Origin of the sequence: Streptomyces sp. NPDC090499, assembly GCF_044769305.1 — a bacterium.
Lineage (GTDB): Bacteria > Actinomycetota > Actinomycetes > Streptomycetales > Streptomycetaceae > Streptomyces.
The window spans coordinates 1,633,889-1,737,039 of sequence record NZ_JBIVXP010000001.1; the positions used below are offsets into that span (position 1 = coordinate 1,633,889).

The window sequence follows — 103,151 nt, forward strand, 5'->3', positions numbered from 1 at the left end:
GTGCACGTTCTCGAAGGCGATGTCGCCGTGGAGCGAGGTCACGTCGAGGGGCTTCGCCGCCGACTCCGTCGAGGTCGGCTCGCGCAGGAGTTCCTGGATGCGGCCGAGGGAGACGGTCGCCTGCTGGTAGCCGTCGAAGACCTGGGAGAGCTGCTGGACGGGTGCGAAGAACAGGTCGATGTAGAGCAGGTAGGCGACCAGCGCGCCGGTGGTGAGGGTGGCCGCCTCCACCCGGTGGGCGCCCGCCATCAGCACGCTCGCCGCGGCCACCGACGACAGCAGCTGGACGAACGGGAAGTAGACCGATATCAGCAACTGACCGCGGATACGGGCCTTGCAGTAGCTCTCGCTGCGTTCGGCGAAGCGGCGGCCGCTGTCCCCCTCGCGCCGGAAGGCCTGCACGATCCGCAGCCCGGACACCGACTCCTGGAGGTCGGCGTTGACCACCGACACCCGCTCCCGGGCGAGTTCGTACGCCTTCACGCTCGCCCGGCGGAAGAAGAAGGTCGCCACGATCAGCGGGGGCAGGGTGACGAAGACGACCAGCGCGAGCTGCACGTCGATCACCAGCAGGGCGACCATGATGCCGAAGAAGGTGACGACCGAGACGAACGCGGTGACCAGGCCCGTCTGGAGGAAGGTGGAGAGGGCGTCGACGTCGGTCGTCATCCGCGTCATGATCCGGCCGGTCAGCTCGCGCTCGTAGTAGTCGAGTCCGAGCCGCTGGAGCTGCGCGAAGATCTTCAGGCGGAGCGAGTAGAGGACCCGCTCGCCGGTACGGCCGGTCATCCGGGTCTCGCCGATCTGGGCCGCCCACTGGGCGAACACCGCGAACAGGCCGAGCAGTGCGGCCGCCCAGACCGCGCCGAGCGCCAGCTTGCTGACGCCCTGGTCGATGCCGTGCCGGATCAGCACCGGGAGCAGCAGGCCCACGCCGGCGTCCACGGCGACCAGCGCGAGGCTGACGAGCAGGGGCGCGCCGAAGCCGCGGAGCAGGCGGCGCAGGCCGTAGGAGTCCTCGGGGCGGACGGCGCCCGCCTCGTCGATGTCGGGGACGTCGGTCGCCGGGGGCAGCGCCTCGACCTGGGCGAGGAGTTCAGGGGTGGCGGGGGTGCCGGCGAGGGCGAGGTCGCGGGGCGTGCGGTCGCCGGTCCACAGCCGCGGGGTCACGCCGCGTTCGGCGTCGAACTCGGCGTCCAGCTCGTCCCGCACGGAGGTGTCCTCGCGCGGTTCCAGGGGCAGCGCGTGCCCCGGGGAGACCCCACCCAGCTCGTCGGGGTCGGTCAGGAGCCGGCGGTAGAGGGCGGACCGCTGCTGGAGCTCCTCGTCGGTGCCGATGTCGGCGAGCCGGCCGCCGTCGAGGACGGCGATGCGGTCGGCGAGGTTGAGGGTGGAGCGGCGGTGCGCGATGAGGAGGGTGGTGCGGCCCTGCATCACGTGGGCGAGTGCCTCGTGGATCTCGTGCTCCACGCGGGCGTCGACGGCCGAGGTGGCGTCGTCGAGGACGAGCAGGCGGGGGTCGGTGAGCAGGGCACGGGCGAGGGCGATGCGCTGGCGCTGGCCGCCGGAGAGGGTGAGGCCCTGCTCGCCGACCTTGGTGTCGTAGCCGTCGGGCAGCTCGGCGATGAACCGGTCGGCCTGGGCGGCGCGGGAGGCGGCGAGGATCTCGTCCTCGGTCGCGTCGGGACGGCCGTACGCGATGTTGCTGCGGACCGTGTCGGAGAAGAGGAACGAGTCCTCGGGGACCAGGCCGATCGCGGCCCTGAGCGAGTCGTGGGTCAGCTCGCGCACGTCGTGGCCGCCGACCAGGACGGCGCCGTGGGTGACGTCGTAGAAGCGCGGCAGGAGCAGGGAGACCGTGGACTTGCCGGAGCCGGAGGAGCCGACGACGGCGAGGGTCTCGCCCGGCCGTATCTCGAAGCTGAGCCCCTGGAGGACGGGGCGCTCGTGGTCGTACCCGAATGCGACGTCGTCGAACTCGACGGTCGCGGGTGCGTCGGCCGGGAGGGTCTTGGTGCCCTCCTTCAGTGTCGGCTCGGTGTCGATCAGTTCGAGCACCCGCTCGGTGCCGGCGCGGGCCTGCTGGCCGACGGTGAGGACCACGGCGAGCATCCGGACCGGGCCGACGAGCTGGGCGAGGTAGGAGGAGAAGGCGACGAAGGTGCCGAGGGTGATGTGACCGCGGACGGCGAGCCAGCCGCCGAGCGCCAGCATGGCGACCTGGCCGAGCGCCGGGACGGCCTGGAGGGCCGGGGTGAACCTGCTGTTCAGCCGTATCGTGCGCAGCCGCCCGGCGAAGAGCCTGCGCCCGACCTCCTTCAGCTTCCCGGTCTCCTGCTCCTCCTGCCCGAACCCCTTCACCACGCGCACGCCGCTCACCGCGCCGTCGACCACCCCGGCCACGGCGGCGGCCTGGGCCTGGGCGTACCAGGTGGCGGGGTGCAGCTTGCTGCGGCTGCGCTTGGCTATCCAGTACAGGGCCGGGGCGACGGCGAGCGCGACCAGGGTCAGCGGCGGCGACAGCCAGGCCATGATCGCGAGGGAGATCAGGAAGAGGAGGACGTTGCCGATCGTCATCGGCAGCATGAAAAGGAGCCCCTGGATGAGCTGGAGGTCGCTGGTGGCACGCCCCACCACCTGGCCCGTGGACAGCTCGTCCTGCCGCCTTCCGTCGAGCCGGGTGAGCGTGTCGTACATCTCCGTCCGCAGGTCGTGCTGGACGTCGAGGGCGAGCCGGCCGCCGTAGTAGCGGCGCACGAAGGTGGCCGCGTAGACGAGGACGGCGGCGCCGATCAGCGCACCGGCCCACGGCCCCATGGACCGGCTGTGATCACCGATCACGTCGTCGATGATCACCTTGGTGATCAGGGGTACGACGGCCAGCACCGCCATTCCGGCCAGCGATGACCCGAGCGCGAGCACGACGTCGCGGGGATGCCGCCAGGCGTACCCCGCCAGCCTGCGCGCCCAGCCGCCCTGCCGCCGTTCCCCCTGTTGCGCTGCCACGCGGGTGCCCTCCGTTCGCCCTGTTCTTCCGCAACGCCACAACACGGAACGAAGCGGATTTCATCCCTCCGCAACAAAACCGGGGGGGGCGGGGCGGAGGAGGGCTCGGCGCGGGCGCCTACGCGTGGGCGCTGATCACACCGCCGGCGCTGAGCACGATGTAGACGCCGTTGGCGTCGAGCCCGGCGTCCTGCTGGTCCGCGTCCAGCGTGCCGTCCACCGAGCCGTCGTTGCCGATGATCTGCGCGCGGTAGCGGAGCTCGCCCGCCTTCGTGACCTTGGCCGTCCAGCCGCCCGCCAGCTTGAAGGTGCCGGGTCCGGTGTGCCCGCCGCCCATCCAGGAGTGGACCTCGCCACCCAGCGTAAGCACGATGAACATGTCGTTGGCGTCGAGTCCGGCGTCCGTCCCGCCGGTCTCCATGGTGGCCAGGACCGCGCCACGGCTGACGATCTTCGCCCGGTAGTGCTCGGCACCCAGCCGGTAGATCTCGGCCTTGCTGCCGTCCGCCAGGGTCCGGGTGCGGACCGGGGCCGCCGCCTTGGCCGTGGCGGCCGGTGCGGTGGTGCGGGACGGGGCCAGCGTCCGGGTCCGCACGTCGGCCGGGCTCTTGCCGGTGCCGGTGCTGGTGCTGGTGCCGGTGCCGGTCGCTCCGGAGCGGCCTGCGGCGGTGGCGTGGGGGGCGGAGGCGGAGGCCTTCTGCTCCGGGCCCGCGGCGCCGTCCTTGCTCCCCCCGCTCTGGCAGGCGGTCAGCGAGAACGCCGCGGCGGCGGCGACGGCCACCAGGGCGGCGGAGCGGACGGTACGGCGGGCACGGCGCGTGGTCTTCATCGAAATCCCCCAGGAGTCATCAGGACGCTCTGTCCTACGCCCGGTGAGATGGCGGCCGGGCGGGGGGTTGTTCATCGGGTTCCGTCCGCATTCGGTAACAGGGAACGGCTCTCCCCGTTCGCGGAATCCCGGCGAAGGCACCAGGATGCGTGCTCAGGGGATCGTGGTGGTGCCGGCCACCGCAGGAGGTCCGCATGGCGAGGTTGCTGTCCGTCAACGTGGGAATGCCCAGGGACGTCGCCTGGCAGGGCAGGACCGTCCGCACCGGAGCCTGGAAGTCGCCGGTGCCCGGCCGCCGCATGGTGCACCGGCTGAACGTCGAGGGGGACGGCCAGGGCGACCTGGCCGGGCACGGCGGTGAGATCCGGGCCGTCCTCGTCTACCAGCTGGAGTCGTACCGGTACTGGCGCAGGCAGCTCGGCCGCGACGACCTCGCGTTCGGGATGTTCGGGGAGAACTTCACCGTCGACGGCCTGCCCGACGACGAGGTGTGCATCGGCGACCGGTACCGCATCGGCGAGGCCGAGTTCGAGGTGACCCAACCCCGCGTCACCTGCTACCGCGTCGGCATGCGCCTGGGCGAACCCGCCATGGCCTCGCTCCTGGTCGCCCACCGCCGTCCGGGCTTCTACCTGCGGGTGATCACCGAGGGCCGGGTCCGGGCCGGTGACGGGATCACCCGTACCCGCCGGGGCCCGGAGGAACTCAGCGTGGCCGACACCGACGCGCTGCTCTACCTGCCCGGCCGCGACCCCGCGAAGCTGCGCGCCGCCCTGCGCATCCCCGCCCTCAGTCCGGGATGGCAGCAGTCCTTCCGTGAACTCGCCGCCGCCGGGCAGGCCGGTCGGCCGGACGCTCCCGAGCCGGGGCCGCCGGGCTTCAGACCCATGCGGGTGGCCCGCATCGTCCCCGAGACCCCCGACGTCTCCTCGGTCCACCTCGCCACCGCCGACGGCACCCCGCCGCCCGCGGCCCGTCCCGGCCAGTACCTCTCCCTGCGCCTCGCCGTCGACGGCACCGCCCGCACCGTACGCAGCTACTCCCTGTCCTGCGCGCCCACCGCCGACGCCTACCGCATCAGCGTCAAGCACGAGCCGCACGGGAAGGTCAGCGGCTACATCCACGCCCGGCTGCGCACCGGGGACCTCGTGGACGTCGCCGGTCCGCGCGGCACGTTCGTGCTCGACGAGGGCACCGGTCCGGTCGTCCTCCTCTCGGCGGGCATCGGTGTCACACCCGTGCTCGCCATGCTGCACCGGCTGGCAGCCGTACGGGACCCACGCCCCGTCTGGTGGATCCACACCGCCCGCGACCGCGCCCACCACGCCTTCGCGGACGAGGCCCACGCCCTGCTGGCGCGTCTCCCGCACGCCCGCGAGCACATCCACTACACCTCGGGGACACCGCCGGCCGGCGACGACCGCGTCACCCGGGGCCGCCCGACCGCCGCCTCGCTCACCGCGCTGGGCGTCCCCGCCGACGCCGACGCCTACCTCTGCGGACCGACCGCGTTCATGGACGACCTCTCCGGTCACCTGCGCGAGCTCGGCCTGCGCCCCGAGCGGATCCGCACGGAACGGTTCGGCGCGCTCGGCGCCGTCAACCCCGGTGTCACCCCCACCGTCCCGGCACGCCCGCACCGGCCACCCGGCCCGCCGGGCACCGGCCCCCTGGTCACCTTCACCCGCAGCGGCATCACCACCCCCTGGTCACCCGCCCACGCCTCGCTCCTCGAACTCGCCGAGGCCTGCGACGTCCCCACCCGCTGGTCCTGCCGCACCGGCGTCTGCCACACCTGCGTGACCCCCGTGGTGACCGGCGACGTCACCTACACCACCCCGCCCCTCGAACTCCCCGAGCCCGGCACGGCGTTGATCTGCTGCTCGACACCGGCCACGGAGGTCGTCCTCGATCTCTGAGTCCAGCACCGGCAATCCGGCCGACCGGCCACGTCCGGGTGCCCGACGGTGACCGCCCGGAGGGCGGCCCAGGTGACGGTTGCCTAAAGCCCTGACCGTTCGTACAACCATTCGTGCGAATCCGTGTGTCAACGGGGGTATGACTCACAGACGAAGGAGAGGGCTGGTCGCCACCGCGCTCGGCACCGGGTTTCTGATAGCCGGTGTGGCCGCCGCCGCGCCCGCCTCGGCCGCCGCGCCCGCCGTCAGCTGCACGTCGACCAAGGCGGCGCTCGCCACGAAGCTGAAGAAGGACATCACCACGGCCATCGCGAACCGCAAGGGGACGATCGCCATCGGCCTGTACGACCGTTCGACGAAGACGACCTGCACCCTGCGCTCCACCACGCACTACGACTCGGCCAGCACGGTCAAGGTGACCGTCCTCGCCACGCTGCTGTGGGACGCGAAGAAGCACAACCGGTATCTGACCACCACCGAGCAGACGCTCGCCAAGGCCATGATCACCAAGTCGGACAACGACGCGACCACCAAGCTGTGGAAGCAGCTCGGCCTGACGAAGATCAAGGGCTTCCTGAGCGCCGCCGGGATGACGCAGACCACCCCGGGTGCCAACGGCTACTGGGGCCTGACCCAGATCGACGTCCACGACGAGCAGCGGCTGCTCGCGCTCGTCACCGCCAAGAACACCGTGCTCAGCGACAATTCGCGGGCCTACATCCTGAAGCTGATGGGGCAGGTCATCTCGTCCCAGCGGTGGGGCACTCCGTACGGCGCCCCGTCCGGTGTCGCCGTGCACGTCAAGAACGGCTGGCTGCAGCGCGCCACGCACGGCTGGCGGGTGCACAGCCTCGGCACGTTCACCGGCGGCGGCCACGACTACCAGATGACCGTGCTGACCCAGGACAACAGCACCATGAGCTACGGCATCAACACCATCCAGGCCGTCGCGAAGGTCGTCCACAAGGACCTCGCGGCCTCCTGAGGCGCGGCGGCGGTTCGCGTACCGAAGTGCGGTCCCGGCGGCCGGAAACCGACCCTTTCCTTCACGGGGCGGTCTCCACCCCGTCACCGGTTCCCCCTACGGTGACCGCCATGCGCCTGCGAACCGTACTCGCCACCGTCACCGCCGGCCTGGCGGCGGCCACCTGTCTGTCCGCCGCCGGGTCCGCCAACGCCGTCGCGCCCGCCACCGGCGCGGCCAACACCGCCTCCGCCCACGCGTGTTCGTCCTCGGTCTCCCTCGACGGCTTCTCCGACGCCCTCGACAAGACGACCTTCGGCGGGTACTTCGTCGGCAACCTCTCCGCGCTCGCCGTGGACAAGGACGGCTCCCTGGCCGCCCTCGCCGACCGGTCCTACCTCTTCGACCTGGACGCGAAGACCCTCGCGCCGAAGAAGGTCGTCGGGCTCGCCGACGAGAACGGCGCGGCGCTCGACTCCGAGGGCCTGGTCGTGGACCGGGACGGCACCCGCCTGATCACCTCCGAGACCGAGCCGTCCATCCGCCGCTACTCGGCGGACGGCAAGATCCTGGACCGCCTGCCCGTACCGTCCTCGCTGCTCGTCTCGCCGGCCGGGCGGGCCACCTCCAACCAGACCTTCGAGGGCCTGACCCTCCTCAACGGCGGCCGCACCCTGCTGGCGTCGATGGAGTACGCGATCTCCGGCGACACCGCCGGGATCGTCCGCTTCCAGACCTGGACGCGCACCAAGGGCGACCACTTCAGGCTGTCCGCCCAGTACGCCTACCACACCGACGACCCGATCCTCGGCGTCCCCGAGGTGCAGGCGCTCCCCGACGGCCGGCTCCTGGTCCTGGAGCGCGGCTTCACCGCTGGCGTCGGCAACACCGTCCGCCTCTTCCTCGCCGACCCGCGGCACGCCACGGACACCAGCGGCATCGAGAACCTCACCGGGCAGGCCGGCGTCCGCCTGGTCAGGAAGACCCTGCTGACGGACATCGCGAGCTGCCCGGCCCTCGGCGCCACGGCCAAGCAGCCGCAGCCCAACCCGCTCCTCGACAACATCGAGGGCATGGTCGTCACCGGCCGCGCCAAGGGCGCGTACAAGGTCCTCCTGGTCAGCGACGACAACCAGAACGCGGCCCAGACGACACGGTTCTACCGGCTGTCGGTCCGGGTGCACTGACCCCTGGTGGAGGGCGGCCGCACCGGCCGCCCTCTTACCGACATCTCATCCACCCACAGCCTGCGCCCAGGATCGGCACAGCCCGCGCCCATCGGCCGTCTGCATGGTGGGATGGTGACATCTGCCACCGATCCCGTCCCCCACACGCCCGTGTCCCCCGACTGGGGCCCGCCCACGGCGTCCCCCACGCCCGCCCCCGCGGCTCCCCAGCCGGACAAGGCGCCACGCTGGTCGCTCCCCGCGTTGATCGCGATCCTGGTCCTGGCGGCGGTGCTCTACTCCTGGAACCTCTCCGGTTCCGACATGAACACCTTCTACAGCGGTGCCATCTGGGCCGGTACGAAGAGCTGGAAGGCCTGGTTCTTCGGTTCGCTGGACCCCGGCAACTTCCTGACCGTCGACAAACCGCCGTTCGCGCTCATGGTCATGGGCCTGTCCTGCCGGATCTTCGGCTTCGGCACCTGGCAGATGATGGCGCCCGAGGTCGTGGTCGCGCTCGCCACGATCTGGATCCTGCACTCCACCGTGAAGCGGGTGTGGGGGCACGGGGCGGCGACCGTCGCCGCGCTGGTGCTGGCGCTGACCCCGATCACCGTCGCCATCAACCGCGACAACAACCCGGACACCATCCTCGTCTTCCTCATGGTGTCGGGCGCGGCGCTCGCGTTCCGCGCCACCCGTGACGAGAGGCTCCTCCCGCTGCTCGGCTCGGCGGCGTGCTTCGGCCTCGCCTTCAACACCAAGCTGCTCGCGGGCTGGATCGCGCTCCCGGCCGTCTTCGCGCTCTACCTCTACGCGTCGAAGGCCACCTGGGCGAAGCGCGCCGTCAACCTGGCCCTTGCAGCGGTCGTGCTGGCCGTCTCCAGCTTCTGGTGGGCGGTCGCCGTCTCCCTGGTCCCGGCCTCCGACCGGCCGTACATCGGCGGCTCCACGGACGGTTCCGCCTGGGACCTGATCATGGGGTACGACGGTCTCGGCCGCGTCTTCGGCGGCGAGGGCAACGGCGGGGGCGGAGGCGGCGGAGGCGGCGGCTTCTCCGGCTCCGCGGGCCTCGGCCGGATGTTCAACGACATCCTCGGCGGCCAGATCTCCTGGCTGCTCCCCTTCGCGGGCATCGCACTCGTCGGCGGCCTGGTGCTGTGCGGCCGCGCCCCGCGCACCGACCTGAGGCGGATGGCGCTGGTCCTGTGGGGCGGCTGGACCCTGCTGCACTACGTGATCTTCGCGACCGCGCAGGGCACCATGCACCCGTACTACACGACCGCGCTCGCCCCCGGCATCGCGGTGCTGTGCGGCGGCGGTGGCGTGATGCTGCTGCAGGCGTTCCGCACCGACAAGCGGTGGGTCTGGGTCCTCCCGGCCGCCTTCGGCGTCACCGGCATCTGGGCGATCGTGCTGCTGCGCCGCGCCTCCGGCTGGAACACCTGGCTGTGGCCGGCGATCGGCGTGCTGACCGTGGCCGGCATCGTGGGCATGATCCTCTTCCGGTCCGGGAACAAGGCCCGGCTGCTGGCGGCCTCCCTGGCGGCGGCCGTGATCGCGGCACTCGCGGGTCCGACGGCGTACGCGGCGACCCTGCCGTTCGGCAGCGGCAGCGGCGGCGGCATGCGCGGCGGCACGAACCCGACCGCGGGCCCCTCGACGGGCAGCGGCTTCGGCGGCGGGCCGGGCGGTGGCGGCGGCAACCGGGGCGGCTTCCCGGGCGGCGGCGAGATGCCGGGCGGCACCCAGCAGGGCGGCCAGGGCGGGCAGAACGCCGAGGCCGGCGGCGGCTTCCCGGGCGGCGCGAACGGCGAGGCGCCGGGCGGCGGTTCGGGCGGCGGCTTCCCCGGTGGCGGCAACGGTCAGACGACGCCCGGCGGCGGCACCGGCGAACTGCCGAGCGGCGGCTTCGGCGGCGGCGAGGCGCCCGGCGGCACGGGTACCGGTACCGGCGACGGTGAGCGCGGCGGGCTCGGCACCGGCCGTGCGGGCGGCGGCGGCTTCGGCGGGGGCGGCATGGGCGGCAGCGTGAGCAGCGACCTGATCGCCTACCTCAAGAAGCACATGGACGGCGCCACCTGGCTGCTGGCCGTCTCCAACTCGCAGTCCGCGTCGCAGATCGAGCTGAGCTCGAACGAGCCCGTCATCTCGATGTGGGGCTTCACCGGATCCGACAACGCGATGACCGTCGCCAAGCTGAAGGAACTGGTGAAGGCGGGCAAGCTGCACTACATCCAGGTCGGCAGCGGCGGCATGGGCATGGGCGGCAACAACACCCTCAGCTCGCAGGTGACCGCCTGGGTGGAGAAGAACGGCACGGCGGTGAAGGAGAGCGAGTACAGCAAGAGCACGACGAGCAGCTCCGGTTCGAGCTCCGGCTCCTCGTCCTCCTCGTCCTCTTCCTCGTCCTCCACCTCGCAGAGCACCACCTCCACGCTCTACCGGCTGGACCCGTCGGACGTCAGCTGACGCACCGGCAGTACCGAGGCCCCCGACCGCATGGTCGGGGGCCTCTTTTTACGTCCCGTTCACCTACACGTCCTCATGTTCATGTCACCCTCCTCTTGCCGCCTCGTCAACCCGCGTAGATGGGAAACTCTTTATGCTGGCGACACACATCCGGCGCTGGAAGTCGGTGGCCCTGACGACCGCCGCCGTCCTGGTGGGCCTCACCGCCCCCGCGCTCACGGCGACCCCGGCCGCCGCCACGACCACCGCGTACGACTCGACGTACTACAAGAACGCGATCGGCAAGACGGGGACGAGCCTCAAGTCGTCCCTGCACACGATCATCAGCGCGAACGTCACCAAGCTGTCGTACTCGGCCCTGTGGGACGCCCTGAAGAAGACCGACCAGGACCCGAACAACAGCAGCAACGTGATCCTGCTGTACTCGGGCATCTCGCGCAGCAAGTCCCTCAACGGCGGGGACAGCGGCGACTGGAACCGCGAGCACGTGTGGGCGATCTCGCACGGCGACCTCACCACGTCCACCGGCCCCGGCACGGATCTGCACCACATCCGCCCCGAGGACGTGGCGGTCAACGGCAAGCGCGGCAACCTCGACTTCGACGAGGGCGGCTCGACCTTCACCAACAGCGGCGGCAGCAAGGTCGACTCGGACTCCTTCGAGCCGCGCGACGCGGTCAAGGGCGACGTGGCCCGCATGATCCTCTACATGGCCGTCCGCTACGAGGGCGACGACGGGTTCGCGAACCTGGAGCCCGACGACAAGGTCGGCAACGGCTCGAACCCGTACATCGGCAAGCTGTCCGTCCTCAAGCAGTGGAACGACGAGGACCCGCCGGACTCCTTCGAGGAGAACCGCAACGACGTCATCTACAGCACCTACCAGCACAACCGGAACCCGTTCATCGACCACCCGGAGTGGGTCGACGCGATCTGGTAGGCGCCGTCGGGGCCAGTCCTACTACTTCCCCCACAGAGGTGAAGTCGATCTTGAACTCGGGCGTGTCCCGGTGATCGCGCCCGAGCATGGGGAGGCCCCCGGCAGTCACGCCGGGGGCCTCCCAACTCCCTTTTCCGGAGAGTCCCGTGAAGCTGCGCACCTGGTCCCTCGCCGCCGCCCTCGCCCTGACCGCACTCGTCGTCCCCGCCCAGAGCGCCTCCGCGCACGCGGCCGCCGCCCCGTCCTGTCCCGACGGCTCGGTCTGCTTCTGGAGCGGCGAGGGCTTCGGCGGCGACTACTGGGAGTGGACGGCCCGCAGCGGCTACCGCGACATGCCGCCGGGCCTCCACGACAACGTCGGCTCCTTCGTCGCCTCCACCCGCGCCTGCTTCGTCAACTGGTCCCCGACCGAGAAGCGCGACGTCTTCAACGGCGACTGGCGCTCCCAGTACCGCGGCGACTTCGGGGGGCGGATCGACGGGGTGGGGGCGGGGGCCTGCTAGTCCTCTAGTCCGGCAGGTGCGTCGGCGCGAACATCCGCAGCAGGGCCGGGAGTACGACCACCGACGGGCCGGGAGCGGCGAGGGCCTTCGCCAGGTCCGTCTCCAGGGTCTCCGGGGTCGTGCGGATTCCCGGGACGCCGAAGGACTCGGCGAGGGCCACGTAGTCGGGGCGGGTCAGTTCCGTGGCCGTGGGCTCGCCGAAGGCGCCGGTCATGTACTCGCGGAGGATGCCGTAGCCGCCGTCGTCGACGATGAGCCAGGTGACCGGGAGGCCGTGCTGCCTCGCGGTCGCCAGTTCGGCGATGGAGTAGAGGGCACCGCCGTCGCCGGAGACCGCCAGGACCGGACGGCTCGGGTCGGCGGCGGCCGCGCCGAGGGCCGCCGGGAAGCCGTAGCCGAGGCCGCCGGCGCCCTGGGCGGAGTGCATGAGGTTCGGGGCCTGCGCGTCGAAGGCCGACCAGGCCCAGTACGCCAGGATCGTCATGTCCCAGAAGGACGGGGAGCCGGCGGGGAGGGCCCGGCGGACCGATGCCAGCACGTCCTGTTCCAGGGTGAGTTCCTGGGCGGCGATGCGGTCGGAGACCCGGGACAGCAGTGCGCGTACCCGGTCGGCCGCCGTGTCGTCCGCGCGCGGAACCACCGTCTCCAGCAGGGCCTGGAGCGCGAGCCGGGCGTCGGCGTGGATGCCGAGGGCCGGGTGGTTGGACTCCAGTTTGCCGAGGTCCGCCTCGATCTGGACCACCCGGCCGCGCGGCTTGAACGTGTGGTAGTTGGAGGAGAGTTCGCCGAGGCCCGAGCCGACGACCAGCAGGACGTCGGCGTCCTCCAGGAAGTCCGTGGTGTGGCGGTCCTCCAGCCAGGACTGGAGGGACAGGGGGTGGTGCCAGGGGAAGGCGCCCTTGCCGCCGAAGGTGGTCACCACGGGCGCGTTCAGCGCCTCGGCCAGCTGCCGCAGCTTGCCGGACGCGTCCGCCCGTACCACCCCGCCGCCCGCGATGATCGCCGGGCGGGCCGCGCGCGAGAGCAGGTCGGCCGCCACCGCGGTCAGTTCGGGGCGCGGGGGGAGTTCGTCGGGGGTCGCGTCCACCGCCGTCACCACGGGCAGCGCGGTCTCCGCGAGGAGCACGTCCTGCGGGATCTCCACCCACACCGGGCCGTGCGGGGCGGTCAGCGCCGACTGCCAGGCGGCCGCGAGCGCGGACGGGATCTGCGACTGGGTGCGGACGGTGTGGACCGACTTCACCACGCCCCGGAAGGAGGCCGCCTGGTCCGGGAGTTCGTGCAGGTAGCCGTGGCGGCCGCCGCCCAGGCCCGCGGTGGGGATCTGGCTGCTGATCGCGAGGACGGGCGCCGAGGCGGAGGCCGCCTCGTGCAGTGCGGCCAGCGAGGTGAGCGCGCCGGGGCCGGTGGAGAGGAGCAGCGGGGCCGCCTCGCCGGTGATCCTGCCGTACGCGTCGGCCGCGAAGCCCGCGTTGTTCTCCACCCGCAGGCCGACGTAGCGCAGCGCGGAGCGGCGCAGGGCGTCGAACATGCCGAGGGCGTGCTGGCCGGGCAGCCCGAAGACGGTGGTCGCGCCGAGCCCGGCCAGGGTCTCCACGACCAGGTCTCCGCCGTTGCGGCCGGCGGGCGGGTTCAGGGCTGCGGCCGTCTGCGCCTCGGTCGGGCGGAGCACCAGGTCGTGGTCGTGCGTCACTTCGAACGCGCCTCGGCAATCTGTCGGGTCATGATCGTGGTCAGTTCGTACGCCGTGTGCGAGGCCGCCACCGAGGTGATCTCGGCGTGGTCGTACGCGGGGGCCACCTCGACGACGTCCGCCGAGACGAGGTGGCAGGAGGAGAGTCCGCGCAGGATCTCCAGCAGCTCCCTGGACGTCATACCACCCGCCTCGGGCGTGCCGGTGCCCGGGGCGTGTGCGGGGTCCAGACAGTCGATGTCGATCGAGATGTAGAGCGGCCGGTCGCCGATGCGCTGCCGGAGCTGGTCGGCCACCTCGTCGGCGCCCCGGCGGTAGACGTCCGCCGAGGTCACGATGCCGAAGCCCATCTTCTCGTCGTCGGTGAGGTCCTGCTTGCCGTAGAGCGGGCCGCGGGTGCCGACGTGCGAGAGGGCCGAGGTGTCCAGGATGCCCTCCTCGACCGCCCGCCGGAACGGGGTGCCGTGGGTGTACTCGGCGCCGAAGTAGGTGTCCCAGGTGTCGAGGTGGGCGTCGAAGTGGAGGAGCGCGACCGGACCGTGCCTCCTGGCGACGCTGCGCAGCAGCGGGAGCGCGATGGTGTGGTCGCCGCCCAGGGTCATCAGGCGGGCGCCGGTCCCGAGGAGGTCGTCGGCGGCGGCCTCGATCGTCTCGACGGCCTCGTTGATGTCGAAGGGGTTGACGGCTATGTCACCGCCGTCCGCGACCTGGGCGAGGGCGAAGGGGGAGGCGTCCTGCGCGGGGTTGTAGGGGCGCAGCAGCCGGGACGCCTCGCGGATGGCGTTGCCGCCGAAGCGGGCGCCGGGCCGGTACGAGACGCCCGAGTCGAACGGCACGCCCACCACGGCGACGTCGGTGCGGCCGACCTCGTCGAGGCGGGGCAGCCGGGCGAAGGTCGCGGGACCGGCGTACCGCGGGATGCGGGAGGAGTCGACGGGGCCGCGGGGCGTCTCGTTGCTGCTCATGGGCTGCTGCCTTCTTTCCTGCGCTTCGTCGCGTACGTACCGCTATGCACTGCTTCCGGCTACGACTCTACTGGTGGGCCGGGACCGGTTCGGACACGAGTTCGGGAGTCCCCCGGCCCGCGAGCCGCTCCCGCCAGTTCGCCAGCACGGCCGCGTCGGTCGGCCTGGTCGCCAGGGAGACGGCGACGTACGCGACGAGGGAGGAGAGCAGCCCGTAGTAGACGGGTTCGTTGGCGAGGATGCCGTAGCCCGCCATCAGGCCGATCACCGCGAGGCCGCCGACGGTCACGGCGGCGAGGGCGCCCTGGACCGTGCCGCGCTTCCAGAGCAGTCCGCCGAGGATCGGGACGAGCAGGCCGCCGACGAGCAGGTTGTAGGCGACGGTCAGCGCCTCCACCACGTCGTTGAGGGCGATGGCCGTGCCGATCACCCCGACCCCCATGACCAGGATGAAGACCCGGTTGCCCCGCACCTCGTCATGGCCGGCGTTCCGCCCCCGCCCCCGCAGCCGGGACCAGATGTCGTTGTTGGCGACGGTGGCGCAGGCGATCAGCGCGCCGGAGGAGGTCGACATCACGGCGGCGAGCGCGGCGGCCAGCACCAGCCCCCGGACGCCGACGGGGAGTTCGTCCTTGACGATGGTCGCGAAGGCGTCGTCCGGGCTGCCCAGCTTCGGGTACAGCACCTTGGCCGCCGTCCCGATCACGGCCCCGGCGAGGGCATAGACCAGGCAGTACGTGCCGGCCACCGTGCCGCCCCACTTCGCCGTCCGGTCGCCGCGCGCCGTGAAGACCCGCTGCCAGATGTCCTGCCCGATGAGCATGCCGAAGGTATAGATCAGCACGTAGGTGAAGATCGTCTCGCCGCCGATGCCCAGCGGGTCGAAGTACGCCGTGGGCAGCTTCGCCTTCATCTCGCCGAAGCCGCCCGCCTTCACGACCGCGATGGGCAGCAGGAGCAGCAGCACGCCGATCGTCTTCACCACGAACTGGACCATGTCCGTCAGGGTGATCGACCACATGCCGCCGAGCGTCGAGTAGGCGACCACGATCGAGCCGCCGATGACGATCGCGACGGTCCGGTTCATGTCGAAGAGGACGTCGAAGATCGTGGCGTACGCGATGGTCGAGGTGACGGCGAGCATGAGCGTGTACGCCCACATGACGACGCCGGAGATGACCCCGGCCCGGCCGCCGTAGCGCAGGTCGAGCATCTCGGAGACCGTGTACACCTTGAGGCGGGCGATCCGCGCCGAGAAGAAGACAGACAGGGCGAGCAGGCCCAGGCCGATGGTGAAGACCATCCAGGCACCGGAGAGCCCGTACTGGTACCCCAGTCCCACGCCGCCGATGGTGGACGCGCCGCCGAGGACGATCGCGGCCATGGTGCCGGAGTACATGACGGGCCCGAGCCGGCGCCCGGCGACGAGGAAGTCGCTCTTCGACCTGGCCCGGCGCATGCCCCACCAGCCCATGGCCAGCATGCCGGCGAGGTAGAGGACGATCACGGTGTAGTCGACGGCCACAGGGCCCTCCTTCGCTGGGGTTCTCGCCGGGGGGTGACGTGCCTCGACACTAGGTGGCCGGAAAGCGGCTGCGAAGTGTACGTTTCATCCATTCGAGCCGTACGGGACGGAGGAAACGCACACCATGCCGGACCCCGCGCTTCCGCCCACGCCACCCGTGCCCCTCGCCGCCCTCCTGGCCCGCGAGGACCTCGCCCTGCGCCGGATCGCCGGGCCGTCCGACCCCTCCCTCGTCATCCACGCGGCGCACACCTCGGAGATGGCCGACCCGTACCCGTACCTGCTGGGCGGCGAGCTGCTGCTGACGGCCGGGGTGCACATCCCGGACGCGGCGGGCTCGGGCACCTACTTCGACGACTACGTCTCCCGGATCGTCGCGGCGGGCGGCGCCGCCCTCGGCTTCGGGCTGGCCCCCGTGCACGACACGGTCCCGCGCGCCCTGATCGAGGCCTGCGACACCTACGGCCTCCCGCTCCTGGAGGTCCCGCCGCAGACCCCCTTCACCGCCGTCGCCCGCGCGGTCTGGCAGCTGCTGGCGCAGGCCCGGCTGGCCGAACTGCGCCGCGTCACGGAGGCCCAGCAGAGCCTGGCCGCCGCCGCGGCCCGCCCCGACCCGGTCCCGTCGGTCCTGCGGCAGCTGGCCCAGCGGCTCGGCGGCTGGACGGCCCTGTACGGCCCGGAGGGCCCCGAGCTCGCGTCCGCGGGCCGGCGGCCGGAGGCGCCGGTGACCGCCTCCCTGGCCGAGCTCGCGGAGGTCGTACGACCGTCCGGCCCCGGCACCCCCACCTCCGCCACCCACGCCACCGCCGGCACCCACCTCGCCGCCTACACCCTCGGCGCCGGCTTCGTCCTCGGCGTCGCCACCCCGTCCCGCGAACCGGGCGACCACACCATCGCCTCGGTCGCCACGGTCCTGCTCACCCTCCTCACCGGCGAACAGCAGAGCGGCTCGGGCGCGGCCCGCACCTCGGCACTCGTACGGCTCCTGCTGGGCGGCACGGCACAGGAGGTGGCCCCGCTCCTGGGCAGAGGGGACCACTGGTACGTCGTACACGCCTCGCCGAACGACCGACGCGACCCCGTCCCCTCAGGGGCGCGGGACCCCGTCGATCTGCGGCTCCGCCGCGGGGCGCGACCAGCCCCCACCCACCCGCACCCGCCCGACCTCCTCGCCGCCACCGCACTGGGCGCCGCACTGGGCTCGACCCTCATCGACCCCGGAGGGGACATCGTCCGAATCCTGACCCCCGCCGACCGGGCTCCCGCTCCCCAGCCCGGCTGGACCCTCGGCGTCAGCGCCCCCGTACCCGCACAGCAGCTCCCGGCCGCCGCCGCGCAAGCGGCCCGCGCCCTCGCCCGCGCCCGCGCGACCCGCGCCCCCCTGTCGAGGCACGGCACCCACCCCGGCCTGGCCGAACTGGTCCCGAAGGAAGAGGCACAGGCTCACGCCCGCGCCCTCCTCGCCCCGCTCGCCGAACACCCCGCCCTCACCGAGACGCTGCGCACCTGGCTCTCCCTGCACGGCAGTTGGGACCGCACCGCGGTCGCCCTCGCCGTCCACCGCAACACCGTGCGGCAGCGCGTCGCCCGGTGCGCGGCACTGCTCGGTGCCGAACTCGACGAGCCGGACGTACGGATGGAGCTCTGGTTCGCCCTCCGCCAGGAGTGAGTGACGCGCGTCCCAGCGGGCGATACGCAGGGCGGACGCGCGACGCCCTGCCTCACAATGGAGCCATGCCGATACCCGGGACGCCCAGCCGCGCCGAGCTCGTAGAGCACCTTGTGAAGACCCGTATCGCGGGCGATGTCGCCACCCCCCGTGAGAACAACCTGCTCCACTACCGCAAGCTGGCCAACGGCGAGCGCAACTGGTGGCTGGGACTGGAACTCGGCGACCGCTGGACCGACGAGCAGGACGTGCTGGCCGTGATGGCCGAGCGGGTCGGGGTGAACGACGACCCCGAGTACCGGTACGGCCAGGACACCATCGACCCCGAGCTGACCGTGGACGGCCTGAACCGGCTGGCGGCGCGGCTGCGCAAGGCGGCCGAGGGGCGGCAGCGGGTGCTGTTCGCGACCGGCCACCCGGGCGGTCTGCTGGACGTGCACCGGGCGACCGCGGCCGCGCTGCGCGGAGCCGGCTGCGAGATCGTGGTCATCCCGGACGGGCTGCAGACGGACGAGGGGTACGTCATGCAGTTCGCCGACGTGGCCGTCCTCGAACACGGGGCGACGCTGTGGCACACCCACTCCGGGGAGCCGATGAAGGCGATCCTGGGCGGTCTGGAGCGCGAGGGGCGGCCGCAGCCCGACCTGGTCGTCGCCGACCACGGCTGGGCCGGCTACGCGGCGCAGGTCGGCCTGGACTCGGTCGGGTACGCGGACTGCAACGACCCGGCGCTCTTCCTCGCCGAGTCGGAGGGCACCCTCCAGGTGGCCGTACCGCTCGACGACCATGTGCTCAGCCCGCGGTACTACGACCCGATGACCGCGTATCTGCTGGCCGAGGCGGGGCTGGCCTGACCGACCGATGTGCGGCCCCCGGCAGTGGGAGCCGCACATCGTGGCCTGGCCCTAGACCCTGAATGGGACCCTGAATCCCTGGTCTGCTGTGGCTGGTCGGTCAGAACCCGAGTCCGCCGAACCCGAGCCCGCCGAACCCGCTGACGCCACCGAAGCCGCCGTAGCCGACGCCGACGACGGGGACGACCGCGACGGGGACGACCGCGACAGTGGTGGGGTAGTACCCGTACCCGTAGCCGCCGTATCCGTAGCGGCAGTTGTTGAAGCCGCCGCCCCGGAAGCTGTTGCAGCCGTAGCTGCCACCGGCGACGACGTTCTGGTGAGTGGAGGCGGGGGCCGCCGAGGCGGTACCCGCGGCGCCGATCGCGGCACCACCGGCCAGCAACAGGCCGGCGGCGGACATCGCAGCGAGACGCCTCGCGCGCTGTACTCGCATGGGAAATACCTTTCTGCCGGACTTACGTCCGCTACGCGGCACGTCCGCTATGCGGCACATGCATTGTGCGGCATTTCACTCATAGAGCTTAATTCGGGATAAAGACGACGGCACCTCGGGCGGTCACAGGCCGTCATCGGCCCAGCTCACCGACCCGGAACCGGACCCGGGGCCGAGCTCGGGGCCGGCTCCACGGCCGGCCCCGGAGTGGGGTCCAGATACACCCGGCCGATCGCGGGGAACGCGGCCCGCAGCCGCTGCTCGGCCCGCTCGCAGGCCCACTCGATCTCGGCCGCCGTCGACACGTCCCGGAAGTCCACCTTGGCGGCGACCAGCGCCTCGTCCGGGCCCTGCACCAGCGTGGTCAGCTCCAGTACGGCGACGATGTGCTCGGACTCCAGCAGCTCCGCCCGGATCCGCTCCCGCACGGGCTTCGGCAGCGGCCGCCCGATGAGGAGCTCGGCGTTGGAGCGGCCCAGCACCCAGGCGACGTACAGCAGGAGCAGGCCGATGAGGAGGGAGGCGAGGCCGTCCCAGACGCCGGAGCCGGTGAGCTGGCCGCCGAGCAGGCCGCCGGCCGCGAGCACCAGCCCGACGAGCGCGGCCGAGTCCTCCATCACCACGGCCTTCACCGCGGTGTCGGGGGTGTGCCGGAGGTACAGCTTGAACGGCGCCTTGAAACGGGCCGCCTCCCCGCGCGCCTGCCGCAGCCCGGTCCGCAGCGAGAGGCCCTCCAGCACGAAGGCGATGGCGAGCACGATGTACGACACCAGCGGGTCGCCCGGCTTCTCGCCCACGGCCAGGGTGTGGATGCCGTCGTAGAGGGAGAAGACCGCGCCGCCGACGAAGGTGGCGACGGCCGCGAGCATGGCCCAGATGTACCGCTCGGGGCCGTAGCCCAGCGGGTGCTCCTCGTCGGCCGGCTTCCCGCTGCGCTTGAGGGCGGTGAGCAGCAGCAGCTCGGTGACGGTGTCGGCGACCGAGTGCGCCGCCTCGGAGAGCATCGCGCTGGAGCCGCTGATGACACCGGCGACCGCCTTGGCGAGCGCGATCCCGAGATTGGCGACGGCGGCGACGACCACCGTGAAGGTGCTCTCGCCGCCGCCGTTCTTCGCCTCCGCTTCCGTCACGCCCGTCAGTCTGCCCTGGGAACGCGGACCACACCCTCCTGGATGACGGAAATGGCGAGTGAACCGTCCTGGGTGTAGATGCGGGCCTGGCCGAGTCCGCGGCCGCCGTGCGCGGACGGCGACTCCTGGTCGTAGAGCAGCCACTCGTCGGCGCGGAACGGCCGGTGGAACCACATGGCGTGGTCGAGCGAGGCGCCCACCACGTCCCCGACCGCCCAGCCGCCGCGGCCGTGTGCGAGCAGGACGGAGTCGAGCAGGGTCATGTCGGAGACGTACGTCGCGAGGACGACGTGCAGCAGGGGGTCGTCGGCGAGCTTGCCGTTGGTGCGGAACCACACCTGGCTGTGCGGCTCGCGCGGCTCGCCGTACTTGCCGAACGGCGGCTCCTCGACGTAGCGCAGGTCGATCGCCTCGCGGGCCTCGATGAACTTCTCCACGACCGCCGGGTCGAGGTGGTCGTAGTCGCGGAAGCGGTCCGCCGAGGTGGGCAGGGTCGCCGGGTCGGGCGCGGCGGGCATCGGGGCCTGGTGCTCCAGGCCGTCCTCGTCCAGCTGGAAGGAGGCCGACAGGGCGAAGATCGGCCGGCCGTGCTGGACGGCGACCGCGCGCCGGGTGGTGAACGAGCGGCCGTCGCGGATGCGCTCGACGGTGTAGACGATGGGCGCGCCCGGGTCGCCGGGGCGCAGGAAGTACGCGTGCAGGGAGTGGGCGTGCCGGTCCGCCGGGACGGTACGCCCGGCGGCGACCAGCGCCTGGGCCGCGACCTGTCCGCCGAAGACGCGCGGGACGACGGCGGACCGGGACTGGCCGCGGAAGATGTTCTCCTCGATCTGCTCCAGGTCGAGCAGGTCGAGGAGATCACTTAGTGCCTGGTTCATGGCACCTTTTCTACTGGCCGGTAATTGCGGGGACCTTACAGGCCCATGTCCTTCGCGATGATCGTCTTCATGATCTCGCTGGTGCCGCCGTAGATGCGGTTGACGCGGTTGTCCGCGTACAGGCGGGCGATCGGGTACTCGTTCATGAAGCCGTAGCCGCCGTGCAGCTGGAGGCAGCGGTCGATCACGCGGTGCGCGACCTCGGTGGTGAACAGCTTGGCGCTGGCGGCCTCGGCCGGGGTCAGCTCACCGGCGTCGAGAGCCTCCGTGGCGCGGTCGACGACGGCCTCGGCCGCGTCCACCTCGGCCTGGCAGGCGGCCAGCTCGAACTTGGTGTTCTGGAAGGCGGCGACGGGCTGGCCGAAGACGACGCGCTCCTGCACGTACTGCTTGGCGAACCGGACGGCGGCCTTGGCCTGCGCGTAGGCGCCGAAGGCGATGCCCCAGCGCTCGGAGGCGAGGTTGTGGCCGAGGTAGTAGAAGCCCTTGTTCTCCTCGCCGAGGAGGTCCTCGACGGGGACCTTGACGTCGACGAACGCCAGCTCGGCGGTGTCCGAGGTCTTGAGCCCCAGCTTGTCGAGCTTGCGCCCGACCGAGTAGCCCTCCGCCTTCGTGTCCACCACGAAGAGCGAGATCCCGTGCCGGCGGTCTTCCTTCGTCGGCGCGGAGGTCCGGGCGCACACGATCATCCGGTCGGCGTGCACGCCGCCCGTGATGAAGGTCTTGGCGCCGTTGAGGACGTAGTGCGTGCCGTCCTCGCTGAGCTTGGCGGTGGTCTTCATGCCCGCGAGGTCGGAGCCGGTGCCCGGCTCGGTCATCGCGATCGCCCACATCTCCTCGCCGGAGACGAACTTCGGCAGGTACCGCTTCTTCTGCTCGTCCGTCGCCAGCAGCTTTATGTACGGCAGGCCGAGCAGCACGTGCACGCCGGAGCCGCCGAAGGCGACGCCCGCACGGGCGGTCTCCTCGTACAGGACGGCCTCGAACTTGTAGGAGTCGATGCCGGCGCCGCCGTACTCCTCGTCGACACGGATGCCGAAGACGCCGAGCTCGGCCAGCTTGTAGTAGAAGTCACGGGGGGCCTGGCCAGCGGCGAACCACTCGTCGTACACCGGTACGACCTCGGCCTCGATGAAGGCGCGGATGGTCTCCCGGAACGCCTCGTGATCCTCGTCGAACAACGTACGGCGCACGGCCGCCACCTCCACGGACTTCGGCATGTCTAAGCGCTTGCTCAGACCCCAAGGTACCGGCGGGTAGGCCGACGGGTCCAGGGCGAAGGGGGGAGCGACGGGGGTAACGCTCGTCACGCCCCCACCCCCGAAGCGATCCGGCGCACCGCACCCCTTACCCCGCCCCACCCCTCAACCGGCCACACTTCCCGACCCACCGCCCCCGCGACCCACCGCATGCCTCGCCCTGTCATACCTCTCACCGGCCACCCCCCGTGACCCGCCACACCCCACGACCCGCCACACCCCTCAACCGGCCGCACCTCTCGACCCACCGCCCCCGCGACCCACCGCATGCCTCGCCCTGTCATACCTCTCACCGGCCACCCCCCGTGACCCGCCACACCCCGCGACCCGCCACACCTCTCAACCGGCCGCACCTCTCGACCCCGCCACCGCCGCGACCCACCACACCCCTCAACCAGCCGCACCTCTCGACCCCGCCACCCCCGCGACCCACCACACCCCTCAACCAGCCGCACCTCTCGACCCCGCCACCCCCGCGACCCACCGCATGCCTCACCCCGCCACACCTCTCGACCCACCGCATGCCTCACCCCGCCGCCCGCCAAATAACCCGCCGCACCCCTCAACCCTCCGCCCACCAAAAAACCCGCTGTCGCGACCTCCGGGGATCGCCCGCCAGGAATCCCGCCGCGACGGCGATCGGCCACGACGGCGTAGCCCGGCGGCGCCGAACCGGACCTAAGCAGGTTCGGCGCCGCCGAGGGGCGTCGTCGTGGCCGATCGCCGTCGTGGCGGATTCAGGGGGTGCCTTTGGCGCGGCGGCGGCGGAGTGCGTGCGGAAAGGCGCCCTCAGTCCCCCGCCGCCGCGCCGAAGGCGCCCCTCGCCATCCGGTGCAGCAGGACCGCCGTCGCCCCGCGGCCCGGCAGGGAACCCGGTCGGCCCAGATGCGGGGTGGAGTTCAGGAGGCCGAAGACGGAGTGGACCGCGGAGCGGGCGGCCGGCTCCGGGAGTGCCGGGTAGACGCCGCGGACCACCTCCACCCACAGTTCGACGTACTGCCGCTGCAGCTGCCGCACCAGCTTGCGGTCGCTGTCGCGCAAGCGGTCCAGCTCCCGGTCGTGCAGGGTGATCAGTGGACGGTCGTCGAGGGCGAAGTCGATGTGGCCCTCGATGAGGGAGTCCAGGACCGCCGCGGGCCCGGTGTCCCCGTCGGCCTCCGCCAGGCGCCGCTTGGCCCCCGTCAGCAACTGCCCGCTGATCCCCACCAGCAGCTCCGCGAGCATCGCGTCCTTGCCCGCGAAGTGCCGGTAGAGACCGGGCCCGCTGATGCCGACCGCGGCCCCTATCTCGTCCACGCCGACACCGTGGAAGCCGCGCTCGGCGAAGAGCCGGGCGGCCTCCTTGAGGATCTGCTCGCGGCGCGTCGGGGCGTCGGTTCTCGTGACCATGAGGGCAATTCTAGACAGGGAGGTTAGCGGTCGTTAACCTGAAGGCAATGCGTTAACGCTCATTAACAAGGTGAGGGGATCGCGGCATGGACCAGGCACCGGAGCTGACGAGCGCGGCAGACCCCGCGTCGGAGGCCTTTCGGGCCAACGAGGAGGCGCATCGCGTCCTCGTCGAGGAGCTGCGCGGCAAGCTCGCCGCGGCGGCGCTGGGCGGCGGTGAGAAGGCACGGGCCCGGCACACCGCGCGCGGCAAGCTGCTGCCCAGGGACCGGGTGGACACCCTGCTCGATCCGGGGTCCCCGTTCCTGGAGCTGGCCCCCCTGGCCGCCGACGGGATGTACGACGGGGCGGCCCCGGCGGCCGGCGTGATCGCCGGGATCGGCCGGGTCAGCGGCCGCGAGTGCGTGATCGTCGCCAACGACGCCACGGTCAAGGGCGGCACGTACTACCCGATGACCGTGAAGAAGCACCTGCGGGCGCAGGAGGTGGCCCTCGACAACCGGCTGCCCTGCGTGTACCTCGTCGACTCCGGCGGTGCCTTCCTCCCCATGCAGGACGAGGTCTTCCCGGACCGCGACCACTTCGGCCGGATCTTCTACAACCAGGCCCGGATGTCGGGCGCGGGCATCCCCCAGATCGCGGCCGTGCTCGGTTCGTGCACGGCGGGCGGCGCCTACGTCCCGGCCATGAGCGACGAGGCGGTCATCGTCCGCAACCAGGGGACGATCTTCCTCGGCGGCCCCCCGCTGGTGAAGGCGGCCACGGGCGAGGTCGTCACGGCCGAGGAGCTGGGCGGCGGCGAGGTGCACTCCCGCGTCTCCGGCGTCACCGACCACCTCGCCGAGGACGACGCGCACGCGCTCAGGATCGTCCGGAACATCGCCGCCACCCTCCCGGCCCGGCGCGCGCTGCCCTGGGAGGTCACCCCGGCCGTCGAGCCGAAGGTCGACCCCTACGGCCTCTACGGCGCCGTCCCCGTCGACTCCCGCACCCCCTACGACGTCCGCGAGATCATCGCCCGGGTCGTCGACGGCTCCCGGTTCGCCGAGTTCAAGGCCGAGTTCGGGCAGACCCTCGTCACCGGCTTCGCCCGCATCCACGGCCACCCGGTCGGCATCGTCGCCAACAACGGCATCCTCTTCTCCGAGTCCGCCCAGAAGGGCGCCCACTTCATCGAGCTGTGCGACCAGCGCGGCATCCCGCTCGTCTTCCTGCAGAACATCTCCGGCTTCATGGTCGGCAAGGACTACGAGGCCGGCGGCATCGCCAAGCACGGCGCGAAGATGGTCACGGCGGTGGCGTGCACGCGCGTACCGAAGCTGACGGTGGTGGTCGGCGGTTCGTACGGCGCCGGGAACTACTCGATGTGCGGCCGGGCCTACTCCCCCCGCTTCCTGTGGATGTGGCCCAACGCCAAGATCTCCGTCATGGGCGGCGAGCAGGCCGCGTCCGTGCTGGCGACCGTCAAGCGGGACCAGCTGGAGGCCCGGGGAGAGTCCTGGGCCGCCGAGGACGAGGAGGCCTTCAAGGCGCCCGTCCGCGCCCAGTACGAGCGCCAGGGCAACGCCTACTACGCGACCGCGCGCCTCTGGGACGACGGGGTCATCGACCCCCTCGACACCCGGCAGGTGCTGGGACTGGCCCTGACGGCCTGTGGCAACGCGCCGCTGGGTGAACCCCGGTTCGGCGTCTTCCGGATGTGAGGAGGGGACTCGTGTTCGACACCGTACTCGTGGCCAACCGGGGCGAGATCGCCGTCCGGGTCATCCGTACGCTCCGCTCGCTGGGCGTCCGCTCGGTGGCCGTGTACTCCGACGCCGACGCGGACGCCCGGCACGTCCGAGAGGCCGACACCGCGGTCCGGATCGGTCCGGCGCCGGCGGGCGAGAGCTATCTGTCCGTGCCGCGGCTGCTGGCGGCAGCCGCGGTCAGCGGTGCCCGGGCGGTCCACCCGGGCTACGGCTTCCTCGCCGAGAACGCGGCCTTCGCGCGGGCCTGCGAGGAGGCCGGGCTGGTCTTCATCGGCCCGCCCGCGGACGCGATCGCGCTGATGGGCGACAAGATCCGCGCCAAGGAGACGGTGGCCGCGGCCGGGGTGCCGGTGGTACCCGGCGGCCGCGACCCCGAACTGGCCGATGCGGCCCGCGACCTGGGCGCCCCGGTGCTCCTCAAGCCCTCCGCCGGCGGTGGCGGCAAGGGCATGCGGCTGGTGCGGGACCTGACCCTCCTGGACGACGAGATCGCCGCCGCCCGCCGCGAGGCCCGCGCCTCCTTCGGCGACGACACCCTCCTCGTCGAGCGGTGGATCGACCGCCCCCGGCACATCGAGATCCAGGTCCTGGCCGACGGCCACGGCAACGTCGTCCACCTCGGCGAGCGCGAGTGCTCGCTCCAGCGCCGCCACCAGAAGGTGATCGAGGAGGCGCCCAGCGTGCTCCTCGACGAGGCGACGCGGGCGGCGATGGGCGAGGCCGCGGTGCAGGCGGCGCGCTCGTGCGGGTACCGGGGCGCGGGCACGGTGGAGTTCATCGTGCCGGGCGGCGACCCTTCGTCGTACTACTTCATGGAGATGAACACCCGCCTCCAGGTGGAGCATCCCGTCACCGAACTCGTCACCGGGCTCGACCTGGTGGAGTGGCAGCTGCGCGTGGCGGCCGGGGAGCGGCTCGGGTTCGCGCAGGAGGACGTCCGGCTGACCGGGCACGCGGTCGAGGCCCGCATCTGCGCCGAGGACCCGGCGCGCGGCTTCCTGCCCACCGGCGGCACGGTGCTGCTGCTGAACGAGCCCTGCGGGGACGGCGTCCGTACCGACTCCGGGCTCAGCGAGGGCTCCGAGGTCGGCAGCCTGTACGACCCGATGCTGTCCAAGGTGATCGCGTACGGCCCGGACCGGGAGACCGCGCTCCGGAAGCTGCGCGGGGCGCTCGCGGAGACGGTCACCCTCGGCGTGCAGACCAACGCCGGGTTCCTGCGCCGGCTCCTGGCCCATCCGGCCGTGGTGGCGGGCGAGTTGGACACCGGACTGGTCGAGCGGGTGGTGGACGGCCTGGTCGCCACCGACGTACCCGACGAGGTGTACGAGGCGGCGGCGGCCGTCCGGCTGGAGGCGCTGCGGCCGGTCGCGGCGGACGGGCGCTGGACGGACCCCTTCTCGGTGCCCAGCGGCTGGCGCCTCGGCGGTACTCCCAGGTCCGTCGGCTTCCACCTGCGGGTGCAGGACCCGGTGGAGTACACCCCGAGCGGCAGGCACACCGTCAGTGCCGACCGCGTGACGGTGACCGTGGACGGCGTCCGGCACACCTTCCACCGCGCCGCCGACTGGCTCGGCCGCGACGGTGACGCCTGGCAGGTCCGCGACCACGACCCGGTCGCCGCCTCGCTGAACCGCACCGCGCACCCCGGCGCCGACTCGCTCACCGCGCCCATGCCCGGCACGGTGACCGTCGTGAAGGTCGCCGTCGGCGACGAGGTCACCGCAGGGCAGAGCCTGCTGGTGGTGGAGGCGATGAAGATGGAGCACGTCATCTCCGCCCCGCACGCCGGCACGGTCGCCGAACTCGACGTGAAGCCCGGCGCCACGGTCGCCATGGACCAGGTGCTGGCCGTGATCGCCCCGCACGAGGAGGAGACGGCATGACCACCCCGGAGAGCGCCCTCCCCATGGTCGTACCGGCCACCGATCTGCCCGCCCGGGTGCGGATCCACGAGGTCGGCGCCCGCGACGGCCTGCAGAACGAGAAGACGGCCGTACCGACGTCGGTGAAGGCCGAGTTCGTCCACCGGCTGGCCGACGCGGGCCTCACGACGATCGAGGCGACCAGCTTCGTGCACCCGAAGTGGGTGCCCCAACTGGCGGACGCGGAGGACCTGTTCCCGCAGCTCGCCGATCTCCCGGGGGTCGCCCTGCCCGTGCTCGTCCCCAACCGGCGCGGCCTGGACCGGGCCCTGGCCCTCGGCGCCCGCCGGGTCGCCGTCTTCGCCAGCGCCACCGAGTCCTTCGCCAAGGCCAACCTCAACCGCTCGCTCGACGAGTCGCTGGCCGTCTTCGACCCGGTCGTCCGGCAGGCGAAGGACGCCGGCGTGCACGTCCGCGGCTACGTGTCGATGTGCTTCGGCGACCCCTGGGAGGGCGCCGTGCCGTTCCACCAGGTGGTCCGGGTCTGCAAGGCGCTGCGCGACATGGGCTGCGACGAGCTGAGCCTGGGCGACACGATCGGCGTCGCGACCCCCGGCCACGTACTGGAGTTGTTGTCCCTCCTCAACGAGGAAGGCGTGCCGACGAACGTCATCGGCGTGCACTTCCACGACACCTACGGCCAGGCGCTCGCCAACACCTACGCGGCCCTGGAACACGGCGTGACGACGATCGACGCGTCCGCCGGCGGGCTCGGCGGCTGCCCGTACGCCAAGTCCGCCACCGGCAACCTCGCCACCGAGGACCTGGTCTGGATGCTCCGGGGCCTCGGTATCGAGACCGGAGTAGATCTCGGCAAGCTCACCGCCACCAGCGTGTGGATGGCCGAACAACTGGGCCGACCCAGCCCGTCCCGTACCGTCCGCGCCCTCTCCCACCAGGAGTGACGACCATGGACCACCGCCTCTCCCCCGAACTGGAAGAACTCCGCCGTACCGTGGAGGAGTTCGCGCACGACGTCGTGGCGCCGAAGATCGGCGACTTCTACGAGCGGCACGAGTTCCCCTACGAGATCGTCCGCGAGATGGGCCGCATGGGCCTGTTCGGCCTGCCGTTCCCCGAGGAGTACGGCGGCATGGGCGGCGACTACCTGGCCCTCGGCATCGCCCTGGAGGAGCTGGCCCGCGTCGACTCCTCGGTGGCGATCACCCTGGAGGCCGGGGTCTCCCTGGGCGCCATGCCTATCCACCTCTTCGGGACCGACGAGCAGAAGCGCGAGTGGCTGCCGAGGCTCTGCGCCGGGGAGCTCCTGGGCGCGTTCGGCCTCACCGAGCCCGACGGCGGCAGCGACGCGGGCGCCACCCGCACCACGGCCCGCCTCGACCCGGCCACCGGCGAGTGGGTGATCAACGGCAGCAAGTGCTTCATCACCAACTCGGGCACGGACATCACGGGGCTGGTGACGGTCACCGCGGTCACCGGCCGCAAGCCCGACGGCAAGCCGCTGATCTCCTCGATCATCGTCCCGTCCGGCACCCCCGGCTTCACGGTCGCCGCCCCCTACTCCAAGGTCGGCTGGAACGCCTCCGACACCCGCGAGCTGTCCTTCGCGGACGTCCGGGTCCCGGCGGCGAACCTGCTCGGCGAGGAGGGCCGCGGCTACGCCCAGTTCCTCCGCATCCTCGACGAGGGCCGCATCGCCATCGCGGCCCTCGCCACCGGCCTGGCCCAGGGCTGCGTGGACGAGTCGGTGAAGTACGCGAAGGAGCGGCACGCCTTCGGCAGGCCCATCGGCGCCAACCAAGCCATCCAGTTCAAGATCGCCGACATGGAGATGAAGGCCCACACGGCCCGTCTGGCCTGGCGCGACGCGGCGAGCCGCCTGGTCGCGGGCGAACCCTTCAAGAAGGAGGCCGCCCTCGCCAAGCTCTACTCCTCCACCGTCGCCGTGGACAACGCCCGCGACGCCACCCAGGTGCACGGCGGCTACGGCTTCATGAACGAGTACCCGGTGGCCCGCATGTGGCGCGACTCCAAGATCCTGGAGATCGGGGAGGGGACGAGCGAGGTGCAGCGGATGCTGATCGCGCGGGAGTTGGGGCTGGTGAGCTGAGGCCGGCCGGCGGCGGGTGTGCTCCGGCAGGCCTCGGTGCCCGGAGCACGCCCGCGGCGTATCCGCGTCGCCCGTCAGTCCGCGGTGGCGGTGGCGGTGCCGGTGACCTGGTGCGGCCGGTTGCGTATCAGCAGGGCCGAGGCCACGGCCGCGCACAGGAACACGGCGGCGACGACGGCCGTGCCGATGTGGACGCCGGAGGTGAAGGCGTCGCCGACCGCGGCGGTCACGTTCGGCGGGGTCGTCCCGTGGCCGCCGGTGCCCGTGGCGACGGCGTGCTCGACGGCGGGCCAGGCCGCCCGGGGGACGTGATGGGCGTCGAGCCGGTCGGGCAGCCGGGACTGGAGCCGGCTCGCGAGCAGGGCGCCGAGGAGGGCGGAGCCGGTGACGGAGCCGATCTGGCGGAAGGCGTTGACGGCTCCGGAGGCCATACCGGCGTGTTCGTGGGAGACGCTGACCAGGGCGGCGGCGGTGCTCGGCGCGGCCACCATCCCGGACGCGGCACCGAAGAGCACGTACAGCCACCACACCCGGCCGTAGGAGGTGGCCGGATCCAGCGTGGTGGTGAACCCGGCCGCGGCGGCGGCCCCGAGCAGGAGGCCCACGGTGAGCGGGAGCTTGAAGCCGGTACGGCGGATCAACAGCGGGCGGCAGCGCCGCGACGCACCGAGCTGACTTACGATTGCAGAAGTCAGCGGCGACGCTATAGGCTGGCTTCACCTGAGGCAAGTCAGGTGGAGTGGAGAGATGCGGAGGACGGAGAGATGACGGACCTGCTGCAGGAGCGCGACGCCTGGTCCATGGCCAACTGCTCCGTCGCCCGCACCCTGGAGATCGCCGGCACCAGGACCGCGCTGCTGATCATGCGCGAGGCGTTCCTGGGCACCCGCCGGTTCGACGACTTCGCCAGGCGCGTGGGCATCGGCGAACCCGCCGCCTCGGCGCGCCTGAAGGAGCTGACCGCCGCCGGGCTCCTGGAACGCGTGCCCTACCAGGAACCCGGCCAGCGGACCCGCCACGCCTACCAGCTGACCGAGAAGGGCCGGGACTTCCTGCCCGTCCTCACGGCGTTGCGGCAGTGGGGCGACACCTGGGCCACGGACGAACAGGGGCCGCCGCTGGTCGTACGCCACAAGGACTGCGGTGCCCCGGTGCACGCGGTGCTGCGCTGCGACGACGGCCACGACGTACGGCTCAGGGAATCGTTCGTCGACGCGGGCCCGGGTCTCATCCGAGTCGGCCCGGACCGCCCCGAACCCGAACCCGAACCCGAACCCGGCCCCGACGGCGACTGAGACCCCCGGCGGGACGACCACGGCGCCCGCGCCCACCCACTACGAGGAGTTGCCTTGACGCTCGACTTCGACCCCGGGCAGGAGCCCAGGTCACGTACGTTCGCCTGGGAGGACCCCGCGATATCCGCGGGCGCCGTCCCGCACCACAGCGGCCTCGACTTCCTGCGCGAGATCCTGGCCGGGCGGCTGCCCGCCCCGCCGATCGCCGCCACCCTGGGCTTCACCCTGGAGGAGGCCGAATTCGGCCGGGCGGTCTTCGTGCTGGTACCGGGCGAGGAGCACTACAACCCGATCGGCAGCGTCCACGGCGGCGTCTACGCCACGCTCCTCGACTCGGCGGCCGGCTGCGCGGTGCAGTCCGTGCTGCCCCAGGGCACCGGGTACACCTCGATCGACCTCACCCTGAAGTTCCTGCGCCCGATCACCGTCGACACCGGCAAGGTCCGCGCCATCGGCACCGTCCTCAACAGCGGCCGCCGCACCGCCCTCGCCCAGGCCGAACTCCGCGACTCCGAGGACCGGTTGCTGGCCCATGCGACCAGCAGCTGCATGCTCTTCCCGGTCGGGGGCCGCCAGGGCACGTGAGCTCGGAGAACGGTGCTGGGCAGCACAGGGTTCTGACTCCGCCCCGCCTCACCGCGGGGTCATGACCATTCTCCGCGTCCTGGCCCGCAACCTTCCCTTCGCCTGCTTGGCGACCGTCCATGGCCGGTCGCACGGTTGGACACGCACCGGCCGTGGGGCGGTGTCGTAGGGCACGGCTGATTTGCCCGCATGACTCACAGGGATCCGCTCGTGCCGGCCGAAGCGGAGCAAGACCCTGCGCGGCGGGATTTCCTGGAGTCATTCCCCTTCGCCATCGGAATGGTCGAGGACAACGAGAGCCTGCCGAGCGACCTCGAAGGGCCGAGGGATCCCGTCCGACAAGCCGCATCGGGGACCCGTGCCGACTAACGGCTGAGGAAGTGACCCCGAGAGCAGCCACGCCGGTGCCGCCGAGGACCTGGAAGAGCCCGATCACCCTGAGGAGCTGCGGCCCCGCCGGAGGGCCGCCGTGGATACGGGCCGGCTTGTTCCGCTGCGTACTCATCGCCTTCGTAAAGAGGCGGGATGCCGCCTTTCTTGTAGTCGGTGGCGATGACAGTCCCTCCGCACAGCAGGCCGACTCCCACCAGGACGAGGAAGACGGCACCAGCCGTTCCGGGAGGAGTACCTGCCGAAGCGGGGCCGGCAAGATCGACGGTGTGCGTCACGCGGATGATCCTCAGGCTGCGCGGCGGACCGGTCAATGCCTGGAGCGGGGCTGGGAGCGCCGTCAACGCGATCTTTACTCACGGCTTGCGGCCATCGGCTTGGAAAGCTTGGGCTCTCGGTGGACGGCTACTTGGCAGAACTGAGGCGGAGCGGGCGCAGGGCCTGACTGACTGGCGGCCTGGTCCCCGCCGTTCCAGTCACCGCTGGCGGGCAGATTGCGGCCGGTGTTGCCGTACCAACCGTCCGCGTCGTCTATCCAGGCTGCCAGCGCCTCCAGGAAACTCGCGAGGTCCGCGTTCTCCCATGAGTGGCCCTCCTCGGTGTGGCTGCGGTGGAGGGCACGTGGCTCGGACGAAAGCAGCCAGGTCCTCTCTGCTGTCGACGTGATCAGGAGAGGTGTTCACGAGAGGCACCCTGCTTGGCACGCCCGTGGTAGGGCCGAGCCTGGTGAGCACGGCTTTGGGAGTTCGATCGAGCACTTCTCATGCTGCCCTCGCGCGCCTACCACTATGGCGTGCATGATCGCTCAAGGCCGCCTGCGTCCACCGTCGTTGATGTCAGACGGTGATGTCAGGTTGGATGGCCCGATGGAGCGTATTGAGGCCGAACTGTTCACAGACGGTGGCAACGACGCCGTGGTGCGCATGCCCGGCAGACGGTTCCCCGGGGTCTTGGTACAGGGTGACTCCCTTCGCATCCTCCGCAGCGACGTGTCCGAGGTGGTGGAAGCATGCGAACGAGGCGACCTGGATGAAGCGCGGGAGTCCGCCGGCCTGCTTCTTGCGAGCCTGGATGCTCTGCTGACGCGGTACGAGGCTGCGTTGGCCGAGCACGATATTCCGCGGCCGTACTGAGCCGCCGGGCCGTCAGCTTGGGAAGCTGCGGGCATTTGCGCTCGCTCGCGCGCTGACCTGGGCGAACGGCCGCGGTGCGGTCCCGTCGGGTCTGGACGCTTTCACCGTGGTCCCCGCTGTTCCCCCCTCGATCTGGTGCGCCTGTGGTGCGGGAGCGGTGCTGTGTCAAGAAGCCAATCGTCAGTGGGCAGCGTCAGCGAGCGGCGTTACCAATTCCGCCACTTGTCCGTGATCTGGTAGCGGCCGAGTCCATGTCGGGCGGTCAGTGCGACGATGTCGACGCCGTGCTCGGTGAGCGATTGGTCGATGAACTCGCACAGTTGCTCGCGCTCGTCGGTTTCATAGGCGCTCTCGTTGTGGGCTTCGTTCACGGCGTTCAGGTCCAGGACGACGCGCTCCACGACGCCGAAGATCTGCGCGTCGTCTGCCTCCCCCAGCCCAGGAAGCTCGCTCTCGAAGGTGTCGAGGACAGCATCGGTCGACGTGAGCAGTTCTTCGGGGAACAGTCCCGCCATATACGCGCACTCAGGGTCCAGGGTGCCGGCGGCAAGCTCCTCGGATTCCTTGACTACGCAGTAGCGCCAGTTCGCCGTAGGTCTCTCAGCCATGGAGCGGACCGTACAGCGCCAGTCTGACAGTGGGGCAGAACACCGGGCGGCCCGTACGCCGGCGTCAGCACCGGTACACGCTTTCCAACTGTGGTGGTGGGGTCTTGAACGTCGGTGAACGGTGCTGAACGAGACGGAAAGTGAGACGGGCGCCGGGGTCGTTGTCAGTGGTCTCGCCTAGTCTCCGGCCATGAGCATGATCGGTGAGTACCTGCGGGTCACGGCTGCTGAGCTGGACCGAGCGATCCAAGATCCCGACTGGGCGTTGGACTTCGTGGAGGAGGTCCAGGACGCCGAGGAGGAGTCTGAGACTGCGCCGGCCGAAGCGCGTCACTTCAGCACCTACAAGACGTGGGACATGCTCCGCTTCCTGCTGGCGCGCGCCGAGTTCCCCGTGAACGTGATCCACGGTGAGGAGCCGTTCGCCGAGGACGAGGACTGGGGGTACGGGCCTCCGAGGTACCTGCGGCCTGAGCGGGTCCGGCTCGCGGCAGAAGCCTTGCGGGCTACCACCTATGCCCAGCTGATCAGTGGTGTGGACCCCGCTGAACTGACCAGCGCCGAGGTGTATCCCCTCGGATGGAGTGAGCCCGGCTCACTGGAGTGGGGACGTCCCTGGTACGACGACCTCACGCAGTTCTTCGAGGCTGCCGCCAGGGCGGACAGCGCAATACTCGTCTGGCTGGACTGACGCGCCACGACAGGGGTGAGACCTCGTGCGGCCCTCACCTGCGCTGACGGTCCGAAGACGTTCGTGCTCATCCGCCGTTGTTCGTCGGTATTGTCACGCAGTAAGACACTCAAGGGTTCCGGGGCCGCGCTACAGTGCGCGCCGTGGACATACCTGGCTGGTCCGTCTGGATCGCTCTCGGCCTGACCGTCTTGCAGGCCCTCGGCCTCGGTCCCGTCATTCGCCGACTGCGCGGAACAGACTCGGCGGTGCGTTCCAAGGCGCGCCTTGACCTGATGGACGTCATCGGCTCCCTGCTGCTCTTTGGCGGCCTGCTGCTGAGTCTCGCAGTGACGGATTCCTGGTTCTGGCTCGCCCTCGCCGGCCTCGCGCTCCTGACCGCCGTCTACGCCACAAAGGGCCTCCACCGGCTCCGCGCTCGCCGCCGTCCTACAACCTGATCCAAACGACAGGCTCCAACCGCTCGGTGCGTTACTTCCTCTTGCCCCGGGTCTTGCCGGGGATCTGGGTGACCTCCGCCTTCGCTGCTCAGGAGCGATGAGCTCGTGCGCCCGGTGGTCGTCGTTGGTCGTCATCGGCTGCTGTCGATCGGCTTCGGACGGCTGGGGGACAGCCCGGCCTGGGACGAGCGTGACGGTCGAACAGCCCGGAGCGTCACCGACTTCGGTTGGCACGTCATGGGCGTTGGCGCCGGCGACGATGCACCCGCCGATTGGGCCTACTCCATCGGGCTGTGGCACACACTGCGCAGTCCGGAGGTCTGCGTCTTCGGCCTGCGGACGGACGTCGGGATGCCGGTGGTGAATGCGGCCGGAGACGGGATCCGAAACGGCCTCCCCCTGGAGCCGGACCAGCGCAGAGACGACGTCCTGGACGGCTACAACGTTGCTGTACGGCCCGTTCACCCCAGCTGGTACCAGGATTTCTTCGGCGCCGGCATCGACTTCTACCAAACCCCTCCACTGCCCGTCACTCAGCTGTTCTGGCCCGACAAGGCCGGACGCTTCCCCTGGGAAGACGGAGCGGACGACTACTGCCGCACGAGTCAACCGCTGCTCTGGATCCCGAAGTCCGACACCACCCTCGGCGCCCCGTGCACCGAGGACACCACGTTCTGATCCGTAGCTCTACAGAGATCGGTCATTGAAGTTCATATGGGCCTCGAGGAAGGCCCTGGGGAATGGTGTGGGGCGATGACGGTGCCCGGTTTGCTGTACTTCGTCGCTGTACAGCAGGATCGGACGATGTCCCGGTCACTAGGTGTTGCGGGTCATGACGTTCATGGCGCCGCTGAGTGCACGGCCCAGCCCGTCGGTTGCTCCAGCGATGACGATGGTGCGATCGGACATGCGCTACTCCTCGCCGGTATGTTCGTTCAGCAGTCGTCGGATGACGGTGATGTCGTCTTGGCCGAGCAGGCGTTCGGTAGCGAGGACCCGGTACCAGATCAGGCCGAACACCAGGTCGGCGACGAAGGCTGCCGTGAGGTGAGCGGGCTTGTCACCGCGGGCCGCGGCCCGCTCGACGACGGTTTCGAGCGCGGTCCTGCGTTTGATCAGGAAGCCGTCCTGGAAGCGGCGTCTGAAGTCTGCGTCGCGCTGCGCCTCGGCCATCAAGGAGCGCAGGACGGCGACTGCTCCCGGGAAGGCCATCAGGGCGGCGGAGTCACGCAGGAACGTGTCCAGCTCCGCGTCGAATGAACCCTGGTCCGCGGTTGAGACCTTCAGATCTGCCTTGAGCGCCAGGGCTTCGAGCAGGACATCCGCCTTTGTGGGCCACCAGCGGTACACGGTCTGCTTGCCTGCCCCGGCGCGGGCGGCAATGCCCTCGATGGTGAGGTCTGGGAAGCCGACCTCGGTCGTGAGTTCGTAGGCCGCGGTGAGGATCGCGAGCCTCGTCTGCTCGCTTCGCCTGCGGCCGCGGGCGGGTGTCGTAGCGCCGGTCATGCGTGCCAGCCTAAACCATTATCGAGACGCCACGTCTAGAAATGATGCTACGCTCATGCGAGACGTAACGTCTCGAAATAAGGAGCGAGCATGACCACTGCACTCGTGATCGGCGGCACGTCAGGGGTCGGCCTGGCGGTCGCCCGACAACTCGCCGGCCGAGGACACGCGGTCCACATCGCCGGACGAAACACGGAGCGGCTCAACCGGGCAACCGCGGCCATCGACGGAGACGTCCAAGGGCACGTTCTCGACGCCGCCGACGCGGAGGCGGCCGCCGCGCTGGCGGCGAAGATCGCCCCGATCCGCCACCTCGTCATCACCCTCGCCGGCAAGGGCGGCGCCGGCCCGCTCGGCGACTTGCCGCTCGATGGCCTGCGGCAGGCGTTCGAGGAGAAGTACTGGCCCACCGTCACCGCACTCCAGGCCTCACTCGCTCACCTCGGCGAGGACGCCTCGATCACCCTTGTCGGAGCCGTCACGGCGAGGGCTGCCCTGCCCGGCACAGCCGGGATCGGCTCGCTCAACGCTGCCGTCGAAGGGCTCGTCCAACCGCTCGCCGCCGAACTGGCTCCGATCCGGGTCAACGCCGTCTCGCCGGGGTATGTCGACACGCCCTGGTGGGACGGACTCGCCGCCGAGGACCGATCCGCGTTCTTCAACCAGGCCGCCGACGCCCTGCCCACCAAGCGGATAGCCACCGCCCAGGATGTCGCCGAAGCCATCGTGCTGCTGGCCACCAACCCCAACATCACCGGAACCATCATCGAAACAGACGGCGGCGCACGCCTCACCGCCTGACACTTCTTCACCATTACCCAACCGCCGCACCTTCGTGACACGGAACGGCTTCGACGATCAAGTGATGGCCTGCATGCAGAACGGGGTAGCGAACCGCTGTTCGCGACCCCGTTCTGCACTGCCTCAAGGAGCCTTCTCGTGACGCACGCCAACGCACCTTGATCCATCGGAGGACGCCGTCGACTCGTCGAGCGACGCAAGACGCGGCCGATCGCCCACGTCACAGCGGAGACTGGGATATCCCGCGCCTGCGCGTCGAAGTGGGTCAACCGCTACCGCCGCCACGGTGAGATGGGCTGCACGATCTCCCTTCCACCCCGCGGCGCCAGCCGGACCGCGGCAGACGCCGCTCTCGTGGCCCGGATCGAAGACCTCCGGCGCAGCCAGAAATGGCCGGCGCCCCAGATCGCATTCGAGCTCCAGACGGAGGGCGTCAAGATCAGCCGCCGCATAATGTCACAGCACCTGCTCGCGCTCGGGCTGAATCACCGCAAGTTCATCGCCCCGAACGGCCAATCGAACCGAGCGCCGCGGAAGATCACCGCGCGCCGCCCCGGGCACATGGTCCACGTCGGTGTGAAGAAGGTCGGCCGGATCCCTCTCGCTGTTGGGCCCGCCGCGGCGGTGCTGTGATGATGGGCGAGTGAAAGAAGAGTCGCCCGCACCGACGCCCGTCATCCTTGGCATTGACGACCTCCGGCCGCTGCCCTGGGTCCCGCAGATCGCGCGCACCAGCGGCGAAGGTGTCAAGCTCCTGCAAGAGCACCGCGACACCTTCATCGACGAACTCTGGCTCGACCACGACCTCGGCGGCGACGACAGCATCTTGCCCGTGCTGACCCTCATGGAAGAAGCCGCCTTCAATGGACGGCCCTTCCGAATCGGAACGGTCTTCGTGCACAGCGCCAACCCCATTGGCGCCGAGACCGTCGTCCGGTCGCTCACACGCTGGAACTACCAGGTCCGGCGGGCGACGGCCTAGGAATCTGGTTTTGAGGTCTGGCCTCATCCGTATCAGGTCGATCATGACGCCTTCCGCACCCTGCCCTTCGCTGGGAAAGCGGCTCGACGCCGGTGACCGGAGTACGCCGGAATCCGACCGTGTTCGCGGCTGCTGGTGTCAGCCGCTGGTGTCAGACATCCGTGGCTTGCTTGACGGTCGTCCTGGCCAGGGCGTAGAGGTGCTGCTCAATTTCCGTCGCCAGCATGACGGGCCTTGGTGAACACTCCAGTCGATATCTGAAGCGCCGCGCCAAGCACGACGATCCCCAGGGCAACGGTGGAAACAACCATCCCCGCTCCGGAAGGGAAGCCGAGGAGTTTGGCTCCGCCGTCCAGGACGAAGCCGCCACCCATCGCTATCCGACCCCAACCAGCCCTGGGCGACCGCGCAGACGCTGCGATTGCCCGGCTACCGGTCAAGGTCAACACGCCCAGGACTACGACGAAGCAGCCGGAGCCCAACATGATCCACGCAGACATGGCACCCCCGAAGGAACGCTACTACACAAGGTCAAGCCGCACCCGCTTCCCTCCTCAACCACCACTCACCCCAGCTCTCATCGCGTCTGCCCGGCTCCGCCTGGGCCGATGGCAGACGGGACGGCAGCACCCCACACACGCCACTGCCCGCCGGCATCCGCGAACGGCGCGCCCGGCGGAGCGGAGCGCAGCCAGTTTGACCCCGTAGAGAAAGTTGCAACTCGCGGAGAGGAGGCCCGGACGAACAGGCCCCGGTGGAAGTCGCCGATGAGGGTGCGCATGCGGCCGGGCAGGGGGGCGCCGTCCGTGATCGTGAAGACGTCGGCGGCGGTGGCCGTGGCCTGCTCGGCGTCGCCCTGGTGGAGTTGGGCGAGGGCGAGTTGGGCGGTTGCGAGTGCGCTGTTGCGCCGGAAGGGACCCGGGATTGTGGCCAGTGCACGGTGCGCCATGGCCTCGGCGTGAGCGGGGCGTCCGCTGTTGAACTGCACGCTGGCGGCGAGGTGGTCGAGTTCGGCCTGGCCGTAGAAGGCCGTCCAGCGCGGACGTTCGCGCTCCGCCGCCTTGGTGCAGGTGCTCTGGGCGGAGCCGAGGGATCGCAGGCCCTCCCGCCCGTCACCGAGAGCCGCGTAGGCGAGGGCGACGCGGCCGCCCCGGCGAGTCGAAGAACGGGTCCCGGCGGGCTGCACAAGAAGCTTGCGCGGCTTGCGCGGCCGCGAGTGCTTCGGGCCAGTTGTGACGCTGGTGGGCGAGCATGGAGAGGTTGACCCACACGCGCATCTCGGTGGGGCCGTCCTGGGAGAGGCCGGCGTAGGTCGCGGATTCGTGCAGGTACTTCTGGGCCTGGTCGAGGTTGCGGGCGTCGATGCAGGACCAGGCCGCGATGGTGGTGTACTCGGCGGCCGGCGCGTACAAGGCCTGCTGCAGACACTCACGCAGGCAAGCGGACCCGAGGACGGGCTACTGCGCCATGGCCTACCTCAGCGGGAAAGAGGCCTGCCGCTCCCATTGCCGTCCGTTGTGGACCAGCAGGTCGACCGTCGACACGCGCGTCACGAGGGGGAGGCTGGTCAGCAGGGCCGCCTCGGCCCTCGCCATGACGGACTCGTCCTGGCCTTGGGCGACGGTGAGGTGCGGAACGATGTCGTCGAATGCGCCGCCGAACGGCGGGTTCTCCGGCCACCGTTCGACGATCGCCTCCGTGAGGCGCCTGAAGCGGGTGGCCGGTTCGGGGGCGGGGGCCAGATACAGCACTCCCGGGAACCGGCCGCAGTGGTCGAAGCGGGCCTCGAACGGCCGGTGGTGAGAGAGCAGGTCGCCCAGCGCGGCGCGGACACCGCCGTCGACCAGCCTCGCGTCGAGGAACGGGAAGAGTACGGTGACATGGGCCGGGACACCGGCACGGGCCGAGGGGTCGAGGCGGTCACGCCACGCCCCCACCGCGGGCTCCGCCTCCGGGACCCTCACGATCAGCCCGGACTGGCCCGCCCGAAAGGCATCCGGCTGCACGTCGTCCATCGCCCCTGTCTATCAGCAGTTCCCGGCCCCGGGCAGCGGCATGGCCCAAGGAGACCTGTCTGTCCGGGAGTTGACTACGGGCGGGCCGGCCTCGGGCGGAGCACCAGGGGCCGAACCTGGACACGATCTGAGGTTAGGCTAACCTAAGCTTCATCCCGTCCGGCGGTGTTTCCGCACGTCCGAAAGCAGCCACACCTATGTCCAACGTCAGAGCAGCCCACCTCACCCGCCGTGGCATCCTCGCCGCGGGCGGCGCCCTCGGTCTCGGCGCCGCGCTCGCGGCCTGCGGTGACGACGACGCGAAAAGCGGCTCCTCCGACAAGGAGACCACGGCCGCCAAGTCCGGCCCCTGGACGTTCAAGGACGACCGGGGCACGACCGTGAAGCTGGACAAGGTCCCGGCGAACATCGTCGCGTTCGTCGGCGTCGCCGCCGCGCTGTACGACTACGGCGTCAGCGTCAAGGGCGTCTTCGGCCCGACGAAGACCAAGGCCGGCAAGGCCGACGTCCAGGCCGGCGACATGGACATCAGCAAGCTGACCGTCCTCGGCAACGAGTGGGGCCAGTTCAACATCGAGAAGTACGCGGCACTCGCCCCCGACGTTCTCATCACCACCATGTTCGACGGCGCCGGCACCCTCTGGTACGTCCCGGAGGAGTCCAAGGACAAGATCGCCAAGCTGGCCCCGAGCGTCGGCATCTCGGCCTACGACCGCCAGCTGACCGTCCCGCTCCAGCGGGTCTGGGCTCTTGCGGAGTCGCTCGGCGCGGACATGACGGCGAGCAGGGCGACCGACGCGAAGAAGCGGTTCGAGGAGGCCTCGGCCCGGCTGCGCGCCGCGGCCAAGGCGCACCCCGACATCAAGGTGCTGGCCGGTTCCGCCGCCCAGAGCATCTTCTACGTGTCCGGCTCCAACCTCTCCGTGGACCTGGAGTACTTCAAGGCCCTCGGCGTGAACTTCGTCGAGCCTTCGGCGTCCGTGCTGAAGGCGAGCGGTGGCTGGTACGAGTCGCTGAGCTGGGAGAACGTCGACAAGTACCAGGCCGACATCATCATGATGGACGACCGTACGGCGACCATCCAGCCCGCCGACATCACCCAGGCCACCTGGAAGAAGCTCCCCGCGGTCAAGGCCGGCCAGGTCATCCCCCGCTCCCCCGAGCCGATCTTCTCGTACGACAAGTGCGTCGCGATGGTGGAGCACCTCGCCAAGGCGATCGAGACGGCGAAGAAGGTCAGCTGACCCGCCCCGACAGTTCGTACAACTTCCTGACTCTCAGGAGCTCATATGACGACGGCCGTAGCCGCCCCGTTCCGTTTCTTCTCCCTCCAGGTCGCACGGACGAGGCGGCTCGGTCCGTCTCTGGTCCGGGTCACCTTCGCCGGTGCCGATCTGGCCCACTTCCACTCCCACGGACGCGACCAGTCGCTCTCCCTGTTCCTCCCGGCCGAGGGGCGCACCGAGCCCGCCGTGCCGATCGAACTGGGTGACAACTGGTGGCAAGGGTGGCGCGAACTCCCGGACGACGTACGGGCCGTGATGCGCTCGTACACGCTGCGGGGACTGCGCCGCGACCCCGACGAGATCGACATCGACTTCGTGCTGCACGGGATCGAGCCGGGGGCGGCCACCCCCGCCGGACCCGCGTCCCGATGGGCGGCACGGGCGGGCGCCGGGGACCGGGTGGTGCTGCTCGGCCCGGCGGTCGCCGACAACCGGGCGATCCGGTTCCGGCCGCCCGAGGACACCGACCTGGTGCTGGTGTGGGGCGACGAGACCGCCGTACCCGCCGCGACCGCCGTCCTCGAATCGCTGCCCGCCGGCACTCGCGTGCGCGCCTGGCTGGAGGTGCCGTGCGCCGGGGACGTCCAGGACGTGGCGACGGAGGCGGACGCGGAGATCACCTGGCTGGTGGGCGGCCGCGACGCCCTGGCGGAGGTCCGGGCGGCGCAACTCCCCTCCCACGCCCGCCCGTACGCCTGGATCGCCGGGGAGTCGGGGCGGGTGAAGGAGCTGCGCCGGCACCTCGTCGGCGAGCGCGGGATCGACCGGCGCCGGGTCACCTTCGTCGGGTACTGGCGGCGGGGCCTGACGGAGGAACAACTCCGGACGGCCGGCGAGTAGTCCGAGGCGGGTGGGTGGTCACGGCCGCCGGCGTGACCGCTGTCACGGGAGGGGCAGCGTTTCACTCGCGTTAGTTAGGTTAGCCTTACCTAAGTGGAGCCGATCGCTCCCCTCCCCCGCACGGATCGTCCCGGAGGACCCCCTCATGCGCTCGCACCTGCTCAATGACCTCACCGCGGAGCAGTACCGCCGCTCCGTGACCGAAGGAGTAGAGCGGGTGGCGGCCAGACTCGCCACCACCGAACGTCCGTTCACGGGTGTCACCGTCGACGCCCTCTCCCCCCGCATCGACGGCATCGACCTCGACCGGCCGCTGCACGACACCACCGCGGTCCTGGACGAGCTGGAGGACGTCTACCTCCGCGACGCCGTCTACTTCCACCACCCCCGCTACCTCGCCCACCTCAACTGCCCGGTGGTCATCCCGGCGGTGCTCGGCGAGGCGGTGCTCTCCGCCGTCAACTCCTCCCTGGACACCTGGGACCAGTCGGCCGGCGGCACCCTCATCGAGCGGAAACTGATCGACTGGACGACCGCCCGCATCGGCTTCGGTGCCGCGGCCGACGGCGTGTTCACCTCGGGCGGCACCCAGTCCAACCTCCAGGCGCTGCTCCTCGCACGCGAGGAGGCCAAGGCCGAATCCCTCGCCGACCTGCGGATCTTCGCCTCCGAGGTCAGCCACTTCAGCGTGCGGAAGTCGGCGAAACTGCTCGGCCTCGGCCCGGACGCGGTGGTCTCCGTCCCCGTCGGCGCCGACAAGCGGATGCAGACCGTCGCCCTCGCCCGCGAGCTGGAACGGTGCAAGGACGACGGCCTCGTGCCCATGGCGGTCGTCGCCACCGCCGGCACCACCGACTTCGGCTCCATCGACCCGCTCCCCGAGATCGCCGAGCTGTGCGAGCAGTACGGCGTGTGGATGCACGTCGACGCGGCCTACGGCTGCGGGCTGCTCGCCTCCCTGCAGCACCGGGACCGGCTCGCCGGCATCGAGCGCGCCGACTCTGTCACCGTGGACTACCACAAGTCCTTCTTCCAGCCGGTGAGTTCGTCCGCGGTACTGGTCCGGGACGGGTCGACCCTGTGCCATGTCACATACCACGCGGACTACCTCAACCCCCGCCGCATGGTCACCGAACGCATCCCCAACCAGGTCGACAAGTCCCTCCAGACCACCCGCCGCTTCGACGCCCTGAAGCTGTGGATGACCCTGCGCACCATGGGCGCCGACGGCATCGGCGAGCTCTTCGACGAGGTCTGCGCGCTGGCACAGGAGGGCTGGAAGCTGCTCGTGGCCGACCCGCGCTACGACGTCGTCGTCGAGCCGACCCTCTCCACCCTCGTCTTCCGCTACATCCCGGCGGCCGTCACCGACCCGGCCGAGATCGACCGCGCCAACCTGTACGCCCGCAAGGCCCTGTTCGCCTCCGGCGACGCGGTGGTCGCGGGCACCAAGGTCGGCAGCCGTCACTACCTGAAGTTCACCCTGCTCAACCCCGAGACCACGACGGCCGACATCGCCGCCGTCCTCGACCTGATCGCCGGCCACGCCGAGCAGTACCTGGGAGAGTCCCTTGACCGCGCGTCCTGAACACCCGACCGAGACCTATGACTTCGTGGGGATCGGGCTCGGGCCCTTCAACCTCGGCCTCGCCTGCCTCACCGAGCCGATCGCCGGACTCGACGGCGTCTTCCTCGACTCGAAGCCCGACTTCGAGTGGCACGCCGGCATGTTCCTGGACGGCGCCCACCTCCAGACCCCGTTCATGTCGGACCTGGTCACCCTCGCCGACCCCACCTCGCCGTACTCCTTCCTCAACTACCTGAAGGAGAAGGGCCGGCTGTACCCGTTCTACATCCGCGAGAACTTCTATCCGCTGCGGGTCGAGTACGACGACTACTGCCGCTGGGCGGCGAACAGACTGACCAACGTCCGCTTCAACACCACGGTGACGCAGGTCCGCCACGAGGCGGAGCACTACCTGGTCACGACGGCGGCCGGCGAGACGTACCGCGCCCGGCACCTGGTCCTCGGCACCGGCACCCCGCCGCACATCCCCAAGGCCTGCCGGGACCTGGGCGGCGACTTCATCCACAACTCGCGCTACCTGCGGCACAAGCAGGAACTCCAGTCCAAGGAGTCGATCACGCTGGTCGGCAGCGGCCAGTCCGCGGCCGAGATCTACTACGACCTGCTCAGCGAGATCGACGTCCACGGCTACCGCCTGAACTGGGTGACCCGCTCCCCCCGCTTCTTCCCGCTCGAATACACCAAGCTGACGCTGGAGATGACCAGCCCGGAGTACGTCGACTACTTCCACGCCCTGCCCGAGGCGACCCGCTACCGGCTCACCGCCGAGCAGAAGGGCCTCTTCAAGGGCATCGACGGCGACCTGATCAACGAGATCTTCGACCTGCTCTACCAGAAGAACCTCGGCGGCCCGGTGCCGACCAGGCTGCTGACCAACTCCGCCCTGACCGCGGCCGCTTACGACAACGGCACCTACACCCTCTCCCTCCGCCAGGAGGAGCAGGGCAAGGAGTACGAGATCGAGACCCAGGGCCTGGTCCTGGCCACCGGCTACCGGTACACGGAGCCGGAGTTCCTGAAGCCCGTCCGCGACCGGCTGCGCTACGACGCGCACGGCAACTTCGACGTGGCCCGCAACTACGCGATCGACGTCACCGGCCGGGGCGTCTTCCTGCAGAACGCCGGCGTCCACACCCACAGCATCACCAGCCCCGACCTGGGCATGGGCCCCTACCGGAACGCGTACATCATCCGCGAGCTGCTCGGCTCCGAGTACTACCCGGTGGAGAAGACGATCGCCTTCCAGGAGTTCGCCGTATGAGCACGATGACGATGACCTTCACCTTCCGGGCCCTCGACCCCCTCCAGGACGCGGAGCTGGTGCACCGCTGGGTCACCCACCCCAAGGCGGCCTACTGGATGATGCAGGACGCGAAACCGGAGGACGTCGAGCGGGCGTACATGGAGATCGCGGCCGACGAGCACCACCACGCGCTGCTCGGCCTCGGCGAGGACGGGGAGCCCGCCTTCCTCATGGAGTACTACGACCCGGTGCACCGGGAGCTGGCCGGGCTGTACGAGCCCGAACCGGGCGACGTCGGGATGCACTTCCTCACCCCCGCCACGGACACCCCCGTGCACGGCTTCACCAGGGCCGTCATCACGGCCGTGGTGGCCCGTCTCCTCGAGGACCCGGCGACCCGCCGGATCGTCGTCGAGCCGGACGTCGGCAACAGGGCCGTGCAGGCGCTGAACGAGGCCGTCGGGTTCGTGCCCGTACGGGAGATCCAGAAGCCGGAGAAAAGAGCGTTGCTGAGCTTCTGCACCCGGGAGCGGTTCGAGACGGCGGTGGCCGCCGTATGACCCTCGCCGACGCCGTGGCCCACCTCTCCCCCGAACGCTGGGAGAAGGCCAACCGGCTCCTCATACGCAAGGCCCTCGCGGAGTTCGCCCACGAGCGCCTCATCACCCCGGAACGGGACGGGGAGCCGCCGGAGTCGTACGTCGTCCGCAGCGACGACGGGCTCACCCGCTACCGCTTCACCGCCGTGCGCCGCGCCCTGGACCACTGGCAGGTGGATCCGGAGTCCATCACCCGTACCCGGGACGGCGCCGGACTCCCGCTCGCCGCCCTGGACTTCTTCATCGAGCTGCAGAAGTCCCTGGGGCTGAGCGACGAGGTCCTGCCGGTCTACCTGGAGGAGATCTCCTCCACCCTCTCCGGTACCTGCTACAAACTCACCAAGCCGCAGGTCCCGGTCGCCGAGCTCGTCCGGGCCGGGTTCCAGGACATCGAGACCGGGATGACCGAGGGCCACCCCTGCTTCGTGGCCAACAACGGGCGGCTCGGCTTCGGCGTCCACGAGTACCTGGCGTACGCCCCCGAGACCGCGAGCCCGGTCCGGCTGGTGTGGCTGGCGGCCCACCGGTCGCGGGCCGCGTTCACGGCGGGGGTGGGGATCGAGTACGAGTCGTTCGTCCGGGACGAGCTGGGCGAGGCGGCCGTCGAGCGCTTCGACGGCGTGCTGCGCGACCGGGGCCTGGACCCTGCCGACTACCTGCTCATCCCGGTGCACCCCTGGCAGTGGTGGAACAAGCTCACCGTCACCTTCGCCGCCGAGGTCGCCCGCGGGTACCTGGTCTGCCTGGGCGAGGGCGACGACGGGTACCTGGCCCAGCAGTCCATCCGGACCTTCTTCAACCGCTCGCAGCCGGAGAAGCACTACGTCAAGACCGCTCTCTCGGTCCTCAACATGGGCTTCATGCGGGGTCTCTCGGCCGCCTACATGGAGGCCACCCCGGCCATCAACGACTGGCTGGCCCAGCTCGTCGACAACGACCCGGTGCTCAGGTCCACCGGCCTGTCGATCATCCGCGAGCGGGCGGCCGTCGGCTACCGGCACCTGGAGTACGAGCAGGCGACCGACCGGTACTCGCCGTACCGGAAGATGCTGGCCGCGCTGTGGCGGGAGAGCCCGGTGCCGTCCCTGCGGGAGGGCGAGTCGCTCGCGACCATGGCCTCCCTGCTGCACGTCGACCACGAGGGCGCCTCCTTCGCGGCCGCGCTGATCGAGCGGAGCGGGCTACCGGCCCGGGAGTGGCTGCGGGCCTACCTCCGGGCCTACTTCACGCCGCTCCTGCACAGCTTCTACGCCTACGACCTGGTGTTCATGCCGCACGGCGAGAACGTCATCCTGGTCCTGGCGGACGGGGTCGTACGGCGGGCGGTCTACAAGGACATCGCCGAGGAGATCGCGGTCATGGACCCGGACGCGGTGCTGCCGCCGGCGGTGGAGCGGCTGCGGGTGGAGGTCCCGGAGGAGAAGAAGCTCCTCTCGATCTTCACGGACGTCTTCGACTGCTTCTTCCGCTTCCTCGCCGCGAACCTCGCGGCCGAGGGGGTCCTGGCCGAGGACGACTTCTGGCGGACGGTCGCCGAGGTCACCCGCGAGTACCAGGCGTCGGCGCCCGAACTCGCCGACAGGTTCGCCCGGTACGACATGTTCGCGCCCGAGTTCGCGCTGTCCTGCCTCAACCGGCTCCAGCTGCGCGACAACCGGCAGATGGTGGACCTGGCGGACCCGTCGGGCGCCCTCCAGCTGGTCGGAACCCTGGAAAATCCCGTCGCGGGGTTCTGATCCGGGACGGCGGGCTCCCCCGAGTACGGTCCTCGGGGGAGCCCGCCGGTCATGTCACCCCAGGGATGCGGGCCAGGGCACCTGCGGAGACCGGTAGTAGGGGATGCCGAGGGCGTCCCATCGCGGGGCCTGGGCGGCGAGCCGCACCTTGTAGGCCTCCCAGGAGTGGGTGGCGGCCGGCGACCAGCCCAGCTCCGCCACGCCCGGCAGCCTCGGGAAGGCCATGTAGTCGATGTCGGCGTCCGTGACGATCGTCTCGGTCCACAGCGGGGCCTCGACGCCCCTGACGGCCGAGGCGGGGGCGCCGGCCAGGTAGGTGCCCGGGTCCCAGTCGTACGACCGCCTCACCTCCACCAGTCCGGCCCAGTCCTGGCCCAGCGGGGTGTCCTCGGTGTACTTCATGTCGAGGTACACCCGGTCGGCGGGCGAGAGGATCAGCCCGGTGCCGTGCTGGGCGGCCCTGACGACCTGGGCCTTCTCGTCGGCACTGGTGTCGTCCAGGCCCCAGTACTGCGCCAGGGCCCCCGGCGCCGGGTGGGCGCCGGTCAGCTGGTGCCAGCCGATCACCGTCTTGCCGTACTTCGCGACGACCGGCTGCACCCGGTCCATGAACGCGACGTAGTCCTCGTGGCCGGTGGAGTGCGCCTCGTCGCCGCCGATGTGGAGGTAGCGGCCGGGGGTGAGGGCGGCCAGTTCGCGGATGACGTCGTCCACGAAGTCGTACGTCGCCTCCTTGCCGACGCAGAGCGAGCTGAAGCCGACCTCCGTGCCCGTGTACAGCGGCGGTGCCGTGCCGTCGCAGTTGAGGCCGGCGTAGGAGGCGAGGGCGGCGTTGGTGTGGCCGGGCATGTCGATCTCGGGGACGACTTCGAGGTAGCGGGAGGCGGCGTACCGGACGATCTCCCGGTACTCGGCCTTGGTGTAGAAACCGCCCTTGCCACCGCCGACCTGGGTCGAGCCGCCGTAGCTCGCCAGGCGCGGCCAGGCGTCGATCGCAAGGCGCCAGCCCTGGTCGTCGCTGAGGTGCAGATGCAGCTCGTTGATCTTGTAGAGGGCCAGCTGGTCGATGTAGCGCTCGACCTGGGCCACGGTGAAGAAGTGCCGGGAGACGTCGAGCATCGCGCCCCGGTAGGCGTAGCGGGGGCGGTCGGTGACGGTGCCGCCCGCGACCAGCCACGGGCCGGGCTGCACGGTGTCCTTCTCGACGGCCGCCGGGAGGAGCTGGCGCAGGGTCTGGACGCCGTGGAAGAGACCGGCGGGCTCGGCGGCGGTGACGGTGACGCCGTCGCGGCCGCTGTCGAGCCGGTAGCCCTCGGCGCCGAACGGACCGTGGGACAGGACGAGCCGGATGCCCGCCGCGCCGTGGGCGGTCACGGGCAGCCGGTAGCCGGTCGACGGGCGCAGCAGGTCCGCGAGGTACTCGGCGACCCGGTGGGCCGGCCCGGAGCCGTCGACGCGGATCGCGGTGGTGCGGGTGATGCGGTACGGCGTGCCGCCGGGGACGACCGAGGCGGGCGCCGGGACGACCCGGCCGAGCGGGGTCGGCACCGTCGCGGAGGACGCCGGGGCGGCGCCGGCCGTGACGGCACCGGCCGCCGCGACCAGCAGCAGGGACCCGAGGACGCGGCCCGTACGGGGGGTTCGGGGAGTCGTTCTGCGGTGCGTTCGCACATGCGCTCCCTTCAGCGGGGGTCGAGACCGACCAGGATTGGTCGAGACCACTCTCCCGCACTTCCGGTGGAACAATCCCCGGGTGGCGGAAATCATCCAGAAGGACGGCACTTGGGTCTTCGACGGCGCCGTGCTGCGGCTGACTCCCGGGCGGGACAAGAACGTCGGGGTGCTGCGCCGGGCCCTGGGTGAACTGGCCGTCCCGCTGGGCGCGCTGGCGGGGATCTCCTTCGAGCAGGGCCGCAGGCAGGGGCGGCTGAGGCTGCGGCTGCGGGACGGCGCCGACCCGCTGCTGCACGCCACCGGGGGCCGCCTCGCCGAGCCCCACGACCCCTATCGGCTGACCGTCGAGCCGGACCGGTACGGAGTCGCCGAGTACCTCACGGACGAGGTGCGGGAGGCGCTGCTCCTGGAGCGGGTGCCGGGGACGCCGGTGGGCGAGTACCTGCTGCCGGGGCCGCCGCTGCCGCTGTCGGTCTCCGCCGGGGACGGCACGGCGTCGTTCGACGGGGAGCGGGTGCGCCTGGAGTGGAACTGGAAGACGGAGGACGCCAAGGCCGCCGCGGGTCCGCGCACGCTGGCCCTGGCGGACATCCTCGGCGTGGAGTGGCAGCCGTCCGCCGGTCTCGAGAACGGCCATCTGCGGTTCCGGGTGACCGGCGCGCCGGTCCGGGAGCGGGCCAAGTACGACCCGAACGCGGTGGAGCTGTGGGGGTTCCGGCGCGATCCGCTGATGGCGCTGGTCGCGGCGGCGGTGCAGGCCCGGCTGCCGCATCCGTCGGCGGCCGCCGCGGCGGAGGCGTCCCGGGAGCCGGACGCGCCGGCCGGGGACGACCACGACGCGCTGCTGCGCCGGCTGCGCGAACTGGGTGAGCTGCACCGCGTGGGGATGCTCACCGACGAGGAGTTCACGCGGGCCAAACAGGCGGTCCTCAAACGCTTGTGAGGACCGCCTGCGGGTGCCCTGCGCCCTGCCTTCCGGCGCACGGCCTCACTGCTTGCGCTCGCCGGGCCCTACTTGGCCTTGCGCGCCACGGTGAAGTGGTCGATGCGGTCGCCGGTCTCGGCGATGCCCGACACCTTCAGCTTGGCGTACTGGCCGCGCGGGGCGGGCTCGACGTCGACGCGCAGGAAGGAGTAGTTGAGGTAGCGCACCCGGGACCAGGTGACGGTCTCGTTGACCTTGCCGTCCTTGGTGTTGATGAAGGAGGCGACGGAGTCGACCTCGTTCAGGTGGCCCTCGTAGGAGTCCGGGGCGGTGAACGCGTAGAGGCTGCGGCCGGCCGCGCCCGCGGTGACGTAGACGACACCCTCGGTCTCGGAGTAGGCCGTCTCGCCGATCGGGAGCTTCTTGACGACGGTGTTGCCCTTGATGACGTCGGTGCGCTCGTACTGGTGGTTGTGGCCGTTGATGACCAGGTCCACCGTGTACTTCTCGAACAGCGGCACCCACTCCTGTCGCACGCCCCCCTCCGAGGCGTGCGCCGTGGAGGTGCAGTAGGCGCAGTGGTGGAAGAACACGACGATGAAGTCGATGTCCTTGGAGGCGCGGAACTTCTTCAGCTGCGCCTCGAACCACGTGGTCTGCGTGCCGCCCGAGATGCCCAGGTTCGCCGGGATCTCGAAGGAGACGTCGTTCGGGTCGAGCGAGATGATCGCCGTGTTGCCGTGGACGAAGGAGTAGACGCCCGGCAGGTGGTTCTTGTCCGGCCCGTTGTCGGGCAGGGTGAAGCGGGCCTCCTCGCCGCCGTAGCCGTTCGGCGAGTACCAGGCCTCCATGTCGTGGTTGCCGTACGACACCATCCACGGCACGGACTTGGCGACCGACTCGGTCTGGGCCAGGAACTGGTCCCAGGTGCGCGAGTCGAAGCCGGTGTCGGTGGACTTGCCCTGGCCGGCCGGGTCACCGTAGGCGATGTCACCGGCGTGCAGGTGGAAGCTGGGGTTCTGGCCGAGGATCAGGCTGTCGTTGGCCAGGGCGTGGTAGCTGACACCCTGGTCGCCGAAGGCCGTGAAGGTGAACGGCTGCTTGTTGCGGGGCGCGGTGGTGAAGGTGCCTATGGTGCTGGCGAACTGCGGCGAGGCCGGGTCGAAGCCCTCGTGGCCGACGCCGTAGAAGTACTGCCGGCCCGGCTTGAGGTTGGCCAGCTTGGCGTGCACGTAGTACTGGGTGTGGTCGCCGCTGGCGCCGATGCCGGCCGGGGTGTAGAGGGTGCGGATCTCGGCTTCGATCTTGACCGAGAGGTGCGAGGCGTGGGTGCCGATGCGGACGAACGGCTTCTTGACCGCGACCGGGACCTGCCAGGAGATCGTCATCTCCGTGCTGGCGTCGTTGCCGAAGGCCAGGTGACGGCCGAACGGCGCCACGTAGGCGCCGTCGACGTACTGGGTGGCGGGGGCGGAGGACTGGGTGGGGACGGCGGCCTGGGCGGTGCCGCCCAGGACGAACGAGCCGCCCGTGACGGCGCCGAGGGTCACGGCACCGCCTCTGATCATGGAGCGCCGGGAGAACTTGGCGCGGAGGTACTCGTGCTGCTCGGCCATGCTCATGCGGTCGGCGAGCTCATCGGGTACGCCCATACGAGGAATGTCCATGGCGTCTGAAAATCGTCTCCACAAGCAACGTGGCGCAAGACACAGGATGGACAGGCTACGAACAGCACCCCATAAGAGATTCAACAGTCCGTTGCCCGGAATCGGGCAGGATTCTTGCGAATCCGGCGCCGGTACCCGAGGATCTACCGGGTGCACGACGAACTCGTTGATCATCTGATGCGGTCCTCTCCCCTGAGCCGGGGCGAGGCGCTGCGGGTGATCCAGGACGTGCTCGCCTACTTCGACGAGACGACCGCGGACTACGTCCGTCGCCGCCACCGCGAGCTCCAGACGGAAGGCCTGGTCAACGCGGAGATCTTCGACCGGATCGCGGCGGACCTGAAGTACCGGGCGGTCGCCCCGCCGGAGCTCACCCTCCGGCAGCTTCGTCGCATGGTCTACGGATGACTACGGCTTAGGGATACGGAACACCCATATATGTGCGGAATTGTCGGATACATCGGTAGGCGCGACGTCGCCCCCCTCCTCCTCGAAGGTCTCCAGCGGCTGGAATACCGCGGGTACGACTCGGCGGGCATCGTCGTCTCCGCCCCGAAGACGACCGGTCTGAAGATGGTGAAGGCCAAGGGCCGGGTCCGCGACCTGGAGGCCAAGGTACCCGCGCGCTTCAAGGGCACCACCGGCATCGCCCACACCCGCTGGGCCACCCACGGCGCCCCCTCCGACGTGAACGCCCACCCGCACATGTCGGCGGACCAGAAGGTCGCCGTCGTCCACAACGGGATCATCGACAACGCCTCGGAGCTCCGCCGCAAGCTGGAGGCGGACGGTGTGGTGTTCCTCTCGGAGACCGACACCGAGGTCCTCACCCACCTGATCGCCCGCTCCCCGGCGGAGACCCTGGAGGAGAAGGTCCGCCAGGCGCTGCGCGTGATCGAGGGCACCTACGGCATCGCGGTCATGCACGCCGACTTCCCCGAGCGGATCGTCGTCGCCCGCAACGGCTCCCCGGTGGTCCTCGGCATCGGCGACAAGGAGATGTTCGTCGCCTCCGACATCGCGGCCCTGGTCACCCACACCCGCCAGATAGTGACCCTCGACGACGGCGAGATGGCCACCCTCAAGGCCGACGACTTCCGCACCTACACCACCGAGGGCACCCGGACGACGGCCGAGCCGACCACCGTGGAGTGGGAGGCCGAGTCGTACGACATGGGCGGCCACGACACCTACATGCACAAGGAGATCTTCGAGCAGCCCGACGCGGTCGACCGCGTGCTGCGCGGCCGGATCGACGACCGCTTCTCCACCGTGCACCTGGGCGGCCTCAACCTGGACGCCCGCGACGCGCGTGCCGTGCGCCGGGTGAAGATCCTCGGCTGCGGCACCTCGTACCACGCGGGCATGATCGGCGCCCAGCTGATCGAGGAGCTGGCCCGCATCCCGGCCGACGCCGAGCCCGCCTCCGAGTTCCGCTACCGCAACCCGGTCGTCGACCCCGACACCCTGTACATCGCGGTCTCCCAGTCCGGTGAGACGTACGACGTGCTCGCCGCCGTCCAGGAGCTGAAGCGCAAGGGCGCGCGGGTGCTGGGCGTGGTGAACGTGGTGGGCTCGGCGATCGCCCGGGAGGCGGACGGCGGCACGTACGTGCACGCGGGCCCGGAGGTCTGCGTGGTCTCGACGAAGTGCTTCACGAACACGACGGTCGCGTTCGCTCTGCTGGCGTTGCACCTGGGCCGCATCCGCGACCTCTCGGTCCGCGACGGCAAGCGGATCATCGACGGCCTGCGCAAGCTGCCGGCCCAGATCTCGGAGATCCTCGCCCAGGAGGCGGAGATCGAGAAGATGGCCCAGGAGTACGCCGAGGCCCGCTCGATGCTCTTCATCGGCCGCGTCCGGGGCTACCCGGTGGCCCGGGAGGCCTCCCTGAAGCTCAAGGAGGTCTCCTACATCCACGCGGAGGCGTACCCGGCGTCGGAGCTGAAGCACGGCCCGCTGGCGCTGATCGAGCCGGCCCTCCCCACGGTGGCGATCGTCCCCGACGACGACCTCCTGGAGAAGAACCGCGCGGCCCTGGAGGAGATCAAGGCCCGCAGCGGCAGGATCCTCGCGGTGGCCCACCAGCACCAGGAGAAGGCGGACCGCACGATCGTCGTCCCGAAGAACGAGGACGAGCTGGATCCCATCCTGATGGGCATCCCCCTCCAACTCCTCGCCTACCACACGGCGAAGGCCCTGGGCCGCGACATCGACAAGCCCAGGAACCTCGCCAAGTCGGTGACGGTGGAGTAACGCGGTTTTGCGAGTACCGGCCGGTGGGGGCTGGTCGCGCAGTTCCCCGCGCCCCTTACGGGGCGCTGAGTCGTCGCGAGGATCAACGCGCCCCTAGGGGCGCGGGGAACTGCGCGAGCGACCCCCACCGGCCGGCAGGGGCCGGACAACCGAACGGACCCCCACGTGTGCCACAGAGCCACGGGGGGTCCGTTCTTCATGTCGCCGGGGACGCCCAACTCCCCGGCGTCGGCTGCCTTGTCAGCCGTGGGCCGTCACCCCCCGGCCGGCAGCCCGTCCCGGCAGCACCGTCGGCCAGTGCGCGAGCGCGGCCGTCGCGGCGTACCAGGCCACCGCCCCCGCCGCCACCGCAACCCAGCCGCCGACCTTGGTCAGTGACGAGCTGTCGGCGAACTGCGCGACGGCGAGCACCAGCATCGCCAGGAACAGCAGTCCGTGCATGCCCTGTCCGAGCTGGTCGCCGCCCGCGAGGGTCAACGACAGGGCCACGAGGGCGAAGAGGAGCAGGAAGAGCCCGGCGCCGTTGGCCGAGGTGTGGCCGCCGGACGAGACGGCCCAGGTGAACCAGAGGGCGCCGAGGGCCACATAGCCCGTGCCGTTCGCGGCGTCACGGTCACGGAAGGCCAGCAGGCCGACCAGGAAGAGGGCGACTCCGCCCACGTAGTGGGCGATTGACACGGCGTCGGAGGTGGTGACGTCGTCGATGACACCGGTGGTACCGAGTCCGAACGCCAACAGGGTGATACCCAGGGCGAGTCGACCGGCCACGGTGGTGGTTCCGCTTCCCGCAGAGACGTCGTTGTCCACGGCGGGCTCCCTTCATGCTTTGTGCAGTTGTGCGCGGTGACCGATATATGCCCTTCACAAGGGCACAAACACCTCTGCACGCCAGGAATTTCAGGCGCTGCACGAAGAGAGCCGGACCGTTCCCACGGCACATCTCACCTGGGAGAACGTGGAGTTACGGAATGACAACGACAGGCCGCTTGGCCCGCTTGGCGAGCCGCCCGGCGACGGAGCCGAAGATCCGCCCGACGATCCCGTGGGTCGACCCCACGACGATCGCGTCGGCCTCGTACTCCCGCCCCACCTCTTCGAGTTCGTGGCAGATGTCACCGCCGCGCTCGACGAGGATCCAGGGCACTTCGGCCAGGTAGTCGGCGCAGGCGAGTTCCAGACCGAGCACCTCGGTGCGGTGGTCGGGAACGTCGACGAAGACCGGTGGCTCGCAGCCGGCCCACACGGTGGTCGGCAGTCTGTTGGCGACGTGGACGATGATCAGCCCTGCGCGGGAGCGGTGTGCCATCCCGACCGCATAGGCGAGGGCGCGCTCACTGGAGGTGGAGCCGTCGAAGCCGACGACCACCCCGTGCTTGAAGGCGGGATCGCAGGAAGGGCGTGGCTCTTCCGCCGCCAGCGCATCGGCCGCCGTGGGGTCGGCGACCGGCCGCTTGCGGTCCGCTGGATCGAAGAATTCGTGACCGGCCATGGCTGTCTCGGCGTAGTGATCCTTGTGTGGGAGGGACGACAGTGTGCGGCGAGCTTGTGTCCGGGAAACATCTTCCCAACCCCATACCCCCAAGGGTACGGCGGCACGCCTCCTCAGCCCAGATCCCGCGCACTCTCCGTAGGGGACCGTCCCCGGAGTCGGTTAGGGGTTCCAGGGAGCATGCACGAGCAGCGCCCGTAACGCAATGGTTGCTGCCCCGTACAGGCGGTTTGCACAGGATTCGGACAGCACGGGAGCCCACGCACGGTGACCGACCGCTCGAACGCGCGTTGATCCCGGTACGAGTGCGTCACGAGGGAGTACCACCATGTCCGGACCGCGCCGCACCACCCCCGCCCCGCACCGCGCCCCCACCTCGCGCCGCGCCCCGGCCCCACGCCGCGCCCCGGCCCCACGCCGCGCCCCGGATCCGCACCGGGGTCCCGATCCGCACCGCGGCCCCGACCCGCACCGCGCCCCGGACAGCGCCGGCGACGTGGTCCGCTGGGCCGCGTTCTCCTGCGTGCTCGTCCCCGTGGTGCTCCTCTGGTACGGCACCTCGGCGGCCGGCGCGGCCGGCACCGCCCTCGGCCTCGCCGCCGTCACCGCCGCGTGCCGCTTCCTGCTGCGCCGTTCGGAACTCTGCGCGAGGCTCGGCGGGGAGCGCCGGACGGCGACCCGGGGAGGCGGACGTCACACCCGGGGCACTACACCGGTCGACTGACCGGTTTCCGTGCACACCAACGCTTCTTTTCAGCCAACTTGGCGGACCTGCGCAAGGGGGGCACCAACCACCCCCCAACCCCCGTTCCACCTGCACGGAAAGGGTCCGCAGGCCCCTCCGCACCCTACGCGGTTTGGCCACCGCGACGAGGCGCACTTCCCTGCACGGCCCGTGAGTGCAACCCTTCGTGATCGAATGCTTCACGCCAAGTTGTCATGTCGACAATCGACGGCGTGTCGAACTGGTCAACGCAAGACCGCGGAAACCAGTAGATTCGATCTTGACGTCTTACGGCGGGGGACTCGTGCAGGACCGAGGGGAAACGTGCAGGAGCGACACAACCGAGGAGCCGCGACCACCGAGGGGGGCTTAGCAGGATGAGCCACGACTCCACTGCCGCGCCGGAAGCCGCGGCCCGGAAACTGTCCGGGCGACGCCGCAAGGAGATCGTCGCGGTGCTGCTGTTCAGCGGCGGCCCCATCTTCGAGAGTTCCATACCGCTGTCGGTGTTCGGGATAGACCGCCAGGACGCCGGCGTACCGCGCTACCGACTGCTGGTGTGCGGTGGCGAGGAAGGCCCGCTGCGGACCACAGGGGGCCTGGAACTCACCGCGCCGCATGGCCTGGAAGCGATCTCACGCGCCGGCACGGTCGTCGTACCGGCCTGGCGCTCGATCACCGCGCCGCCGCCCGAAGAGGCGCTGGACGCGCTGCGCCGTGCCCATGAGGAAGGGGCCCGCATCGTCGGGCTGTGCACGGGTGCGTTCGTGCTGGCCGCCGCTGGGCTGCTGGACGGCCGCCCGGCCACCACCCACTGGATGTACGCGCCGACGCTGGCCAAGCGCTATCCGTCGGTGCACGTCGACCCGCGAGAGCTCTTCGTGGACGACGGCGACGTCCTCACCTCCGCCGGTACGGCGGCCGGAATCGATCTCTGTCTCCACATCGTGCGGACGGACCACGGCAACGAGGCGGCCGGCGCGCTCGCCCGCCGTCTGGTGGTCCCGCCGCGCCGCTCGGGCGGTCAGGAGCGCTACCTCGATCGATCTTTACCAGAGGAGATCGGCGCCGACCCGCTCGCCGAGGTCGTCGCCTGGGCGCTGGAGCACCTCCACGAGCAGTTCGACGTGGAGACGCTGGCGGCTCGCGCGTACATGAGCCGCCGCACCTTCGACCGCCGCTTCCGTTCCCTGACGGGCTCGGCGCCGCTCCAGTGGCTGATCACGCAACGGGTCCTCCAGGCGCAGCGCCTCCTGGAGACGTCGGACTACTCGGTGGACGAGGTGGCGGGCCGCTGCGGCTTCCGCTCCCCCGTCGCCCTGCGTGGCCACTTCCGCCGCCAGCTGGGTTCGTCCCCGGCGGCGTACCGGGCCGCGTACCGGGCACGCCGCCCGCAGTCCGACCGCCCCGAAGCCCCGGAACCGGCCCCTCTGCCGCCCACGGGCCCGCTCCCGGTCCAGTATCCCGAGGGCGTACTGCCGATGCAGACCCGCAGGACGGCAGCGGTAGGCCTCTCCCCCAGCCTCCCCGGTCCCCGCACCGGCAGCTGACCCTCCGGTCCGCCCGCCCGAACCCTCGGGTGGGCGGACCTCACCCCTCGCCCACCGGCGGGGCCGCAGGCATGCCGCGAGGCCGCCCCTGGCGTGCCGCCCCTGCGACGACGACGGCGTGCAGCCCTCTCTTCGGCCCGTCCGGTGCCTGCGGCTGCCGCAGCCCCCGAGGGCGACGTCGATCAGCTCCCTCCAGCCCGTCCGGCGCGTGAGGGCGAGGCCGTAGGCCGATGCCGCGGGGGTGCAGGGGCGGCAGCCCGCGGAGACGTCGGCGCTGCACCGGGGGCACCCAAACGCCGACGTCAGCTTTAGGGTGGTCGCATGAACGATCGCATGGTGTGGATCGACTGCGAGATGACCGGCCTCTCGCTGTCCGACGACGCGCTCATCGAGGTGGCCGCACTGGTCACCGACTCCGAGCTGAACGTGCTCGGCGAGGGCGTGGACATCGTCATCCGTCCGCCGGCCAAGGCACTGGAGACGATGCCGGAGGTGGTGCGGCAGATGCACACCACGTCCGGCCTGCTCGACGAGCTGGCCGGCGGCACGACGCTCGCCGAGGCCGAGGAGCAGGTCCTGGCCTACGTACGGGAACACGTGAAGGAACCCGGCAAGGCCCCGCTGTGCGGAAACTCCGTCGGCACCGACCGCGGCTTCCTGGCCCGGGACATGGCGGCCCTGGAGGGATACCTCCACTACCGGATCGTCGACGTGTCCAGCGTCAAGGAGCTGGCCCGGCGCTGGTACCCGCGGGCCTACTTCAACAGCCCGGAGAAGAACGGCAACCACCGCGCCCTCGCCGACATCCGCGAGTCCATCGCCGAACTGCGCTACTACCGCGAGGCCGTCTTCGTACCGCAGCCCGGCCCGGACTCGGACACCGCGCGCACGATCGCGGCCAAGCACGTCCTGCCTGCGGAGTAGGCCCCCCGGGAGGCCCCGGAAGCGGCTCCCGGAAAGCCGTGCGCGAGCACCCCTTCGGACCCTGTACACTTTTTCTCGGCCGGTCGGAGAAACCACAGAATCCGCCGCCGGTCGTGGTGGGTGTAGCTCAGCTGGTAGAGCACCTGGTTGTGGTCCAGGATGCCGCGGGTTCGAGTCCCGTCACTCACCCTTGAAGAAAGGCCCCTGGCCTGCAGAAACGCAGGTCAGGGGCCTTTTGTTACCCAACTTGGCCAAACGCGGCCGGATTTTCGATCTGCCGCCCGGTCCCATGGCGACCATCGGGACCGGACCTGCAAGGACGACGGCATGGCGCGTTTCCAGATCCGCTGGCTCCAGGGCGGGCGCGTCGGTCCACGCTGCTCCGTGGAGTCTCACCGGCATCGACAAGCAGACCCGTGACGACCACCTCGGCGAGGTGGACCGCCGCCAGGATCCGGGGACCGGGCGGTGGATCCGCCGGCCTACCGCTCCGCCTCTCGTGCCGGGTCCTCCCAGAACGGGTCCACGGGGACGTTCCAGCCTCGCGCCATCGACAGGATCTCCGCCCGGGTCTTCGGCCAGGCGAACCGGAGAACGCGGTCGAGTACCTCCCTGCTCTCCAGGAAAAATTCCAGGAAGGTGAAGTACGCCGTGTCCACCAGCCGACCCGAGGGGTCGTTCTCCAGCCCCTCGATGAACTCGAAACAACGCTTCAGGAAGTCCTCTTGCTGGCGTTAACGGTTTGAGCTGGCCCCACTTTTCCGGCCCGAGTTGGCCCCACCAGAACATCGAACGAGAGCTGCTTCCGGTCTGAGTTGGCCCCGGGTTCCGGCTTGAGTTGGCCCCGGTCTACTGACTGACGGTGAAGATGACCGCTCGGCCGTTCTGCGCCGCAGTGAGGTAGAAACTCCTCAGTCCGGGCAGGAACGCCTGGGTGTAGGCGATGTCGTCGGCGTCGCCGGTGCCCTGGTAGGCGTCGAACTTGAGCGTGGCGAAGCGATCGCTCAGCCACTGCCCGTCCAGTGGCTCCAGGGCTTTCGCGACCTCGCGGACCTGATCCGCAGTGACGTAGCAGACGATGTAGTTGTCTCCTTCGTGCAACGGCACTCCGCCGAGGATGACGTGCGACAACGGGTAGTCGCCGTTATCGAAGGCGAGGTCGCCGTCAGTGAAGCACCGGTGGAGGGCGTCCCAGGACTTGTCGAGTTCGAACAGGTGGTCCATGTCCCACTGGTCCTCGACCTCTGCGACGAGTTCGATGACCTCGTCGTCGTCCTGGCAGGCCAGGAAGCGTTCGGCGTCCTGGGCCTCCAGAGCGAAGAGCACCGCGCGAGCCGCCATCGTGTCCTCCCACCGCCGCGAAGATTCGTTCCGCGTGATCCAACCACACGGCTGGCGGTCGGGTGCGATGGGCTGCTTCTATCGCTTGGCCTGCTGTTTGGCTTTGGTCTGGGCGAGTCGGTAGGACTCGGTGCCTGTCTCGATGATGGTGCCGTTGAAGGTGAGGCGGTCGACGATGGCCGCGCAGAGGCGGGGGTCGGTGAAGGTCTTGGTCCAGCCTCCGAACGATTCGTTCGAGGCGATCGCAACACTGTTCTTTTCCTCGCGCTCGGTCAGAACCTGGAACAGCATCTCGGCGCCGCGGCGGTCCAGTTCGAGGTAGCCAAGCTCGTCGATGCAAAGGAGATCGACGCGGCCGTAGCGGGCGATGGTCTTGGTCAGCTGCTTGTCGTCGGCTGCTTCGACGAGTTCGTTGACCAGGCGGGCGGCGAGCGCGTAGCGGACCCGGAAGCCGGCCATCGCGGCGGCGGAGCCGAGCCCGATCAGCAGGTGGGTCTTGCCGGTGCCGGAGTCGCCGATGAGGCAGAGCGGCTCGCCCTTCTTGACCCATTCGCAGGTGGCGAGGTTGTTGACCAGGGCCGGGGTGACGTTGGGGTTCGCGGTGTAGTCGAAGTCGGACAGCCACTTCGAGCGCGGGAAACCGGCCGCGCGGATGCGGCGTTCGGACCGGCGTCGGTCGCGGTCCTCGCACTCGGCCATCAGCAGTTCGGCAAGGAAGCCGCGGTAGGACAGGTGCTCGCGTTCGGCTCGGTTGACGGTGTCGGCGAACTGGGCCCGCATGGTCGGCAGCCGCAGGACCCGGCAGGCGGTATCGATCGCGGCATCGGAGGCGGGCTCGGTCAGGGTGTGGTGCGGGCCGGTCATGGCTGTTCCTTTCCTGGTCGGTGCAGCAGCTGGTCCCAGCGTTCGAGGGCGGGCAGGGGTCGCTGGTCGACGGGCAGCCGGCTGGCCCGGCGCTCGGTCAAACTGGGCAGCGGCAGCTCGGGCGGTGTGACCAGCTCCGCCGGCATGGCGCTCGCGGTCACCGTCGGGGACCGGCCTTCGGTCTCGGCGGCCTTGCGGGCCTCCAGCGCGACCACGTCCGCAGTGCAGGCTCCGACCGCCAGGGCGGCACGGATCCCGGCGACGACGTCGCGGTGCTGCAGGTGCCGGTGCAGCAACAAGACGTGGACCAGGGCTTTCGTGCCGTCCGTCTCGCCGAGAGTGTGCTTGGCGGCGGCCCAGAACGCCTCGTGGGCGGGGGTGAAGGTGCCCTCGCGGCAGGCCTGGTCCAGGGCCTCGGAGCCGGCCAGGGCACCGGGCTTGGCCAGCAGGACCTCCAGGAAGTGGTCCAGCACGACCCGTTCGGCGCCTTTGGCGGTCAGCCGCGGGTGGCGGGCGATCTCCGTGCGGCCGTGGAAGACCACGACCTCGTCGGACCGCAGCAGCGCGTGGACGGTGCGGCCGATGAACCGGGCCGGGACCGAGTAGCGGCAGACCCGGACCGCGACCATGCCGTAGCGGTCGACGCGCGGACTGAAGGCGAGGCCGGTCTCGAACCCTTCCCCGGGCAGCGGCAACAGCAGAGGGGCCTCGTGGGCGAAGTCCTGGCCGATAGTGCGGATCCGCAACCCGATCCGGCGGCTCTCCTCGGCCTGCTCGAAACGGGCGAAGGCCTCGTTGAGCTCATCGAGGCTGTCGACGCGGGGCACGGGGGTGAGGTAGTTGCGGCGCCAGTAGCCGACCTGCCCCTCCACTCCGCCCTTCTCGTGCGCCCCGCGAAGGCCCGGCTCGCAGTAGAAAGGGGTGATCGAGAAGTGCTTGCGGAAGTCGGCCCAGCGAGGATGCTCTTCGCGCGAGCGGCTCTTGCGGATCACCCGCGAGACCGCCGGAGACAGGTTGTCGTAGCGGATCTGGCCAGCGAGGATACCGCCCAGCGTGCGAAACGCGTGGACGTGGCCGTCGAGGAAGGCCTCCTGCCCGCAGGACGCGGTGATCCGGTGGACCGCCTTGCCCGAGTAGGCAAGCCGGAACGCGAACACGAAGCACTTGGTGCGCTCGCCGGCCAGATCGATCCAGGCCTCGCCGAAGTCGACCTCCGCGTCCACGCCGGGCTGGTTGTGCCGAATCACGAACCCGGCCGCCGGCGTCGCCCCCGCGGCCTCGGCGATCTCCTGGCGGCGCTGGCTCACGTAATCCCAGACCGTCGAGTAAGCGATCTCGGCGCCGGCCTCGTGCTGAAGCCGGGTCAGGATCCGCTTCACGGTGTGCCGCTGCTTGGGCGGAGCGTCCAGATCGTCCAGCAGCCACTGGTCAATCGTCTTCTTGAACGGCTCCAACCTCGGCGAATGCCGCCTCGGAGTGCGGCGCGGCGCGGGGACCGCCGAGCACAAGGCCTCGCGCACCAGACGGCGGTGAACCCGGTACTTGCGCGCCAGCGCGCGGACCGACAACCCCTCGCGCCACGAGTCCCGGCGGATCAGTAGGAACAGCTCTTCCTTCGAGGACGCCATCCGGCATCGCCCCCTCACGGCGACCTACCGCGAGCATCCCAGCGCTCTCCGCAGGGTGGGGCCAACTCAAGCCGGAACAACCCCCGAACGCTCCCACGCGCCCCGCCGGTGGGGCCAACTCGGGCCGGAAAAGTGGGGCCAGTTCAAACCGTTAACGCCATCTTGCTCCGCGTCGTTTTCCGGAGATTCCATCACCGGCTGAAACAGTGGGTGCGCAAGGACTTCGGACAGGAGTGTCCCCGGATGAATGGCGACCTCCTCCCAATGGGTCACCTGCGACGCACTCAGACCTTCGCGCTCCGCCGCCATTTCGATGTAGGGCTCGACCTCCGGGAGCAGCCGCCTGAGCCGCACCACCAGATCATCGGACGAGATTCCCTACCATATTCATACCTTTTCATAGTGTGCCGCTCACCACATAACACTCCCCGAAGAACAGGCATCCTGCGCCCTGGCCGTCGGGGACCACGTCCAGCGGGTCCGTCAGTGACTCCGTGAGCTGCTTCGTCGCTTCCTCGAACCCGTAGTTGTAAGCGTCCACCGGGAACTGCGCGGCGCTGACGGCGCCGCCCACCACACCGAACGCCTTGGCGAAGCCACGGCCCTTGATCTTCTCACCCGTGGGCACGGCCCGCTGGGGCGCCTTCGGGTGGAGGTTCTCGGGGACGGCGAACTTCTGCCCGGTGACCTCACTCATCGATTCCGACGAGATAACTGTCTTGATGAGTTTGGACACCGTCTTGTCGAACCCCGATGTCTTCACGTTCTTCGTCACCTGCCCGGCCACGTCGTCCGAGTTGAGCGCGGTCCAGAGATCCTTCGACTCATTGATCGCCACCTTGCGATCGGAGTCGGAGAGAATCCCCTTTCCGTTGCTCTCCTTGGCCTTGCGGTCGTCCTCCAGCAAGCACGCAGGCCACCGAGTTTCGCGACGGCCTTCTCGATGTGCCATTTCGTGCCGTCGCCGCCGAAGGCCTTCCCCTTGTTCATCTCCTCGATCAGGGCCGTGGCCGTCTTGCCGTCGCCCTGGACGTCCGAGTCCGCGACCTGCGGCCTGATGTAGAGCTCCTAGATGATCTTCTCCAGGCGCTCGTTCTGCACCGTCGGCATATGGGCGCGCTTCCGGTCCATCCCCGGGTTCGGGTTCTTCTTGGGCTTGGACGGCTTGCTGGGGACGATCCGCCCGCCCACGCACTTGCCGGGGTTCTACCGGCAGTACTCCATCATGTCGGGGTCGTAGTTGCCGGTCGGGTCGCTGCGCCGCAACGGGTTGTTGTGTCCGTAGGCGTAGCCGTTCAGCTGCTGCGGGTCCGCCGGGACGACGACCGCGTCGGCGCTGAGGAAGCGGCCCGTCTCCGGGTCGTACTCCCGGGCTCCGAGATGGGTGAGGCCGGTCGGGTCCTGCGTACCGCCCACGAAGCCCTTGGTGCCCGGCCAGCTCCCGGCCGACGGCACCGTGGCGCGCACTCCGCCGAAGGGCAGGGTGCGGCGCTGCACCAGGGCCTGGGTCGCGGCCTCGACGGCGAGTTCGCCGGTGCCGTGATGGTCGGCGACGACGAAGGAGAGCGTGCCGTCGCCCTGAGGCGTCGAGTCACCTCTGGGCTTCCACTTCGGCAATCCGTGCTCGTACCCGCTGGTCGTCGGCGATGGCCTTCGGCAACCGTGTCCTGGAGTTCGGCTTCGCCGACACGACCTGCTCGGCCGTGAGATGGAACGTTCCTTGCAGATCCGTGCCGCGGATATCGGTGCCCCGCAGGTCGGTCGCTTCGAATCCGGCCTGGTAGAGGTGTGCGCCCTGGAGATCGGCATCCCGCAGATCGGCTCCCTTCAGATGCACGCCCTCCATCCGCGCGCCGCGCAGACGCGCCCCGCGCAGGTCCGCATGCCACAGATAGGCCTTCCGTAGCCAACTGCGGCCCAGGTCAGCAGCCCTGAGGTCCGCGTAGTTGAGATTTGCGTGGTCCAAGTGGGCTCCATAGAGGTACGCGTCGCGGATGGCGGAGTCATGGAGATCGACGGTGACGGCGTCGTGACGGCGAACGCTCTGGGTGCGCAGCACCTCCAGACTCGCGGAGACATCGGCAGCCAGAGTGGTCGGGATGTCGAGCTTTACGGCGGACGTGATGCGGGATCCCTGGTCGGGGGCGTGCTCGCGCACGAAGGCACAGAGGATCCGGACGATGGCCGGCCGGTCGGGGGGCGAGTCCTTCATGATGCGCTGGAGAGCGAAGATCCCGCCGATGCGCTGGTCGACGGAGCGCGCTCCGAGGTTGGTCACCGCGGCGTTGTAACGATCGGTGATATGCCCGTCCCTGGCGATCTCGAGTTGTGTCTTTGCCTGGTTCACCGAGGCATAGGTGAAGACGAGCGCAAAGAGTGCGGCGACGCCCGGCAACAGCGTCGCGACCATCGTGGCCGTCTGAACGCGGAGCAGGCGTCTTTCCATGGGCGTGATGGTGTCCGGACCTGATCGGCTCCTTTGATCCGGGCCGCCTCCCGGCGGCTCCCCTGTCGGGTCCGGTGGCGCTTCGCCCGACTTCTCGTCCCCACGTGCGGGCACTCTGTCACGATTCCATCCGAACCAGCTCACCATGTCACATATTCCAACGCACCGGACCGAGGCCGAGCTATCCGTCGATCCGGTGAGGCTTGAGCACACTGTCCCGAGTCAGGTGGAGTCACCCTGCTACGGGCTCTGGACCGTCCCGTCCGCCGAGATGTGGGCGGCGTGCGAGCCGAAGGACTCCTCGGACACGCTGGAGACAAGGTCGATTGCCTCGCCGCAGGTGCTGCCCGAAGGCGATCGCGGACAGGCCGATTTCTACTCACGCCCCGCCCGCGTCACGCTCTCCGTTCCCGGACTGTTCCCACGCGAACAGAGAGCGGAATTGATCTGCATCCATCGTCATTGAGCGCCATCGAACGCCACGCTTTTGTCCCGATATTCCACATCGCCGCAGGTCACAGCCGCGGAAGCGCGGATCGGGGGCCTTTTCGCATCTGGTCCGGGCGAACGCGTCGTTGCCGAATCCGTGCCTCAATTCCCGCCCGCATGCTGCAGGTTGCGGGCTTCTTCGCCCTGTCGCGCCGGGCCGGCCGCGTGCCTGCGCCCCGATGCCCGCGCCGGTCCACGGCAGCCGCCGGAGGGTGCGTCCCGCTGGGGTCGTGCCCCGGTGCGAACGCTGCTCCGGCGGTGCTGTCCTGGACACCTCCGGTGGCGCAGCGGACCGGACGGGTCACCGACGGTCACCGGCAGTCGCGGCCGCTCGGGCCCCGTCCTTGTCTCCTGTGCACCGATGTCTTCTGTGTCACCGAACCGTGCCGTCGAACTTCGCCGTCGAACTCTGTCACCGAACCGGAAGGCGACCACACTCACATGTCTCCCGAACTCCAGGCTCCGGCCGGCCGCCGCGGATTCCTCAAGGGTGCCGCCGGCGCGCTTGCCGTGCCGGCGGCCGCCCTCGTCGGCGTGGGCGCGTCGGCCGAGCCCGCCCGTGCCGACGCGGGCGGGCTGCCCGACTTCGCGCCGGTACCGGCCGCCGCGGCCGGGCCCAAGGTGAACGAGGCCGGCTACTACGTGGGCCGGATCGCCGGAAACCTCTACTGGGTCACGGACTCCTACTACCAGGCCATGTTCCTGACGACCCCGCGGGGCGTCGTCCTCGTCGACGCGCCGCCGACCATCGGGCACAACCTGCTCCGCGCCATCGACGACATCACCCGGGCCAACGGCCGGCCGGGCAGGGTCACACACCTCGTCTACTCGCACTCGCACGCCGACCACATCGGCGCCGCCGGTCTGTTCGGAACCGATGTCGTCCGGATCGCACACGCCGCGACGGCCGGCCTGCTGGCCCGCGCGGCGGACCCCAACCGGCCGCTGCCGACGGTCACGTTCCACGACACGTACCGGCTCAAGGTCGGCGGAGAGACCCTGCGGCTGGCGTACCACGGCCCCAACCACTCCCCCGACAACATCTTCGTCCACGCGCCCGAATACGACACCCTGATGCTGGTCGACGTCCTGTACCCGGGCTGGGTGCCGTTCAGGAACCTCGCGGTCTCCCAGGACATCCCCGACTGGATCAAGGCCCAGAGCATCGCGATGGACTACCCGTGGGAGACGTTCGTCGGCGGCCATCTCGGGCGGCTCGGGGTCCGCGCGGACGGCGCCCTGCAGATCCGGTACATGGACGATCTGGAGGCCAGCACCCGTTCGGCGATCGCCTCCGTCGACCCGGCCCCGTTCTTCGCCAAGTACGGCGCGCAGGGAAACTCGTGGGCGATCTTCAAGACGTTCCTCGACGCGGTCGCGGACGCCGCCGCCGCTCCCGTGGCCGCGAAGTACACCGGGGTCCTTGCCGCCGCCGACGTCTTCACGCGGGACAACGCCTGGACGCTGCTGGAGTCCCTGCGGATCGACGCCGGTGTCCTCGGGCCGTTCGGCGTGCACCCCTGAACGACTGGGGTGGATCCCCGGTGCGAGAGCACCCAGGGTCCTGGTCTCGTGTGCACATGCCGGGTCAGGACACCCACACAAGAGAGGCCCAGCCATGACCGTCCCCCTTCCCCTTCCCGTGGTCTTCATCCACGGACTCTGGCTGCACAGCACCTCCTGGCAGCCGTGGATCGACCTGTTCCGCGAGGAGGGCTACGACCCGTCCGCGCCCGGGTGGCCGGGCGACCCCGGCACCGTCGAGGAGGCGCGCCGGAATCCCGGGAGCATCGCCGACCACGGCATCGACGACGTCGTCGCGCACTACGCGGCCCTGATCGAGGCCCTGCCCGTGCGGCCGATCCTGATCGGCCACTCGTTCGGCGGGATGATCGCGCAGAAGCTGCTCGGCCAGGACCGCGCCGCCGCGGCGGTCGCGATCGACGCCGCGCAGATCAAGGGCGTACTGCCCCTGCCGCTGTCCGCGCTGAAGGCGACGCTCCCGGTCTTCAGGAACCCGGCCAACAGGCACCGGTCGGTCTCCCTGAGCGCGGAGCAGTTCCGGTTCGCCTTCGGCAACGCCGTCGCGGAGGAGGAGTCGGCGGCCCTGTACGAGCGCTGGACCATCCCCGCGCCGGGCAAGCCGCTGTACGAGGCCGCCGCCGCCAACTTCAACCCCCATTCGCCGGCGAAGGTCGACACGGACAACAGCGGGCGCGGCCCGCTGCTGCTCGTCTCCGGCGGCAAGGACCACACGGTGCCCGAGGTCGTCACCCGGGCCACCCTCAAGCAGTACCGGCACTCCGAGGCGGTCACCGACATCATCAGCTTCCCCGACCGCGGGCACTCGCTGACGATCGACGGCGGCTGGCGCGAGGTCGCGGACACCGTGCTCACCTGGCTGCGGCAGCAGGAGCTGGGGGCCGGGCGGTGAACTCCGGTCCCCGGGCCGCCGCAACGTCCGGTGCCGACGCGGGCCTGGCCGGGGAGACCGTCGTGGTCACCGGGGCCGGGCGCGGCATCGGGCTGGCCGTCGTCGAGGGCTTCCTCGCGGCCGGCTCCCGTGTCGTCGCGGGTTCCAGGGAACGCACCGAGGCCCTCGACGAGCACGTGAAGCGCGGGGCCGAGCTCACCGTGGTGGAGGTCGACCTCGCGACGGCCGACGGTCCGCCCGCGCTGGTCGCCGAGGCGGTGGCGGTCCATGGCGGTGTCGACGTCCTGGTGAACAACGTCGGGGCGGTGCGGCCGCGGGTGGACGGCTTCCTGGGCGTGACGGACGAGGACTGGGAGTGGACGTTCACGGTCAACCTCATGGCCGCCGTCCGGGCCACCCGGGCCGCCCTGCCGTACCTGCTCGCCACCGGCGCGGGACGGATCGTCACCGTCTCCTCGGTCAACGCCCGGCTGCCGGACCCGCTGGTCATCGACTACGGGGCGGCGAAGGCGGCGCTGACCAACTTCTGCAAGGCGCTGTCCAAGGAGGTGGGACCCCGCGGTGTGCGGGTGAACACCATCGGTCCCGGACCGGTGGAGACGGCACTGTGGCAGGGCGCCGGCGGCGTCGCCGACACGGTCGGCCGGTCCCGGGGCGTCGACCCCGGGGAGGTGGCCCGGGGCGCGGCCGGCCAGTCGGTGACCGGCCGCTTCACCCGGCCGTCGGAGGTCGCCGACCTCGTGGTCTACCTCGCCGGTCCCCGGGCGGCGAACATCACCGGCGCCGACTTCGTCATCGACGGCGGCCTCGTCGAATCCCTCTGACGCGCCGTCACGGCACGCGTCCGTCCCACCGCCCCGTCCCCACCGCCCCGGCGCCCCGACCGCGCGCCGGCCCGCCGAACCCACGAAGGGCAACCGACATGCCGTACATGACCGTCGGCCAGGAGAACTCCGCCGACATCGAGCTGTACTACGAGGACCACGGGAGCGGGCGGCCCGTCGTGCTGATCCACGGCTATCCGCTGGACGGCCACTCGTGGGAGAGGCAGCTCCCGGCCCTGCTCGACGCGGGGTACCGGGTCATCACCTACGACCGGCGCGGTTTCGGCCGGTCGTCACAGCCGACCACGGGCTACGACTACGACAGTTTCGCCGCCGATCTGCACGCGGTGCTGACCGGGCTGGAGCTCACCGACGCGGTACTCGTCGGGTTCTCCATGGGCACCGGGGAGGTCGGCCGCTACCTGGGGACGTACGGCTCGCAGCGCGTCGCCAAGGCCGCCTTCCTGGCTTCCCTCGAACCGTTCCTGCTGAAGACCGACGACAACCCGGACGGCGTCGACCAGTCCGTCTTCGACGGCATCCTGGAGGCGGTCACCAAGGACCGCTACGCCTACTTCACCGCCTTCTACGAGGCGTTCTACAACCTCGACGAGACGCTCGGCAGCCGGATCAGCGAAGAGGCGGTGCGGGCGAGCTGGAACGTGGCGGCGGGCGCCTCGGCGTACGCGTCGGTGGCGTGCGTGCCCACCTGGATCACCGACTTCCGCGCCGACGTCGCCAAGATCGACGTACCGGCGCTGATCCTGCACGGCACCGCCGACCGGATCCTGCCGGTCGACGCCACCGGGCGGCCGTTCCACGCGCTGCTGCCCTCGGCCGAGTACGTCGAGATCGAGGGCGCCCCGCACGGCCTGCTGTGGACGCACGCCGAAGAGGTCAACGCCGCGCTGCTGGCCTTCCTGGCCAAGTAGCCGCCCGGCTCGGCCGCGCACCGGGAGCCTGCTCCGCGCGCTCACCGGCCGGCGCGTCCTCGGACCGGGGTCACCCCCCGGTGCGAGCGGTACGTCGGCCGGTGTGGAATACGCCCCGTCGGCGCGGTCGGTGCCGACGGGAAACGGACCCGAGGAGTCGGCGATGACGAGATCCGGAGCGCAGGGGATGACGGATCACGCCGGCGTGCCGCTGGTCCACGGCCGGCCCCGGGTCAACGGGGTCGACCTGCACTGTGCGACGGGCGGCAGCGGCGATCCGGTCGTCCTGATCCACGGGGTGCCGAAGACCATGTTCTTCTGGCGCCACGTCATCCCGCTGCTCACGCCGCACCACACGGTCGTCGCGGTGGACCTGCGGGGGTTCGGCGGCTCCGGACGTCCGGTGTCCGGGTACGACACGCGGACCCTGGCCGCCGACGTCGCCGCGCTCATGGCGGCGCTGGGACACGACCGGTACCGGGTGGTGGGCGAGGACTGGGGTGCGGCCGTCGCCTACGCCGTGGCGGCCTTCCACCGCCCGAAGGTCGTCCAACTCGTCTTCCAGGAGACCAGACTGCCCGGCCTGCCGGTTCCCGCCCTCGGGGCGCTCGCCGCCGAGGATCCCCGCACCGGCTGGCACCGCTCGCTGTTCGGCCTCCCGCACTACCCCGAGCTGCTGCTGGCCGGCCGTGAGCGTGCGTTCTGGACGTACTTCATGCGGCGGATCATGTGGGACCCGAGTGCGTACACGGACGCCGACGAGGACGAGTACACCCGGGGGCTCGAAGAACCGGGCGGCAACCACGCGGTGTTCGAGCTGTACCGGGCGACCGAGACCGACGCCGACCAGAACCGGCCGCAGTTCGCCGTCCCGCTGGAGTGCCCGGTGCTGGCCGTCGGGGGCCGCGCCTACCTGGCCGCGGAGCCCGGGGAGCAGATGGCCCGGGTCGCGCTGAACGTCACCTCTGTGGTGATCGAGCGGGCGGGGCACAACATCCCGTTGGAGGCACCCGCCGAACTCGCCCGCCAGTACCTCGACTTCTTCGCGGCCGCGCAGGAGGTCAGTCCTGGCTCGCCGGGTCCGGTTCGCCGACCGCGCGGGGGATCCGCCTCCGGGAGGTGATGCCGAGCTTGCGGAACACCTTGTTCAGGTGGAACTCGACGGTCGAGGCGGTGACGAACAGCCGTGTCGCGATCTCCCCGTTGGTCAGTCCCGCGGCGGCCAGGGCGGCCACCTGCCGCTCCCGTGGTGTGAGATCGAACCTGGTCTCCTCGGTCCGCCTGCGGGCGGTCTCGCCGGTGGCCAGCAGCTCCGTCCGGGCCCGCTCGGCGTAGGGCGCCGCGCCGAAGGCCTCGAAGCTCTCGTACGCGGCGCGCAACTGCTTCCTGGCATCGGAGCGCCGCTTGCGGCGGCGCAGCCACTCGCCGAACAGCAGCCGGGCGCGGGCCCGTTCCAGGGCCAGCGGACCCTGCCCCAGCAGTTCGACCGACTCCTGGTAGAGCTTCTCGGCATCGTCGCCCCGGGCCGTCAGCGCCCGGCCGAGGGCCAGGGTGCCCAGGGCCCACGGTGTACCGGCGAGCGGCGCCCGTTCCGCCAGCCGGCGCAGGGCCCGCGCCGCGCCGTCCGGGTCGCCGGTGCGGACACCGGCCTCGACGAGCAGCGGCAGGACCAGATTGCCGCAGGTCGCAGGGTCCTCCTCGAAGACCGCCCACGCGTGCTGCATCGCCTGCCGGTAGTGGCCCTGCCCCAGCTCGAACAGGGTCAGCGCGTGCTGCGCCATCAGCTGGAGCACACCGTGGCCCAGGCTCCTCATCCCCGCGGCCCGCCGCACCGCCGCCCGCAGTTCGGCCTCCCGGCCGGTCAGTGCGAACAGGTGGAGCCGGTTGATGTCCCCGCCGCCGGGGAACCCGGTGGCAGCCGCGATGTCGTCGAACTCGGCGTAGCGGGTCTCCGCCTGCGTGAACCGTCCGTCCAGGAGGTCGTAGCGTGCCTCGACGAGCAGGGTGATGCCCAGTGCGTACAACGCGCCGGCGGCTCTGTCCGCCGCCGCCAGGCGCTCGGCGAGTTCCCGCCCGGCCTGGGCGTCCCACAGATCGTCGCAGGCCATCAGCAGCATCACCGCGAAGGGACTGTGCGCCTGCTCGGTCCCGCGGCCGCGCCGCAGTCCGTCCAGAGCGGCACGCAGCACGGGCGCGCCGTGCTCGTACCCCTCGGCCACGCGCCGCGCCAGGCCCTCCATGAGCAGGTCCCGGCCGCGCACCACGGGGTCCGGGTCGTGGCGTGCGGCGACGACCGCGGCCCCGACCTCGGCCAGCGACGTGCCCCGTACGGTGTCGTGGGCGACCAGCGCGGCGTGCAGTGCCTCGCTGAGCAACTCCGAGGTCAGCCGCGGGTCCCGCGCTCCGAGCCGGGTCACGGCGTCGAGCAGCATCGCCGGGACGTCGGCGACGGCGAGCTGGAACATCTGCGCGGTCGCCCGCATCCGCAGCTCGCGGGTGCGCATCACGGGGTCCCGGATGTCGGCGCCCGCCCGTTCCAGCGCGGCCCCTGCCGCCGGTGCGTCGCCGGACGTCAGATGGGCCTGTGCCGCGTCCAGCAGCCGCTCGGCCCGTTGGTCGGGGTCGCCGGTGAAATCGGCGGCGCGTGACAGGAACAGGGCCTGCTGGGAGTGGCCGCCGCGGGAGCGGGCCCGCTCGGAGGCGGCCTCCAGGTCGTCGGCGACGTCGTCGGCCACGCCCTCGGCGGCCTCGGCCCGGTGCCAGGCGCGGCGGTCGGCGTCCGCCACCGGGTCGCAGGCGGCGGCCAGTGCCGCGTGTGCGCGGCGGCGCTCGCCGGGTTCGGCGGCGGCGTAGACCGCCGAGCGGATCAGGGGATGCCGGAAGTCCGGCGGCGTGTCCGGGGCGAGGATTCCCGCGCGGACCGCCGGCTCGGCGGCGCGGGCCGACAGGCCCAGCCGCCGGGCGGCCCGGCACACGGTTCCGGTGCCGTCCGAGGGGGCCGCCGCGAGCAGCAGCAGGAGGGCTCCGGTCGCCGGCGGCATGGCGCGGACCAGGCGCCGGAAGTGCCCCTCCAGCAGCCTGCCCACCGGCAGCGGATCGGGCAACGGGGCGACACCGGAGAGCTGTTCGGCGGCGAGGGTGTCGGCCAGCTCCAGCAGCGCGAGCGGGTTGCCGCCGGTACCGGCGACGATCCGGTCGGCCACCGCCGGGTCCACCCGCCGGGTGCCGGCCGAGAGCAGCACCCTGGCCTCCGGCTCCGGCAGGCCGGTCACGGGGTGCACGCTGAGCGCGTCGAACAGGGCGTTGTCCCCGAGCCCGTCGCGGACGGCGATGATCAGGCCCAGGGAGTCGGCGTGCAGCCGGCGGGCGGTGAACGCGAGCGCCTCGGCCGACTCCCGGTCCAGCCATTGCGCATCGTCGAGCAGCATCAGCAGCGGCTGCTCGGCGGCGGCCTCGGACAGCAGTGTCAGCGTGGCCAGCCCGACCAGACAGCGGTCCGCGGGCGGCCCTGAGACGAGGCCGAGGGCCGCCTCCAGCGCAGCCCGCTGCGGTCCGGGCAGCCGGCCCGTCCGGTCCAGGAACGGCCGCAGCAGCCGGTACAGCGCGCCGAAGCCGAGACCCTTCTCGGGCTCGACCGCGGTCAGCCGGACCACACGGAGTTCCGCGGCCCGGTCCGCGGCGTACCCGAGCAGCCGGGTCTTGCCGATCCCGGGTTCGCCGGTCAGGACCAGAGCTCCGCCGAGGCCGTCGCGCACGGTGTCGAGCAGTCGTCCGATGGCTTCGCGTTCGGGGTGGCGGCCCACCATCGGCGTCTCGGACGCCGGCTGGGCCCCGTTCCGCCCCATGGCACCGCTCCCCTCTTGTCGATGTCCTGACATGGAGAACGCTAGGAACGCCGTGCGGCCGGAAGCGAGCGTCATGTGACGGTGGTCAGCGCAGTGCGCCGACCACCGTCCGCAGTTCGGCGCGCGAGGCCACGCCCAGCTTGGGGAAGATCCGGTGCAGGTGCGAGCTGACGGTGCGGTGCGAGAGGTAGAGCCGCTGGCCTATCTCACGGTTGGTCAGCCCGTCCGCGGCGAGCCGGACGATCTGCAGTTCGTGGGCGGTCAGCCGGTCCCGGGCGTCGGGGTCCCGGCGGCGGCTGGTCTCGCCGGCCGCGCGCAGTTCCTGGCGGGCCCGCTCCCCCCAGGGGATCGCGCCGAGCGCGTCGAACATGTCGCGGGCGGCACGGAGGTGGTCGCGGGACTCGACCCTGCGCCGCCGGCGCCGCAGCCATTCGCCGTAGGCCAGGTGGGTGCGGGCCCTGATCAGCGGCCACGCGCCGAGGTCGGCGGCCAGCGCGGCCGCGAAGAGCGGGTCGGCGTCCTCGTCGGCGGCCAGCAGTGCCCGGACCAGACGCAGTTCGGCGTGCAGGACCGGGGCGGGGGTCACCGTGGCGACCTCCTCCAGCTCGGTCACGACCGGGAGCACGTCCGCCAGCCGCCCGCAGTGCGCCGCCGCGTCGACGAGGTCGCCCACGGCCGTCAGCCGCAGGGCGATCTGGAACGCGGGGTCCGCCGGATCGTGCAGCCTGCGGAAGTGGCCGAAGGCCTCCTCGAACCGGCCCGCGCCCAGCGCGGCCAGCCCGCGTGCCGTGGACGCGGTGGCCAGCACCGGACGTGCCCCGGCCGGCAGTCCGATCCCCTCCGCCTCCTCGGCCAGCGCGAGGGCGGTGTCGGCCTCACCGCGCAGCGCGGCCAGCTTGGCCGCGGTGGCCGTCATCAGCGCGTACATCATCGTCTGGCTGGTCTCGTGCGCCAGCCTCCGTGACTCCGCGGTCGCGGCGATCGCCGCGCCGAGGTCGCCGACCACGAGGGCGCTCCACGCGTCCGCGCCGACCGTCCGGGCCAGCAGTCCCAGGCGTCCCTGGGCACGCAGCGGTGCGCCGCCGGCCGCCGAGAACGCCCGCGTCAGGTGGAAGCCGCCGACCAGCAGCGAGGCCGTGCTGAGCATGCGGTAGGCGCGGCCGTCGTCACCCTCCTGCGGGACGGCGCGCCGGGCACGGTCCAGGACGTAGGCACCGCGTTCGACCGGCGCGGCGTAGGCGCAGATGGCCAGCCGCCACGGATCGAGTTCGTCCAGCTCCATCCGCTCGACGGTCTGCAGCACCGTGCGGCGGGCCGCCGGGCCCGGATCGGTCCAGAAGCACAGCTGCGCGGCGCTCCACAGGATCCGCAGCGCCAGCGCACGGTCCTCCGCCGCCATCTCCTCGGCGAGTGCCGTCAGCGAGTTGGCGCCGGACGAGTGGCTGAGCAGTCCCTCGTCGAAGCTGCCGCGAAGCCAGACGACCGTGGCGTGCTGGCGCCGGGACAGCGGCCCGGTGAGCGCCTGGTCCAGCAGCCGGGTCACGGTCTCGGGCCGGCCGAGCTCGACGGCGAAGTCGGCGGCCCGCAGCAGCCGTTCCGCTCGGCGGTCGGTGTCCTCGCTGAGCGCGGCGGCCTGTTCGAGGGCCGTGACGGCGGCCGCGATGCCGCCGCGGCGGGCGGCCCGGTGCGCGGCGTCCTCCAACGCGGCGGCGACCGCCTCCTCCGGGGCGTGCGCCGCCGCGGCCCGGTGCCGTAGCTGCCGGTCCGGGTGTTCGCCGAGCACAGCGGCGAGGGCGGCGTGCGCGGCGTGCCGGACGCCGACGGGCATGGTCTGGTGGATCGCCGACCGCATCAGCGGGTGCCCGAACCGCACTTCGGTACCGACGACCTGGACGAGCCGGGCGCGCACGGCCGGCTCGAGTTCCGCGGGCCCCGCCGTGACGCCGGTGAGCCGGCGGGTCGCCCGGCAGATCTCGGTGAGCGACGGGCTGTCGTCGAGAGCCGCGATCCGCAACAGACTGCGGGTGATGTCGGGCAGGGTCTCCAGGCGGTCGGTGAAGGCCTGTTCGAGCCGCTCGGTGAGCGGCAGCTGGGGCAGGTGCGGATCGGCCGACGCGCCGAGGGTGCGGGAGAGCTCGGTCAGGGCCAGGGGATTCCCGCCGGCCTCGGCCAGCAGCCGGCGGTGCGCGGTCGGCCGCAGCTCCGGGGCGCGTACCGCGAGGAGTTCCGCGGCCTGGCCGTCCGTGAGCGGGCCCAGGGTCACGGAGGTGAGTTCGTCGGAGTTCAGACGCGAACGGTAGCCGTCACGTGCGGCTCCCACCACGACCACCGGCTCGGTGCCGACCCTGCGCGCGACGAAGGCCAGGACGCTGGCGGTGGCATCGTCGAGCCACTGGACGTCGTCGACCAGGACCAGCACCGGCGCGGCCGCGGCCGCGTCGGCCAGCAGGTTGAGGACGGCCAGACCGACCAGGAAGACGTCGGGGACAGCTGCCCCGGCGTGCCCGAGAGCGGTGTCCAGCGCCTGCCGGTGCGGCGCGGCCAGTTCGGCGGCACCCGCGGCCAGCGGGCGCAGGACGAGCTGCAGACCGGCGTAGGGGATGTCGCTCTCGGCCTCGGCACCGCTGGTGCGCAGGACCCGGTAGCCGAGCCCCTCGGCGAGGGCGGCGGCCTCGGCGAGCAACGCCGTCTTCCCGATGCCGGGGGCCCCGCGGACCAGCACCGCGCTCCCGTGGCCCCGCGGTTCGGCGAGCAGCCGGCGCAGCAGATCCAGCTGGTCGTCCCGGCCGATGAGCTCCACGTTCCCCCCACCGACCGGGTCCCCGGACCCGGTCTTCTGGAAGGTCAGGTTACTGCGCCCCTGAGCCGGACCCCAATACTGGATTGACTATTCCACAAAGTGGGCTACTCTTGCGCCATGGCACGCACCAGGGAATTCGACATGGACCGGGCGACAGACCGCGCGATGGACCTGTTCTGGCGCCGCGGCTACGCCGAGACCTCCCTGCAGGACCTGCTGCAGGAGCTGGCCATCGGCAGCGGCAGCTTCTACGCGGCCTTCGGCTCGAAGGAGCAGCTCTACGTCCGCGCCCTGGAGCGCTACACCTCGCTCCAGGGCGGCGACCTGGCGAAGGCCCTCGACGGGCCGACCGGCATCCGGCCCGCGATCCGCAAGGTGCTCAGCTCCATGATCGAGACGGACCTGGCCGACCCCACGCGCGGCTGCCTCGTGGTCAGCGCCTCGACGCAGTGCGCCGAGCAGCCCGCGACGGCGGACCGGGTCACCGCCGCCATCCGGCAGGTCGAGTCCCTCCTCGCCGGCGCCCTGGAGCAGGCGCAGGCGCGGGGCGAGATCGCGCCGGACAAGGATCCGAGGAAGCTGGCCCGGTTCCTCACCACGTTCATCCAGGGGATCCGCGTCGTCGGCCTGGCGCGCACCGGCCGGGAGTTCACGGAGGACGCCCTGGACACCGCAATGCGCGCACTGGACTGACCGCCGCAGGCCGGCTCCGCCTTCGCGGCGCCCGCACGGCCGCCACTCGTACCGTAATTATGTATTGACCAATCCAGAAACCGATCCGGAAAGAGACTGTCATGGAACTGCACCTCAAGGACAAGGTCGCCGTCGTCACCGGGGCCGGCAAGGGCATCGGTCTGGCCCTCGTCGAGAAGCTGGCGGGCGAGGGCGTCAAGGTCGTGGCCGGCAGCCGCTCCGCCACTCCCGAGCTGGACGCCCTGGCGGCCCGCCACGACATCACGTTCGTGCCGGTCGACCTGTCCACCGCAGCGGGCGCCGAGTCCCTGGTCCGGCAGGCCGTGGAACGGCACCGGCGCCTGGACATCCTGGTCAACAACGTCGGCGCCGCCGAACCGCGCGAGTCGTTCCTCAAGGTCGACGACGCCGACTGGCAGCGGATCTTCGACCTGACCTTCTTCAGCGCCGTCCGCACCAGCCGCGCCGCCCTCCCCCACCTGATCGCGGCGGGCGACGCGGCCATCGTCAACATCAGCTCGATCAACGCCCGGCTGCCCTTCCCGATGGTGGTCGACTACTCGGCGGCCAAGGCCGCACTGACCAACCTCAACAAGTCCCTGTCCGAGGAGTTCGCGCCCCAGGGCGTACGCGTCAACGCCATCGCTCCGGGCCCGGTCCGCACGCCGTTCTGGACCGCGCCGGGCGGCTTCGCCGACGCCACCGCCGCGGCCGCCGGGTCCACCGCGCAGGAGGCGCTGGACGTCATCGTGCCGCAGAGCATGGGCATCACGTCCGGACGCATCAGCGAGGCACACGAAGTCGCCGACCTCGCCCTGTTCCTCGCCTCCCCGCTGGCCGCCAACATCACCGGCACGGAGACCCTCGTCGACGGCGGCCAGACCAAGACACTCTGAGGCCCGCGCACAGCAGAGCCGTTCACCGTCAGAAGACCAACCCGAGCGGATCCGGGTACACGGTCGCGGACGCCACCCAGTGGCTCCTCGCCGCCGGCTTCGCACCCACCGCCCCGCGGCCGACCCACGAGCCGCACCACCGGCCAAGCGCCCAGGACGACGCCCGCACCACCGCCGGAGCCCCTAGGACGACGCCCGCACCACCAGCTCCGCCGGCAGGACCGCGTGCCGCCGCTCCAGCTCCCGGGAGACGGCCGGGCGGCGGTCGGCGATCTCGGCGAGGAGGAGATCGATCATCGCGCGGCCCATCTCCACTATGGGCTGGCGGACGCTGGTGAGCGGCGGCTCCATGTGGCGGGCGATCGCCGAGTCGTCGTACCCGACCAGCGCCACGTCGTCGGGGATGCGGCGGCCCGCCTCGCGCAGCACCTGGCGGGCGCCCGCCGCCGTCACGTCCGAGCCGGCGAAGACGGCGTCGAGGGCGGGGTGCCGGTCCAGCAGCACGGACATCGCGCGCCGGCCGCCCTCCTCGGTGAAGTCGCCAGGCTCGATGAGGAGTTCGTCGACCTCGTGACCGGCGTCGCGCAGGGCGTCGCGGTAGCCGTCGACGCGGCGCTGGGCGCCGTAGACGTCCAGGCGGCCGGTGATGTGCGCGATGCTGCGGCGGCCGGAGGCGAGCAGGTGCTCGACCGCGGCGCGGCCGCCGCCGTAGTTGTCGGAGTCGACGGAGGCCAGCGTCTCGGCGGCGGAGCGCGGGCCGCTGATCACGGCCGGGATCTCCAGCTGGGCGAGCAGGTCGGGCAGCGGGTCGTCCGCGTGCACGGAGACCAGCAGGACACCGTCGACGCGGTGCGCGGCCAGGTACTGGGCGAGCCGCTGCCGCTCCCGGTCGCTGCCCGCGAAGATCAGCAGCAACTGCATCTCGGTGTCGGAGAGTTCGGCGCCGACACCGCGGAGCATGTCCGAGAAGTACGGCTCCGCGAAGAACCGGGTCTCCGGCTCGGGGACGACCAGGGCGATGGCGTCGGTGCGGTTGGCGGCGAGGGCGCGGGCGGCGGTGTTCGGGACGTAACCGAGCTCCTCGACGGCGGCCTCGACGGCGGCCCGGGTGGCGTCGCTGACCCGCGGCGACCCGTTGATCACCCGCGACACGGTCCCGCGCCCGACCCCGGCCCGCGCGGCCACCTCTTCGAGGGTGGGCCGACCACCACTACGCCCCCGCGCTCCGTGGCTTGCCATGGGCTTTGCCCTCCTCGCCGACGTACAACTCGCTGGCCTGGAATCTAACAGTGCCGCACGTCAACGTAACCGCGGCTGTTTTGTCATGACATGTACCGCCTTCACGTCGCGGCCGGGGTTTAGCTAACAGGCCGATAACTGAACGCGGTTCGCCACGCCCGCTCCCTTGACACCCCGCTCCGAACCGGCGACTCTTCAACACATCACTGGTGGGAGCGCTCCCACAGTACCTGACACATACACATCCCGCACGTTCCCCGCCCGAGCCGCAGCGAGAAACAGACGGGCCCAACAGAGCAGTTGGCCGGGGGGTCGGCACGTCAGGGCAACAGGAGGACGTAATGCGAGCACGTACCCGAACCGCCTCGCACAGGGCGGTGGTCCTGGCGGCCGTCTTGGCACTCGGAGGAGCGCTGCTGGCCGGCTGCGCGGACGACAGTGGTGGCAGCAGCGACGGCACCAGCGGTGGCGGCAAGGGCAAGACGACGATCACGCTCGGTCTGTTCGGCACCTTCGGCTTCAAGGAGGCCGGGCTCTACAAGGAGTACGAGAAGCTCCACCCGAACATCACCATCAAGGACACGTCGGTCGAGCAGAACGCGAACTACTACCCGGCGCTGGTGAACCACCTGACCACCAACAGCGGCCTGATGGACGTCCAGGCCGTCGAGGTCAGCAACATCGCCGAGGTCACCAGCACGTTCGCGGACAAGCTGGAGGACCTGTCCAAGGTCGACGGCGTGTCGGAGAGCAACTGGCTGGACTGGAAGTGGAAGCAGGCCACCACCAGCGGCGGCCAGACCATCGGACTCGGCACCGACGTCGGTCCGCTCGCCATCTGCTACCGCAAGGACCTCTTCCAGGAGGCCGGACTGCCCACCGACCGCGACGCGGTCGGCAAGCTGTGGGCGGGCAGCTGGGACAAGTTCGTCAGCGTCGGCGAGCAGTACAAGAAGAAGGCGCCCTCCGGGACCACCTTCATGGACTCCCCCGGTGGTCTCCTGAACGCGATCCTGTCCAGTGAGAGCACCAAGTTCTACGACTCCTCCGGCAAGATCATCTACAAGACGAACCCGGCCGTGAAGAGCGCGTTCGACACCACCGCGAAGGCCGCGCAGGAGGGGCTGGTCCAGGCGCAGACCCAGTTCCAGCCGTCCTGGAACAGCACGATCGCCAACAACAAGTTCGCGGCGATGTCCTGCCCGCCGTGGATGCTCGGCTACATCAAGGGCCAGTCGAAGGCGGACGCGGCCGGCAAGTGGGACGTGGCCCAGGCACCGAAGGCCGGCAACTGGGGCGGTTCCTTCCTGACCGTGCCCAAGAGCGGCAAGAACGTCGCCGAGGCCGAGAAGCTGGTCGCCTGGCTGACCGCACCCGAACAGCAGGCCAAGCTCTTCAGCGTGCAGGGCTCCTTCCCGAGCGCGCCGTCGACGTACACCTCGGCGGCGGTGACCGGCGCCAAGAACGACATGACCGGTGACGCCCCGATCGGCACGATCTTCGCCGCGGCCGCCAAGAGCAGCCCGGTGCAGGTCATCGGCCCGAAGGACCAGATCATCCAGGACGGTCTGGCCAACAACGGCGTCGTCCTCGTCACCAAGGGCAAGACGGCCGCCGAAGCCTGGGCGACCGCGACCAAGACCATCGACAACAGTCTGGACAAGTGACCGGCATGGCCACCCGGCACGACACCGCCGCGCCCCCCGCGAAGGAGGGGGGCGCGGCCCCGGCCCGCCCGCCCGCCGCTCCCACGGAGGCGGAGCGGCGGCGCCGCGCCCGTCTCTCGCGCCGCTGGCAGCGGGACATCAAGTGGAGCCCGTACGGGTTCATCTCGCCGTTCTTCGTGCTCTTCCTCGCCTTCGGGCTCTTCCCGCTGGTCTACACGGGCTGGGCCTCGCTGCACACGGTGGAGCTGACCGCCCCCACCGACATGCAGTGGGCGGGGCTGCACAACTACACCCGGATCTTCGACGACGACTTCTTCTGGAACGCGGCGAAGAACACCCTGACCATCGGGATCATCTCCACCGTCCCGCAGTTGCTGATGGCGATGGGGCTCGCCCATCTCCTCAACTACAAGCTGCGCGCCTCGACCTTCTACCGGGTCATCATGCTGGCGCCGTACGCGACGTCGATCGCGGCCGCCTCGCTGGTCTTCGTGCTGCTGTTCGGCCGCGACTACGGGATGATCAACTGGGCGCTGCACTTCGTCGGCGTCGGTCACATCGACTGGCAGAACGACAAGTGGCCGTCCCAGATCGCGGTGTCGTCGATCGTGATCTGGCGGTGGACCGGCTACAACGCGCTGATCTACCTGGCGGCGATGCAGGCGATCCCGCAGGACCTGTACGAGTCGGCGGCCCTGGACGGCGCCTCGCGCTGGCGGCAGTTCCTCCATGTGACGCTGCCGCAGCTGCGCCCGACGATCCTGTTCACCTGTGTCGTCTCGACCATCGGCGCCAGCCAGCTGTTCGGCGAGCCGCTGATCTTCGACGCCAACAAGGGGGCCTCGGGCGGCGCGGAGCACCAGTTCCAGACGCTCGGCCTGTACCTGTACGAGCAGGGCTGGGTGAACCAGCACCTGGGCCGGGCCTCCGCCATCGCCTGGACGATGTTCCTGATCCTCATCGTGATCGGGATCGTCAACTACGTCATCTCGCGCCGGCTGCGCGCCAGTAGTTAGGAGACCGGCCGTGACGACGACCCTGACCAAACCCCCGGCCGTGGAGCCCAAGCGGGTACGGCGCCCGAAGTCGGCGCGCGCGGGCGGCACCATGCACGCGGGCCCGATCGCCTACACGATCCTCGTCCTGTTCTCCATCGGCTCGCTGTTCCCGCTGGTGTGGACGGCGATCGCCGCGTCCCGGAACAACAACCGGCTGGCCGAGACCCCGCCGCCGTTCTGGTTCGGCGGGAACCTCTTCCACAACCTGGACGTGGCGTGGAACGAGGCCAACCTCGGGCAGGCCTTCCTCAACACCACGATCGTGGCGGGCATCTCGGCGATCACCATCGTCGTGCTCTCCACGATCGCCGGGTTCGCCTTCGCCAAGCTGCGCTTCCGCGGCCGCAACATCCTGATGCTGACGGTGATCGGCACCATGATGGTGCCGCCGCAGCTGAGCATCATCCCGCTGTACATGATGGTCGCCAAGCTGAACTGGGCCGACCAGCTGCAGGCGGTCATCTTCCCGTCCCTGGTGAGCGCGTTCGGCGTGTTCTTCATGCGGCAGTACCTGATCCAGGCGCTGCCGGACGAGCTGATCGAGGCGGCCAGAGTGGACGGCGCGAGCAGCTGGCGGGTGGTGTGGCACATCGTGTTCCCCGCGGCGCGCCCGGCGATGGCGGTGCTCGGCATGCTGATGTTCGTGCAGGCCTGGAACGACTTCCTGTGGCCGTTCCTGGTCCTGACCCAGACCGGCAACCCGACCGTGCAGGTCGCCCTGGCGGGCCTGGGCCGCGGCTACACCCCCGACCAGTCCCTGATCATGGCCGGCGCACTGCTCGGCACCCTCCCGCTGCTGCTGGTCTTCGCGATCTTCGGCAAGCAGATCGTGGGCGGCATCATGCAGGGCGCCGTGAAGGGCTGACCGCCCTCGGCCCCGAAGACGGAGGGGGCCGGGTCACCGCCGTCCCGGCCCCCTCTCCTCCCCTTCCCCCCTTACTCACCCGTCGGTCTCCACGACCTCCTATGGGAGCGCTTCCATGCCTGAACCCATGACCTCCGTGGCCTTTCCTCCCGCCTTCCTCTGGGGCGCCGCGACCTCCGCGTACCAGATCGAGGGGGCGGTGCGGGAGGACGGCCGCACCCCCTCGATCTGGGACACCTTCAGCCATACGCCGGGCAGGACGGCCGGCAGCGAGACCGGTGACATCGCTGTCGACCACTACCACCGCTACCGCGACGACGTGGCGCTGATGGCGGACCTCGGCCTGAACGCCTACCGGTTCTCGGTCTCCTGGTCGCGGGTCCAGCCGACCGGCCGCGGTCCGGCCGTCCAGGTGGGCCTGGACTTCTACCGCCGGCTGGTCGACGAACTGCTGGCGAAGGGCATCAGGCCCGCGATCACCCTCTACCACTGGGACCTGCCGCAGGAACTGGAGGACGCGGGCGGCTGGCCGGAGCGGGACACGGCGTACCGGTTCGCCGAGTACGCGAAGATCGTCGGCGAGGCGCTCGGCGACCGGGTGGAGCAGTGGATCACCCTCAACGAGCCCTGGTGCAGCGCCTTCCTGGGCTACGGCTCCGGCGTGCACGCCCCCGGCCGTACCGACCCGGCGGCCACCCTGCGCGCCGCGCACCACCTCAACCTCGCGCACGGCCTGGCCACGTCGGCGCTGCGCTCGGTGATGCCGGCCCGCAACCAGGTGGCGATCAGCCTCAACTCCTCGGTGGTACGGCCGCTTTCGCAGGACCCGGCGGACCTGGTGGCGGTCCGCACCATCGACGACCTGGCCAACGGTGTCTTCCACGGCCCGATCCTGCACGGCGTCTACCCGCGGACCCTGTTCGCGGCGACGGCGTCGGTGACGGACTGGTCGCACGTCCGCGACGGCGACCTCGCCGCCATCCACCAGCCGCTGGACGCCCTCGGCCTGAACTACTACACGCCCACCCTGGTGTCGGCGGCCACCGGCACGGTGACCGGCCCGCGCTCGGACGGCCACGGCGCCAGCGCCCACTCCCCCTGGCCGGGCGCCGACGACGTCACCTTCCACCAGACGCCGGGCGAGCGCACCGAGATGGGCTGGACGATCGACCCGACGGGCCTGCACGAGCTGATCATGCGCTACACCCGCGAGGCGCCGGGCCTGCCCCTCTACATCACCGAGAACGGCGCGGCCTACGACGACAAGCCCGACCCGGACGGCAGGGTCCACGACCCGGAGCGCATCGCCTACCTGCACGGCCACCTCTCGGCGGTGCGGCGCGCGATCACCGACGGCGCGGACGTGCGCGGCTACTACCTGTGGTCCCTGATGGACAACTTCGAGTGGGCGTACGGGTACGAGAAGCGGTTCGGGGCGGTGTACGTGGACTACGCGACGCTGGCCCGTACGCCGAAGTCGAGCGCGCGGTGGTACGGGGAGGCGGCCCGTACGGGGACGTTGCCGGCGGCGGGGGCGGGGGCGGTCGACTGACGCCGTCGTTCGGCTGCGGCGCCGTCGTGGCTGGTCGCGCAGTTCCCCGCGCCCCTTCGGGGCGCTTCAGCGCGGGGCGCTGCCGAGCCGCGCCCGGCTCACAGGGACCGCTCAGCCGTCGATCAGCGGTCTCCCAACTCGCGGGCGTCTGATGGGTGGTACGAGGTGTTCGGGTGATCCTCGTGGACAGCGGAGGACGTCATGGGATTCATCGTGCTGGTGCTGCTGGTGCTGGCCGTCGGCTCGGTGGTGGCTCTCGTCGGCCGGAACCGGCAGTCGGCCGGGGTCGGTGCCGGGCAGTCGGTCCAGCAGGACCTCGCCGCCGACGCGGGGGCGGAGGCCACCCGCTGGGTGGACCGGCTCGGCGGCGGCATCGCGACGCTGGCCGCGGGCGACGACCGGGCGGCCCGCCAGGCCCTGGCGGACGCGACCGAACGCCACCGCGCGGCCCAGGCCCAGCTGGCGACGGCGTACACCCCGGCGCAGTACGCCCTGGTCACCCAGACCGCCGTCGAGGGCCTGCACTACGTGCGGGCGGCCCGCACCGCCCTCGGCCTCGACCCCGGCCCGGCCCTGCCGCCGACGGGCACGGCCGCCGCCGGCCGGCAGGTGACGGTGAACGGGCAGACGTACACGTCCTCGGACCGCCCGGGTGCGGGGGCCCCCTACTACTACCCCGGCGGCCTGGTCGGCGGCCGCACCGTCCCCGGCGGCTGGTACAGCACCCCCTGGTGGAAGACCGCCCTGGTCGCGGGCGCCGCGGGAGTCGGCGGCATGCTCCTGGCGGACGCCCTCTTCGACGGCTTCCACCACCACGGCCCGCCGATGGGCGGGCCGGGCGGGTTCGGGGGCTTCGGCGGCCCCGGCGGACCGGGCGGCTTCTGAGCGGGGCTCCCGAGGCCCGTCAGCCGATCGACGCGAAGGCCTTCGAGAAGGCGTACTTGTCCTGGGTGACGGAGCTGCAGGTGGCGTCGGCGGTGGACTTGGCGCCGCCGGCGCACTGCTGGTCGCGGGTGGCGGACCACATGGAGAGCCAGCCGATCCCCTTGGACTTGGCGAAGTCGACGAGCTGGGTGGCGTCGTCCACCTTGAAGACCTCGGAGGAGACGTCGTTGACGCCGATCATCGGGGTGACCGCGACCGCCTTCCAGGCGGCGGAGTCGGAGAGGCCGAGGACGCTCTTGATCTGGGCCTGGGTGGCGGTGGCGGCCTGGGTGGCGTAGGTGCCCATGTCGCCGTTGTAGGCGGGACCGTAGTCCATCGCCATGATGTTGACGGCGCTGATCTTCACGCCGTTGGCCTTGGCATTGGAGAGCAGGTTCACGCCGTCCTGGGTGAGGCCTTCCGGCATCACCGGGAGGGTGAAGGAGACGTCCAGGTTCGGGTGGGCGGCCTGGAGCTTGGCGATGGCCTTGGCGCGGTTGGTGTTCGCCGTGGTGTTGGGCAGCGCGCCGCCCTCCACGTCGAAGTCGACCTTGGTCAGGTTGTACGCGTCGACGACCTTGCCGTACGCCGCCGCCAGCGCGTCCGCCGAGGAGCAGGTGGTGGCGAGTTCGGAGCCGGACGCGCCGCCGAAGGAGACCCGGACGTCACCGCCCTTGGCGCGCAGCGCGCCGATCTGGGACGCCACGCCGTCGCTCGCCAGGTCCGTCACGCCGCCCCACTTGGGCGTGCAGCCGCCGCCGTCGGTGACGAAGGCGAGGTTGTAGTTCTTCACGCCGGTGGCGTTCGCGGCCGCCAGGAGGTCGAACGCCGGGTAGAGGGAAGTGTCGACGTAGGGGGCGAAGCCGGCGGAGGCGGTGGTGCCGGAGCCGGTGCCCGTGGTCTGGGTCGGGGTGGGCGTCCCGGTGGGGGTGGCGGGCGTGGACGCCGTGGCCGTGGGGGTCGCGGTCCGGGTCGGGGTCGCCGTCGGGGTAGGGGTGGCGGACTGCGTCGGGCGGCCGCTGGGCTCCGGGGTCGCGGTGCCGTCCGCCGAACAGCTCGCGTTGTCGATGCGGCAGCCGGTCGGGTCCCCGCTGCCGTTGACCACGAAGCCGACGGTGTCCGACTCGTCGGCCGCGAGGCCGTCCGTGTCCCACTTCGGCGGCTTCACGGTGACGTGCTGCCCGCTGACGGTGTACTCGGCGTTCCACAGCGAGCTGAGCTTCGCACCGGCCGGCAGGTCGAACTCCAGCGTCCAGTCCTGCTCCCTGGCACCGCTGTTGTTCGTGACGACGTACTGCGCGGTGTACCCGGTCGACCAGTCGCTGGTCTTCGTGTACGCGGCGCCGACCCCGGCCGCCTGCGCGATCCCGGTGAAAAGGATCGCCCCGCCACCGACGACGGCCGCGGCGACCGCACCGCCTATGACCTTGTTCCTGCCACTGATTCTGCGCCGGTGCGTGCTCATGCCGTGCCTGCCTTCGTCTGCCCGAGGGGGTGGGGTGCGGCAGCACGCTAGCGGCCGGGAATCGGACAAACGGCCTGATAGGGGCGGCTGTTGAGGATCTTAGGGTGCGCTTAAGGAAGGCATCGGGACCGATTAAAGGTCGAGACCAATTCGCCCGGTGGTTCCCCCTGTTCCCCGCCTGCCGTTGTCCACCGGCTGCCTGCGCGAACGGCGTCGGCGCACCGCTCCCCGGTGCCCCGTGCGCTCCGGCTTCCGGCCGTCCAGCTGGATCCAGATCCGCACCTCGGTCCCGCCGAGCACCGACGCCCCGATCCGCACGTCACCGCCGGTCGACTCGGCGAGCCGGCGCACGATGTCCAGGCCGAGCCCGGTCGACCCGGCCGCCCCCGAACCCCGCCCCCGGGCCATCGCCGCCTCCGGGTCACGGATGCCGTGTCCCGCGTCCGAGACCAGCACGATCACCGCGTCCTCCGCGTTGTGCACGTCGACCGCGAAGGCGGTGCCCTCGGCGGTGTGCCGGAAGACGTTGCCGAGCAGCGCGTCGAGCGCGGCGGCCAGGTCGGCGCGGGCCACGGGTATGCGCACCGGCCGGTCCACGCCGGCCACCCGCCACTTGCGGCCCTCGTCCTCCGCGAGCGCCGACCAGAACCCCATCCGCTCCCGCACCACCTCGGCCGCGTCGCACCCGGCCCCCGGCCCGATCGCCGCCGTCTGCGGCTTGGCTTCCCGCGCGGTGCGGATGATGGTGTCGACCTCGCGCTCCAGCTGCGCGACGGCGGCCCGGGTCTGCTCGGCGGCGGTCCCGTCCCCGAGCGAGGCCGCGTTCAGCCGGAGCACGGTGAGCGGGGTGCGCAGCCGGTGCGACAGGTCGGCGGCCAGCTCCCGCTCGTTCGCCAGCAGTTGGACGACCTGGTCGGCCATCGAGTTGAACGCGACCGCGGCCAGCCGCAGTTCGTTCGGCCCCTCCTCGGGCACCCGCGCCCCCAGCTTGCCCTCCCCCAGCTCGTGCGCGCCCTCGACCAGCCGCTGGGCGGGCTGCACCATCCGTACGCCCAGCCGGTCGGCGACCGCGACCGAGCCGACGATCAGCGCCAGGCCGACGGCGGCGAGCACCGCCCAGGCCGTGCCGACCCCGTTGGTCACCTCGGACTCGGGCACGTACACCTCGACGACCGCGATGGCACCGGAGCTCAGCGCGACGGGCTGCAGCAGGGTCGACCCGCCGGACACCCCGGTCGTGGAGGCCCGCCCCAGCTTCCGTACGGCCGTGATGTCCCGGTCGGCGGCGCGCTGCCGCCCGATGTCGACCGCGGCCTGGCCACCGGCCGCCGGTATGTGCACGGCCATGCCCCGGTCGGCGCCCGCGGAGGCCACCACCCGCTCCAGCTTGTCCCGGTCGGTGGTGATGGACAGGGCCGGGGCGACCGCGGCGGCCTCCCGCTCGGCGTTGGAGAACGCCCGGTCGCGGGCCAGTTCCTTGACGACCAGGCCGAGCGGGACGGCGAAGGCGACCACGACCATCGCGGTGACCGCCAGACAGACCTTGACCAGAGCCCATCTCATCCGACCGGCCTCGCTTCCCCGCCCGGCGGCTCCAGCTTCACGCCGACGCCCCGCAGCGTGTGCAGATACCGCGGCCGGGCCGCCGTCTCGCCCAACTTCCGCCGCAGCCACGACAGATGCACGTCGATGGTCTGGTCGTCCCCGTACGACTGCTGCCACACCTCCGCCAGCAGTTCCTTGCGCGGCACCACCACCCCGGGCCGTCCGGCGAGGAAGGCCAGCAGGTCGAACTCGCGCCGGGTGAGGTCGAGCCGCACCCCGTCCAACTCGGCCTGCCTGCGCAGCGGATCGACGGCCAGCCCGCCGACCCGCAGCACGCTCGACGGCGCCGGCTCACCGCCGCCCGACCGCGCCCGGCGCAGCACGGCGGCCATCCGCGCCGACAGGTGCTCGACGGAGAACGGCTTGGTCAGATAGTCGTCCGCCCCCGCGTTGAGCAGCCGGACGATCTCCGTCTCGTCGTCCCGGGCGGTGGCGATGATGACGGGCACGTCGGTGATGCCGCGCAGCATCTTCAGCGCCTCGGAGCCGTCCAGGTCCGGCAGTCCGAGGTCCAGCACGACGACGTCGAAACGGAAATGGGCGACCTCGCGCAGCGCCTCCAGTGCCGTGCCCACACTGCGCACGGTGTGCGCGGCGTCGGTGAGATGCCGGATGAGCGCCGAGCGGACGAACTGGTCGTCCTCGACCACGAGCACACTTGCCATGCGCCGCACCGTACGCCATGCGGCAGGCACCGGTCGGGGCCTGTGGATAACTCGGGTCGAGTGCGCACGGCGGTACCCCTGAGGCAGTATGGCCCGCGATGCGCAGAGGACTCGTACACGTAATGGCCTGGCTGCTCGCCACGGGCGCGGCGGTCACGCTGTCGTGGTGGGGCGTCCACACGGTGATGGCGGCCACGGCCTACGCGCCGCCGCGCGCCCTCTCGATCACGTCGGCGGACGACGAGCCGACGGTCCAGGGCGCCAAGTCCCTCGCGTCGCCCACGTCCCGCGCACCGAGCCCGTCGCACACGGCCGCGGCGCGCCCGTCGGCGACTCCCGCACCGACGCCGTCCCGGACTCCGGCCACCACCCCGACCCCGACCGCCTCTTCGTCCCCTTCCGCCTCGGGCCAGGTCAAGGCCTACGACACCGATGGCGGCCGGGCGGTCTTCGACCTCGGCGACACCAGCGCGACCCTGGTGTCGGCGACGCCGGGTACGGGCTGGTCGATGCAGGTGTGGAAGACGGAGACGTGGATCCGCATCGAGTTCAGCAGGAGCACCGACCGCGTGTCGGTGTTCTGCACGTGGCACGACGGCCCGCCGCAGGTGCAGGTCGAGACATACTGAACGACCTGGCAACGCCCGCCCGTTCCCCGGACGGAACGCTCCTCAGGCGCCGCCCCCGGCTTACTCGGGGTTGCCCGTCAGGCGCGCCTGCGCGGTCACCTCGTACGACCTCAGCCTTTTCTCCTACCCCCGCATGACGGCAGCGACCACGAGCTCGTTCGCTCCCGTGCGCGTGGCCAGTTCCTCCAGCCCCGCCTTGAGCGTGGTCAGCGGACCGAGACGATCGCGTACGGCTGCTCAGCGGGCGGGGTCCAGTGCTATGTCATGGCTGATCTCTCGGCCGGCCCCCTCCACGAGCAGGAACTCGGCATGCGGGGCGTGCTGCACGGCGGAGGCGATCAGGGTGTATCCGCCCGGCGGCAGTCCGGCGATCCGGTAAAGGCCGTTCTCCGCCCTGGCCTGCGTCCAGCGCCTGCCCCGGTCGGTCACCACAGTGATCCACGCCTCGCAGCCGTCGGGGTGCAGCGGGCAGCGCAGCGCGCCGCTGACGGTCGCCGTGACGGCGTTTCGGGAGAGGCTCGGCGTGGCGGTGACCGCCGGGACGGCCGGCACGCCGGTCGTCCCGGCGGGACGGGACAGGACGGCGGCCCGTCCGGGTCGAGGGCGGCCGTGCCCGGGTGCGGCCACCGCGACGTCCGGGATCGCCAGCCCGCGCATCAGGGCCAGCTCGGTGAGCACGCCCTCGATGTCCTCGAGCTCGGCGCGCAGGCTGCCGGTGACCGGCGTCTGTCGTTCGGAACGCACCGGTTCCGGTGCGTCGGCCGGGGAAGGGGCGGGCGGGCCGTCCTCCTGTCCGACCACCCGGCCGTCCAGGTCGTCCGCCACAGCCCGGGCAGCCGATGCCGCCCGGTGGGTGATTCCGGTCAGTTCCGTCAGGTCGTTTCCGCGGTGCGCCAGCACCGAACTGTCGTGCACGATGGTGCGACCGAGTTCGTGGGACAGATCCACCAGCCGCAGCGTCTCCGGGCATCGGTGGCCGGCGCCGCCGAGGAGTGTCCTGACCAGCGGGCGGATCGTCGCGGTCGCGGCGTGGAAACCGGCGTCGAGGACACGGGTGTCGGTCCGCGCGCTGTGCCCGGCGGTCGGCCCGCCCGGCGCGAGAAGTCCGTCGAGTACCTGCGCCAGCGCACGCAGATAGCCGGCCAGACCGACCTGGGCCGCGTGAGTCGTGCGCAGCGGCAGAACGGCCAGCCCGACGACGATCGCGCACGCCGCCCCCACAGCGGTCTCCTCGACACGCGTGGCCAGCAGCGAGGAAGTCAGTTCGCCGGCCTGTGAGTAGAACTGCGCGACCCCCAGGGTGGCCGCGCCGACGACGAGGGCGTAGTTGATCCTGCCGAAGTACGACATCAGGAACGCCGCCACGACGACCACGGCCATCGATGCCACCGGCTGCGTCCCGGTCAGCCGGGCAAGGCCGTCACCGGCCACCACGCCGGCCACCGTGCCGAGGACACGGAACACGGACTTGCGCAGCTGTTCGCGGTCACTGGCGGAACCGAGGAACGTGACGTACACCGAGACGACAGCCCACAGCAGATGCGACGGACTGAGCATGTCGCCGAAGAAGACCGCCAGACCGAGCGCGACGGCCAGCTGCAGCGAGACTCGGGTACTCACGGTCAGTGAGAGCCGGTCCACCCGTGCAGTGCCCTTTCGGGACGATGCCGTCGCGTTCACGATCCCCGAACCCGGCAGCCAACCGGCGATCAGGTGCACGACGGGACGAGGTTCCTGTTGCGCATGAGGATCCGCGTCGGTGCTGCTGATGGCGGACACCAGCGCGCAGGCCGCCTCCTGGTACCGCTCGGCGATCTCTCCGGCACCCCCGGGCACGCCGGCTGCGTCGATGCCGTGGTCTTCGCGGCTCCCGGAGCTCGGCACGGGGTCGGCCGGCCGGTAGCGCCGGAAACGGTACGCGGCCCTTTCGAGAGCGGCGAGATCGAGCTCACCCGCGGCGGCGACGACCGCTCGGGCGTCCGCCCGTGCCGCACCGCTCAGCTGGCGGTGAGCATGCCGTTGCGCGAGCCGCGCCAGGGTGACCACGGCGCGCTCGTGTTCGAACAGTGAGCGGCGCCGGTCGCGGGCAGCCGTGTCGTTGTCGTCGGCCGACGTGGTGGCCAACCGGGTGTCGAGCACCAGCGCGGTCTCGTTGAGACGCACGACCAGTCGCCGCAGCCGTCGCGCGAGCCGGTGGTCGGCGGGGGTGTGCACGGGAGCGTCCATCAACGCGCCGGTCACAGCGAGAACCCGGCGGGCTCGGGCGCGGTAGGAACGCTGCATGCGCGCCGTCGCGTGCGCGTAGCCCGGCAGCAACGCCAGACCGACGACGAAGGTCGCCGCGCCGGCTACACCGATGACGGCGCCGGGCCACGCGAGCTGGTCGACACCGATCTCGCCACCGGCGAGGAAACCGATCAGATAGCCGACGTGGATCGGGAACCCGGTCGCGAACGCACGGACCCCGTAGCGTCGGAACCAGGCGCCGACGGACGGAACGGCGACCAGCAGGACCAGGCCCAGGAGCCGATGGGGGTGTACGGCTATCGCCAGGGACAGGCCCGCCCACATGCCGAGGCAGGCGATCAGCGTCGTCAGCGCACGCGCACGCCCGGTCCGCTCACCCACGACGAACGACGCCGTCAGCGCAACCGACGCGCCGAGTATCAGCACGAGCAGCGAGGCGACGTGGTTGATGACCCCAGCCCCTGGGGCCGATGCGGCCACTTCGAACATGTGGAAGCGGGCATCGAGCAGTGCGGAGGCCCCGATCGCCGCCAGCACAGCGATCGCCCCGTTCGCCGCCGTACGAACGCGCTCACCGCCCGGGTCGGACCCGAGATAACGATCGACGGCGTCGATCACCGCCATGGCCGACCTGCCGAAGTCAGCGGATGCACGTGGTTCTCCTCATGATGGTCGATCGTGGTCCGGAGCGGCTCGCCGTCGATCACATGTCGGCTGCTCATGTCGCCGAGCAGCCCAACAGCCTGCCGAAACCCCGACCACCGCACACTACATACGTGAGGTCTTCAAGCAAAGCGCTTGAAGGTCTCATGCATCTGGAGGGATGGACATCACAGTCGGCGGATCACGGAATGAGCAGCAGCTTGCCGACGGTCTCCTGGGATTCGAGGTCACGGTGCGCCTGGGCGGCATCCTCCAAGGGATACGTCCGGTCGATCAGGACATCGAGCGTGCCGTCGCCGATCCACTGCATGACCTGGGATGCCCGCCGCCGCCACTGGTGGGTCGACTCGTGGGGGGCGTCGCCCCGGACGTGGACCAGGTGGACCCCGTCGGGCTGCTCCCACAGATCCAGCGGCGGAATGGCTCCTCCCGCGCGCCCGTAGTGGACGAAGACACCCTTGTGGCGCAGCGACGAGACACTGACGTCGAACAGACTCCGGCCCGTGCCGTCGAACGCGAAGTCCACACCCTCACCGTCGGTGAGCTCCCGGACGGCGGCGCCCAGGTCCGCGGTCTCGTCACGGACCAGCACCTTCCAGGCGCCGGCGTCCACGGCCGAGCGCGCCTTGCGGGGGCGGGAGACCGTGGCGATCACACGTGCGCCGCGGGCGGTGATCAACTGCGTCAGCATGCGGCCGACGCCGCTGGCGGCGGAATGCACCAGTGCCACGGCGCCTTCGGGAACGGGAACGGCGTCATGGGACAGGTGCTGCGCCGTCAGCCCCTGCATCAGCCCGCCCGCGGCGGCCTCGAAGGTCACGTCGTCGGGAATCGGGACGAGCCGCTCGTGGGGAACGGCCACCATGTCGGCGTAACTGCCCAGCACGAACTGCCAGGCGACCCGGTCGCCGATCCTGGCCGCGGAGTCCGCGCCGACGGCGACGACCACCCCGGAGCCGTCGGCCCCCAGCGACACCGGCGGTACGACACCTGCCATCAGGCCGCGACGCATGTAGCTGTCCATGAGATTGACGCCGGCGGCCTTGACCTCGACGAGCACCTCGCTCGGGGAGGGCTCGGGGACGGGCCGCTCCTCGACGCGAAGAACGTCGGGTGATCCGAAACCGGGAACGGAAATGACGCGCACGGCAGGTGCTCCTCGTCCAGATGGCGGCGCGACGCGCCGCGGGGCTCTATGAGGCTGCAGGTTACATACATGAAGACCTCATGCAAAATGGCGTGAGCATGCATGATGCCTTCATGCAATCCTGCTGGAGTGGAATCGTCCCTCCGGGCCTTCCGGCACCCGGTTACCATGGTTCTTCGACCAGCAAGGGGACGTGAGGACAGCCAACCCATGGGAACCAGGCAGGCTCAGGACACCAGCGCCCAGCTGGCGGCCGTCCAGCAACTGATGCGGCTGCTCGTCGCGACCTACGCGCACGAGATGGACTCGCACGCCGGCGATCTCGGCCTCACCCGGACCCAGGCCATCCTTCTCGGAACCGCCACCCAGCCCGGTTCCATCCGTGAACTGGCCCAGCGCATGGGCTGCGACCCGTCCAACCTCACGGGCGTGGTGCAGCGACTGCGCGAACGCGACCTCGTCGCCGTCGAACCCGACCCCGACGACCTTCGCGCCAAGCGCATCTCCCTCACCCCCGCGGGCGCCGACACCGTCAACCAGCTCAACGAGGGCACCGCCCGGCTTCTCACCGCGATCGGCACGGCCACTCCCACCCAGCTGAACACCTTCGAAAAGCTGCTCCGGCGCGTGCTCGACCAATAGCCGGGCGAGTGGGGCCCGGTGATCATCTGGTCACCGCTGCCGCGCGCGGCCGAAGGGCCTTCAGGCACGCCATCGGCCGATCCGCCGGAAACGGCGGCAGGAGCCCGCGCACACCGGGCGGTCCCGGCCTGTCGACGCCTCGGAGGTCATCCTCGTCCCTGCGCAGTGTCGACCATGCGGCTGACGCCGCGGGTAGCTCCCAGGCCACGCCGGCCGCCGGCCTCAGCGGAAGACCGAAGGCGGCGGAGAAGGCGACGCCACCGCCACCGCGTCCGTCACGGCGACCGCCCCGCCGGTGAAGTCCCGCAGCGCCCGCCCGTGTTCGACCCGCCCAGGGTGCGGGTCGGATGCGCAGCGCCGGGTCAGCTCTGCCACCGGCAGCTGTACGTCGGCCGCCACCAGCACCGCGTTGCCGAACCGCTTCCCCCGCCAGACCGTCGGGTCGGCCACCACCGCGACCTCCGCGAACCGCGCCCCCGCGGTGGCGATCTGCCCCTTCAGATGGGTCAGCGGCGGCCCGTCCGCGAGGTTGGCGGCGTACGTTCCCCCCGGCCGCAGCACCCTGCGCACGGCGTCCAGGAACTCCGTCGACGTCAAGTGCGCGGGAGTGCGCGCCCCGCTGAACACGTCCGCTATGACGAGGTCCGCCCACGCCTCCGGGACCTTGCCCAGCCCCTCCCGGGCGTCCGCGGACCGCACCCGTATCCGCGCGTTCGCGTCCAGCGGCAGCTCGCGCCGTACCAGGTCGACGAGGGCCGCGTCCCGCTCCACGACCTGCTGGGTGGACCGGGGCCGGGTCGCGGCGACGTACCGCGCCAGCGTGAGCGCGCCGCCGCCGAGGTGCACGACCTGCACGGGCCTGCCCGGCGGCGCGACCAGGTCGATGACGTGGCCGAGCCGGCGCTGGTACTCGAAGGAGAGGTACGCCGGGTCGTCGAGGTCGACGTGCGACTGCGGGGCGCCGTCGATGAGCAGCGTCCAGGCCCGGCCCCGGTCGGGGTCGGGAATGAGCTGGGCGAGGCCGCCGTCGACGGCCTCGACCACGGCCTCGGCGGCGGCCGGCCGGCGACGTGAGTTCCTGGACTTGCCCATTCCGCCATTTTCCCAGGCGGCGGCCGTCCGGGAAATTCAGCGGCAGCTGTCCGCCGCCTCGATCATCCGGGCCGCCTCTCCGAGCGCCCGTCGCAGCACCGCCGGATCGGTCGCCAGCTCGGCCTCGCCGGGCGGCAGCAGCCAGTCGGAGCCCTCGACCGGCGGCTCCGGGCTGAGCCGCAGCCCACGCCCCTCGGTCTCGGTACAGGTGCTGCCGGGTACGTCCCAGCCCGCCGCCGTACCGGCCGGCACCACGAAGCCGAGGGTGTCGCCCCCGTCGTCGTGGAGCACGGGCCCCACCGCCTCCCCGGCCCCCCGGCGCAGGATGTCGACCGCCTCCAGGCCCTGCCGGGCCGGCACCGTCACGAGGTCGCATCCCGCATCGTCACAAGGATCGTTGCCCTGGCTGGTCTCCATCCCGGCCTCCACCGCGCAGCCCTCTTGCAGTCCATGAGGTCCAACGCGCCACCGCGTCAACGGCTACGGCGGAAGTCAGCCGCAAAGGATGGCAGTTCATGGCAGATCGTGCATGAGATATCCGGTTTGTAGCCAAACCCAGCGTCACGGGTCCGACACAGCAGGTACGTTCTTGCCCGCCGGAATCAAGGGTCCACTCGGACAACTCATCACGAGTCCGGCATGGTTCGACGGTTCGCACGAGAGGACCCGGCCATGGCGTCGTCAACCACGACCTCGTCGCAGCCCGATCGGCCGGTACGGCCGAACCTCGCCTTCCGGCAGGTACGCGGCCGGCACTCGCCGGCCGAGTTCGCCGCGCTCGTTCGGCGTGCCGCCCGCGAGATCGGCGAGCGGGTGAGCTGTGACGCGCGCTACATCGGCCGGGTCGAGGCGGGTGAGATCCGCTGCCCGAACTACGCCTACGAACGGGTGTTCCTGCACATGTTTCCCGGTCGCACACTCGCCGACCTCGGTTTCGCGCCCCGCTCGTCCGTCCGCGGACGCGCGGCGCGGCCGCCGGGGGACGTGCCCCTGGTTCTCGCCCGGGGTGAGACGCAGGGGGCCGCCGAGCCGTATGACCCGCAGGACCAGTACCACCCGCACGACCGGCATGACCCGCACGAGACGCGGAACCCGCAGGACCCGTACGAGACGCACGACAACTACGAGGAGAGCGACGTGCTGCGTCGCCTATTCATGACCGGCGGAGGCGCCACCGTGGCCGCCGCCACCCTGGGCCCGCTGGGGTCCACGATCGACGCCGTGGCGGCGGACCGGCCGGTGCGCCGCGCCGGGTCCTCGCACGCGGCCGCCCTGGAGGAGGCCGTACGCCGGATCCGGCTGCTGGACGACCGGCACGGCGCGGACGGGCTGTACCGGCGCGCGGCGGCTCCGCTGCGCGCGGCGTACGCGCTCCTCGACGCGGGCGCGACCCGGCAGACGACCGCCGAGCGGTTGCACTCGGGCGCCGGTGAACTGGCCATCTCGGTCGGCTGGCTGGCCCACGACTCCGGCCGCTTCGACGACGCCCGCTCGCACTACGCGGAGGCGCTCGCGACGGCACGGATGACCGGGGACGCCGGGCTGGAGGCGCACGCCTTCTGCAACACCGCGTTCCTGGCACGGGACGCCGGACGGCCCCGGGAGGCGGTGCGGGCGGCCCAGGCCGCGCAGCGGGTCGGCCGGCCCCTCGGCTCGGCCCGCCTGATGTCCCTGCTCGCGCTGCGCGAGGCGGGCGGCTGGGCGGGGCTCGCCGACCGCACCGGCACCGAACAGGCGCTGGCCCGCGCCCAGGCCCTTTTCGAGCGGGGCCGCTCGGACGCCGACCCCGAGTGGATGAGCTTCTACGGAGAGGCCGAGCTGGAGGGCCTGGAGGCGCAGTGCTGGTCCATGCTGGGCGACTGGCGACGCGCCGCACGCCACGCGCACCGGGCCGCCGATCTGCAGGACCCGCACTTCACGAGGAACATCGCGCTGTACACGGCGGAACTCGCCGACGACCTCGCGCGCGGGGGACGTCCCGACGAGGCGGCGACGGCGGGCATGCGGGTGCTGGACCTGCTGGACCAGGTCCAGTCGTCCCGGATCCAGGGGATGCTGGCGGGCACGGCCCGCGTGCTGCTGCCGCACCGCCGGGCAAGCGGGGTCCAGGAGTTTTTGGACCGGCACGCATCCACGCCGAGGGGCGTGTAAGGGCCGACAGGGGTGGCACCTGTAGTCGTACGGCTGCGGGTGCGTGGGGGCTGGTCGCGCAGTTCCTCCCCCAGCCTTCGGCCGGGGGTACCCCCAGCGCCCCTTACGGGGCGCTGCCCAGCCGCGTCCGCATACCCAGCTGCGGGCAGTCGCCCTAAGGGCCTGGGAGGTCCCCCCGCCGTCACCCCGCCAGGTGCCCCAGATCGTTCCAGCTCTCGATCGCGGGCTCCCCGTAGGCCCACCCCAGCACGGACAGCGACGTCGGGTTCAGCCGGATCCGGGCCGCGAAGTCCAGGGGCAGCCCCAGCCACCGCGCCCCGATCGACCGCAGGATGTGCCCGTGGGCGAAGATCAGCACGTCGCGGTCGGCCGAGCGCGCCCAGGCCACGGCCTCGTCGGCGCGTGCGGTGACCTCCGCGAGGGACTCGCCCCCGGGGACGCCGTCGCGCCAGATCAGCCAGCCCGGCCGGGACGCCTGGATCTCCGCGGGGGTCAGGCCCTCGTACGCCCCGTAGTCCCACTCCATCAGCGTGTCCCACGACTCGGCGCGCTCGCCGAAGCCGGCGAGTTCACAGGTCTCACGCGCGCGTGCCAGCGGGCTGGTGCGGATCTCGGCGGCGGCGAGGCCGTCGAAGGGCGGCCGGTGCAGGCGCTCGCCGAGCAGCTTGGCCCCTCGCCGGCCCTCCTCCAGGAGCGGTACGTCGGTCCTGCCGGTGTGCTTGCCGGACAGCGACCACTCCGTCTGTCCGTGCCGGGCCAGCAGGATGCGCGGTGCCATGGGAGGAGAACCTTTCCGGAGAAATTCGGGAGCGGGACACCTCCATCATCGCCCAGGCTGGGAACACGCCGGGATCGGGCCGGGGAGCGGGCAACCCGGCGTGCGCTCTCCGCGTCTTTGAGTGCTGAGCGCCCCGCATGGGCGGGAATACGCGCAACGTAAAGTGTCACGGTCGGCCCGCCGGGAGCCGCGCGGACAGGGACGAGAAGGGGGAGGCAGTCGGATGCCGCAGACCGAGAAACCGGGCACCGAGGTGACTGCGCGAACCCGGCTGCGCTGGTGGACCGAGCTGCCGCTGATCCTGCTGGTGTACGGCTGCTACACCGCCGGCCGCCTGCTCGCACGCGGGGACACCTCCACCGCCGTCGACCACGGGCTGGCGGTCCTGCGCATCGAGAAGGCCCTGCACCTGAACGCCGAGCACCCGCTCAACCGCCTGTTCACGCGTGAGGCGTGGCTCGGCATACCGGCGGACTTCTGGTACGCCTCGCTGCACTACCTGGTCACCCCGGTGATCCTGGTCTTCCTGTTCCGCAAGCGCGCCGAGGTCTACCGGCGGGCCCGCACCTGGCTGATGACGTCCACGTTCATCGGCCTGATCGGCTTCACCCTGCTGCCCACCTGCCCGCCCCGGCTGCTGGACGTGAAGTACGGGTTCGTCGACACGATGGCCCAGTACAGCTCGTACGGCTGGTGGGGCGGCGACGCCAGTGCGCCGCGCGGCCTCGGCGGCATGACCAACCAGTACGCGGCGATGCCGAGCCTGCACTGCGGCTGGGCGCTGTGGTGCGGGGTGATGCTGTGGCGCCACGGCGGCAACCGCGTCACCAAGGCGCTCGGCGTGGCCTACCCGCTGCTGACCGCGATCGTCGTGATGGGCACCGCCAACCACTACTTCCTGGACGCGGTCGCGGGCGTGTTCGTGATGGGCGTGGGCTACCTGCTGGCGCCGCAGGTGATGCGGGTCGCGGATCTCGTCAGGGTGCGGATCACCTCGGGCGTCTCCCTCGTCGCAGCACGCTCGGACGGCGCAGGTTCCCCGATTGTCAGTGCTGGATGCCAGACTTCGGCGGGTGAGCGAATTCCATCGCAGCGCGAGTCCAGGCTCGCCGCCGCAGCCGAACCGGACGCTTCCCCCACAGACGCGGGGGACGGCGCTCCGGCACCGGCTCGCTGAGCTGCGCGGCCCCGCCGTCCCGGCCAAGGCCCTCGACGCGCGTGCCCTCGCGGCGCTCGCCGCGAACCCGGGGTGCAGGCGGCGGGCGATCCTGGACGGCGCCGGGGTGGACAAGACCGCGCTGGCGGGTGCCCTCGGCTCGCCGTCGGCCTTCGGCCAGTCGCAGTTCGCGCTGACCCGGGGCAACGCCTTCGAGGCGAAGGTGAAGGCGGACGGCGGCGCCGAGCTGCTGCGGCTGGTGCGCACCCACCTCGACCCGGGCGCCGAGCCGGCCGAGCAGGCCGCCGTCCCCGACCTGTCCGCGATCGGGCCCGAGGGGCGTACGGCCCGTACGGCGCTGGCGCTGCGCGAGGCCGTCGAGGCGGGCGGCTGGGCGCTGTTCGACCACCCGATGCTGGCCCTGGAGGTGGCCGGCTCGCCCGCGTTCCTGGAGCCGGACGCGGTGGTCGTGCACCCGGACGGCAGCTGGACGGTCGTGGAGATCAAGTCCTTCCCGATGCTGGACGGCTCCGCCGACCCGGCGAAGGTGGGCGCCGCCGCCCGGCAGGCCGCGGTGTACGTGCTGGCCCTGGAGCAGGTCGCGGCCCGGCTCACCCCGGCCCCGCGGGTCCGCCACGACGTGCTGCTCGTCTGCCCCAAGGACTTCGCGAACCTGCCGACCGCCGCCGCGGTGGACGTCCGCAAGCAGCGCGCGGTCACCGCCCGCCAGCTGGCCCGGCTGACCCGCGTCCAGGACATCGCCGACGCCCTGCCCGAGGGCACCTGTTTCGCCCCGGACCTGCCGAAGGAGCAGCTCACGGCCGCCGTGGACGCCGTTCCCGCGACGTACGCGCCCGAGTGCCTGTCCGCCTGCGAGCTGGCCTTCCACTGCCGGCAGCGGTCCCGCGCGGCCGACGAGGTGACCGCGCTGGGCCGGGCCGCGCGGGCCGAGCTGGGCGGCCTGAGCACGGTCGAGGAGGTGCTGTCGGCGGCGCGCGGCGAGAGCGGCGACCCGGCCGATCCGGCGGTGGCGGCCCTGCGCCGGGCGGTGGCACTGCGAGCCGAGGCGCTGAGCACCGGTGCCGGTGCCGGTCTCGGCGCCCAGGGGGCCAGGTGTCCCTGATCACCACCCTCGCCCGCCTGGAAGCCGTCAGCTCGGGCACCGCGCAGCCCGCCGCGACCGTCCGCCACCGGCACCTCGCCGAGCACCCGCTGGTCCTGGTGCCGCTCACCACCGCCGGTGAGGCCGGTGCCCCGCTCGGTGCCCTGGTCGGCACCGACCGGGACGCCCCGCGGCTGCTGGTCGTACCCCAGCCGCGCGACCGCGACCTGCGGTTCGCCTTCCTCGCCGAGCTCGCCGACGTCGTCCTGCCCCACCTGGACTCCTACGCCGCCGACGTCGAGGCGGCCGAGCGCACCGAGACCGACCCGGAGACCGGCAAGCGGGTCAAGGTCGAAGTCGAACTGTGCGCGGACGCACCCCAGTTGATCGTCCCAGGGCGCGCGGGCATCGAGTACGTACGGCTGCTGGGCCGCTCGATGCGGTTCCGGCGCACGGCGGAGCAGGAGCCGGAGGCGCCCTATCCGGCGCCGCCCCGGGTGCCGCTGCTCGGCCGCTGGCTCACCCACTTCGGCGAGCGGGCCCGGGTCCCCGGCTCCTCCCTGCTGCTCGCCATGACGGACCTGCTGTCCCGGCACTGGGCGACCGGCCAGTCCGGCGTCGAGGACCAGCACCTGGGCGCGCTGCTCGCCTGGATCGCCCCGCCGGAGGGCAGCACCGGCGCGGCGGCCGCGCGGATGGCCGAGCTGGCACGGGACGGCGACGGGCAGCTGCTGTGCCCGCCGGCCGGTCCCGCCACCGACCCGGCCTTCGACAACAGGCTGCTGGCCCCTGCCTTCGAGCGCTACGACCGGGCCCGTACCGCCCTCGCCGAGGCCGAGGACGGTCTCCAGGCCGACGACCGGCTGTTGATCCTCACCGCGGCCGAGCGGGAGATCCGCGCCCTGGTGGAGAGCCGCACCCGGCCCACCTGGGACGCGGTCTGGCAGGGCCTGGACCTGCTGCGCGGGCTGCCGGAGGGGGCCCGGGTCGAGGAGCGGTGGACGCGCGACCGCTGGTCGTTCACCGGTCACCGGGACCGGGTGCTGGCCGGCGAACCCCCACAGCCGCGCCGCGACGACGCGGTCACCGCCGCCAACAAGCTGGCCACGCGCGAGCGCGAACAGGCCCGCCTCGACGCCCAGGAGGCGCTCGACGATCCGCTGGTGATGGCGGGGCGGCGGCTGTCCGGGGAGGCGTTCGCCGGGGAGGTCCTCGACGTCGTCATGGCGTACAGCGAGGGCAAGCGGCCCAGCCCGCGCCCGCTGCTGACCGTGCGCACGGAGGACCGGCCGCAGCTGGGCGAGCGCGCCAAGGCCTACCGCTCGCTGGGCGGCAAGCCGCAGTCGACGGAGTTCGTGGGGTACGAGGCGGAGGGGGTCCTGGTGCTGCGCGTGCTGGACAAGATGGGCCGCGGCAAGGAACCGGAACCCGGTTCGGTCCCCGAGAAGGGCGACCGGCTCGTCTTCACCCTGTTCGAACACGAGCAGCGCGGCGGCGCCAAGCTGCCCGATCCGGAGGACACCCCGTGGACACACGGCGGCCCGCCGGGCGAGGCAGCACCGGAGGCGGCCGACACCGCGACGCCGGAGGACATGCTGTGACGACCACGGACTTCGATCCCGGCACGGCCGCCGCCCAGGCCACCGCCGCGATCCTGCGCGACACCCTGCACGGCACCGAGCGGGGTGTGGTCGTGGACTCCCCGCCGGGCGCCGGCAAGTCCACGCTGGTGGTGCGGGCGGCGCTCGAACTCGCCGACGCCGGGCGCCCGCTGATGGTGGTCGCGCAGACGAACGCGCAGGTCGACGACCTGGTTCTGCGGCTCGCCGAGAAGAACCCGGAGCTGCCCGTCGGCCGCCTGCACAGCAGCGACGCGGACCCGTACGACAAGGCGCTGGACGACCTGCCGAACGTCCGCAAGTCGGCGAAGGCGGCCGACCTGAAGGAGGCGCAGGTCGTGCTGTCCACCGCCGCGAAGTGGGCACACGTGAAGGTGGACGAGCCCTGGCGGCACGCGATCGTCGACGAGGCGTACCAGATGCGCTCGGACTCCCTGCTCGCCGTGGCCGGCCTGTTCGAGCGGGCGCTGTTCGTGGGCGACCCCGGCCAGCTGGACCCGTTCGCGATCGTGGGCAGCGAGCAGTGGGCGGGCCTGTCGTACGACCCGTCGGCGTCCGCCGTCTCCACCCTCCTCGCCCACAATCCGGGCCTGCCCCAGCACCGCCTCCCGGTCTCCTGGCGCCTCCCGGCGTCGGCCGCGCCCCTCGTCTCCGGCGCGTTCTACCCGTACACCCCCTTCCGCAGCGGCACCGGCCACGGCGACCGCCACCTCGCCTTCACCGCCCCCTCCGACGGCTCCGGGCCCGACCGGGTGATCGACGAGGCGGCGGAGTCCGGCTGGGGCCTGCTGGAGCTGCCCGCCCGGCACACCCCGCGCACCGACCCGGAGGCGGTCCGCGCGGTGGCGACGGTGGTACGGCGGCTGCTCGACCGCGGTGGCGAGGCCCGCTCGGAACGCTCCCCGGCCCCCTCCCCCCTCACGGCCGACCGGATCGCCGTCGGCACCGCCCACCGGGACCAGGCGGCGGCCGTCCGCGCGGCCCTGGCGGAGCTGGGCGCGGCCGACGTCACGGTCGACACGGCGAACCGTCTCCAGGGCCGGGAGTACGACGTGACGGTCGTCCTCCATCCGCTCTCCGGCCGCCCCGACGCGACCGCCTTCCACCTGGAGACGGGCCGCCTCTGCGTCCTCGCCTCCCGCCACCGCCACGCCTGCATCGTGGTCTGCCGCGCCGGCGTGACCGACCTCCTGGACGACTACCCGTCGACGGAACCGGTCCAGCTGGGAACCCTCGTCAAGTTCCCGGACGGCTGGGAGGCCAACCACGCGGTACTGGCACACCTGGCCGAACACCGGGTCACCTGGCGCCCCTGACCCACACCCCCTCACCCACCCGGCAGGCGATCAGCACAGCTCCGGCCGATCCACCGGACAGAGTCCGACACGCCGCCGGAGGCGGC

General features: G+C 71.3%; 90 protein-coding genes, 1 tRNA gene and 1 pseudogene (1 of these 92 cut by a window edge). 53 read left to right on the forward strand and 39 right to left on the reverse strand.

Annotated elements, in window-relative coordinates:
• Both ACIQVL_RS07560 and ACIQVL_RS07565 read right to left on the reverse strand, forming a co-directional pair.
• Positions 1-3,006, reverse strand: the 5' portion of a protein-coding gene (locus ACIQVL_RS07560) for an ABC transporter ATP-binding protein (protein WP_403474688.1). It extends 750 nt beyond the left edge of the window; the window shows 3,006 of its 3,756 coding nt (coding positions 1-3,006); the start codon lies at positions 3,004-3,006; the stop codon falls past the left edge of the window.
• Positions 3,007-3,124: 118 nt separating this feature from the next.
• Positions 3,125-3,835 carry a hypothetical protein gene (locus ACIQVL_RS07565; protein ID WP_403474689.1) on the reverse strand — a complete coding sequence of 237 codons (711 nt, stop codon included), beginning with the start codon at positions 3,833-3,835 and terminating at the stop codon, positions 3,125-3,127.
• A 194-nt stretch (positions 3,836-4,029) separates the two neighbouring features.
• Here ACIQVL_RS07565 and ACIQVL_RS07570 point away from each other — a divergent pair, with 194 nt between their 5' ends.
• The 6 genes from ACIQVL_RS07570 to ACIQVL_RS07595 all read left to right on the forward strand — a co-directional run bounded on the left by ACIQVL_RS07570 (position 4,030) and on the right by ACIQVL_RS07595 (position 11,799).
• Positions 4,030-5,754, forward strand: coding sequence for an MOSC domain-containing protein (locus ACIQVL_RS07570; RefSeq protein ID WP_403474690.1), 1,725 nt, complete (start codon positions 4,030-4,032; stop codon positions 5,752-5,754).
• A 139-nt stretch (positions 5,755-5,893) separates the two neighbouring features.
• A complete protein-coding gene (locus tag ACIQVL_RS07575; RefSeq protein WP_403474691.1) occupies positions 5,894-6,739 on the forward strand; it encodes a serine hydrolase in 846 nt (281 codons plus the stop codon).
• A gap of 110 nt (positions 6,740-6,849) precedes the next feature.
• Positions 6,850-7,905 (forward strand): esterase-like activity of phytase family protein, encoded by a 1,056-nt coding sequence (locus ACIQVL_RS07580; protein WP_403474692.1) that lies wholly within the window; start codon positions 6,850-6,852, stop codon positions 7,903-7,905.
• Between the two features lie 114 nt (positions 7,906-8,019).
• Positions 8,020-10,356 (forward strand): ArnT family glycosyltransferase, encoded by a 2,337-nt coding sequence (locus ACIQVL_RS07585; RefSeq protein WP_403474803.1) that lies wholly within the window; start codon positions 8,020-8,022, stop codon positions 10,354-10,356.
• Positions 10,357-10,489: 133 nt separating this feature from the next.
• Positions 10,490-11,296, forward strand: a complete 807-nt coding sequence (locus tag ACIQVL_RS07590; RefSeq protein WP_403474693.1) for an endonuclease I family protein — start codon at positions 10,490-10,492, stop codon at positions 11,294-11,296.
• Positions 11,297-11,442: 146 nt separating this feature from the next.
• Positions 11,443-11,799: a peptidase inhibitor family I36 protein gene (locus ACIQVL_RS07595; protein WP_352091980.1), complete on the forward strand. Its 357-nt coding sequence runs from the start codon at positions 11,443-11,445 to the stop codon at positions 11,797-11,799.
• Positions 11,800-11,803: 4 nt separating this feature from the next.
• On the opposite strand, the gene ACIQVL_RS07600 is transcribed toward ACIQVL_RS07595, so the two are convergent.
• From ACIQVL_RS07600 to ACIQVL_RS07610, 3 genes are all read right to left on the reverse strand, one after another.
• Positions 11,804-13,492 (reverse strand): thiamine pyrophosphate-binding protein, encoded by a 1,689-nt coding sequence (locus ACIQVL_RS07600; protein ID WP_403474694.1) that lies wholly within the window; start codon positions 13,490-13,492, stop codon positions 11,804-11,806.
• The gene (gene speB / locus ACIQVL_RS07605) at positions 13,489-14,457 is read right to left on the reverse strand and encodes an agmatinase (RefSeq protein ID WP_403427288.1); all 969 of its coding nucleotides are present in this window, start codon (positions 14,455-14,457) and stop codon (positions 13,489-13,491) included. The genes ACIQVL_RS07600 and speB overlap by 4 nt, the downstream gene beginning before the upstream one ends.
• A gap of 67 nt (positions 14,458-14,524) precedes the next feature.
• Complete coding sequence (locus ACIQVL_RS07610) at positions 14,525-15,982, reverse strand: sodium:solute symporter (RefSeq protein WP_403427287.1); 1,458 nt, start codon at positions 15,980-15,982, stop codon at positions 14,525-14,527.
• 124 nt (positions 15,983-16,106) lie between these two features.
• Here ACIQVL_RS07610 and ACIQVL_RS07615 point away from each other — a divergent pair, with 124 nt between their 5' ends.
• Both ACIQVL_RS07615 and ACIQVL_RS07620 read left to right on the forward strand, forming a co-directional pair.
• Positions 16,107-17,651 carry a PucR family transcriptional regulator ligand-binding domain-containing protein gene (locus ACIQVL_RS07615; protein WP_403474695.1) on the forward strand — a complete coding sequence of 515 codons (1,545 nt, stop codon included), beginning with the start codon at positions 16,107-16,109 and terminating at the stop codon, positions 17,649-17,651.
• Between the two features lie 65 nt (positions 17,652-17,716).
• Complete coding sequence (locus ACIQVL_RS07620; RefSeq protein ID WP_403427283.1) at positions 17,717-18,505, forward strand: phosphatase; 789 nt, start codon at positions 17,717-17,719, stop codon at positions 18,503-18,505.
• Between the two features lie 100 nt (positions 18,506-18,605).
• Here the strand turns inward: ACIQVL_RS07620 and ACIQVL_RS07625 are convergent, their stop codons facing one another.
• The 5 genes from ACIQVL_RS07625 to ACIQVL_RS07645 form a co-directional block, all read right to left on the reverse strand.
• Positions 18,606-18,941 carry a hypothetical protein gene (locus ACIQVL_RS07625; protein ID WP_403427281.1) on the reverse strand — a complete coding sequence of 112 codons (336 nt, stop codon included), beginning with the start codon at positions 18,939-18,941 and terminating at the stop codon, positions 18,606-18,608.
• A gap of 146 nt (positions 18,942-19,087) precedes the next feature.
• Positions 19,088-20,071, reverse strand: coding sequence for a cation diffusion facilitator family transporter (locus ACIQVL_RS07630; RefSeq protein ID WP_403427279.1), 984 nt, complete (start codon positions 20,069-20,071; stop codon positions 19,088-19,090).
• Between the two features lie 5 nt (positions 20,072-20,076).
• Entirely contained in the window at positions 20,077-20,949 is an 873-nt protein-coding gene (locus ACIQVL_RS07635) for an acyl-CoA thioesterase (protein ID WP_403427277.1), read from the reverse strand.
• A 35-nt stretch (positions 20,950-20,984) separates the two neighbouring features.
• Positions 20,985-22,142 (reverse strand): acyl-CoA dehydrogenase family protein, encoded by a 1,158-nt coding sequence (locus ACIQVL_RS07640; RefSeq protein ID WP_294005894.1) that lies wholly within the window; start codon positions 22,140-22,142, stop codon positions 20,985-20,987.
• An 855-nt stretch (positions 22,143-22,997) separates the two neighbouring features.
• Positions 22,998-23,597, reverse strand: coding sequence for a TetR/AcrR family transcriptional regulator (locus tag ACIQVL_RS07645; protein ID WP_403427276.1), 600 nt, complete (start codon positions 23,595-23,597; stop codon positions 22,998-23,000).
• Between the two features lie 86 nt (positions 23,598-23,683).
• Between ACIQVL_RS07645 and ACIQVL_RS07650 the strand changes: the two genes are divergently transcribed.
• From ACIQVL_RS07650 to ACIQVL_RS07665, 4 genes are read left to right on the forward strand one after another with little or no spacing between them, the layout of a single operon-like run.
• A complete protein-coding gene (locus ACIQVL_RS07650) occupies positions 23,684-25,300 on the forward strand; it encodes a carboxyl transferase domain-containing protein (protein ID WP_403474696.1) in 1,617 nt (538 codons plus the stop codon).
• Between the two features lie 11 nt (positions 25,301-25,311).
• Positions 25,312-27,234 (forward strand): acetyl/propionyl/methylcrotonyl-CoA carboxylase subunit alpha, encoded by a 1,923-nt coding sequence (locus ACIQVL_RS07655; RefSeq protein ID WP_403474697.1) that lies wholly within the window; start codon positions 25,312-25,314, stop codon positions 27,232-27,234.
• Positions 27,231-28,178: a hydroxymethylglutaryl-CoA lyase gene (locus ACIQVL_RS07660; protein WP_403427271.1), complete on the forward strand. Its 948-nt coding sequence runs from the start codon at positions 27,231-27,233 to the stop codon at positions 28,176-28,178. The genes ACIQVL_RS07655 and ACIQVL_RS07660 overlap by 4 nt, the downstream gene beginning before the upstream one ends.
• 5 nt (positions 28,179-28,183) lie before the next feature.
• Positions 28,184-29,344, forward strand: a complete 1,161-nt coding sequence (locus tag ACIQVL_RS07665) for an acyl-CoA dehydrogenase family protein (RefSeq protein ID WP_403427270.1) — start codon at positions 28,184-28,186, stop codon at positions 29,342-29,344.
• A gap of 74 nt (positions 29,345-29,418) precedes the next feature.
• Here the strand turns inward: ACIQVL_RS07665 and ACIQVL_RS07670 are convergent, their stop codons facing one another.
• A complete protein-coding gene (locus ACIQVL_RS07670) occupies positions 29,419-29,985 on the reverse strand; it encodes an MFS transporter (protein WP_403474699.1) in 567 nt (188 codons plus the stop codon).
• A gap of 123 nt (positions 29,986-30,108) precedes the next feature.
• Between ACIQVL_RS07670 and ACIQVL_RS07675 the strand changes: the two genes are divergently transcribed.
• The 3 genes from ACIQVL_RS07675 to ACIQVL_RS07685 all read left to right on the forward strand — a co-directional run bounded on the left by ACIQVL_RS07675 (position 30,109) and on the right by ACIQVL_RS07685 (position 32,747).
• The gene (locus ACIQVL_RS07675; protein ID WP_403474700.1) at positions 30,109-30,639 is read left to right on the forward strand and encodes a winged helix-turn-helix transcriptional regulator; all 531 of its coding nucleotides are present in this window, start codon (positions 30,109-30,111) and stop codon (positions 30,637-30,639) included.
• Between the two features lie 54 nt (positions 30,640-30,693).
• Complete coding sequence (locus tag ACIQVL_RS07680; RefSeq protein ID WP_403474701.1) at positions 30,694-31,224, forward strand: PaaI family thioesterase; 531 nt, start codon at positions 30,694-30,696, stop codon at positions 31,222-31,224.
• Between the two features lie 1,187 nt (positions 31,225-32,411).
• On the forward strand, positions 32,412-32,747 hold the full coding sequence (locus ACIQVL_RS07685; protein WP_403434255.1) for a DUF6959 family protein: 336 nt from the start codon (positions 32,412-32,414) through the stop codon (positions 32,745-32,747).
• Positions 32,748-32,953: 206 nt separating this feature from the next.
• Here ACIQVL_RS07685 and ACIQVL_RS07690 read toward each other — a convergent pair whose 3' ends face one another.
• Positions 32,954-33,355 (reverse strand): hypothetical protein, encoded by a 402-nt coding sequence (locus tag ACIQVL_RS07690; protein ID WP_403434257.1) that lies wholly within the window; start codon positions 33,353-33,355, stop codon positions 32,954-32,956.
• Positions 33,356-33,545: 190 nt separating this feature from the next.
• Between ACIQVL_RS07690 and ACIQVL_RS07695 the strand changes: the two genes are divergently transcribed.
• The 3 genes from ACIQVL_RS07695 (at position 33,546) to ACIQVL_RS07705 (ending at position 35,164) form a co-directional block, all read left to right on the forward strand.
• Positions 33,546-34,046, forward strand: coding sequence for a YfbM family protein (locus ACIQVL_RS07695; RefSeq protein ID WP_403474702.1), 501 nt, complete (start codon positions 33,546-33,548; stop codon positions 34,044-34,046).
• A gap of 143 nt (positions 34,047-34,189) precedes the next feature.
• On the forward strand, positions 34,190-34,486 hold the full coding sequence (locus tag ACIQVL_RS07700) for a hypothetical protein (RefSeq protein WP_403434262.1): 297 nt from the start codon (positions 34,190-34,192) through the stop codon (positions 34,484-34,486).
• A 105-nt stretch (positions 34,487-34,591) separates the two neighbouring features.
• A complete protein-coding gene (locus tag ACIQVL_RS07705) occupies positions 34,592-35,164 on the forward strand; it encodes a DUF4262 domain-containing protein (protein ID WP_403474703.1) in 573 nt (190 codons plus the stop codon).
• 234 nt (positions 35,165-35,398) lie between these two features.
• Here ACIQVL_RS07705 and ACIQVL_RS07710 read toward each other — a convergent pair whose 3' ends face one another.
• Positions 35,399-35,992 carry a TetR/AcrR family transcriptional regulator gene (locus ACIQVL_RS07710; RefSeq protein ID WP_403474704.1) on the reverse strand — a complete coding sequence of 198 codons (594 nt, stop codon included), beginning with the start codon at positions 35,990-35,992 and terminating at the stop codon, positions 35,399-35,401.
• 90 nt (positions 35,993-36,082) lie between these two features.
• Here ACIQVL_RS07710 and ACIQVL_RS07715 point away from each other — a divergent pair, with 90 nt between their 5' ends.
• From ACIQVL_RS07715 to ACIQVL_RS07725, 3 genes and pseudogenes are all read left to right on the forward strand, one after another.
• A complete protein-coding gene (locus ACIQVL_RS07715; protein ID WP_403474705.1) occupies positions 36,083-36,793 on the forward strand; it encodes an SDR family oxidoreductase in 711 nt (236 codons plus the stop codon).
• Positions 36,794-36,958: 165 nt separating this feature from the next.
• Positions 36,959-37,393: pseudogene (locus ACIQVL_RS07720) on the forward strand (helix-turn-helix domain-containing protein); the annotation flags it as partial.
• A gap of 43 nt (positions 37,394-37,436) precedes the next feature.
• The gene (locus ACIQVL_RS07725) at positions 37,437-37,775 is read left to right on the forward strand and encodes a cyclic-phosphate processing receiver domain-containing protein (protein WP_403474706.1); all 339 of its coding nucleotides are present in this window, start codon (positions 37,437-37,439) and stop codon (positions 37,773-37,775) included.
• Positions 37,776-38,352: 577 nt separating this feature from the next.
• Here ACIQVL_RS07725 and ACIQVL_RS07730 read toward each other — a convergent pair.
• The 3 genes from ACIQVL_RS07730 to ACIQVL_RS07740 are packed head-to-tail and all read right to left on the reverse strand — an operon-like array spanning position 38,353 to position 39,790.
• Positions 38,353-38,961 carry a hypothetical protein gene (locus ACIQVL_RS07730; protein WP_403434271.1) on the reverse strand — a complete coding sequence of 203 codons (609 nt, stop codon included), beginning with the start codon at positions 38,959-38,961 and terminating at the stop codon, positions 38,353-38,355.
• Positions 38,888-39,187 (reverse strand): hypothetical protein, encoded by a 300-nt coding sequence (locus ACIQVL_RS07735; RefSeq protein ID WP_403474707.1) that lies wholly within the window; start codon positions 39,185-39,187, stop codon positions 38,888-38,890. The genes ACIQVL_RS07730 and ACIQVL_RS07735 overlap by 74 nt, the downstream gene beginning before the upstream one ends.
• Positions 39,188-39,247: 60 nt before the next feature.
• A complete protein-coding gene (locus ACIQVL_RS07740; protein ID WP_403474708.1) occupies positions 39,248-39,790 on the reverse strand; it encodes a 2'-5' RNA ligase family protein in 543 nt (180 codons plus the stop codon).
• Positions 39,791-39,987: 197 nt separating this feature from the next.
• On the opposite strand from ACIQVL_RS07740, the gene ACIQVL_RS07745 reads away from it, so the two are divergent.
• The 6 genes from ACIQVL_RS07745 to ACIQVL_RS07770 all read left to right on the forward strand — a co-directional run bounded on the left by ACIQVL_RS07745 (position 39,988) and on the right by ACIQVL_RS07770 (position 47,082).
• Positions 39,988-41,034 carry an ABC transporter substrate-binding protein gene (locus tag ACIQVL_RS07745; protein WP_403474709.1) on the forward strand — a complete coding sequence of 349 codons (1,047 nt, stop codon included), beginning with the start codon at positions 39,988-39,990 and terminating at the stop codon, positions 41,032-41,034.
• A gap of 45 nt (positions 41,035-41,079) precedes the next feature.
• A complete protein-coding gene (locus tag ACIQVL_RS07750) occupies positions 41,080-41,916 on the forward strand; it encodes a siderophore-interacting protein (RefSeq protein ID WP_403474710.1) in 837 nt (278 codons plus the stop codon).
• A gap of 145 nt (positions 41,917-42,061) precedes the next feature.
• The gene (desA, locus tag ACIQVL_RS07755; protein ID WP_403474711.1) at positions 42,062-43,504 is read left to right on the forward strand and encodes a lysine decarboxylase DesA; all 1,443 of its coding nucleotides are present in this window, start codon (positions 42,062-42,064) and stop codon (positions 43,502-43,504) included.
• On the forward strand, positions 43,488-44,765 hold the full coding sequence (locus tag ACIQVL_RS07760) for a lysine N(6)-hydroxylase/L-ornithine N(5)-oxygenase family protein (protein WP_403474712.1): 1,278 nt from the start codon (positions 43,488-43,490) through the stop codon (positions 44,763-44,765). Before desA ends, ACIQVL_RS07760 begins: the two co-directional genes overlap by 17 nt.
• A complete protein-coding gene (locus ACIQVL_RS07765; RefSeq protein ID WP_403434287.1) occupies positions 44,762-45,307 on the forward strand; it encodes a GNAT family N-acetyltransferase in 546 nt (181 codons plus the stop codon). Before ACIQVL_RS07760 ends, ACIQVL_RS07765 begins: the two co-directional genes overlap by 4 nt.
• On the forward strand, positions 45,304-47,082 hold the full coding sequence (locus ACIQVL_RS07770) for an IucA/IucC family protein (protein ID WP_403474713.1): 1,779 nt from the start codon (positions 45,304-45,306) through the stop codon (positions 47,080-47,082). The genes ACIQVL_RS07765 and ACIQVL_RS07770 overlap by 4 nt, the downstream gene beginning before the upstream one ends.
• 54 nt (positions 47,083-47,136) lie before the next feature.
• On the opposite strand, the gene ACIQVL_RS07775 is transcribed toward ACIQVL_RS07770, so the two are convergent.
• A complete protein-coding gene (locus tag ACIQVL_RS07775; RefSeq protein ID WP_403474714.1) occupies positions 47,137-48,753 on the reverse strand; it encodes a beta-N-acetylhexosaminidase in 1,617 nt (538 codons plus the stop codon).
• Positions 48,754-48,835: 82 nt separating this feature from the next.
• Between ACIQVL_RS07775 and ACIQVL_RS07780 the strand changes: the two genes are divergently transcribed.
• A complete protein-coding gene (locus ACIQVL_RS07780) occupies positions 48,836-49,699 on the forward strand; it encodes a DUF4429 domain-containing protein (protein ID WP_403474715.1) in 864 nt (287 codons plus the stop codon).
• 68 nt (positions 49,700-49,767) lie between these two features.
• Here ACIQVL_RS07780 and ACIQVL_RS07785 read toward each other — a convergent pair whose 3' ends face one another.
• Entirely contained in the window at positions 49,768-51,333 is a 1,566-nt protein-coding gene (locus ACIQVL_RS07785; RefSeq protein WP_403434299.1) for a purple acid phosphatase family protein, read from the reverse strand.
• A gap of 165 nt (positions 51,334-51,498) precedes the next feature.
• On the opposite strand from ACIQVL_RS07785, the gene ACIQVL_RS07790 reads away from it, so the two are divergent.
• A complete protein-coding gene (locus ACIQVL_RS07790) occupies positions 51,499-51,756 on the forward strand; it encodes a hypothetical protein (RefSeq protein ID WP_403434301.1) in 258 nt (85 codons plus the stop codon).
• 30 nt (positions 51,757-51,786) lie between these two features.
• On the forward strand, positions 51,787-53,604 hold the full coding sequence (gene glmS / locus ACIQVL_RS07795; RefSeq protein ID WP_403434303.1) for a glutamine--fructose-6-phosphate transaminase (isomerizing): 1,818 nt from the start codon (positions 51,787-51,789) through the stop codon (positions 53,602-53,604).
• Positions 53,605-53,844: 240 nt separating this feature from the next.
• On the opposite strand, the gene ACIQVL_RS07800 is transcribed toward glmS, so the two are convergent.
• Together ACIQVL_RS07800 and ACIQVL_RS07805 are read right to left on the reverse strand one after the other, a co-directional pair.
• The gene (locus ACIQVL_RS07800; protein ID WP_403434306.1) at positions 53,845-54,411 is read right to left on the reverse strand and encodes a GPR1/FUN34/YaaH family transporter; all 567 of its coding nucleotides are present in this window, start codon (positions 54,409-54,411) and stop codon (positions 53,845-53,847) included.
• 154 nt (positions 54,412-54,565) lie between these two features.
• The gene (locus ACIQVL_RS07805; RefSeq protein ID WP_403434308.1) at positions 54,566-55,093 is read right to left on the reverse strand and encodes a universal stress protein; all 528 of its coding nucleotides are present in this window, start codon (positions 55,091-55,093) and stop codon (positions 54,566-54,568) included.
• Between the two features lie 496 nt (positions 55,094-55,589).
• Between ACIQVL_RS07805 and ACIQVL_RS07810 the strand changes: the two genes are divergently transcribed.
• From ACIQVL_RS07810 to ACIQVL_RS07825, 4 genes are all read left to right on the forward strand, one after another.
• Complete coding sequence (locus tag ACIQVL_RS07810; RefSeq protein ID WP_403474804.1) at positions 55,590-55,817, forward strand: hypothetical protein; 228 nt, start codon at positions 55,590-55,592, stop codon at positions 55,815-55,817.
• A gap of 377 nt (positions 55,818-56,194) precedes the next feature.
• Positions 56,195-57,367 (forward strand): helix-turn-helix domain-containing protein, encoded by a 1,173-nt coding sequence (locus ACIQVL_RS07815; RefSeq protein ID WP_403434311.1) that lies wholly within the window; start codon positions 56,195-56,197, stop codon positions 57,365-57,367.
• Between the two features lie 321 nt (positions 57,368-57,688).
• Positions 57,689-58,291: an oligoribonuclease gene (gene orn / locus ACIQVL_RS07820; protein WP_403434314.1), complete on the forward strand. Its 603-nt coding sequence runs from the start codon at positions 57,689-57,691 to the stop codon at positions 58,289-58,291.
• 116 nt (positions 58,292-58,407) lie between these two features.
• Positions 58,408-58,480: transfer RNA gene (locus ACIQVL_RS07825), tRNA-His, on the forward strand.
• Positions 58,481-58,773: 293 nt separating this feature from the next.
• Here ACIQVL_RS07825 and ACIQVL_RS07830 read toward each other — a convergent pair.
• The 8 genes from ACIQVL_RS07830 to ACIQVL_RS07865 all read right to left on the reverse strand — a co-directional run bounded on the left by ACIQVL_RS07830 (position 58,774) and on the right by ACIQVL_RS07865 (position 64,570).
• The gene (locus ACIQVL_RS07830) at positions 58,774-58,950 is read right to left on the reverse strand and encodes a hypothetical protein (RefSeq protein WP_403474716.1); all 177 of its coding nucleotides are present in this window, start codon (positions 58,948-58,950) and stop codon (positions 58,774-58,776) included.
• 190 nt (positions 58,951-59,140) lie between these two features.
• Complete coding sequence (locus ACIQVL_RS07835) at positions 59,141-59,632, reverse strand: YfbM family protein (RefSeq protein ID WP_403474717.1); 492 nt, start codon at positions 59,630-59,632, stop codon at positions 59,141-59,143.
• A gap of 78 nt (positions 59,633-59,710) precedes the next feature.
• A complete protein-coding gene (istB, locus tag ACIQVL_RS07840; protein ID WP_359410648.1) occupies positions 59,711-60,496 on the reverse strand; it encodes an IS21-like element helper ATPase IstB in 786 nt (261 codons plus the stop codon).
• A complete protein-coding gene (gene istA / locus ACIQVL_RS07845) occupies positions 60,493-62,124 on the reverse strand; it encodes an IS21 family transposase (RefSeq protein WP_403474718.1) in 1,632 nt (543 codons plus the stop codon). The genes istB and istA overlap by 4 nt, the downstream gene beginning before the upstream one ends.
• A 397-nt stretch (positions 62,125-62,521) precedes the next feature.
• On the reverse strand, positions 62,522-63,031 hold the full coding sequence (locus ACIQVL_RS07850; RefSeq protein ID WP_403474719.1) for a hypothetical protein: 510 nt from the start codon (positions 63,029-63,031) through the stop codon (positions 62,522-62,524).
• Between the two features lie 161 nt (positions 63,032-63,192).
• Positions 63,193-63,315 carry a hypothetical protein gene (locus ACIQVL_RS07855; protein WP_403434321.1) on the reverse strand — a complete coding sequence of 41 codons (123 nt, stop codon included), beginning with the start codon at positions 63,313-63,315 and terminating at the stop codon, positions 63,193-63,195.
• Between the two features lie 15 nt (positions 63,316-63,330).
• Complete coding sequence (locus tag ACIQVL_RS07860; protein WP_403434324.1) at positions 63,331-63,741, reverse strand: RHS repeat-associated core domain-containing protein; 411 nt, start codon at positions 63,739-63,741, stop codon at positions 63,331-63,333.
• Complete coding sequence (locus tag ACIQVL_RS07865; protein ID WP_403434327.1) at positions 63,716-64,570, reverse strand: pentapeptide repeat-containing protein; 855 nt, start codon at positions 64,568-64,570, stop codon at positions 63,716-63,718. Before ACIQVL_RS07865 ends, ACIQVL_RS07860 begins: the two co-directional genes overlap by 26 nt.
• A 930-nt stretch (positions 64,571-65,500) precedes the next feature.
• Between ACIQVL_RS07865 and ACIQVL_RS07870 the strand changes: the two genes are divergently transcribed.
• The 5 genes from ACIQVL_RS07870 to ACIQVL_RS07890 all read left to right on the forward strand — a co-directional run bounded on the left by ACIQVL_RS07870 (position 65,501) and on the right by ACIQVL_RS07890 (position 70,372).
• Entirely contained in the window at positions 65,501-66,583 is a 1,083-nt protein-coding gene (locus tag ACIQVL_RS07870) for an MBL fold metallo-hydrolase (RefSeq protein ID WP_403474720.1), read from the forward strand.
• Positions 66,584-66,677: 94 nt separating this feature from the next.
• Positions 66,678-67,493: an alpha/beta hydrolase gene (locus ACIQVL_RS07875; RefSeq protein WP_403434331.1), complete on the forward strand. Its 816-nt coding sequence runs from the start codon at positions 66,678-66,680 to the stop codon at positions 67,491-67,493.
• Positions 67,490-68,317 (forward strand): SDR family NAD(P)-dependent oxidoreductase, encoded by an 828-nt coding sequence (locus ACIQVL_RS07880; protein ID WP_403474721.1) that lies wholly within the window; start codon positions 67,490-67,492, stop codon positions 68,315-68,317. Before ACIQVL_RS07875 ends, ACIQVL_RS07880 begins: the two co-directional genes overlap by 4 nt.
• Before the next feature lie 98 nt (positions 68,318-68,415).
• Positions 68,416-69,249 (forward strand): alpha/beta fold hydrolase, encoded by an 834-nt coding sequence (locus ACIQVL_RS07885; protein ID WP_403474722.1) that lies wholly within the window; start codon positions 68,416-68,418, stop codon positions 69,247-69,249.
• A gap of 163 nt (positions 69,250-69,412) precedes the next feature.
• Positions 69,413-70,372 carry an alpha/beta fold hydrolase gene (locus tag ACIQVL_RS07890; RefSeq protein WP_403474723.1) on the forward strand — a complete coding sequence of 320 codons (960 nt, stop codon included), beginning with the start codon at positions 69,413-69,415 and terminating at the stop codon, positions 70,370-70,372.
• On the opposite strand, the gene ACIQVL_RS07895 is transcribed toward ACIQVL_RS07890, so the two are convergent.
• Positions 70,311-73,094, reverse strand: a complete 2,784-nt coding sequence (locus ACIQVL_RS07895; protein ID WP_403474724.1) for an AAA family ATPase — start codon at positions 73,092-73,094, stop codon at positions 70,311-70,313. The two genes, ACIQVL_RS07890 and ACIQVL_RS07895, sit on opposite strands and share 62 nt — an antisense overlap.
• 85 nt (positions 73,095-73,179) lie before the next feature.
• Positions 73,180-75,894 (reverse strand): AAA family ATPase, encoded by a 2,715-nt coding sequence (locus ACIQVL_RS07900; RefSeq protein WP_403474725.1) that lies wholly within the window; start codon positions 75,892-75,894, stop codon positions 73,180-73,182.
• A 117-nt stretch (positions 75,895-76,011) separates the two neighbouring features.
• Here ACIQVL_RS07900 and ACIQVL_RS07905 point away from each other — a divergent pair, with 117 nt between their 5' ends.
• A complete protein-coding gene (locus ACIQVL_RS07905; RefSeq protein WP_403474726.1) occupies positions 76,012-76,587 on the forward strand; it encodes a TetR/AcrR family transcriptional regulator in 576 nt (191 codons plus the stop codon).
• 101 nt (positions 76,588-76,688) lie between these two features.
• On the forward strand, positions 76,689-77,483 hold the full coding sequence (locus ACIQVL_RS07910; RefSeq protein WP_403434350.1) for an SDR family NAD(P)-dependent oxidoreductase: 795 nt from the start codon (positions 76,689-76,691) through the stop codon (positions 77,481-77,483).
• 183 nt (positions 77,484-77,666) lie between these two features.
• On the opposite strand, the gene ACIQVL_RS07915 is transcribed toward ACIQVL_RS07910, so the two are convergent.
• The gene (locus tag ACIQVL_RS07915) at positions 77,667-78,722 is read right to left on the reverse strand and encodes a LacI family DNA-binding transcriptional regulator (RefSeq protein WP_403434353.1); all 1,056 of its coding nucleotides are present in this window, start codon (positions 78,720-78,722) and stop codon (positions 77,667-77,669) included.
• 341 nt (positions 78,723-79,063) lie between these two features.
• Between ACIQVL_RS07915 and ACIQVL_RS07920 the strand changes: the two genes are divergently transcribed.
• The 5 genes from ACIQVL_RS07920 to ACIQVL_RS07940 all read left to right on the forward strand — a co-directional run bounded on the left by ACIQVL_RS07920 (position 79,064) and on the right by ACIQVL_RS07940 (position 84,749).
• The gene (locus ACIQVL_RS07920) at positions 79,064-80,389 is read left to right on the forward strand and encodes an ABC transporter substrate-binding protein (protein ID WP_403434356.1); all 1,326 of its coding nucleotides are present in this window, start codon (positions 79,064-79,066) and stop codon (positions 80,387-80,389) included.
• A 5-nt stretch (positions 80,390-80,394) separates the two neighbouring features.
• Positions 80,395-81,405 carry a carbohydrate ABC transporter permease gene (locus ACIQVL_RS07925; RefSeq protein WP_403434920.1) on the forward strand — a complete coding sequence of 337 codons (1,011 nt, stop codon included), beginning with the start codon at positions 80,395-80,397 and terminating at the stop codon, positions 81,403-81,405.
• Positions 81,406-81,415: 10 nt separating this feature from the next.
• Positions 81,416-82,312 (forward strand): carbohydrate ABC transporter permease, encoded by an 897-nt coding sequence (locus tag ACIQVL_RS07930; protein ID WP_403434359.1) that lies wholly within the window; start codon positions 81,416-81,418, stop codon positions 82,310-82,312.
• 115 nt (positions 82,313-82,427) lie between these two features.
• The gene (locus ACIQVL_RS07935; protein WP_403474727.1) at positions 82,428-83,864 is read left to right on the forward strand and encodes a GH1 family beta-glucosidase; all 1,437 of its coding nucleotides are present in this window, start codon (positions 82,428-82,430) and stop codon (positions 83,862-83,864) included.
• Positions 83,865-84,065: 201 nt separating this feature from the next.
• Positions 84,066-84,749 (forward strand): hypothetical protein, encoded by a 684-nt coding sequence (locus ACIQVL_RS07940; protein WP_403474728.1) that lies wholly within the window; start codon positions 84,066-84,068, stop codon positions 84,747-84,749.
• Positions 84,750-84,768: 19 nt separating this feature from the next.
• On the opposite strand, the gene ACIQVL_RS07945 is transcribed toward ACIQVL_RS07940, so the two are convergent.
• The 3 genes from ACIQVL_RS07945 to ACIQVL_RS07955 form a co-directional block, all read right to left on the reverse strand.
• On the reverse strand, positions 84,769-86,253 hold the full coding sequence (locus tag ACIQVL_RS07945; protein ID WP_403474729.1) for a cellulose binding domain-containing protein: 1,485 nt from the start codon (positions 86,251-86,253) through the stop codon (positions 84,769-84,771).
• Positions 86,254-86,385: 132 nt separating this feature from the next.
• Complete coding sequence (locus ACIQVL_RS07950; RefSeq protein WP_403474730.1) at positions 86,386-87,816, reverse strand: sensor histidine kinase; 1,431 nt, start codon at positions 87,814-87,816, stop codon at positions 86,386-86,388.
• The gene (locus tag ACIQVL_RS07955) at positions 87,813-88,523 is read right to left on the reverse strand and encodes a response regulator transcription factor (RefSeq protein WP_362654302.1); all 711 of its coding nucleotides are present in this window, start codon (positions 88,521-88,523) and stop codon (positions 87,813-87,815) included. Before ACIQVL_RS07955 ends, ACIQVL_RS07950 begins: the two co-directional genes overlap by 4 nt.
• Before the next feature lie 98 nt (positions 88,524-88,621).
• Between ACIQVL_RS07955 and ACIQVL_RS07960 the strand changes: the two genes are divergently transcribed.
• Positions 88,622-89,152 carry a hypothetical protein gene (locus ACIQVL_RS07960; protein ID WP_403474731.1) on the forward strand — a complete coding sequence of 177 codons (531 nt, stop codon included), beginning with the start codon at positions 88,622-88,624 and terminating at the stop codon, positions 89,150-89,152.
• Between the two features lie 237 nt (positions 89,153-89,389).
• Here ACIQVL_RS07960 and ACIQVL_RS07965 read toward each other — a convergent pair whose 3' ends face one another.
• Together ACIQVL_RS07965 and ACIQVL_RS07970 are read right to left on the reverse strand one after the other, a co-directional pair.
• Positions 89,390-92,023, reverse strand: a complete 2,634-nt coding sequence (locus ACIQVL_RS07965; protein ID WP_403474732.1) for an FUSC family protein — start codon at positions 92,021-92,023, stop codon at positions 89,390-89,392.
• Between the two features lie 220 nt (positions 92,024-92,243).
• The gene (locus tag ACIQVL_RS07970; RefSeq protein WP_403474733.1) at positions 92,244-93,209 is read right to left on the reverse strand and encodes a quinone oxidoreductase family protein; all 966 of its coding nucleotides are present in this window, start codon (positions 93,207-93,209) and stop codon (positions 92,244-92,246) included.
• A gap of 210 nt (positions 93,210-93,419) precedes the next feature.
• On the opposite strand from ACIQVL_RS07970, the gene ACIQVL_RS07975 reads away from it, so the two are divergent.
• Positions 93,420-93,851, forward strand: coding sequence for a MarR family winged helix-turn-helix transcriptional regulator (locus ACIQVL_RS07975; RefSeq protein ID WP_403434382.1), 432 nt, complete (start codon positions 93,420-93,422; stop codon positions 93,849-93,851).
• A 222-nt stretch (positions 93,852-94,073) separates the two neighbouring features.
• On the opposite strand, the gene ACIQVL_RS07980 is transcribed toward ACIQVL_RS07975, so the two are convergent.
• Together ACIQVL_RS07980 and ACIQVL_RS07985 are read right to left on the reverse strand one after the other, a co-directional pair.
• Positions 94,074-94,943 carry a spermidine synthase gene (locus ACIQVL_RS07980; RefSeq protein ID WP_403434384.1) on the reverse strand — a complete coding sequence of 290 codons (870 nt, stop codon included), beginning with the start codon at positions 94,941-94,943 and terminating at the stop codon, positions 94,074-94,076.
• A 36-nt stretch (positions 94,944-94,979) separates the two neighbouring features.
• Entirely contained in the window at positions 94,980-95,360 is a 381-nt protein-coding gene (locus tag ACIQVL_RS07985) for a hypothetical protein (RefSeq protein WP_403434386.1), read from the reverse strand.
• A gap of 255 nt (positions 95,361-95,615) precedes the next feature.
• Here ACIQVL_RS07985 and ACIQVL_RS07990 point away from each other — a divergent pair, with 255 nt between their 5' ends.
• Positions 95,616-97,094: a hypothetical protein gene (locus ACIQVL_RS07990; protein WP_403474734.1), complete on the forward strand. Its 1,479-nt coding sequence runs from the start codon at positions 95,616-95,618 to the stop codon at positions 97,092-97,094.
• Between the two features lie 181 nt (positions 97,095-97,275).
• Here the strand turns inward: ACIQVL_RS07990 and ACIQVL_RS07995 are convergent, their stop codons facing one another.
• Positions 97,276-97,872 (reverse strand): histidine phosphatase family protein, encoded by a 597-nt coding sequence (locus tag ACIQVL_RS07995; protein ID WP_403474735.1) that lies wholly within the window; start codon positions 97,870-97,872, stop codon positions 97,276-97,278.
• A gap of 223 nt (positions 97,873-98,095) precedes the next feature.
• Here ACIQVL_RS07995 and ACIQVL_RS08000 point away from each other — a divergent pair, with 223 nt between their 5' ends.
• From ACIQVL_RS08000 to ACIQVL_RS08015, 4 genes are read left to right on the forward strand one after another with little or no spacing between them, the layout of a single operon-like run.
• Positions 98,096-99,049, forward strand: coding sequence for a phosphatase PAP2 family protein (locus ACIQVL_RS08000; protein ID WP_403474736.1), 954 nt, complete (start codon positions 98,096-98,098; stop codon positions 99,047-99,049).
• A gap of 1 nt (position 99,050) precedes the next feature.
• On the forward strand, positions 99,051-100,151 hold the full coding sequence (locus tag ACIQVL_RS08005) for a hypothetical protein (protein WP_403474805.1): 1,101 nt from the start codon (positions 99,051-99,053) through the stop codon (positions 100,149-100,151).
• Positions 100,142-101,731 (forward strand): hypothetical protein, encoded by a 1,590-nt coding sequence (locus ACIQVL_RS08010; RefSeq protein WP_403474737.1) that lies wholly within the window; start codon positions 100,142-100,144, stop codon positions 101,729-101,731. Before ACIQVL_RS08005 ends, ACIQVL_RS08010 begins: the two co-directional genes overlap by 10 nt.
• Positions 101,728-103,065: an AAA domain-containing protein gene (locus tag ACIQVL_RS08015; protein ID WP_403474738.1), complete on the forward strand. Its 1,338-nt coding sequence runs from the start codon at positions 101,728-101,730 to the stop codon at positions 103,063-103,065. The genes ACIQVL_RS08010 and ACIQVL_RS08015 overlap by 4 nt, the downstream gene beginning before the upstream one ends.
• Positions 103,066-103,151 lie beyond the last annotated feature (86 nt).

Bases quoted from the DNA above. Each gene is read 5' to 3' on its own strand.
- ACIQVL_RS07745 (WP_403474709.1), top strand. From the start codon at position 39,988: ATGTCCAACGTCAGAGCAGCCCACCTCACCCGCCGTGGCATCCTCGCC.
- ACIQVL_RS07590 (WP_403474693.1), top strand. From the start codon at position 10,490: ATGCTGGCGACACACATCCGGCGCTGGAAGTCGGTGGCCCTGACGACC.
- ACIQVL_RS07910 (WP_403434350.1), top strand. From the start codon at position 76,689: ATGGAACTGCACCTCAAGGACAAGGTCGCCGTCGTCACCGGGGCCGGC.
- ACIQVL_RS07990 (WP_403474734.1), top strand. From the start codon at position 95,616: ATGGCGTCGTCAACCACGACCTCGTCGCAGCCCGATCGGCCGGTACGG.
- glmS (WP_403434303.1), top strand. From the start codon at position 51,787: ATGTGCGGAATTGTCGGATACATCGGTAGGCGCGACGTCGCCCCCCTC.
- ACIQVL_RS07890 (WP_403474723.1), top strand. From the start codon at position 69,413: ATGACGAGATCCGGAGCGCAGGGGATGACGGATCACGCCGGCGTGCCG.
- ACIQVL_RS07675 (WP_403474700.1), top strand. From the start codon at position 30,109: ATGACGGACCTGCTGCAGGAGCGCGACGCCTGGTCCATGGCCAACTGC.
- ACIQVL_RS07950 (WP_403474730.1), bottom strand. From the start codon at position 87,816: ATGAGATGGGCTCTGGTCAAGGTCTGTCTGGCGGTCACCGCGATGGTC.
- ACIQVL_RS07575 (WP_403474691.1), top strand. From the start codon at position 5,894: ATGACTCACAGACGAAGGAGAGGGCTGGTCGCCACCGCGCTCGGCACC.
- ACIQVL_RS07565 (WP_403474689.1), bottom strand. From the start codon at position 3,835: ATGAAGACCACGCGCCGTGCCCGCCGTACCGTCCGCTCCGCCGCCCTG.
- ACIQVL_RS07740 (WP_403474708.1), bottom strand. From the start codon at position 39,790: ATGGACGACGTGCAGCCGGATGCCTTTCGGGCGGGCCAGTCCGGGCTG.
- ACIQVL_RS07995 (WP_403474735.1), bottom strand. From the start codon at position 97,872: ATGGCACCGCGCATCCTGCTGGCCCGGCACGGACAGACGGAGTGGTCG.
- ACIQVL_RS07665 (WP_403427270.1), top strand. From the start codon at position 28,184: ATGGACCACCGCCTCTCCCCCGAACTGGAAGAACTCCGCCGTACCGTG.
- ACIQVL_RS07815 (WP_403434311.1), top strand. From the start codon at position 56,195: ATGAGCCACGACTCCACTGCCGCGCCGGAAGCCGCGGCCCGGAAACTG.
- ACIQVL_RS07715 (WP_403474705.1), top strand. From the start codon at position 36,083: ATGACCACTGCACTCGTGATCGGCGGCACGTCAGGGGTCGGCCTGGCG.
- ACIQVL_RS07895 (WP_403474724.1), bottom strand. From the start codon at position 73,094: ATGGGGCGGAACGGGGCCCAGCCGGCGTCCGAGACGCCGATGGTGGGC.
- ACIQVL_RS07685 (WP_403434255.1), top strand. From the start codon at position 32,412: ATGATCGCTCAAGGCCGCCTGCGTCCACCGTCGTTGATGTCAGACGGT.
- ACIQVL_RS07615 (WP_403474695.1), top strand. From the start codon at position 16,107: ATGCCGGACCCCGCGCTTCCGCCCACGCCACCCGTGCCCCTCGCCGCC.
- istB (WP_359410648.1), bottom strand. From the start codon at position 60,496: ATGACCGGCCCGCACCACACCCTGACCGAGCCCGCCTCCGATGCCGCG.
- ACIQVL_RS07940 (WP_403474728.1), top strand. From the start codon at position 84,066: ATGGGATTCATCGTGCTGGTGCTGCTGGTGCTGGCCGTCGGCTCGGTG.
- ACIQVL_RS08000 (WP_403474736.1), top strand. From the start codon at position 98,096: ATGCCGCAGACCGAGAAACCGGGCACCGAGGTGACTGCGCGAACCCGG.
- ACIQVL_RS07935 (WP_403474727.1), top strand. From the start codon at position 82,428: ATGCCTGAACCCATGACCTCCGTGGCCTTTCCTCCCGCCTTCCTCTGG.
- ACIQVL_RS07960 (WP_403474731.1), top strand. From the start codon at position 88,622: ATGCGCAGAGGACTCGTACACGTAATGGCCTGGCTGCTCGCCACGGGC.
- ACIQVL_RS07875 (WP_403434331.1), top strand. From the start codon at position 66,678: ATGACCGTCCCCCTTCCCCTTCCCGTGGTCTTCATCCACGGACTCTGG.
- desA (WP_403474711.1), top strand. From the start codon at position 42,062: ATGCGCTCGCACCTGCTCAATGACCTCACCGCGGAGCAGTACCGCCGC.
- ACIQVL_RS07985 (WP_403434386.1), bottom strand. From the start codon at position 95,360: ATGGAGACCAGCCAGGGCAACGATCCTTGTGACGATGCGGGATGCGAC.
- ACIQVL_RS07785 (WP_403434299.1), bottom strand. From the start codon at position 51,333: ATGGGCGTACCCGATGAGCTCGCCGACCGCATGAGCATGGCCGAGCAG.
- ACIQVL_RS07925 (WP_403434920.1), top strand. From the start codon at position 80,395: ATGGCCACCCGGCACGACACCGCCGCGCCCCCCGCGAAGGAGGGGGGC.
- ACIQVL_RS07870 (WP_403474720.1), top strand. From the start codon at position 65,501: ATGTCTCCCGAACTCCAGGCTCCGGCCGGCCGCCGCGGATTCCTCAAG.
- ACIQVL_RS07955 (WP_362654302.1), bottom strand. From the start codon at position 88,523: ATGGCAAGTGTGCTCGTGGTCGAGGACGACCAGTTCGTCCGCTCGGCG.
- orn (WP_403434314.1), top strand. From the start codon at position 57,689: ATGAACGATCGCATGGTGTGGATCGACTGCGAGATGACCGGCCTCTCG.
- ACIQVL_RS07915 (WP_403434353.1), bottom strand. From the start codon at position 78,722: ATGGCAAGCCACGGAGCGCGGGGGCGTAGTGGTGGTCGGCCCACCCTC.
- ACIQVL_RS07865 (WP_403434327.1), bottom strand. From the start codon at position 64,570: ATGGAAAGACGCCTGCTCCGCGTTCAGACGGCCACGATGGTCGCGACG.
- ACIQVL_RS07945 (WP_403474729.1), bottom strand. From the start codon at position 86,253: ATGAGCACGCACCGGCGCAGAATCAGTGGCAGGAACAAGGTCATAGGC.
- ACIQVL_RS07965 (WP_403474732.1), bottom strand. From the start codon at position 92,023: ATGGCGGTGATCGACGCCGTCGATCGTTATCTCGGGTCCGACCCGGGC.
- ACIQVL_RS07920 (WP_403434356.1), top strand. From the start codon at position 79,064: ATGCGAGCACGTACCCGAACCGCCTCGCACAGGGCGGTGGTCCTGGCG.
- ACIQVL_RS07650 (WP_403474696.1), top strand. From the start codon at position 23,684: ATGGACCAGGCACCGGAGCTGACGAGCGCGGCAGACCCCGCGTCGGAG.
- ACIQVL_RS07645 (WP_403427276.1), bottom strand. From the start codon at position 23,597: ATGGTCACGAGAACCGACGCCCCGACGCGCCGCGAGCAGATCCTCAAG.
- ACIQVL_RS07765 (WP_403434287.1), top strand. From the start codon at position 44,762: ATGAGCACGATGACGATGACCTTCACCTTCCGGGCCCTCGACCCCCTC.
- ACIQVL_RS07710 (WP_403474704.1), bottom strand. From the start codon at position 35,992: ATGACCGGCGCTACGACACCCGCCCGCGGCCGCAGGCGAAGCGAGCAG.
- ACIQVL_RS07750 (WP_403474710.1), top strand. From the start codon at position 41,080: ATGACGACGGCCGTAGCCGCCCCGTTCCGTTTCTTCTCCCTCCAGGTC.
- ACIQVL_RS07905 (WP_403474726.1), top strand. From the start codon at position 76,012: ATGGCACGCACCAGGGAATTCGACATGGACCGGGCGACAGACCGCGCG.
- ACIQVL_RS07660 (WP_403427271.1), top strand. From the start codon at position 27,231: ATGACCACCCCGGAGAGCGCCCTCCCCATGGTCGTACCGGCCACCGAT.
- istA (WP_403474718.1), bottom strand. From the start codon at position 62,124: ATGGCGTCCTCGAAGGAAGAGCTGTTCCTACTGATCCGCCGGGACTCG.
- ACIQVL_RS07690 (WP_403434257.1), bottom strand. From the start codon at position 33,355: ATGGCTGAGAGACCTACGGCGAACTGGCGCTACTGCGTAGTCAAGGAA.
- ACIQVL_RS07580 (WP_403474692.1), top strand. From the start codon at position 6,850: ATGCGCCTGCGAACCGTACTCGCCACCGTCACCGCCGGCCTGGCGGCG.
- ACIQVL_RS07975 (WP_403434382.1), top strand. From the start codon at position 93,420: ATGGGAACCAGGCAGGCTCAGGACACCAGCGCCCAGCTGGCGGCCGTC.
- ACIQVL_RS07570 (WP_403474690.1), top strand. From the start codon at position 4,030: ATGGCGAGGTTGCTGTCCGTCAACGTGGGAATGCCCAGGGACGTCGCC.
- ACIQVL_RS07805 (WP_403434308.1), bottom strand. From the start codon at position 55,093: ATGGCCGGTCACGAATTCTTCGATCCAGCGGACCGCAAGCGGCCGGTC.
- ACIQVL_RS07980 (WP_403434384.1), bottom strand. From the start codon at position 94,943: ATGGGCAAGTCCAGGAACTCACGTCGCCGGCCGGCCGCCGCCGAGGCC.
- ACIQVL_RS07625 (WP_403427281.1), bottom strand. From the start codon at position 18,941: ATGCGAGTACAGCGCGCGAGGCGTCTCGCTGCGATGTCCGCCGCCGGC.
- ACIQVL_RS07695 (WP_403474702.1), top strand. From the start codon at position 33,546: ATGAGCATGATCGGTGAGTACCTGCGGGTCACGGCTGCTGAGCTGGAC.
- ACIQVL_RS07885 (WP_403474722.1), top strand. From the start codon at position 68,416: ATGCCGTACATGACCGTCGGCCAGGAGAACTCCGCCGACATCGAGCTG.
- ACIQVL_RS07835 (WP_403474717.1), bottom strand. From the start codon at position 59,632: ATGGCGGCTCGCGCGGTGCTCTTCGCTCTGGAGGCCCAGGACGCCGAA.
- speB (WP_403427288.1), bottom strand. From the start codon at position 14,457: ATGAGCAGCAACGAGACGCCCCGCGGCCCCGTCGACTCCTCCCGCATC.
- ACIQVL_RS07620 (WP_403427283.1), top strand. From the start codon at position 17,717: ATGCCGATACCCGGGACGCCCAGCCGCGCCGAGCTCGTAGAGCACCTT.
- ACIQVL_RS07635 (WP_403427277.1), bottom strand. From the start codon at position 20,949: ATGAACCAGGCACTAAGTGATCTCCTCGACCTGCTCGACCTGGAGCAG.
- ACIQVL_RS07770 (WP_403474713.1), top strand. From the start codon at position 45,304: ATGACCCTCGCCGACGCCGTGGCCCACCTCTCCCCCGAACGCTGGGAG.